The sequence below is a fragment of the Flexithrix dorotheae DSM 6795 genome (assembly GCF_000379765.1).
GTDB classification, from domain to species: Bacteria; Bacteroidota; Bacteroidia; order Cytophagales; family Flammeovirgaceae; genus Flexithrix; species Flexithrix dorotheae.
On record NZ_KB903430.1, the window covers coordinates 115,344 to 230,686 of the forward strand.

The 115,343-nt window shown below is 37.7% G+C and carries 87 protein-coding genes and 1 tRNA gene (2 of these 88 cut by a window edge); 16 read left to right on the top strand and 72 right to left on the bottom strand.

All coding sequences use genetic code 11. The features are described 5' to 3' along the window. From A3EM_RS0100475 to A3EM_RS0100540, 14 genes are all read right to left on the bottom strand, one after another. Positions 1 to 203 carry the beginning of an enolase C-terminal domain-like protein gene (locus A3EM_RS0100475; protein ID WP_020526187.1) on the bottom strand. 1,075 nt of this gene lie to the left of the window's left edge, so 203 of the gene's 1,278 nt are visible here — the first part of the coding sequence; the start codon lies at positions 201 to 203; its stop codon lies beyond the left edge, outside the window. Positions 204 to 228: 25 nt separating this feature from the next. After that, positions 229 to 858, bottom strand: coding sequence for a CatB-related O-acetyltransferase (locus A3EM_RS0100480; RefSeq protein WP_020526188.1), 630 nt, complete (start codon positions 856 to 858; stop codon positions 229 to 231). A 10-nt stretch (positions 859 to 868) separates the two neighbouring features. Then, positions 869 to 1,858 (bottom strand): leucine-rich repeat domain-containing protein, encoded by a 990-nt coding sequence (locus A3EM_RS0100485; RefSeq protein WP_020526189.1) that lies wholly within the window; start codon positions 1,856 to 1,858, stop codon positions 869 to 871. Between the two features lie 116 nt (positions 1,859 to 1,974). Next, positions 1,975 to 3,387, bottom strand: a complete 1,413-nt coding sequence (locus A3EM_RS0100490) for an ADP-ribosylglycohydrolase family protein (RefSeq protein ID WP_245576477.1) — start codon at positions 3,385 to 3,387, stop codon at positions 1,975 to 1,977. 105 nt (positions 3,388 to 3,492) lie between these two features. After that, positions 3,493 to 4,470, bottom strand: a complete 978-nt coding sequence (locus A3EM_RS0100495) for an NAD(P)-dependent alcohol dehydrogenase (RefSeq protein WP_020526191.1) — start codon at positions 4,468 to 4,470, stop codon at positions 3,493 to 3,495. A gap of 42 nt (positions 4,471 to 4,512) precedes the next feature. After that, on the bottom strand, positions 4,513 to 5,265 hold the full coding sequence (locus tag A3EM_RS0100500; protein WP_020526192.1) for an SMP-30/gluconolactonase/LRE family protein: 753 nt from the start codon (positions 5,263 to 5,265) through the stop codon (positions 4,513 to 4,515). A gap of 22 nt (positions 5,266 to 5,287) precedes the next feature. Beyond that, a complete protein-coding gene (locus tag A3EM_RS47390; protein WP_020526193.1) occupies positions 5,288 to 5,425 on the bottom strand; it encodes a hypothetical protein in 138 nt (45 codons plus the stop codon). Between the two features lie 120 nt (positions 5,426 to 5,545). Next, complete coding sequence (locus tag A3EM_RS0100510; protein ID WP_085948275.1) at positions 5,546 to 7,177, bottom strand: GH35 family beta-galactosidase; 1,632 nt, start codon at positions 7,175 to 7,177, stop codon at positions 5,546 to 5,548. Positions 7,178 to 7,362: 185 nt separating this feature from the next. Next, positions 7,363 to 8,505: an FAD-dependent monooxygenase gene (locus A3EM_RS0100515; protein WP_020526195.1), complete on the bottom strand. Its 1,143-nt coding sequence runs from the start codon at positions 8,503 to 8,505 to the stop codon at positions 7,363 to 7,365. 185 nt (positions 8,506 to 8,690) lie between these two features. After that, positions 8,691 to 9,359, bottom strand: a complete 669-nt coding sequence (locus A3EM_RS41115; protein ID WP_020526196.1) for a DinB family protein — start codon at positions 9,357 to 9,359, stop codon at positions 8,691 to 8,693. Between the two features lie 79 nt (positions 9,360 to 9,438). Beyond that, entirely contained in the window at positions 9,439 to 10,287 is an 849-nt protein-coding gene (blaOXA, locus tag A3EM_RS0100525) for a class D beta-lactamase (protein ID WP_083925168.1), read from the bottom strand. Between the two features lie 31 nt (positions 10,288 to 10,318). Then, entirely contained in the window at positions 10,319 to 10,696 is a 378-nt protein-coding gene (locus A3EM_RS0100530) for a DUF3703 domain-containing protein (RefSeq protein WP_020526198.1), read from the bottom strand. A 175-nt stretch (positions 10,697 to 10,871) separates the two neighbouring features. Beyond that, positions 10,872 to 11,402 carry an REP-associated tyrosine transposase gene (locus A3EM_RS0100535; RefSeq protein ID WP_044237145.1) on the bottom strand — a complete coding sequence of 177 codons (531 nt, stop codon included), beginning with the start codon at positions 11,400 to 11,402 and terminating at the stop codon, positions 10,872 to 10,874. 190 nt (positions 11,403 to 11,592) lie between these two features. Beyond that, the gene (locus tag A3EM_RS0100540) at positions 11,593 to 12,393 is read right to left on the bottom strand and encodes an alpha/beta hydrolase family protein (RefSeq protein ID WP_020526200.1); all 801 of its coding nucleotides are present in this window, start codon (positions 12,391 to 12,393) and stop codon (positions 11,593 to 11,595) included. A gap of 374 nt (positions 12,394 to 12,767) precedes the next feature. On the opposite strand from A3EM_RS0100540, the gene A3EM_RS0100545 reads away from it, so the two are divergent. Continuing rightward, a complete protein-coding gene (locus tag A3EM_RS0100545) occupies positions 12,768 to 13,964 on the top strand; it encodes a sialidase family protein (RefSeq protein ID WP_020526201.1) in 1,197 nt (398 codons plus the stop codon). Here A3EM_RS0100545 and A3EM_RS0100550 read toward each other — a convergent pair. Together A3EM_RS0100550 and chrA are read right to left on the bottom strand one after the other, a co-directional pair. Next, positions 13,953 to 15,920 carry a hypothetical protein gene (locus tag A3EM_RS0100550; RefSeq protein ID WP_157637690.1) on the bottom strand — a complete coding sequence of 656 codons (1,968 nt, stop codon included), beginning with the start codon at positions 15,918 to 15,920 and terminating at the stop codon, positions 13,953 to 13,955. The two genes, A3EM_RS0100545 and A3EM_RS0100550, sit on opposite strands and share 12 nt — an antisense overlap. Positions 15,921 to 15,922: 2 nt before the next feature. After that, on the bottom strand, positions 15,923 to 17,050 hold the full coding sequence (gene chrA / locus A3EM_RS0100555; protein ID WP_020526203.1) for a chromate efflux transporter: 1,128 nt from the start codon (positions 17,048 to 17,050) through the stop codon (positions 15,923 to 15,925). Between the two features lie 347 nt (positions 17,051 to 17,397). On the opposite strand from chrA, the gene A3EM_RS0100565 reads away from it, so the two are divergent. Then, the gene (locus A3EM_RS0100565; protein WP_020526205.1) at positions 17,398 to 19,236 is read left to right on the top strand and encodes an arylsulfatase; all 1,839 of its coding nucleotides are present in this window, start codon (positions 17,398 to 17,400) and stop codon (positions 19,234 to 19,236) included. Between the two features lie 159 nt (positions 19,237 to 19,395). Here A3EM_RS0100565 and A3EM_RS0100570 read toward each other — a convergent pair whose 3' ends face one another. The 8 genes from A3EM_RS0100570 to A3EM_RS0100615 all read right to left on the bottom strand — a co-directional run bounded on the left by A3EM_RS0100570 (position 19,396) and on the right by A3EM_RS0100615 (position 26,693). Continuing rightward, positions 19,396 to 19,926 (bottom strand): GNAT family N-acetyltransferase, encoded by a 531-nt coding sequence (locus A3EM_RS0100570; RefSeq protein ID WP_020526206.1) that lies wholly within the window; start codon positions 19,924 to 19,926, stop codon positions 19,396 to 19,398. Positions 19,927 to 19,949: 23 nt separating this feature from the next. Next, positions 19,950 to 21,596, bottom strand: coding sequence for a hypothetical protein (locus A3EM_RS0100575; protein ID WP_020526207.1), 1,647 nt, complete (start codon positions 21,594 to 21,596; stop codon positions 19,950 to 19,952). Positions 21,597 to 21,809: 213 nt separating this feature from the next. Then, positions 21,810 to 22,736 (bottom strand): helix-turn-helix domain-containing protein, encoded by a 927-nt coding sequence (locus tag A3EM_RS0100580; protein WP_020526208.1) that lies wholly within the window; start codon positions 22,734 to 22,736, stop codon positions 21,810 to 21,812. Positions 22,737 to 22,810: 74 nt separating this feature from the next. After that, positions 22,811 to 23,569, bottom strand: coding sequence for an SDR family NAD(P)-dependent oxidoreductase (locus A3EM_RS0100585; protein ID WP_020526209.1), 759 nt, complete (start codon positions 23,567 to 23,569; stop codon positions 22,811 to 22,813). A 188-nt stretch (positions 23,570 to 23,757) separates the two neighbouring features. Then, a complete protein-coding gene (locus A3EM_RS0100590) occupies positions 23,758 to 24,513 on the bottom strand; it encodes an MBL fold metallo-hydrolase (protein WP_063745003.1) in 756 nt (251 codons plus the stop codon). Positions 24,514 to 24,645: 132 nt separating this feature from the next. Further along, positions 24,646 to 25,512 carry a helix-turn-helix domain-containing protein gene (locus tag A3EM_RS0100600; RefSeq protein ID WP_020526212.1) on the bottom strand — a complete coding sequence of 289 codons (867 nt, stop codon included), beginning with the start codon at positions 25,510 to 25,512 and terminating at the stop codon, positions 24,646 to 24,648. Positions 25,513 to 25,726: 214 nt separating this feature from the next. Next, positions 25,727 to 26,224 (bottom strand): hypothetical protein, encoded by a 498-nt coding sequence (locus tag A3EM_RS0100610; RefSeq protein ID WP_020526214.1) that lies wholly within the window; start codon positions 26,222 to 26,224, stop codon positions 25,727 to 25,729. Between the two features lie 109 nt (positions 26,225 to 26,333). Beyond that, positions 26,334 to 26,693, bottom strand: coding sequence for a hypothetical protein (locus A3EM_RS0100615; RefSeq protein ID WP_169513317.1), 360 nt, complete (start codon positions 26,691 to 26,693; stop codon positions 26,334 to 26,336). Positions 26,694 to 27,333: 640 nt separating this feature from the next. Here A3EM_RS0100615 and A3EM_RS0100625 point away from each other — a divergent pair. From A3EM_RS0100625 to A3EM_RS0100650, 6 genes are all read left to right on the top strand, one after another. After that, on the top strand, positions 27,334 to 30,324 hold the full coding sequence (locus A3EM_RS0100625; protein WP_020526217.1) for a SusC/RagA family TonB-linked outer membrane protein: 2,991 nt from the start codon (positions 27,334 to 27,336) through the stop codon (positions 30,322 to 30,324). Positions 30,325 to 30,356: 32 nt separating this feature from the next. Then, a complete protein-coding gene (locus A3EM_RS0100630) occupies positions 30,357 to 32,198 on the top strand; it encodes a RagB/SusD family nutrient uptake outer membrane protein (RefSeq protein WP_020526218.1) in 1,842 nt (613 codons plus the stop codon). A gap of 418 nt (positions 32,199 to 32,616) precedes the next feature. Continuing rightward, positions 32,617 to 34,959 carry a GH92 family glycosyl hydrolase gene (locus A3EM_RS0100635; protein WP_245576478.1) on the top strand — a complete coding sequence of 781 codons (2,343 nt, stop codon included), beginning with the start codon at positions 32,617 to 32,619 and terminating at the stop codon, positions 34,957 to 34,959. A 230-nt stretch (positions 34,960 to 35,189) separates the two neighbouring features. Continuing rightward, positions 35,190 to 36,857, top strand: a complete 1,668-nt coding sequence (locus tag A3EM_RS0100640; protein WP_157637691.1) for a hypothetical protein — start codon at positions 35,190 to 35,192, stop codon at positions 36,855 to 36,857. Positions 36,858 to 36,936: 79 nt separating this feature from the next. Beyond that, complete coding sequence (locus tag A3EM_RS0100645; RefSeq protein WP_020526221.1) at positions 36,937 to 38,253, top strand: alpha-L-fucosidase; 1,317 nt, start codon at positions 36,937 to 36,939, stop codon at positions 38,251 to 38,253. 241 nt (positions 38,254 to 38,494) lie between these two features. After that, the gene (locus tag A3EM_RS0100650) at positions 38,495 to 42,529 is read left to right on the top strand and encodes a hybrid sensor histidine kinase/response regulator transcription factor (RefSeq protein WP_026210018.1); all 4,035 of its coding nucleotides are present in this window, start codon (positions 38,495 to 38,497) and stop codon (positions 42,527 to 42,529) included. A gap of 158 nt (positions 42,530 to 42,687) precedes the next feature. Here A3EM_RS0100650 and A3EM_RS47395 read toward each other — a convergent pair whose 3' ends face one another. The 19 genes from A3EM_RS47395 to A3EM_RS0100755 all read right to left on the bottom strand — a co-directional run bounded on the left by A3EM_RS47395 (position 42,688) and on the right by A3EM_RS0100755 (position 77,509). Next, complete coding sequence (locus A3EM_RS47395; protein ID WP_020526224.1) at positions 42,688 to 42,831, bottom strand: hypothetical protein; 144 nt, start codon at positions 42,829 to 42,831, stop codon at positions 42,688 to 42,690. A gap of 47 nt (positions 42,832 to 42,878) precedes the next feature. Next, positions 42,879 to 44,225, bottom strand: coding sequence for a sugar porter family MFS transporter (locus A3EM_RS0100665; protein WP_020526225.1), 1,347 nt, complete (start codon positions 44,223 to 44,225; stop codon positions 42,879 to 42,881). Between the two features lie 103 nt (positions 44,226 to 44,328). After that, positions 44,329 to 45,207, bottom strand: coding sequence for an alpha/beta hydrolase (locus A3EM_RS0100670; RefSeq protein WP_020526226.1), 879 nt, complete (start codon positions 45,205 to 45,207; stop codon positions 44,329 to 44,331). 11 nt (positions 45,208 to 45,218) lie between these two features. Further along, positions 45,219 to 47,042 carry an arylsulfatase gene (locus tag A3EM_RS0100675; protein WP_044237163.1) on the bottom strand — a complete coding sequence of 608 codons (1,824 nt, stop codon included), beginning with the start codon at positions 47,040 to 47,042 and terminating at the stop codon, positions 45,219 to 45,221. 124 nt (positions 47,043 to 47,166) lie between these two features. Continuing rightward, a complete protein-coding gene (locus A3EM_RS0100680; protein WP_020526228.1) occupies positions 47,167 to 48,603 on the bottom strand; it encodes a sulfatase family protein in 1,437 nt (478 codons plus the stop codon). A gap of 57 nt (positions 48,604 to 48,660) precedes the next feature. Then, on the bottom strand, positions 48,661 to 50,019 hold the full coding sequence (locus A3EM_RS0100685; protein ID WP_157637692.1) for a sulfatase: 1,359 nt from the start codon (positions 50,017 to 50,019) through the stop codon (positions 48,661 to 48,663). Between the two features lie 24 nt (positions 50,020 to 50,043). After that, positions 50,044 to 52,860 carry a heparinase II/III domain-containing protein gene (locus tag A3EM_RS0100690; protein WP_044237039.1) on the bottom strand — a complete coding sequence of 939 codons (2,817 nt, stop codon included), beginning with the start codon at positions 52,858 to 52,860 and terminating at the stop codon, positions 50,044 to 50,046. A gap of 224 nt (positions 52,861 to 53,084) precedes the next feature. Further along, positions 53,085 to 54,539 (bottom strand): sulfatase family protein, encoded by a 1,455-nt coding sequence (locus A3EM_RS0100695; RefSeq protein WP_044237040.1) that lies wholly within the window; start codon positions 54,537 to 54,539, stop codon positions 53,085 to 53,087. Positions 54,540 to 54,546: 7 nt separating this feature from the next. Beyond that, positions 54,547 to 57,288, bottom strand: a complete 2,742-nt coding sequence (locus tag A3EM_RS0100700; RefSeq protein ID WP_020526232.1) for an endo-acting ulvan lysase-like protein — start codon at positions 57,286 to 57,288, stop codon at positions 54,547 to 54,549. Continuing rightward, positions 57,285 to 58,661 (bottom strand): right-handed parallel beta-helix repeat-containing protein, encoded by a 1,377-nt coding sequence (locus A3EM_RS0100705; protein ID WP_020526233.1) that lies wholly within the window; start codon positions 58,659 to 58,661, stop codon positions 57,285 to 57,287. Before A3EM_RS0100705 ends, A3EM_RS0100700 begins: the two co-directional genes overlap by 4 nt. Before the next feature lie 16 nt (positions 58,662 to 58,677). Beyond that, positions 58,678 to 59,475, bottom strand: coding sequence for a DUF1961 family protein (locus A3EM_RS0100710; RefSeq protein WP_157637693.1), 798 nt, complete (start codon positions 59,473 to 59,475; stop codon positions 58,678 to 58,680). Positions 59,476 to 59,542: 67 nt separating this feature from the next. Beyond that, a complete protein-coding gene (locus A3EM_RS0100715; RefSeq protein ID WP_020526235.1) occupies positions 59,543 to 61,273 on the bottom strand; it encodes an alpha-L-fucosidase in 1,731 nt (576 codons plus the stop codon). A 2-nt stretch (positions 61,274 to 61,275) separates the two neighbouring features. After that, positions 61,276 to 63,648, bottom strand: coding sequence for a PDZ domain-containing protein (locus tag A3EM_RS0100720; protein ID WP_020526236.1), 2,373 nt, complete (start codon positions 63,646 to 63,648; stop codon positions 61,276 to 61,278). A 153-nt stretch (positions 63,649 to 63,801) separates the two neighbouring features. After that, positions 63,802 to 65,148 carry an alpha-L-fucosidase gene (locus A3EM_RS0100725; RefSeq protein WP_044237167.1) on the bottom strand — a complete coding sequence of 449 codons (1,347 nt, stop codon included), beginning with the start codon at positions 65,146 to 65,148 and terminating at the stop codon, positions 63,802 to 63,804. A 42-nt stretch (positions 65,149 to 65,190) separates the two neighbouring features. Next, entirely contained in the window at positions 65,191 to 66,405 is a 1,215-nt protein-coding gene (locus tag A3EM_RS0100730) for a glycoside hydrolase family 88 protein (protein ID WP_020526238.1), read from the bottom strand. 235 nt (positions 66,406 to 66,640) lie between these two features. Continuing rightward, positions 66,641 to 68,521: a RagB/SusD family nutrient uptake outer membrane protein gene (locus tag A3EM_RS0100740; protein ID WP_044237172.1), complete on the bottom strand. Its 1,881-nt coding sequence runs from the start codon at positions 68,519 to 68,521 to the stop codon at positions 66,641 to 66,643. Positions 68,522 to 68,544: 23 nt separating this feature from the next. After that, complete coding sequence (locus tag A3EM_RS0100745; protein ID WP_044237175.1) at positions 68,545 to 71,781, bottom strand: SusC/RagA family TonB-linked outer membrane protein; 3,237 nt, start codon at positions 71,779 to 71,781, stop codon at positions 68,545 to 68,547. Between the two features lie 397 nt (positions 71,782 to 72,178). Continuing rightward, positions 72,179 to 76,285, bottom strand: coding sequence for a two-component regulator propeller domain-containing protein (locus tag A3EM_RS0100750; RefSeq protein ID WP_020526242.1), 4,107 nt, complete (start codon positions 76,283 to 76,285; stop codon positions 72,179 to 72,181). 327 nt (positions 76,286 to 76,612) lie between these two features. Continuing rightward, complete coding sequence (locus A3EM_RS0100755; protein ID WP_020526243.1) at positions 76,613 to 77,509, bottom strand: LysR family transcriptional regulator; 897 nt, start codon at positions 77,507 to 77,509, stop codon at positions 76,613 to 76,615. An 81-nt stretch (positions 77,510 to 77,590) separates the two neighbouring features. On the opposite strand from A3EM_RS0100755, the gene A3EM_RS0100760 reads away from it, so the two are divergent. Further along, positions 77,591 to 78,211 (top strand): NAD(P)H-dependent oxidoreductase, encoded by a 621-nt coding sequence (locus tag A3EM_RS0100760; protein ID WP_020526244.1) that lies wholly within the window; start codon positions 77,591 to 77,593, stop codon positions 78,209 to 78,211. A 548-nt stretch (positions 78,212 to 78,759) separates the two neighbouring features. On the opposite strand, the gene A3EM_RS0100770 is transcribed toward A3EM_RS0100760, so the two are convergent. The 3 genes from A3EM_RS0100770 to A3EM_RS0100785 all read right to left on the bottom strand — a co-directional run bounded on the left by A3EM_RS0100770 (position 78,760) and on the right by A3EM_RS0100785 (position 81,162). After that, complete coding sequence (locus A3EM_RS0100770) at positions 78,760 to 79,368, bottom strand: hypothetical protein (RefSeq protein ID WP_020526246.1); 609 nt, start codon at positions 79,366 to 79,368, stop codon at positions 78,760 to 78,762. 347 nt (positions 79,369 to 79,715) lie between these two features. Further along, on the bottom strand, positions 79,716 to 80,234 hold the full coding sequence (locus tag A3EM_RS0100775; RefSeq protein ID WP_020526247.1) for a hypothetical protein: 519 nt from the start codon (positions 80,232 to 80,234) through the stop codon (positions 79,716 to 79,718). A gap of 418 nt (positions 80,235 to 80,652) precedes the next feature. Then, positions 80,653 to 81,162: a VOC family protein gene (locus A3EM_RS0100785; protein WP_020526248.1), complete on the bottom strand. Its 510-nt coding sequence runs from the start codon at positions 81,160 to 81,162 to the stop codon at positions 80,653 to 80,655. A 121-nt stretch (positions 81,163 to 81,283) separates the two neighbouring features. Between A3EM_RS0100785 and A3EM_RS0100790 the strand changes: the two genes are divergently transcribed. Further along, positions 81,284 to 81,595: a winged helix-turn-helix transcriptional regulator gene (locus A3EM_RS0100790; RefSeq protein WP_211211933.1), complete on the top strand. Its 312-nt coding sequence runs from the start codon at positions 81,284 to 81,286 to the stop codon at positions 81,593 to 81,595. A gap of 74 nt (positions 81,596 to 81,669) precedes the next feature. On the opposite strand, the gene A3EM_RS47400 is transcribed toward A3EM_RS0100790, so the two are convergent. The 5 genes from A3EM_RS47400 to A3EM_RS0100815 all read right to left on the bottom strand — a co-directional run bounded on the left by A3EM_RS47400 (position 81,670) and on the right by A3EM_RS0100815 (position 84,424). Continuing rightward, positions 81,670 to 81,807 carry a hypothetical protein gene (locus tag A3EM_RS47400; RefSeq protein WP_020526250.1) on the bottom strand — a complete coding sequence of 46 codons (138 nt, stop codon included), beginning with the start codon at positions 81,805 to 81,807 and terminating at the stop codon, positions 81,670 to 81,672. 12 nt (positions 81,808 to 81,819) lie between these two features. Further along, a complete protein-coding gene (locus tag A3EM_RS0100800; protein ID WP_026210023.1) occupies positions 81,820 to 82,857 on the bottom strand; it encodes a serine hydrolase domain-containing protein in 1,038 nt (345 codons plus the stop codon). A 96-nt stretch (positions 82,858 to 82,953) separates the two neighbouring features. After that, positions 82,954 to 83,712, bottom strand: coding sequence for a riboflavin biosynthesis intermediates N-glycosidase (locus A3EM_RS0100805; protein ID WP_020526252.1), 759 nt, complete (start codon positions 83,710 to 83,712; stop codon positions 82,954 to 82,956). A gap of 327 nt (positions 83,713 to 84,039) precedes the next feature. Then, positions 84,040 to 84,195 (bottom strand): site-specific integrase, encoded by a 156-nt coding sequence (locus A3EM_RS47405; RefSeq protein ID WP_020526253.1) that lies wholly within the window; start codon positions 84,193 to 84,195, stop codon positions 84,040 to 84,042. A gap of 156 nt (positions 84,196 to 84,351) precedes the next feature. Beyond that, a tRNA-Thr gene (locus tag A3EM_RS0100815) sits at positions 84,352 to 84,424 on the bottom strand. A 219-nt stretch (positions 84,425 to 84,643) separates the two neighbouring features. On the opposite strand from A3EM_RS0100815, the gene nth reads away from it, so the two are divergent. After that, positions 84,644 to 85,297: an endonuclease III gene (nth, locus tag A3EM_RS0100820; RefSeq protein WP_020526254.1), complete on the top strand. Its 654-nt coding sequence runs from the start codon at positions 84,644 to 84,646 to the stop codon at positions 85,295 to 85,297. A gap of 105 nt (positions 85,298 to 85,402) precedes the next feature. Continuing rightward, a complete protein-coding gene (locus tag A3EM_RS0100825; protein WP_020526255.1) occupies positions 85,403 to 86,593 on the top strand; it encodes a DUF4097 family beta strand repeat-containing protein in 1,191 nt (396 codons plus the stop codon). Between the two features lie 138 nt (positions 86,594 to 86,731). On the opposite strand, the gene A3EM_RS0100830 is transcribed toward A3EM_RS0100825, so the two are convergent. The 7 genes from A3EM_RS0100830 to A3EM_RS47410 all read right to left on the bottom strand — a co-directional run bounded on the left by A3EM_RS0100830 (position 86,732) and on the right by A3EM_RS47410 (position 97,539). Continuing rightward, positions 86,732 to 88,018 (bottom strand): NupC/NupG family nucleoside CNT transporter, encoded by a 1,287-nt coding sequence (locus A3EM_RS0100830; RefSeq protein ID WP_020526256.1) that lies wholly within the window; start codon positions 88,016 to 88,018, stop codon positions 86,732 to 86,734. Positions 88,019 to 88,123: 105 nt separating this feature from the next. Then, complete coding sequence (locus A3EM_RS0100835; protein WP_020526257.1) at positions 88,124 to 88,864, bottom strand: hypothetical protein; 741 nt, start codon at positions 88,862 to 88,864, stop codon at positions 88,124 to 88,126. 159 nt (positions 88,865 to 89,023) lie between these two features. Then, positions 89,024 to 90,478, bottom strand: coding sequence for a SusD/RagB family nutrient-binding outer membrane lipoprotein (locus A3EM_RS0100840; RefSeq protein WP_020526258.1), 1,455 nt, complete (start codon positions 90,476 to 90,478; stop codon positions 89,024 to 89,026). Between the two features lie 104 nt (positions 90,479 to 90,582). Further along, entirely contained in the window at positions 90,583 to 93,747 is a 3,165-nt protein-coding gene (locus A3EM_RS0100845) for a SusC/RagA family TonB-linked outer membrane protein (protein WP_026210025.1), read from the bottom strand. Positions 93,748 to 94,918: 1,171 nt separating this feature from the next. After that, entirely contained in the window at positions 94,919 to 96,082 is a 1,164-nt protein-coding gene (locus A3EM_RS0100865) for an AraC family transcriptional regulator (protein ID WP_020526262.1), read from the bottom strand. Between the two features lie 27 nt (positions 96,083 to 96,109). Continuing rightward, positions 96,110 to 96,970, bottom strand: coding sequence for a PIG-L deacetylase family protein (locus tag A3EM_RS0100870; RefSeq protein WP_020526263.1), 861 nt, complete (start codon positions 96,968 to 96,970; stop codon positions 96,110 to 96,112). A 431-nt stretch (positions 96,971 to 97,401) separates the two neighbouring features. After that, positions 97,402 to 97,539: a hypothetical protein gene (locus A3EM_RS47410; protein ID WP_169513318.1), complete on the bottom strand. Its 138-nt coding sequence runs from the start codon at positions 97,537 to 97,539 to the stop codon at positions 97,402 to 97,404. 380 nt (positions 97,540 to 97,919) lie between these two features. Between A3EM_RS47410 and A3EM_RS0100890 the strand changes: the two genes are divergently transcribed. Together A3EM_RS0100890 and A3EM_RS0100895 are read left to right on the top strand one after the other, a co-directional pair. Continuing rightward, on the top strand, positions 97,920 to 98,369 hold the full coding sequence (locus A3EM_RS0100890) for an SRPBCC family protein (RefSeq protein ID WP_020526267.1): 450 nt from the start codon (positions 97,920 to 97,922) through the stop codon (positions 98,367 to 98,369). Next, positions 98,359 to 99,147 carry a Rossmann-like and DUF2520 domain-containing protein gene (locus tag A3EM_RS0100895; RefSeq protein ID WP_020526268.1) on the top strand — a complete coding sequence of 263 codons (789 nt, stop codon included), beginning with the start codon at positions 98,359 to 98,361 and terminating at the stop codon, positions 99,145 to 99,147. Before A3EM_RS0100890 ends, A3EM_RS0100895 begins: the two co-directional genes overlap by 11 nt. Positions 99,148 to 99,160: 13 nt before the next feature. Here A3EM_RS0100895 and A3EM_RS0100900 read toward each other — a convergent pair whose 3' ends face one another. Both A3EM_RS0100900 and A3EM_RS0100905 read right to left on the bottom strand, forming a co-directional pair. After that, positions 99,161 to 101,848 (bottom strand): LysM peptidoglycan-binding domain-containing protein, encoded by a 2,688-nt coding sequence (locus tag A3EM_RS0100900; protein ID WP_020526269.1) that lies wholly within the window; start codon positions 101,846 to 101,848, stop codon positions 99,161 to 99,163. A gap of 200 nt (positions 101,849 to 102,048) precedes the next feature. Then, complete coding sequence (locus A3EM_RS0100905; protein WP_020526270.1) at positions 102,049 to 102,714, bottom strand: O-methyltransferase; 666 nt, start codon at positions 102,712 to 102,714, stop codon at positions 102,049 to 102,051. A 142-nt stretch (positions 102,715 to 102,856) separates the two neighbouring features. Here A3EM_RS0100905 and A3EM_RS0100910 point away from each other — a divergent pair, with 142 nt between their 5' ends. After that, entirely contained in the window at positions 102,857 to 103,282 is a 426-nt protein-coding gene (locus A3EM_RS0100910) for an STAS/SEC14 domain-containing protein (RefSeq protein ID WP_020526271.1), read from the top strand. On the opposite strand, the gene A3EM_RS0100915 is transcribed toward A3EM_RS0100910, so the two are convergent. From A3EM_RS0100915 to A3EM_RS0100940, 6 genes are all read right to left on the bottom strand, one after another. Next, complete coding sequence (locus tag A3EM_RS0100915) at positions 103,275 to 104,414, bottom strand: serine hydrolase domain-containing protein (RefSeq protein ID WP_020526272.1); 1,140 nt, start codon at positions 104,412 to 104,414, stop codon at positions 103,275 to 103,277. The two genes, A3EM_RS0100910 and A3EM_RS0100915, sit on opposite strands and share 8 nt — an antisense overlap. 3 nt (positions 104,415 to 104,417) lie before the next feature. Next, a complete protein-coding gene (locus A3EM_RS0100920; RefSeq protein WP_020526273.1) occupies positions 104,418 to 104,927 on the bottom strand; it encodes a DUF6265 family protein in 510 nt (169 codons plus the stop codon). A gap of 49 nt (positions 104,928 to 104,976) precedes the next feature. Next, a complete protein-coding gene (locus A3EM_RS0100925; protein WP_020526274.1) occupies positions 104,977 to 106,116 on the bottom strand; it encodes a DmpA family aminopeptidase in 1,140 nt (379 codons plus the stop codon). A 138-nt stretch (positions 106,117 to 106,254) separates the two neighbouring features. Further along, a complete protein-coding gene (locus A3EM_RS0100930) occupies positions 106,255 to 106,902 on the bottom strand; it encodes a hypothetical protein (protein WP_020526275.1) in 648 nt (215 codons plus the stop codon). Next, a complete protein-coding gene (locus A3EM_RS0100935) occupies positions 106,889 to 107,719 on the bottom strand; it encodes a hypothetical protein (RefSeq protein WP_020526276.1) in 831 nt (276 codons plus the stop codon). The genes A3EM_RS0100930 and A3EM_RS0100935 overlap by 14 nt, the downstream gene beginning before the upstream one ends. 144 nt (positions 107,720 to 107,863) lie before the next feature. Further along, on the bottom strand, positions 107,864 to 108,262 hold the full coding sequence (locus A3EM_RS0100940) for a hypothetical protein (RefSeq protein WP_020526277.1): 399 nt from the start codon (positions 108,260 to 108,262) through the stop codon (positions 107,864 to 107,866). Between the two features lie 353 nt (positions 108,263 to 108,615). On the opposite strand from A3EM_RS0100940, the gene A3EM_RS41130 reads away from it, so the two are divergent. After that, positions 108,616 to 110,121, top strand: coding sequence for an OmpA family protein (locus tag A3EM_RS41130; RefSeq protein WP_020526278.1), 1,506 nt, complete (start codon positions 108,616 to 108,618; stop codon positions 110,119 to 110,121). A 13-nt stretch (positions 110,122 to 110,134) separates the two neighbouring features. Here A3EM_RS41130 and A3EM_RS0100950 read toward each other — a convergent pair whose 3' ends face one another. The 6 genes from A3EM_RS0100950 to A3EM_RS45355 all read right to left on the bottom strand — a co-directional run. Next, positions 110,135 to 111,364 (bottom strand): DUF6786 family protein, encoded by a 1,230-nt coding sequence (locus A3EM_RS0100950; RefSeq protein ID WP_020526279.1) that lies wholly within the window; start codon positions 111,362 to 111,364, stop codon positions 110,135 to 110,137. Next, entirely contained in the window at positions 111,361 to 112,020 is a 660-nt protein-coding gene (locus tag A3EM_RS0100955; RefSeq protein WP_020526280.1) for a phosphatidylserine decarboxylase family protein, read from the bottom strand. The genes A3EM_RS0100950 and A3EM_RS0100955 overlap by 4 nt, the downstream gene beginning before the upstream one ends. A gap of 288 nt (positions 112,021 to 112,308) precedes the next feature. Continuing rightward, positions 112,309 to 113,583, bottom strand: a complete 1,275-nt coding sequence (locus tag A3EM_RS0100960) for a Glu/Leu/Phe/Val family dehydrogenase (protein ID WP_020526281.1) — start codon at positions 113,581 to 113,583, stop codon at positions 112,309 to 112,311. Positions 113,584 to 113,780: 197 nt separating this feature from the next. Further along, positions 113,781 to 114,236 carry a pantetheine-phosphate adenylyltransferase gene (gene coaD / locus A3EM_RS0100965; RefSeq protein ID WP_020526282.1) on the bottom strand — a complete coding sequence of 152 codons (456 nt, stop codon included), beginning with the start codon at positions 114,234 to 114,236 and terminating at the stop codon, positions 113,781 to 113,783. Between the two features lie 56 nt (positions 114,237 to 114,292). Continuing rightward, a complete protein-coding gene (locus tag A3EM_RS0100970; RefSeq protein WP_020526283.1) occupies positions 114,293 to 115,180 on the bottom strand; it encodes a DUF3822 family protein in 888 nt (295 codons plus the stop codon). 2 nt (positions 115,181 to 115,182) lie between these two features. Continuing rightward, on the bottom strand, positions 115,183 to 115,343 hold the 3' end of the coding sequence (locus tag A3EM_RS45355) for a hypothetical protein (protein WP_020526284.1). 463 nt of this gene lie beyond the right edge of the window; the window shows 161 of its 624 coding nt (coding positions 464–624); its start codon lies beyond the right edge, outside the window; the stop codon is at positions 115,183 to 115,185.

The window sequence follows — 115,343 nt, forward strand, 5'->3', positions numbered from 1 at the left end:
TCAGTATATAAGTGTAATGGTTGTGCCTGATATTGGAAATTTGAACCATTGTAGGTACCACTCAATTTTAGGATTTCTATCGCTTCGATTTGATTGCCTTCCTTGCCTGTTTGTTCATTTAAAAAATGCTGGATGGGAAAGGGAAGAAAAGCAAATACGGAAGATTTCCCCAAAAGGGATAAGAAAGAACGTCTGGATGTCATGGTAGGTGAATAGTTTATAGTTCAGTTAAATAATAGATTTCAATTTCTCAATATCATTCCCTGTCAAGGCCTGCAGGTATTTGGTAATTTTTTCTACTTCCCAATCCCACCATTTTAGTTTTAGTAATTCCTCAATCACCTCATCAGCAAACCGTTTTTTAATTTCTTTGGCCGGATTTCCACCTACTACGGTATATGGAGGAACATCTTTCACCACAGTCGCATTGGTAGCGATTATAGCGCCATCCCCAATTTTCACCCCGGCCATAATCGTGGCATTATGTCCAATCCAGACATCATTCCCAATGATAAGGTCTCCTTTATGTGGATATTCCCTTCCCTCCATGGCATTTTCCCAACCTTTCCCGAATATAGCAAAAGGGTAAGTGGAAAAAGCATCAGTCAGGTGATTAGCCCCATTCATGATGAAAGAAACTCCGGAAGCAATCATGCAGAATTTGCCAATAATCAGTTTATCTCCGGTGAAATCGAAATGGTATTTTACGTTCTTCTCAAAATTTTGAACATCCTCAAAATCATCATAATAGGTATAATCTCCTACAATGATATTAGGATTGGTGATGATATTTTTTAAAAAACAAAGACGCTCGTAGTTTGCTAATGGAAATTTCGTGTGTTTGTCTGGTCCTGTCATAGGTTAATTTTTATTCAACAGACACCAAATTAGGCAAACATTTTAATTTTTCTAATTCTCCCGAGTTAATTTTTCGTTCGCTAAAGTAGAATTTTTGGAGCTTTTCCAACTTGCAAATATCTCGGGGAAAAGTAAAGGATGAGGCACAAATTTCCCCAAGACTACCAATACACATCACATCAATATTGAGTTCTTCCAATTCCGAAAGATTGGTAACAGATTCGGGAAGGGACTTAAAATTATTTACAAACAAATTCAGTACTTTCAACTTGGTTAAATTCTCTATTTCCTCAGGAATCTCCTCCAACAATTGCCCCATGAGATGAAGTTCTTCCAATTGGTTTAGTTTACAAATAACCATTGGGAATTCTTCCAGAGTTTCCCCCACAGGCACTCCCTCCGACCAGTTATTATCAAGCCCCAAATAGCTCAGCTTTTGAAAATTCGAAAATTCTTTGGGCAGGGTTAATAGCCCGTTTCCACCAATATCCAGCACATCAAGTTGTTGAAGTGCACATATGTTTTTCACGCTTTCAGGACTTAGCTCATTGTGAAAAAGGTGCAATTCATCCAGCTGTGTAAGCTGCTTTATGGCAGAAGGAATTTCCCTGATATAATGGTACCTTAAATCCAGTATTCTCAATTTTTTCAGGTTGAATAACCCTTCTGGAAGGCTATCCATAAAGAAAATGTCTTCTTCCAGGAATTTTTCCATATAACTATCCCCTCCCCTAAAATAAAGTTCTTCCAGGCCGGCTAATTTTGTAATGACAGCTGGAAATTCATTAAAATTATTTCTGCTGATGTCCAATACTTTTAATTTGGTAAGAGTAGAAATTTCCTTAGGCAAACTGGTAAGTTTCTGGTCATAAAGGGAAAGTTTAATTACTTTTTCAGGGGATTGCAAAGCTTCTTCAATTGATGAATACACTCCATTCTCCTGTCCATAGGATGTGACTACAAAAAATAATAAAGTTAAAACAAAAGCTATAGGTTTCATGAGTCTGAGTTTTTGGCAATCAATGTTACTCAATTTAACCTTTTCTTGGGAGAATAGCTATTTTAATCCTTTCTGATTAAGCAATTAAAATTTTAATTTCAATAGAAAAATTCTATCTACAAAGGTCGAATTTCAGTACTCATTTCCGGGATGTACCAGACATTATTTTCAAGATCAACGCCCCCACCCAGATTTTCCTGCACCACCCTGTCAACAATAAAAACACCATCTTCAGCAATTTGCTCAAAGTTATCTATGCCATTACCGGGGAAATTTTGCCGGGTTCTGTGGATATTAAATTTATTGGAGAACCGGCTATTAAAAGCCTTCTCTATTCCCTCTTTCCCAATCATAAAACCAATTAATCCACCCCAGGTGGCAGTAGGATTGTCAGAATCCCAACCAGCCAAAGTTCCTATTTTTACAGTTTCCTTAAAATCTCCCTCTCCATAAAACAAACTTACCAAGCTTGCTGCATAGTTGATCCCTGCAGCAAAACAGCCATTGCAAGGCAGGTTTTGTGAAGTGATGTCATACCCATCCATTTGCTCCACCTGATACCTTACATACACTGAATCACGGGTTTGTGCCCAGGGCAAACCTTCTTCATATTTTCCTTTCACATATTCATACATTTTTGCCGCATATGAATCTTCCGGGAGCCTTTTTCGCGCTTCCTCCGCCATCCATTCCATTCTTTCCTTCATAGGCAAACCCACATCCGCTTTTGAAGCCAGGGAATACATGATCACGTAAAATTCTGCAATCCAGGCCGCTTCTCCACCAGCAGAAGTTCTGATAGGAAGGGAGGCCATTTCCAAAGCAAAATCTGGTCGGGCAGGTGCATAAAAGCCAAAAATCTCAGTAGTAAGTTGGGCATCGATCATTTCGTAATGCTCATTTTTATCCGGATCACTTGTGGCCGGAGGAATCACTCCCTCCTTCATCAGGTCCAGGACTTTTTGATTGGAAACCCATAAATAATTTTCCTCTTCCAACTTAATATGTTTCAACCAACCCTCTCTAATCTGCGCTCCAGTTAACAGGCTGGTTTGGTGGGTTTTCAGTAAATGCTGATAAATATATTCAATATCAGTATCGTCATCTGCCCCCCAGACTTCATTTTCTCCCCTTAATACAAAATCAATAGTAGGGGATAAATCACTTGGATTTTCAGACCAAATATTTGGTAAATCAGGTTTTCCCCAATCATCAGGGCCATAAAAATCTCCAGATTTTAAATCCCCAATATTCCCCACTTTATCCATTTCCGTAACCAGACCTGTCCAGTTGGCAATGCATTGTCCCAGCCAGAATCCATACAGCTGATCAAAATATTTTTCTCGGGAAATCACCATATCCGTGGCCTTTTTCTCATAAGCTTTATACTCCATCTTAGGATTGGAAATCACAGATTCTTTCGGAAGTTCATCTGTCTTTTTACTTTGGCAGGAAAAGAGAAGGGTAAAAATGAAGATGGGTGAAAGATAAAGTTTTATCATTTGCCTAAAGATTAGTAGGTAGTTCATTTTCAAGCTCATGGATTAATGTAGAAAAATAATGGTTCCATGAATGTAAGGATAGGGTTAATTTTTTCAAAGGATATTGAGGTTAATTTTAAGGAAGAAAAACCATCAAACCCTAATCACCACTTTCCCTTTAGCCAAACCATTGCCCAAATAACTAAAAGCCTCAGCTCCTTCATTTAATGGGAAAACTTTATCGATCATCGTACGGATTTTATTTTCTTCTATTAAGGAAAGAATGTGCTGAATATCTTTCTCATTTTGTTTATGAGCCAAAATGCCCAAATCCTTTTTACCAGACATTGAAATTAAAGAACCGAAAATTAAGGTCTGAAAAATCCGATTTAAAGCCCCACCTACCATCACATACCTTCCGTTTGCCTTTAAGGCTTTTTTCAGGTCAAAAATGGACCGATAGGCCACAAAATCAATGATTAAATCATACTGACCTTCAAACTGAGTAAAATCTTCCTGTTGGTAATCAATTACGTTATCTGCTCCAAGTGAACGCATAAACTCCTGTTTCCCGGCATTATCCACACCAGTAACTTCAGCTCCATAAAGTTTGGCCAATTGAATACCGAAAGTTCCGGCTCCTCCTCCCGCCCCATTGATCAGCACTTTCTCTTCTTTCTGAAGCTTTCCCTTATCTCGTATGGCCTGTAGGGCAACCACTGCAGCCTGAGGAATAGCTGCCACTTCCTCAAAAGACAGGGAAACTGGTTTTTTAAGTAATTTATCCGAAGGAACTGTCACAAACTCAGCCAGGCAACCCCACCTTTCAAAAATATCCCCGAATACCTCATCTCCCTGCTTAAATCCCACTACCTTAGCCCCTACAGCTTCTACAATTCCGGAGAAATCTGATCCCAAAATCTGATACTTTGGTTTAAACATTCCCCACATTCTGGTATACAAAGGAACTCCTCTCAAAAACTCTATATCCGATGCATTTAATGAAACTGCTTTTACCTTTACCAGGACCTCATTTTCATTTGGCAAAGGCTTATCCTTTTCTCTTAATTTTAGCTCATCAGGAGAACCATAGTTTTCGTAAACCAGTACCTTCATTCTTTTGGGTTTCATGGGATTTTTAGTACTCAATATTAATATCTCCTAAGCATAAGATTACTGTTTAAGCGCAACAGAATAAATCTGACCAGCCATCATATCTGGGAGTAATAACCTGCCTTTATCTTCCTCTAAATAAAAGTCGGCTGCAGATTTTAAACCTTCAATGAGCACTGTCGATTCTTCAGTTTTACCATCGATTTTCCAAACTTTTCCTTGTGCCCAACTACTGACATAATAATTCCCCTGGCTATCTTGTTCCACTGCATCAGCCCCTCTAAACTGACCTTTCAAAGGAGTTAATTTACCATCTCTCATGACTAAAAAATTACCAAGGAAAAATCCTCCAACCATTATGTTTCCATTATTATCTACCCCTACTCCATTTGGATTCAACATTAAGGGAAGAGTATCCTGGGAAATAGACACAGATCCATTCAAATCGATATGATAAATACGACCCAATTGAGGGACCATTCTGGCCTGCTCACTATCAAGAGGCCACAAATTATTATTTTCATCCCGCATATATTGCGTTGCCCCCATATCAGCTATATAGATTCCCTTTGATTGAGCATCTACAGCCACATCATTCAGATACAAAACCTCTTCCGGGAAGTGCTCTTTATTCACAAATTCGGTTGCCTTACCATTTTCATCTACTTTCCAGACTCGTGTTAAATCCGAAAAGTACAGATGGCCGTCTAAAAAAACAATCCCTTTAGGCTCATCAAAACCCCTGGCAAATACTTTTACCCCCTTTTCGGAAATTTCCACCACTTCACCATCGCCCTCTTCTTTTCCATTCATAATGGTGACATAATAATTACCATCAAATACTTTCTGGTTTCACTCCAACTTCTACAGGAAATTGAATTTCAGAAGAGGATGTACATCCTGTTAATTGCAACATTGACGTTATCACAATTCCCGCTAAAATTAGTTTCAAACCATAAAATGACTTTTTCATTTTTCTTTGTTTAGTTAGTGATGAAAATCTATTGGGTAATTTATCCCCTAATTTATTAATAAAGAGAAGCTATTTGTCGGACAAAACAAATTAGGAACTAATCCTAATTTGAATATTTTTCTATTCATATTCATACAATGTAAATCTTTGAATAGAAACATCATCCACAAATGACCTTATATGCCTTCCCTGATGGGTTTGATCTCCATTCAAATGTTGATAAACTATCCATTTGCCTTCTTTAAAATAACCACGGTCAGTTTTTAGAATACCTACTCTTGTATCTGTTTTTTTCAAATTTGTAAAGGTAAGTGAAACACCAAATCCGGCATAATAAAACTCCTTTTCATCAGTCTGGATAATTATTGCCCCAGATGGCTCCCATTCCTCTGCCTGAGCATTGGGTTCCCATCCTAAATTGAAAGTATGTCTGGCCTTAAATTCATAATCTCCCAAAATAAAGGTCATTTCTTTTACATCTTTATCTAATAATACCCCTTCCACTCGGTTTTGCCCTCTGTATTTATCCAAAACAGGCTTGAATTGTTGAAGCAAATCATAAACTTTTGCCAGTTTATCTTCTTTTGGGGTAAAGGGAGTTCCAGGAATTTGCTCAATAGAAAATGGGGAAAATCCCATAGCTTCATAATGTCCAATTGCAAATAAAGCTTTGGCTGCTACCGAATTGTCAAATCGGTGTTCTGGAATAAACAAAGGATTATTTTGTCTTACATATAAATCACACCAATGCTTAAAATCAGGATTATAAAAATCCGGGGCATAAAAATCAATATTTGGCGAACCAGCCTTCCAAACATCCAAAATATGAGGAAGCGGTCCTGCACTTGGATATCTCCCGGGTTCCCAACCAGTACGATTCAAAGCTGCGTTTACAAATGCGGGTAATGCATATTCTTTTTTACCAGCAGCACAAACCTGATCAGTATAACGGGCATAATAATAAGCCATGAAAATTTCATCTGTGTGTAGTCCTTTTCCAAAAACCTCTTCCCAATTCCCTTTGGTTTTAAATCCGTTTTTTTTCCAGATTTCCTTAAATTCAGGATTCAATTTTTCTTTATGCTTTTTTAAGTAATCCATCAATTCCCCGGGAATTTCTTTCTCAAATTCAGCATTGGCCAATAAACTGTGATCTCTGGCCGAAGGCAACATTCCAATTTCATTTTCAGGCTGCATTAAAATAACTGTTTGATCAGATTCATCCACTTCCCTGATATGTTTCAATAGGGATTGATAGGCATTCAAGTCAGCATTTAAATTATTTACTGAAAATGGAGTTAGAATTTCCTGGCTCTCACCAGATTCACTTTTGGCTCTTGGGAAACGTTTTTGATCCAACTTCACCCAGGCAGGCACATGGCTTGACATGCTATTTTTCCAGGCTCCAAACCATAATATTACCAATTTCAATTCGTGTTTTCTGGCTTCCTGAATTAAATTATCTACCAGATCGTAATCAAATTTTCCTTCCTCCGGCTCTAGCAACTCCCAATAAACAGGGAGCAAAACAGTATTCATATTCAGGTCCTTTAGCCTTTGCCACACAGGTTCCATTGATTCCATAGTACTGGCTGTTGAATTTCCCAATTCGCCTCCAATCATTAAAAATGGTTCTGAATTTACCACCATCTGGTATTGATCTCCTTTTTTTACCAACCGGGGAATACTGTGTTGTGCAAAGCTTGGTGTACGTATTATTAGAAATAATAGAAATATTACGCTACTCTTCATAAAAATTTGCTGCTGGATCATATTAAAACCTTTCATCAGTTATTACACTTTTACCTATTCTGCTATTGAAGCACTAAAATTTATTTATGGGGAGAACTTTTGGTAAATATTGAATTTCAGATGGAAAAAATACATTGAACATTAAAATTCAAGCTTAAAAAAAATTAAAATTCAAAACAATTTATTCAAAGGAAATCAAGCTGAAATATCCTTTCCGATTGTTTCCTATTCAGCCTTTTAGGCGTCATTTTCATCAACTGATTTCTCATAAAAATAGCCAGTGGATTTTCCCAATGTGCTATTTTTCCCAATGTCCAGCTTGTTTTTACTACCTCGTGCGCCTTGGGTTTCCTTAATTTTTGGTATTTGGCAAACGCCTCATCCCATTCATATTGCTGCATACATTCGGATAGTACATAAGCATCTTCAATAGCCTGACAAGCTCCCTGCCCCATATTTGGAGTAGTTGCATGAGCAGCATCTCCCAAAAGACAGACTTTGCCCTTGTACCAGTTTTTTATCGGAGATAAATCGGAAATTTCAGCTGCATGAATTTTATAAAAGGGGGTAGTTTCAATAATATTCCTGATTATCGGATGATAACTTTTAAAATATTCAGCCAGCCTTTCCATAGCATAATCAGATTTTTCAGTTTTCAAAGTCTTCAAAGCATACCAATAAACTTTTTGAGGGGCAATTTGAACGAAGCCAAATCGATCTCCTTTTCCCCAGGCTTCATTTAACTCATTTTGATATTGCTCAGGAAGTTCGAAATCTGTTACACCCCGCCAGCAAACCTGAAATGCATTCCGTGTTTTATTTTCCGCAAAAAGGGAATTTCTCACCACGGAATTCAACCCATCGGCACCTAATAAATAATCGCTGTAAGTACTTTCACCATTGTTAAATCTCAGCTTAAAACCCGTTGGATTTTCCTCTACACTGGAAAGTTCATACCCCGTTTTAATAATTTTCTTATCCAGATGATTCAATAAAATATCTTGCAGTTTTCCCCTGTGAATGGCGATATTCTGTACTTTGTGTTTTCTTTCAAAATACGACAAATCAATGCTTGAAATTGGTTTTAAACTGGCTCTGGTGATGTGCATAGCAGAAATGGGATTTCCACAAGATGCAATTTCTTCTCTTAACCCCAGCTTTTCAAAAACCTGCATGGCATTATTGGCCAAAATTATCCCTGCCCCAACTGTTTTGAATGCCTTGGCCTGTTCAAATATTCTGATTTGTATTTCCTTTTGGGAAAGCGCAATGGCAGTGGTTAATCCACCAATTCCTGCTCCTATGATGTCAATCGACTTAGTTTTCATTTTCAGGTTTTCAATTTTATTTCATTAAAAATAATGGCCTTATAAATTGATCAGGCTTTTCCTCCAGTGATTAATTTAATTAGACGAAACCCCTAACTCATATCCAATGTAAAATATGGTGAAAGGTGGCAATTCATGCTGAGCATTACCAGCATTAACAATGAAGACCCGTTCAGGTAATAATACTACCTTTCCCCTTTTTGCATAGAGGGAAGACGGCTTTTTATGAATTTGAATTGCCCATTATGATTAGATTCGTGTTCACAAACATGAAACCATTTGCAATAATTATTGGTAGGCCCCCAGAACCAGTCCTGGTCTACTTCCATCAACCAGTTGTCATCCCTATTGGCTAACTCTTTTAAAGTTTGCGCCCTTACATCACTCAGCTTTTGGAGATAAAAGTCTAAATCATTTCCCTTAATGCTTTTTCGGGCCTCCTCTCCAAGAGCAGACGCCATATTCCAGTCCCTGACATCCTTTTTGTCCCATTCGCCCCATTTTCTACCTTCAAAAGTATGAATTTGATAAAACCGCTCAGTAGCTGCCAAATGCCACAACATGGCTCCAATTGAATTTGCTTTTTCATCAATCAGATAATCCAAATCTTCCACACTCATACCTTTCACCGGACCCAAGATCACCATTCTCATCCAATTCAGCATGGAAACCAAAGTACCTATTTGAGGGCTGAATCCTTCCCTGGGGCCAAAAACATTGATTTCTTCCTCACTTAAAGTGGATTGAGAAATGCCAGGTTGGGGCATAGTCAACAAGCCACCTGTACCAAAGGCAAATAAGGAAGACTTTTTAATAAAGTTTCTTCGCTCATTAATAGTTTTTTGATTTTCCATGTGATTGATAATAGTTTAAAAAAAATGATACTTTTTACTCAATTGGGACATTCAGTAAAGATAGAGATTTTATTCGCATTCACTTGCCAGGTTTCATTATTCCCATTTGTTCCAAAGCCCTAAAAGTAATTTCTTTTCTAACCTTCGGAAAATCATTCATATCAAACTCTTTTCCCGGCTCCACATTGGTCGCAAAAAACCATGTATTATTTTCCAGTTCAATATAACCCACAAACCATCCATTATCCTTTCCTTCACTTATTGACCAGCCCGTTTTCCCACTGAGTTTGTATTCCTCATTTTCTTCCATTACCATCATGTCTTTCATAATTTCTTTTGTTCGTGGAGCAATTGGAAGCTCCGGTTGGTAAAATCTTTTAAGGAAGTCAATTTGTTGGAATTGGGTAATACGTGATGTTCCTTCCAGCCAGAACATATCTATATTTTCTGCATGCACTTGGATATTGCCATAGCTGAATTTATTCAAATACTCATTCATTCTTCCTGCTCCAATTTTCCTAGCTACTTCCTGGTAACAGGGGACACAGGAAAAGTGAAATGCCTCCTTAAAAATTAAATCCTGTTCCCAACTTTTTAACCATCTTTTTTCCCCATTCCATTTAAAAAGCGTGCTGTCATTTTCAACCACTCCGGTTTCCAGGGCAATAATGGAGTTGGCTATTTTAAAGGTAGAAGCTGGTAAATTCCCTTTATTTGCCCAGTCAAAATCATTGGAATAATACTGGTCATGATTAAGATCGTAAATTAAAATGGAGCCATTTACCCCAGCGGTGTCAATAATTTTCTGGAAGGATAATGCTGTGATTTCCCTTTCAAGTTTTACTTCTTCCTTGGCTTCTGAAGCACTTTGTTTCCCCTGACAGGAAAATAGAAATACCCATACAGCAATTAGGAGATATGTTTTCATGGATGATGATTGACTGATTGAAATTTGAATATTAGGAATGTGAAAGTACACCATTTTGAAAAATTCCCTGTATTTCTTTTGGGATTGGGAAGGTTTTTAGTGGAGGTACATTTGCTCCCCCAGGGTTACCTACCGGAACTTTCCCTACAAAGGATTTTACACCCCCCACCAACAATCTGGGAATTTGCCCAATAACTTCCTTCAGACGCTTAATTTTGATCCCAAAAATCAGCATTTTCCAATGTACAAAAGAATGGGCAAAAGGATATCGCTGCCCGATAATATGTGCCCGCTCCAAATGATTCCAGGCATTTTGCAAATGGCCCTGGGAAAATTCTAATCTATATTTTTCTAATTCTTTTTCAAAAAAGGGTGTCAGGCCTTTTGGCATGGAAATGTAAAATTTCATTGGCGAGTCATTTAAGTTTTTAGTTCGGTTTAAATATGGATTTCAAATCCTATGATCAAAGTTCGACATTGCAAATGTCGAACAGCTTTCTGCTGCTTTTGTAAGGTAGTAATATTTTAATTAGCTCTTCGGAATTTGCAAATCCGAAGCCTATCGCAGGATTTGTAATCCAGTCTCAATCAAAACTACTTAATTCGAGTCTTCCTTTTCGAATACCATAAAAATCTCCAGCGCTACTTAAAAGATACTCTTCCTCTTTTTCCACTATTCCCGCTCTCACTGGGTTCATATGAATATATTCTACTTTAGTTAATAAAAAGTTTTTACTGACCACTTCTTCCCCATGATAACCCTCCTGCCAAAACCATATCCTGTCCTGATATTTTAAAACCCTCACAAGCCATTTTTTCCGGCTTTCCTGGGGATTGCTTTCAATTGCCTTAAAAATTTTTTTTGAGGTGAATTTTTTAAAATCTCTGATGATATCACTTAGATTTTTATTTTTTGCTCTGACAATCAGATGACAATGATTACTCATAATAACCCATGCATAAATTTCTAGGCCTTTATCCTTTTGACAAAACCTCAAACTTTCTAAAAGCAAGGCAACATAGTCTGACCTTGTAAAAACATCTACCCACTGATGAACCGTAAAGATAACAAAATGCATTGCCCCCTGATCTCTAATCACATAAGAATGTCCCATTTCTGAAAATTTAAAAGTGGATTTCAAATCCTATGATCAAAGTTCGACATTGCAAATGTCGAACAGCTTTCTGTTGCTTTTGTAAGATAGTAATATTTTTAATTTGCTCTTCGGAATTTGCAATTCCGAAGCCCTATCGCAGGATTTGTAATCCAGTCTCACTTTGAAAAAGTAACCTTAAAAAGCCCTACTAATGCCCACCTTCACAACTTTTCAAAATAAAATCAACAATAGGTTGAGGATTTTTCAGACTGTGTGGATGGTGGCCTACTCCCTTTTTTATAATCTCCTGATACGATCCTCCGGCTTTTTCAAACTTTGCCTTAATTAGCGCAGAGTTTTCGGTATAGGGCACTACTTTATCTGCATCTCCGCAAACATGAAGCACAGGAATACCTGCTTCAATCACAGCTTCACAGGTATAAATGGGAATTCCCCTGAAATCCTTCACAGATTCCTCATCCAGGCCATAAGCTTTTAAACAAGTTGCCCAGGCCTGACTGTTTCCTTCTCCTTTAAATAATCCCCCCGGCCAGCTTTTGATATCACAAACCGGTGCATCCGCATAAATGCAAAATACTTTTTCCGTATTTTCCGCTGCCCAATTGTATACAATCAAACCTCCCCGACTCAGCCCTTCCAAAACCACTTTATTATGGAGTTTATACTTTTTTACACAAAATTTATAAAACTCATTCCATAGCTCTACAGCTTCCTGATTCCCAAACATATCGGCCACATCCACATAAACTACATGAAAACCCTGTTCCAGCAATGCCTGATCTACCTGAGGTTCATGACCCCAAAACCTTGCCCGCCAAATCCATAATCCTTCCTTATTTTTCTCTTTTGGAAAAACAATTTTAGCTTCATGCCCCTTAAAAGTGAATTCCTTTACTTTGAAATCGGGGAATATTTTATCCTGACCGAAAACAGGAATATTAATCATAAACAGGAACAAAATCAGCGTGGCTTTTAGATGAATTTTCATAAATCAGACATTTTTCCAAAATAAACCTCAAAACGCTATTCGGCTTTACTGAAGTTCAAAAAAAAATGAATATAAGTCAGGGAATTGAGTAATGCAAAAGGTTAGTAAAGCATTCTTGTTTCCCAACACCCATGGCTTTTAATATGCTACCGGAGATTTTCTCAATGTAATTAATGAAGATTGTCCCAGCAGGGTCTCTTCACGGAGAAGACCCTGCTAAGAAAAGAATTTTTAAAGAGAACATTGCGAATTGCTGATGTCTCCCTATTTTGTAAGGATAGTCTCTGCATGTCGTACCAGTTGGTTAAATCCATCTACATCATTTTTGGAATTGTGGTTTTCCAAATAGAAATTTAAAGAAAAACTAACTCCAGATGACCGCAATACCATTCAGATTTTCATTTCAAATCCTTGCCATTTTAGGAATAATTCCATTTTTTATTTCCTGCACTAAAAATGAGCAACATGCTTTAGCGGAAACTTCTTCCATAGAAAAATCAGTCCTTTGGGAGAAAGGTAAAGGCAACTATAATAACTATAGAATTCCCTCTATCATCGTCACAAAAAAAGGAACTGTATTGGCATTTTGCGAAGGAAGAGAAGCCGGAGATTCGGGAGATATTGATATTCTGATGAAAAGCTCCAAAGACAATGGAAAAACCTGGAGTGAATCAAAAGTAGTTTGGGGAGATGCACAAAATTCCTGTGGAAATCCCTGTCCTGTGGTAGATCAGGAAACTGGCAGAATCCTGCTGGTGGTAACCTGGAATAACGGTAAGGATGATGAAGGCGAGATTATAAATAAGACTTCTTCTGCTCCAAGGAAGCCCTATTTACTTTATTCGGATGATGATGGTGAAAACTGGTCTGCACCTGTGGATATTTCAGCAACTACCAGGGAGGATTCCTGGGGCTGGTATGCCACCGGACCTGGAGTGGGTATTCAGATTAAAGACGGGAAATATAAAGGTCGTTTGGTTATCCCGGCCAATCATAGTTATGATGACCCGGAAGGAAACCTTCGGGGAGGTCCTTATGCTTATGGAGCGCATGTCCTTTATTCAGATGACCATGGAAAGAATTGGACCAAAAGTGCATCAATCCAACCGGGCTGTAATGAAAGCCAGGTTACAGCGCTTTCAGATGGCACTTTGCTCATGAATATGCGATCATACAATGATCAATATTCCAGGGCCATTAGCACCAGTACAGATGGAGGTGAAACCTGGTCAGCTATCCAACACGACTACCAACTGGTAGAGTCAAAAGTTCAGGCCAGTATTTTGGAATATGGTGATTTTGAAGGTAGAAACCTGCATCTGTTTGTAAATCCGGCTGTTCCAAAAGGCAGAACTCATCTTACCTTAAAAGCAAGTTTTGATGATTGCAAGACCTGGACTAACAGTAAATTGGTGTATGCGGGTCCATCCGCCTATTCCTGCCTTACCCGCCTTCCCAACGGAAATGTGGGACTCTTCCTGGAACATGGGGAAAAAAGCCCGTATGAATACATGACTTTTATATCATTTGACCCTAAAGAAATATTTTCTACCGGAGCATTAATGGATTAAATCATTGGTATTCTCAGCAGAATATTCCCTTTTCATTTCCTCAAAATTAAGTAGCAGGGATGCTCCATTATGATGAAACTCAAGGGTTTTATCCTTTCGTTTGGCTTTAATATAAGGAGAATCATACCTAATATAGTTGGTATTCACTTTTTTACCATTAACAAAAAACTCATCTCCAAAACTCAATTTATAATTAGTATCTTCAAAAGTATATGTCAGCTGAAGGTCCTTCGATTCGAACCCGACTTCATTTTCCATCACCTTTAAACAAAATTTTTCGAATGATGTATCCTCCTCTGCTGATCCGGCTACGGTAATCCAAAAAGATTGCTGACCCTGTTGTATTAAATCATCCGTTTTACTGTCTTTAAAGTGAAGTTCATTTGCTCCAATGAATGCACAATAAGTATCTCCTTTTTTGCCCATTGCATAGTTTTTTGTAACCACCACCGAATCGAATAATTCTGTGGGGAAATAAGCATGGGTATAATGGAGTAAATCCAATTCCATTAAACTTTTCTCCTTGGGTAGATTATAAATTGCCAGACTAACCCGTTTATCCTGGGCTACATGGGGAAAATGTCCATATCCCACCCAATAGCTGGGAGATTTACTCGGATGATCCTCCTCCACTGCAGGATGTGTATGAAATATGCTAAAGGAATTCCCCACATTCATGCCGGCCACATGTTGCTGATCGGCATAGGTCCCCGGATGATGGTTTTGCACGGAATAGAGGGAATAATTTTTTGTCCTGTAGGTGTAGACATTTCCCTTCTGAATAGCCACCCCATTCGATTGTGGATTAATCAATTTTACAATAAGAGGTTCCAGTCCAAACCATCTTAAAAGGGTAAAATCCATCATGGTAAAATCTTTGAGAAAATCATTGGAAAACATCCTGTTTTCACGGATGAAATATAAAGAATTTTTCACAACCTCAGGATTGGAAAAGGCTTCCATCCCCCACTGCATCATCATACTTCGGTTGTCAGTCCCATAATATCCAGCTTCCTTCAATTCTGAGATATCCAAACCATTACATTGCCTGATTTCCACCTCATTGGTATCTCTGGCAATTTCTGCAATTACCCTGGGAAGCTGGTATTTTTTGGTAGTCATCATGCCATACATCAATTGAGGTTTTATTTCCTTACCACTTCCCCAATAATAATCGGTAATCCCTCCAAATGTGGCCTCTTTTCCTCCCTGGCGATTATGCTTATAGGCTCTTCCACTGGCAGAAATAAACATGGTGTTGGTATTTTGGGCAGCCACATCATACATCAGCAAATCCATAATGATCCTGGTTTTCTCCACAATTTCTTCATCTTGGGCAAAATCAATCAGGTTAATCATTCCCCCAATATCTTCCTTATAATAAACACTGGAATAATATTCCGTAAAACCATAATTCCAGCGCATTTCCAACCAGTCCAGAATCCTGGTACGGGCCTTTTCCTGATGTTGTTTTCCGGTAAGCCCGCTGTTTCTAAATACTGAATCCGGATACAACTGTCCGGTGAGATACTCTGCCGAAGCAAATAAAATCTGGTGATTTTCACTCCAATAACACATGGAATTTTCTCCCGGCTCATCCCACCAATACCTGAACCCAAAAAGTGTATGCTCAATTTTAACCCTGGTTTCAGAGGGAATCCTGTCTCCGAATTCATACAAAATTCTCAATAGGTTGACATATCGAAAATCTGCTGTATCATATTGTTTATCGATAAACTCCAGCGTGTTATCCAGCCGGCTCCAATCTATAGTTTTCACATTGTTAACCAGATCATAATAAATGGCATCCTGCTCAAGCTTTAGTTTTACTTCCGGTAGTCTTGGAGGAATTTTATAATTGGATATTCTTATAAAATCAATGATCAGCGTGATCACGATCAAAGAAATGGCCAAAAGAAACAACCCTTTCAAACTAAAATAATTTCTTTTATTCATTTTCATACTTCAACCAATAAAAGTAAATATCCTAATAACGCTCCGCCCAGAATAACCCAAAATGTACTGATTTTTGGAAATCGAAAGGCCAAAACGATACTAGTAACCATAAGTAAAATGGCTTGCCATTCTGTGCCAACTTCATAGCCTAATTTCAGAGTAACAGCAATCATAATTCCCACTGCACTGGCATTTACGGCATCCAGAAACTTAGATAAATAAACAGACCGCCTTAATAGGGGAATCAACTTTACTAATAAAGCTACCAAAAAGAAAGAGGGCAAAAACATGCCCAGGGAAGCCCACAAGGCACCAGAAAGACCTCCCAACTGGTAACCCACAAAAGTTGAAGTAGTCAGGACAGGACCGGGAGTAAATTGCCCCATGGCAATGGCATCTAATAATTCCTGCTTGGTGAGCCAGCCTAATTTCTCTACCAATTCCGCATCGATGTAGGCCACTAACACATAACCACTGCCAAAAAGAAGTAAAGCTATTTTTAAAAATGAAAGGAAAATGGACGTGTTGCTCACCGAGACGGCCAATGGCTTGAACAACAACAATAATGGGGCAAAAACCCCTGCCTTTTTGGGCTTACTACCTGCACTTAGCCAAAGCATCCCTAAAATACCTCCACTTATAATTAATAGGAATTCATCTAAACCATAAAGGGAAAGTGCCAAAATGAGAAACCCCAAAATGGCTAATTGCCAGTTTTTGAAAGCCTTTTTCCCCAATTTATATGTAGCATTCAATATTATTCCAATCACTGCGGGTTTAATGCCATAAAAAAATGGGGCAATGGCGGGAATTTCGCCATACTCCACATAGACTATCGCTAAAATTAAAGTGAATATAACAGCAGGAATGATAAAGGACATTCCCCCCACAATGAGCCCCAGCCATCCTGCACGCACATGACCACAGTGCATAGTCATTTGAGTAGAGTTCGGACCGGGGACTAAATTGGTAGCGCCCACCATATCCAGAAAATGCTGGTGGGTCATCCACTTTCGCTTATTCACCAATTCCTCCTCCATCATGGCAATATGTGCTGCCGGGCCTCCAAAAGCGATACAACCCAGTTTAATAAAAACAAAAAATACTTCTTTGATTTTCTTTAAATCCATTTAATCACCCAAAAGTTTTTAACTTCAATAGCATTTGCTAATTTTCAAGTCCTTAAGATAAAATTATCTGGATTATTTCCATTGTCTTATCGATTCTTTTTAAAAGAAGTGGTCTAAAGTTAAACCTTTCGGCTAGGAATGGTCGATTTTGCCCCGTGCTTTGAGTAGCGACTGCCCGGACAATTTTTCCTTCAATAATCTTCATTATTTGTTGGTGTGACCAATCCGAGTCAAAATTGTATTGCCTGAATCAAAATCTACTCATTCTCACCTGAAAATCCCTTACTTTTGACAACTTCAAAAAGAATAATTTTAACCTGGCAAGATCTAAAAAAGATGCTTTTCTAATGAATTTAAATTTTACAAACAATTTCATAATCCTGCTTTTCCTATTAATTAATGTGGGTTGTAGTCAGAATAACTCCAAAAGTTCAGCGAAAAAGCCTAACGTGATTATCATTCTTACAGACGATCAGGGCTATGGCGATCTTGCTATCAATGGTAATCCCTGGATCAAAACCCCTGCGATGGACAGGTTGCTGCAATCTGGAATTAACTTCCAAAATTTTCATGTGGACCCTACCTGCTCCCCTACCCGGGCGGCTTTAATGACGGGCCGGTATTCCGCCAGAGTTGGGGTTTGGATGACTTATATGGGCAGGCATCATCTGAATAGTGCAGAAATTACCATGGCGGATGTTTTCCGGCAAAATGGCTATAAAACAGGCATAATTGGCAAGTGGCATTTGGGTGATAATTATCCTTTTCGCCCTTCAGACAGAGGTTTTGATGAATCACTTATTCACGGTTCTGGTGTAATTGGTGAAACTCCTGATATTTGGGAAAATGATTATTATGACGATACTTATTTCAGGAATAATCAACCCGAAAAATTCAAAGGATATTGTACAGATATCTGGTTTGATGAAGCCAAAAAGTTCATTACGAAAAGCAAAGACAAACCATTCTTTCTTTACCTCCCCCTAAATTCTCCACATGGCCCATTGAATGTCCCCATTAAATATGTACGGCCCTATTTAAACAATCCCGAAATTCCTGAAGACAGGGCATGGTTTTATGGTATGATTGCCAATATTGATGAAAACCTGGAATCATTTCAAAATTTCCTAATCAACCAGGGCCTTGAAGAAAACACCATCCTCATTTTTATGACTGATAATGGTACAGCCAGCGGGTTTATCGAAAACTCAAACTCGGGCTTTAATGCAGGAATGCGAGGAAGAAAAGGTTCTCCATATGAGGGTGGACACCGGGTCCCCTTTGTAATGAAGTGGCCCAGAGGAGGTTGGAATGCATACAAAGAAATCAATAACTTAACTGCTCATATTGATATTTTGCCCACTCTAATTGATGTATTGGATCTAAATACAGAAAAAGCAATACAGTTTGATGGCAGGAGCCTGTTGCCATTAATCAAAAATCCAAAAAACCCTGATTGGCAGGATCGCTCAATTGGTGTACATAATCAAATTTCTTTTGGTGAAAAACTGGAACACGATCGACCGGTAAAATATAAAAAATATGCCGTGATGACAGAGCAATGGCGATTGGTAAATGGAAATGAACTTTATGAAATAAAAAAAGATATTGGGCAAAATCAGAATGTAATTTACCAATATCCCGAGATTGCTGCAAAAATGAATAAAAGTTATGAAGACTGGTGGGCAAGTATCTCTGAAAAATTTGATGAATACAACAGCACCATCATCGGTTCTCCCAAACAGGAAAAAGTAACCTTAAACTGTCAGTTTTGGCATGGAGATGATGTCCCTTACAACCAGGAGCATATCAGAAATGGCATGATGGCAAACGGTTTTTGGGATATTGATGTCGTAAAAGCAGGGAAATATAAATTTGTTTTGCGCAGGTGGCCCAGAGAACTGGATATACCTATGCAGGAAATAGTACCAAACATTGACCGTGATACTTCCCGAATTTATAATGGCTTTAAACTTTACAACTTAAAAAGTAACCCTTTAAAGATTACAAAAGCGGGATTAAAAGTTGGTGATTTTGAAAGATCAATAGCTATAGCTGAAGGACAAAAAGAGGTGGCATTTGAAGTCAGTCTGAAAGAAGGAAAGCAATTTGTAGAAACGCAATTCATCCTTGAAAACGGAGATTCACTGGGTGCATATTACGTGTATATTGAACCTTTGGAATAAGGCAACTACTCCAGGATTTCAAATCACAAATGAAGTATATATAACGCCTTATTGGGGTTAGTCAGTCAGCTATAGGATACAGAGGAGGTTTTTAACTTTAATAATTAATCCCTGAAGGACTTCATATAATTCTGAAGCAAAGACTTAATGCTTGTCGGACTAATCATAAAATTCCTGAGGATACTCCACAATTCCATTGACATTTCCCAAAGCATTTTCAACCAGTTCTATAGACATACAATTTGCTTTAGGGACATCAAAAGGTAAATCAATTCCAAATTCATCAGCTCTTTTATAACCAAATCGGGGATAATAGTCCTGATGTCCGAGGAGAATTACAGATTGAAAACCCAACTTTTTGGCCGCCTCATGTGCATGGGAGATTAACTTTCCTCCTATTCCCCTATTTTGGAATTCGGGTAAAACACTTACCGGAGCCAAAGCCAGAGAATCGAATTTCCCCCGGGTATTTTTAATTTTTATCTTAGTGAGCAAAATATGCCCAACGATCTGGTTATTGAAAGTGGCTACTATTGACAATTCCGGTATAAATGCCTTTGACTTCCTTAATCTTTCCACAAGATACTGCTCCTGATGATCACTAATTTTTTCATGGCTGAATGCTTTTTCTATCAACCTGAAAACAGCAGAATGATCCTCCGGGTTTTCCTGCCTTAAGAAGACTTCCATAGTATGTCAGCTTTTTTGTACGCTCATTTTTTAACCTTTACTTCCTTAAACATAAAGGAGTTATCACTGATTCTCAAGCCCTTACCACTGGCCGTTGTCACATTTTTAAGGATTACTTCTTTGGTTTTAACATAGGGATACTTCTCCTGATAAGTATCATCAGTCATTTCTGAATTGAAATCTCTAAAAATAGCAGGACCCTGATAATCCTCAGGATGGTTGGAATCCTGAATTTGCAAATTTTCAATGATGATTTTTTCCGGCATATAACAAGTATAGCCAAAATCATGTTGCCCGGAATATGATCCGCTTATCAGGGCTGCACTGGTAGAATTTCCATTTTCAGGCACGAAAATGCAATTACGAATAATAAATTCCCCCTGCCAAGTACTGCCATAATCGGAACGCAAATTGACAAGACTCCTTCCCCGGATGGTTGAATTTTCTACGATTAGGGTACCACTGCCAATGGCATTAATTCCCATGTGGCCCAGCGTAGAATTCCGGATGGTGGCATTAGCCACACCTTTATGGGCATCGAAGCGGGAAAAGCTACAATTATCATAAAGAAGATTCTTGCTATAATTAGAACCAAGGATACCCCAATAAGTCCGGTCATTGATGTCATTAGTCTGACTACAATTCACAAAAGATACATTAAGGGCACGGTTTACCGATAAATCATAAGTGCCCATGGAAACAGGCTTCCCGGCTCTGCCTATTGTACGATAAGTTTTATGACCGGTAAGGATGGTATTTTTTACCGTTACATAAGCGCAGTCACCAATATTGAGAAAACCGCTATAAGGTGCACCGGAATCTCCTTCCCCTTTTATCCTGTGCTCCAGCCCTTCCACAATCACATTTGAACGTCTGATCTGTATGTTCCGGCTATAATAATTATATTTGGATTCATCCTGATTGGCAATGGTGGTAAATCGGCCACCAGTGATGGTCAAAGTATTTTCCTCAATGGGGAGGGCAGAAATTTTCGTGATCTGGTCAAAATCCCAGATAATCGGGGAATTCATATCTACCTGGCCATTTTTATCCACCACAAAAATATCTGTTTGCATCGAACCATTGTTCTGATTAAGTCCAAACCGGATATAGTGCTTTTTATGTGCATTGGTCACTGTAATCAGGCAGGGACCTGGCAAAGAAACTTCAATTTTTTCCTGATTTTTTTTAAGTGTACTGATCAATTCAATTTTAAACGGCTCCATTCCGGAACTGACCATAAACACCGGGGCTTTATTGTTTTCCACCTGAGTATCATCAATAATGAAGGCTGCTGTTCCAAAATCGGTATCAGTCCCGATTACTGCGATTCTTTCCTTTTCCCCAATATAATAAGTTGCGCCTTTATCCGCTTTTACCTGAAGTTCGTGTTGATTGGCAAAAGCATGTGTAGCAGCAATTGCGTTTATATCATCTGTTTTGCCATCGCCTTTGGCGCCAAAATCACTATAACTAACCTTTCCAGCAGATTTAAGCTTTTTGGCTTTTTTAGGGGAAACATTTACATATAACACCCCATTTTCACCGACACTGACCTGGGTTTTATTCTTTTCGGAGGTGATCACTACATTTTCCGAAGGCTTTTTGGTTTGTCCCTGCACCATCATTGCACAGGCTAATAATAAGATTGTAAAAGGTAAAAATTTCATTGTAAGCTAATTTTAAAAATATCAATTCAATTAAGTTTATTGATGGCATGTTTACAAATCTTTTTTACCTCAAACAGGCTATTTTCAGGTTTAAACAATTAAAATTATTCAACAGGCTAGAAAGTCTTCTGGTTTGTCTGTTAAGCAGATTAAAACCATTGACTCCATAAAATCGGCCTGGCCTGCAGGGAAATCCGAATTTAAATTTATCCTTTAATTAAATGATTTTCGAAATTCCAGAGGAGACATTTCAGTTTTGTTTTTAAAAAGTTTATTAAAGGAAGTGGGATGCTCAAACCCCAAATTATAAGCAATCTCACTGATGGAAAGTTGAGTAACAGATAATTGTTCTTTGGCTTTATCAATCAATTTATGGTGAATGAGTTGCTGGGTATTCATGCCGGTTAAAGACTTTAGCATACTGCTTAAATAATTTGAAGAAAGATTTAGCTCATTTGCCACTTGCTCCACAGTTGGCAAACCGAGTCCCATCAGGTTATCCCGATTAAAATAATCTGACAATAAAACTTCCACCCGTTCCAAAAGCTGATGATTTGATTTTTTACGGGTAATGAATTGCCGTTCATAAAAGCGCTCGGCATAATTCAACAATAACTCCAGTTGGGATAATATAATTTTCTGACTGAACTTATCGATATTGCCCTGGTATTCACGCTCTATATTTTTCAGGATATCCACCATCAAAAGCTCTTCTTTTTCTGATAAAAACAAGGCTTCGTGAATGGAATAACTAAAAAATTCATAGGATTTAATGGTTTTTGCTAAGGGAGTATTCCATAAAAAATCCGGATGAATAAAAAGCAACCAACCCGTAGGCTTTAATGCGGTATCCGCACCTACGTTTGGATTGCTTCCAATACTCATCACCTGATTGGGGGAAATAAAAGTCATCAAGCCTTCATCAAAATCATAGGACTGCTGGCCATAAAAAAATTTATAGGGGACATTTCGTTTTAAACCAATGGAATAGTAATCCTGCACCAACTTCCACCCTTTTATGTCTTCCGGGTACCGCACTTTGCTGTAATCTACCAAACTAACCAAAGGATGTGCAGGTGCAGGAAGATTTGCGAAATTGTGGTAATCGCTAATTTTGGAGAAACGATTTAAATTTGCCATACGATAAAGATATGAACGGAATAATAGTTTTTCCCTTTAATTCTATTTTCAGGTTTTAAACAATCAATAATTTCCTATAAAAGCATTCCACCAGAGGCTTCAATGCGTTGTCCATTGATCCAACCAGCCTTACCAGAACACAAGAAAGCAACCACTCCTCCAATGTCTTCCGGTTCGCCCACTCTGCCCAATGCGGTAAGATTGGAAATAATTGTCCTTTTTTCTTCATTGTCCCGGTTGGTACCTCCACCAAAATCTGTGGCAATGGCTCCCGGAGCAAGTACATTAGCGGTAATTTTTCTTGCACTCAGTTCTTTTGCCAGGTAGCGGGTGAAGACTTCAATTCCTCCTTTCATCATGGCATAAGCAGATGCACCAGGAAAACTAAAACGGGTCAGCCCACTTGAAATATTAATAATTTTCCCACCATCATTCAGGTATGGTAATGCCGCCTGAGTTAAGAAATATACACTTTTTAAATGGACATTTACCATTTCATCAAAATCTGATGCTGTAGTATCTTTAAAAGGTTTATACAATCCAGTTCCAGCATTGTTAATTAAAAAATCAAAGTAGGAATTTCCATTTTTTCCTTGTAGGAAAGAGGAGATTTCTTCCATTAATGCTTTTCCTGACATTGGATTGTTGGCATCATACTGAAACGCTGTAGCTCCTGATCCCAAATTTTCAATTTCAGTAATGACCTCTTTTGCCTTAACTTCATTGCTGTGGTAGGTAAATAAAATATGTACCCCATCATTGGCAAGGTTTAAAGCCATTTCTCTTCCTAAACCTCTACTTCCTCCAGTTATAAGTGCGATCTTGTTTTTCATTATGTTTTATTGTTTTAAAATGACATTACAAATGTAGAGCATATTACATCCTGAAACTTTTCCAAATCATTGTTAAACCTGTCCTTTTCCTCTTTTTACGGGGGCGGGTAAAATAAGCTTCCCAAAAACTGTAAAATCCGGTGTGGCTGTTCACCCCACCGGATTTCAGTACTTCATAACTAGTAATTTTATAAAGTTAGTGATTCTCCATCTTTCGGAATGAATATTTCAAGGTTTTCACGGTTGAAAGCAGCTTTCAATGATTCTCTTGTAACTTTACAATGGTCCAAGGATTCTATGTGTACAGAAATAATTTGGGCATTTGGCGCTTTTTTGGCGACTTTAATGGTCTCCTTCTCATCCATTAGTATTCTGTCCTTACCCATAAATATGGCTCCTCCTGAATTGGTAATGATAATTTCAGGGTTAAACTTTTCAATATTAGCTTCTATTTCATCATCCCAAATACAATCCCCAACAATATATATGGTCGGATAGTCGGTAGCTTTCAAAACAAAGCCAGATACTTCACCTAATTGTGGTAAAATTTCGGCAGGCCCATGCTTTCCGCTTGTCCTCACGATGTTGATGTCATAAAAACTGGCTGTATCGGAAATACTTTCTACCTGGGTAAAATTTGCGTTTTTTACCAGTTCATTGTCAGCGGGTTGCGTGTAAAAAGGTAAATCTTTATCCAATACTTCCATCGCTTTTTGATCAAAATGATCCGGATGAGAGTGAGTCAGTAAAACAGCATCTATATCCTGGGTTATTTTTTCAATAGAAAAAGGCAGGTCTTTAGTAGGATTTAAATTTTGATTTGGCACCACAAAAGACATAAAGCTGTTTTTGGGAGACAGCATTGGGTCTACCAAAATAGTTTTTCCTGCATACGAAAGTTTTAAGGTTGCATTCCTGATTAATTGAATTTCTACTTGTTTCATCTTTTTTTGTTTTTTGCCCATTGCTTAATTTGGAAAAGCAATGAATGGTTATAACAAATACTTTTTTTGTGTTTTTTTGATGAAGCAAAGTTTAAATGATTGTAAGAAAAATCTGCTACCAAACTTTGGTTGTTAGTTACCATTTTGATAATCGGTTCTAAAATCATGAGGAGTTATCCCTTCCTTTTTTTTAAAAAGCCGGGTCAGGTGTTGAGGCTCTGAAAAATGAAATTCGTTGGCTATTTCAGCAATGGTATTTGTTGAATAAATGAGCTTCATTTTTATTTCAAACAAAAGGCGGGATTTAATAAAATCGGTAGCGGTTACATTAAATTGTTGTTTTACTTTTTTGTTTAAGGTAACCCGGCTTACCTCCATCAATTCTAAATACTCTTCAATGCGGTGTTTTGTGTAGATGTGCGTCTCTACCAGTTTTCTGAACTGATAGGCAATGTTGTCTAAGGAAATATTTGTCTCAATATTATTCTTTTTTGCATAATCCCGATTTAATTGAATAAGAATATAATACAGTATGGAACGGATGAGGTGGACACTATCATTTTGAGGCTTTGCAAGCTCCTGTTTAATTTCTGTCAGTTTTGCGAAATAAGCATCTATTTCCTGGTCATAAACATTAAAAGAAAGAGGCCATTCGGTCTGATAAAAATAGAGCAGACGATAGGTAAAATATTTGTCAGAGAAAAATTCATTTAAAAAATCTTCCTGGAAAACCAAAATGTGAGCTTCTATTTGGCTTTTTTCAATAAACCACTGGTGCTTTTGGTTTTGTGATATAAATATGATGGAATTGTCCCTTAGCTTTAATTTTTTGTTGTTTAACAGAAGATGTCCCTGGGCTTTTTTGAGAAAAACAATTTGAAAGAAATCTGTGGATTGCAATTGGCCTGATAAAGTATCCTCATACTTTTCATCTATTTGAATAATATTCAGGAGAAAATCTACTCCGCATATCGTTTTATTAAACTTTATATATTTCATTCAAATAATGTGTTAGTGACACACCACCGCATAGCTTGAAATACTCTGCCTACCTGTAAATTTGATATTAGCGCTATAAAAATAGTGCTTTGAACCTGAGGTTTTCAAACGTAAAAGTAGGAAAAGTGGGAAAACCTAAAAAAATTCCAGCTACCAATTATGAAATAAACAATATGAAAAAGCCCTATGGTTTTACCCACAGGGCTTATTAGAATTATTGCATTTGCTTCAGCTGATCGTTAATCAATTTCGACCATTTTTCCACCGATTGAAGCTCTCCAAAAAGTTGTGGACTCAACTCTGCATTGAAAAACTCTAACTTAACCTCTGGTTTGTCCCTGACTTTGGGAATAAAACACAATTCAAGTCTGTCGATCACTTTCTGATCTCCCTCTTTGCGCTTAATGGTTCTGTTTGTATTAATGACCTTACAACTTTGAATTTCACCAAGGTCAATGGAGTGTGCTACCTCCTGTCCCTTTATCTGTCGGTAAAAAAACACAAAGTTTTTAGGTTCATCCATTCCTATGGCAAAGTTATCTGAAATCTCGTGCCTGTTTATCTGGCAATCATTTTGGGAAGTAATTTTTAAAAGTGATTGCAAAAACTTTTTTTCCCTTTTTTTTCTACTTCTGCTCATCATTATAAACGGAAAAGCGCATATAATAATAGCGATAGCCCCAATAATGGTGCTTCCTAAATCCATATCCATTTTTAAGTCTTTTTGTTAAATTAATCAATAGTTTAATGGCTATGTGCAATACAAAGCCCTGGTTTTCAAGTCATTTCACTTGAAAATTGCATAAATGCTTAAAAATGGATTACCAAAAATAGTGGAAGGGATAAATGATGTCTGTTTTCCGATGTTGAATCAGAAAATTGATTGAAAAATTAAAGTACTGCGCTAACTCCGCTTCAAATAATTGTTCAATGGTTTTGGTTACTGACCAAAGTTTATTGAAAGGATTTTTGAAGACCGGAAGGGAAAAATGACTGGAGCTAACCCTGCTTTCTAATTGCGAAGTTGGGCAATAAAGATTGTTAGAAACAGCAGCAAGATATTGTGCATGCTTAGTGGTCAGTTGATCTCCAGCATCAGTACTTACAGGCAAATTAGTAACAGAGCTTACTGCATAGCAGTAAATTGCAGTTACAAGGGTAATACCTAAAATCCTGATCATATCTTTCATAATGCAAAGTAACATTAAAATAAGCACCAGTGCTATTATTTCTGAGAAAAAGTAATCTTTCTATCAGTCTTTTATGGCAAAATAATACACGATTAATATTGAATTACTACTTAAATTGATTAAAAAAAATTTGGATCTTAGAAAAACAAATCAAAAAGGAAATTTTGTAATGCTATTGTTTTTTCCTTGCAAATATTTGAATACTCTCATCAGTTCATTTTTTTCATCAGTAGGGAAACAATCGGCTGAACGGGAATTTATAAATAAAACATCACCATTATGCATAATTCCTGAGTGGAGCCAAACACCATTAACAACATACACCACACTACTTTTTAAAATGTTTATGCTCATTTTTTGGGCCACCAGGCCGGCTAGTTCTCGATATTCTGGGGGAGAAATTGAAGTATCATGGCCAGTAATTTCCGGGAAATGTTTAGGAAACCAACACAAAAACTCCTTTGAATTCAAGCCCAAATGGCGATTTTAAGCCTGTTTTTACATGAAAATATGGAATGTCCATGTTTTTGGATAAAAAATCCATCACTATATGAGCCGATTATTTTTATTTCGAAGGTGATAACCCGCAAATAAGGTTCGGGATAATTTTAAACTATTAATTTTTGTAAATATGAAAAGACGTAAACTCTTATTGATTGTCTTATTCTTTATAGGCTACGCAAATGCTGCCTGGTCCCAGACCAAAGTCTCCGGGGTAGTAACAGACGAAGGGCAGGAGACCTTACCCGGTGTAAACATCCTTGTTCAAGGAACCTCAATTGGTACAGTTACAGATATTGATGGAAAATTTACTCTTGAAGTACCAGATCAAAATACTGTATTAGTATTTAGTTCTATAGGTTACCTTTCTCAGGAAGTTCCAGTATCAAATAAATCCTTCTTTAATATATCACTGGCTCTTGACGTCACCTCACTAGAGGAGGTTGTTGTGATTGGTTATGGAGAGGTTGAAAAGAAGGATGCCACAGGTGCCATAGGTTCTGTTGAATCCAAGGATATTGTGCGGGCAAATCCGGTTCAGGCTGCCAAGGCGATTCAGGGTCAGGCTGCCGGTGTAATTGTAACCAAACAAAGTAGCCGTCCAGGAGCCGGATATAATATTAATATTCGGGGCCTGAGTTCAATTAATTACAGCAACGAACCATTGGTCGTAATTGATGGGGTAATGGGAGGAGATTTAAATGCACTCAACCCGTCTGATATCGAATCTATGGATATTCTGAAAGATGCTTCGTCTACCGCAATTTACGGTTCAAGAGGAGCAAATGGGGTAATTATTATCACTACCAAAAGAGGTGGTAAAGGCAAGCCGGTTGTGAGCTACGATGGTTATGTGGGGGTCAAAACACCTGCCCACCTTCCAGACATGATGAATGCGCAACAATTTTACAAAGCCAGTGTGACAGATCGTGAACTCAATGGCTATCCTCAGGGACGTACTTTCACTTCAACTGAGCTTGACATGGTTGAGTCTGGAAAGAGTACCGATTGGCTTGATGAAATTTCCGGATCAGCCTTACAAACAAACCATTCCTTATCAGTGGGTGGAGGAAGCGACAACACCAACTACCATTTTTCAGGAGGATATTTGAATGAAGGAGGTGCTTTGGATAATACAAAATTCAAGCGATACAACATCAAGGGAAGTTTGGATAGTAAGTTAACTAAGTTCCTAAATGTTGGTTTTACGGCTAATTATAGTGTTGCAAAAAAAGAATTGGGTTCCAATGAAGCATTGAGAAGTGCTTACCGTGCACGTCCGACTGGTGTCGCCATGTATGATGATGTCCTTAACCCGGATGAAAACCAGGATTTCTCCTGGAATGGCTATGCTGCCTGGATGGGCATCAATGATAAGCAGGTATTAAATCCCCTTATCGAAAAAGATGCTAATAATTTTCAGGATGAAACAAGGACTGATAATTTCTTTGGTAATGCTTATATAGAATTGGTTCCTGTACAAGGGTTGTCGATCCGATCTTCCTTTTCTACAAATATCAACAATTCCAGATGGGGTCAGTTCAGGGGAACAATGACCAAGGATCGAAAAACTACCCTATTGCCTAGGGCATTTCGCCAAACAGATGATAAATCCAATTATACACTGGATAATATAATCACCTATAAAAAGAAGAGTGGTGATCATGATTTCACCATTACGGGTGTACAAAGTTCCTTCCAGGAACGAATAGAAGAAATGGATAGCTATGTAGATGAGCTACCATATAGTTCTCTTTGGTATGCCTTTGGAACAGGAAGACCAGTTCAATTAGATACCAAGCTGGAGGAAAGATCTTTACTTTCCTATATGGGCCGTTTCATCTATGGTTTTAAAGATAAATACCTGCTGACGCTTACCGGCCGGTGGGATGGTGCTTCCCAGCTTAGTGAAGGTAATAAATGGGATTTTTTCCCTTCAGTTGCCCTTGCATGGAGGTTGGGAGACGAGGATTTTATCCAGAGTGTAGATGCTATTTCTAACATGAAACTTCGGGTGAGTTATGGTTTCGTTGGAAATAGTGCGGTAGATCCTTACAGCACCCAGGCAAGACTGCTTAAAACACCCTATGATTTTGATGGTTCACCTGCTTTTGGTTTTGCTCCGGAAAATCTGGCCGATAAATCTCTGGGCTGGGAAAAAAGTAAGGAATTGAATATCGGTATTGACATGGGATTCATCAATGACAGGATTACCACTACTTTGGAGGTTTATAATCGAAAAACAGTTGATTTGATCTATCAGGAACAAATCCCGACATCTTCAGGCTTTAGCAGTGTAACCACAAACATTGGTGAGGTAGCCAATAGAGGTATTGAGTTATCACTTAATACGGTTAATATCGCCAAAGACAGATTCACCTGGACTACAAATATCAACTTTGCCAAAAATGTTAACGAGGTACTCTCTATTGGTAGTGATGGAATACAGGCAGATATTGCCACAGGTCTTTTTGTAGGTCATCCCTTAGAAGCGCACTATGACTATGAATTTGACGGGATTTGGCAATTAGCTGAAGAATCAGAGGCTGCTGAATATGGTCAGGTACCAGGTTCGGTAAAGGTAGTCGATCAAAATGATGATGGCATTATTTCTAAAAATGATGGTATGGATGACAGGAAAATCCTTGGTTCAGAACAGCCAAATTGGACGATGGGTATGACCAATAAGTTCACTTATGGAAATTTCGACCTTTCTTTTCTGATGTATACCAGCCAGGGGACTATGTTTAAAAACAGCATGTTAAGTGGAACTATGGGTGAAATTGGCGGTGGAAGATATAATGTATTAAACCTGAATTACTGGACAGTAAACAATCCTACCAATGATTACTTCGGACCAGGCGTTCCAAACCCTCACAGGTCAGCCATCCAATATCAGGATGCAAGTTTTGTAAGAATTTCTGATATTACTTTTGGCTATACTTTGCCAAGAACCGCAATGGATAAATACGGTTTTAGCAGATTCAGGATGTACGCCCAGGTTATCAATCCATTTGTTTTCTACGATTTTGATGGGATGGATCCGGAATTTAATTCCAGTACTTACAATGATGGTATACCCACCGCAACCTATTTATTAGGCTTAAATGTATCATTCTAATCGTTTTATTTCGGACAGTAAAAGTTAAAAATATGAAATTATTGAATAAACAATATATTATAGCACTGGTCCTTATGGCTTTTTTAGGCACCGGTTGTGAGGATTTTTTGGAGGAAAACTCAGTTTCTTACCAGACTACAGATAATTATTATGTTACAGAGCAGGGATTCGAAGATCTTGTTCGCTCAAACTACACCAAGCTTAGGGAAATACACAAAGAGCGTGATCTGGTTTTGATGGGGACTGATATATTTACCAGTACTGCCTGGGACGAAGCGGCAAATGGAAACCAGGGTGGTGTATTAAACGTGTATGATATCCGCTTTACCTCTAATGTAGAAGCAACAACTAAGCTTTGGGATTTGCTATACAAGCAAATTTCCAGGACAAATACTGCAATCTCCAGACAGGAAGGAGTTCAGGGAATGGATCCGAATATTCTTGCCATCAGAGTGGCAGAAGCTAAGTTTCTCAGAGCATATGCTTATTTCTATGCAGTACAACAATGGGGTGATATTCCTATGCCTTTAGAGGAAACTACTACTGCCAGTAGGGAAGTTAACAAAGTACCTGCTGCACAGGTTTATGACCAAATTATCCAGGACCTGGAAGAGGCAGAATCGATTCTACCTGCTAAAGGAAATACCGAGTATGGCAGAGCCACAAAAGGTGCCGCACAGTTCCTGTTGGCAAGAGTTCACCTGACAAGGGGCTGGAATTTCAACAATTCCCTCGGTGGAACAGCTGAAGATTTTGACAAGGCCGTTAAATATGCCGATATGATTATAGCGGATTATCCACTAGAGTCGGAATACCGCAATTTATTCCCGCTTCATGCTGAGAACCCTCTGGAAGAAACTTTCCCAGCCCAAAATGATAAAAATGATGAAATAGTATTTGCCGTTCAGTTCAGCGATAATATATTGACAAATGGCAGTGATGATGATGAACCTAGCGAATATGCCATAGGAAATGATTACCATTCGATTTTCGGTGGTGGTGCTGAAGATATTCCAGGTTCTTTGGGAAGAACAAGTGACTATAACCGCCATGGAGGGAAAGGGAACTATATCGTAACCCCTGCTACTTACAGGTTGTTTGATCCGGATATTGATACAAGGTACCATCACAATTTTGTAGAAGCGATGTATGCATTGACAGATGTTGATGGTTTTGTTCCGGATTTTGATGACCCTTCTACCACCATCAATATTGCAAAAGGTGATACAGTACTGTATTTCCCACCATGGAATAATCCAGCCAGTGACGAAGATAAAGGCATGGATGTAGGAGGAAGTAAGCCCTACGCAGTTCTAAACCTAGATGAAATTGGTATAAATGCCATCTCACCCTATCACACCAACGATAAAACTCCACTAATGTGGAAGTTCTGGGAACCAGGCATCCCCTACGATGATGCTCAGGGAACCTTTGATCTAGCTCTATTCCGCTCTGCCGAAGCATATTTAATCGCTGCGGAAGCAATTTTGAAAGGAGCTTCAAATGGTAATTTGGGGAACGCAGAAGTTTATTATAATGCCATAGTTGACCGGGCACTTGGTGTCAATGCTGGTGCCAACCCATTGTGTGCGGAAGAACCAGCTAACCTTTCTTCCATGAGTACGGTATCTTACAGGGCAAATGGAAACCTGGATATTGATATGATATTGGATGAGCGGGCAAGGGAATTGATGGGTGAATACAGCCGTTGGTTTGATTTGAAAAGAACAGAGAAACTGATCGAACGAACTACCTTAATGAATCCATGGACAGCAGCATTGGGTCAGATGGAGGAGATGCACTATCTACGACCAATTCCCCAGAAAGAGGTTGATAGATCAATTCCTGCAATTTCTCAAAATGTTGGATATTAATAGATTAATAATGTAGGTATAACTAAATAAAAAAAGGAAGGGAATTATTCCCTTCCTTTTTATTCACCTGGAGGATGTGCGATTGTTTTTTAGTTTAATTCATCTGGTTTTTTAAATCGATACTAAAAGGTTGATTATATGATCATTAAAAATTCCAACCTGGATTATAAAAGAGGTTTCGTGAACAAAGCTTAAAGCAAAATAAACCAAAAAGTTTTCCTTATATAGCGTAGTACGTATATGGCAAAAAAGACAATAAAACAAGTAATTAGTTCGAAGAGGAATATATATTCAGCAGAAAGTATGGCATGCATTTCAGATTTTAATCCTATTTTATTAAGCACAAGTACTCTCCCACCCAACATCAAATAATTTCACGGTTAATTTTGGTTTACTACTAAAGAGAAAATACATGAAAATGAACAAATTATATACCCAAGTTTTAATATACCTTCTTTTTGGTATAATAAGTTCTTGTACACAGAAAGTAAAAACTGGAGATAATTTTACAGCGCAAAAATCATTTACAGCAATGGTTTATCCTGCTCTCGACACGGAAAATTCCAGATGGTTTTTCTTTTCATCGGCAAGCAGGCCATTTGGCATGGTAAATCTGAGCCCAGATACGGAAATTGATGGTGCATGGGGAAGCGGCTACAGATATAAAACCGATACTATAAAAGGATTCAGTCATATACATGCATGGCAAATGGCCGGAGTATCAATGATGCCAGTTACCATTTCTGAAACCAACAAAAACACGGTTTATCAGGACTTCTACTCAAAGTTTAGCCATGAAACCGAAAAAATATCACCAGGATATCATTATTTGGAACTTGAAAGATATCAGATTAAATCAGAATTAACCAGTACAACCCGAGTAGGATTCCATCAATATAGCTTTCCCAAAGACGCTCAGGCTGCTATCTTATTTAATCTCAATACTGTGTTAGGGCCTTGTGAAAACATTGATGGAAAATTAGAAAGGTCTGGTGACAATGAACTTTCGGGAAAAGTGGTGATGAAATCTACACACAGAAGGCCAAAACCATTAACCGTATTCTTTAAAGTAAAATTAAATACGAAAATCAGTGCTATTGGCGAAGATGAAAAAACGGGAAATTATCTGGTAAACCTCAATAGTCCCAAAGAAAAAGTATTGATGAAAGTTGGAATTTCCTATACCTCTATAGAGAATGCCAATCAAAACATTGTGGAGGAATTGCCAGATTGGAATTTTGATGAAATTGTATCCCAGTCCGAAAAAGAGTGGAACAATTTATTGGGCCGAATAAAAGTTGAAGGCGGAACAGAAAATGAGCAAAGGAGATTTTATACAGATTTGTGGCATGCACTACAGGGAAGAAGGATCATAAGTGATGTCAATGGTGCTTATCCGGATAATTCGGGAGAAGTATTTAGAATAGGACAATTACCCCTCGATGAAAATGGAAGTCCTAAATTTAATCACTATAATTCTGATTCATTTTGGGGCGCCCAATGGACTATCAATACCCTGTGGGGGCTTGTTTATCCTGAAATCAAAAAGGAGTTTGTCCATTCACTTTTACAATATCAGAAAGATGGTGGTTTAATTCCCAGAGGACCATCCGGAGGAAATTATACCTATGTAATGACAGGTTCATCCAGTACTCCTTTTATTGTAAGTGCCATTCAGGAAGGCTTAATTACCGAAGACCTAGAAGATATTTATAAAGCCCTGAAAAAGAACCACATGGCTGGTGGTATTATGGAAAAGGCCGGTTATGAACATCATACTAATTCAGGCGGAGGCTTTAAATATTATTTGGAAAAGGGTTTTGTTCCCTACCCTATACCAGAAGGAAATTTTGGTGGACATCAGGATGGCGCAGGCCTTACCATGGAGTATGCCTATCAGGATTGGACACTTGCCCAACTGGCTAAAAAGCTGGGGCATCAGGACGATTACAAGTATTTTAAAACACGTTCTGAAAATTTTAAAAATGTTTACGATAAATCTTCTGGATTTATGCGTCCTAAAAATGTAAATGGGGAATGGTTTGAAAATTTCGATCCTTACCAATACAAAGTAGGATTTGTAGAGGCCAACAGTGCTCAGGCTACCTGGTTTGTACCCCATAATTTAGAAGGCCTGGCGGAGCTAATGGGTGGACCTGAAGAAGCAGTAAAAAAATTAAATGAGCAATTTGAAACAGCAGGTAAATTAGGATTTACGGCCGGGACCTCTCATGACCTTGAAGAACATCCTGAATACAGGAAAATACCCATTAATTATGGAAATCAGCCATCTATACAAACAGCATTTGTTTTTCATAAAATAGGCAGACCGGATTTAACCCAATATTGGAGTCGTAATGTGGTGAACAAAACCTTTAGTGGTTTATCTCCATCCACAGGTTATAATGGAGACGAAGATCAGGGATTAATGGGAAGTTTAGCTGTTTTAATGAAAATTGGGCTATTTCAAATGAACGGTGGTGTAGATGAAAATCCAGAGTACCAGATAGGCAGTCCGGCTTTTGATAAAATTACCATTGACCTGAATCCAGACTACTATTCTAATGCCACATTTATTATAGAATCTATTCACAATAGCCAGGAAAATGTTTATGTAGAATCGGTGCAGTTAAATGATCAGGCAGTGGAAGGTTTTTTTGTTCAACATAGCCAAATTACAGCAGGTGGAAAGCTAGTACTTCAAATGACAAAAAATCCTAAAAAGGATATTAATAGGGCTGAGATCAATCATAAATTTTAAGCTATTCAGGATTTGAATTTTCATGCCCTGGCAAAGGGCATGCCTGTAATATTAAAGAAAGCATTAGTGCCCCCTAACAAAAATTGTGGAAAATAACACAAAAAATGACTTCATATTATTTGTTTATTGCCAATAGGATGAGGCTGCCTAAAGATAGAAATTTGAAAGGATGAATTTAAGCTTTCATTACATTCCATTGAATAGAAGCAGGTGGTGCAAAAAAATTGCTTATGAGGGTTAAGAATATAATAAGGTACTTTGTAATTATCCCATTTGGATTATTGATGTTATTGATCGTATTCAATAACCATCAGCTTAAATCACAGGTTTTTGGCCCGATCAATTATCGTGACGTTGAAATGAAACCAGGGAATATACCTGTACCCCACAAAAGAACATATCACTGGAATACGGAATCGACATTTGCCGACAGTATTTACCACACTATTGCGGCAATGCCTATAACAGAGGAGATGCTATTTAAAAAGGGGAATACCACCAGGATTCTTTTAGCCAGATTAATGCTAAGGAAAAATATTCCTGAAGTAAATGATATTTTACAAAAAATGACTGTTTGGGGAAATTGTGGCTCATCTTGGTTTATGAATCCCAAGGGTGATTATGATTTCCCACTTACAATATTTACTACCATACTTTGGAAATTTGGAGATAGTCCTGAAATTATTTATCCCGAAACCCAAAAACATTTATTAAATGTACTCTTGTCTGAAGATGGTGGTAAATTCAGCTACACAGTTCCCAAAACTGTTGGACTTGTTATGGAAACCGAAAATCATATGTTGATGACAGAAGGCTCGAGGTTCCTAAAGAACAGGTGGCTAAGATTGCACGGAAATTCTGAAAGCTACTATGACAATGTGCAAAATGGTATGGAGGAAAAACTTTTATATCTATTGGATGAAATGAAAACCAATGGCTTATACGAATTTAATTCCATTCCATATTTGGGATACACAATTACTGCCTTACTCAACTTAGAAGCTTTCGCTTCCCAAAAGGTGAGCCAGGCAGCCAGGGATGTGCTCGATTATATTAACTGGAGCTATGCCTTGAGCAGCCTCAATTTGAAACATTTTCCACCGATGCGTAGAAGGTATGAAAAAGCCAGTATCCGGGAACTCACCACAGATTATCACTCAGCTTTTATAAAATCCTGGCTAAGCTATTCAAACATTAAAAATTATGATAAAAATGTTGGAGTGGCCGGTATCCATGCTCTGATGGGCGCATGTATGCCTTATCGTCCGGCAGACCGATTTGTTGAGATGCTATTTGATAAGCAAGAAGGCTATTTTGTACGCCAGGGCCATGGGCCAAAAGCTTCACCGGAAATCAGCAGTGCAGGAAAGAATTTCCTGATAAGTGCCGGAGGTGTGAACAGGGGAAAAAGATCTCAGATTGTTGCCAGACCTATCTGCCTTTTTCTTAATGATAGTACCGAACATTTGTCAGAAGTAATTCACCTTTCAGGTCCGGGCAATGATTTTATGCAATGGAACAATACTGGAGTTTATCAAAATTTTGGCTGCGCAGCGGGTCCTGTTTTTGTTCCTCAGCATTTACAGGCAGTGGCCCGGGAAAGAAACTGGTCTTCATATTCTGGTGCCAACGATGTAGCCATAGTGGTATATTCCTTTGAAAACTTTGGATTAATAGCAGTATTTGAGGGTATTGATCCTTCAGTCATTTTTGCTAAAGTTTTAAAAGAGAACCCCGATCCTGAGAAACTAAATAATGAATTTAAGTTTCCTGGTGGTCCGTTGCTGAAGTACGATGTAAAAGCAGAAAAAAATCAGTGGGTAATGACAGAAGAGAATGGCCGGAAATTTAACAGAGATTTTGATTCCTTGCCATTAATTGAAGGGGAATTTAAATAAGTGCCATAAAGTATCTACACATCCATTCATTGAAATAGGTTAGCAATAAAATTTAGTTAGATATCATAAAAATAAAACCATGATCAATTGTAAAAAATACCTTCTTTCGGTTCTATTAAGTTTATTAAGTATTTCTGCCTTTAGTCAGCTAAAAAACATACCCGAATTAGAGGAGGATTTTATGGATATGGGTTTCGGAATATTTATCCATTGGAGTATGGATTCCCAGTTGGGAAGTGTAATCAGTCACTCTATGGTTGGAGCTTCAGAAGATTATGTGCAACGCTACATGAACGAGCTTCCCAAAACCTTTTACCCTGATAAGTTTGATCCGGACGAGTGGGCCAGGTTATTTAAATTAACAGGAGCAGAGTATGTAGTGTTTACAACCAAACATCACAATGGGTTTTGTATGTGGGATACCAAAACTACGGATTTTAATATTATGAATACTCCTTATGGAAAGGACATTACCGGGATGCTGGTCAATTCGTTACGGAAGTATGATTTAAAAGTAGGTTTTTACTTTTCTCCGGAAGATTTTAGTTTTATAAATCAACAGGGCCATTTGATTTCAAGAAAAGGACCGATGACTCAGGTTACCGAAAATGAAGAATTATTTGAATATTCTAAAAAACAACTTGACGAATTGTTTACCAATTATGGCAAGATAGACATCACTTTTTTTGATTCTTTTTCAAATAAAAACCTGGTCCAGTATGTCCATTCTAAATATCCGGATATTGTAGTCACCCGAGGGGAAATGGAAACACCCGAGCAAAAAATACCTGACGGACCAATGCCAGGGCCATGGGAAACCTGCATGACTATGGGCACCCAATGGGCCTACAAGCCAACCAACGAGGAATACAAAGACGGTAAGGATCTGATAAACAAACTGATAGAAATTAGAGCCAAGGGCGGTAATTTCCTGATGAACGTTGGTCCCAAACCTAACGGGGAGATTCCCATCGAGCAGGAAGAGCGTCTGCGCGAAATAGCCCTCTGGATGTTTGTGAACAATGAAGGGATCAAAAGCGTGAGAACAGTGCCTTCCAGGATAAAAGAAGGCGATTTATGGTTTACGAAAGCCAAAGAAGAAAACACAGTTTATGTTTTTATAACAAATCAGGAAAATTGGTTTAAAGGTTTCAGAAGGAATTTTTTGCTTAAAGAAATAAGGGCCACAGAAAAGACCGAAATATCTGTTTTGGGACAGAATGATCTGGTGGTGGAATATTGGCCGGAAAACACTCCAACTTCTCATTTAAAACAACATGATGCCAGCTTAGAAATTTCAATAAGTAGAGCTCAAAGGGTTTATAACAACAAAATCTGGCCAAACGCAGTGGTGGTTAAGCTAACCAATATAGAATTTGTTCAACCTCAAAACTGAAAATACTTACCTAAATAAAGAACATTGATGAAGTCAAAATTGTAATTAAAGAGCAGTGCAGTGTCATTATTTTAATGGCACTTATGGTAAATAGCGTTTCCATGCATTCATCTGTTAAAAAGTACTTTCTGAATTACGAATAAAAACTTTGAATTACTTTTTTATTACTTTCGAAGTTTGGTAGGAAATAGAAAATAATTGGTTTTAGTTGAAAAACTTTGGTGGGTAAAGCAGCATACAAATGAAACAAGTTTTAGTCCTAATCTTTTTATTTATTTTGTCAATTTTATCAGCTGAAGCCCAGCAAATAAAATTTGAACATTATAATGATAAAGATGGACTTTCTCATAATTCCATTCGGCATATTGTGCAGGATAACCAAGGTTTTATTTGGCTAGGGACATTTTATGGTTTAAACCGTTTTGATGGATTTCAATTCCAAAACTACCTGAGCTTCGATGAAGGAAACAATACATTACATAATGATGATATTACTGTTTTAAAATTAGATAGCGCAACAAATAGCTTATGGATTGGAACGAGAAAAGGGTTGTCTCATTTGCAACTTGACACCCATGTTTTCACGACCTATTTATCCGATGAAAATGACCCCAACAGCTTACCTGACGAAGAAATTCGTGCGGTATATTTAGATAAATTTAAGCGGGTTTGGGTGGGCACAAAAGATTCCGGATTATATTTATTTGAACCTAAAAAAAATACTTTTACAAAAGTTCCACTGGATGGATTTCTTTATGTGAAAGAAATTTTTGAAGACACAAAAGGTAATATTTGGGTCGGGGCTTATAATACTGCGGGGATTGCCAAAATCAGGCTTGGCAGTACAGGTATTATTTCAGATATCGAATATTTCACCTTGAAGATTCCTGGCACTACAGCGGTGAACCCCTATTTAAATTTTATATATGAGGATGAAAAGGGGGATATATTTGCAGGCACAAGGGAAGGACTTTACAAATTCGAAAAAAAGCTCAATACATTTGTCAATTTATACATTGCAGATGATGAAGTGAGGGACAAATTAGGCCCATATTTTTTATGTGTGGCTCAAGCACCGGATGGTAAATACTGGGTGGGCACACTAGGAGGTTTATTGGTTTGTGATGCCCTGGAAGACATCCATCAAGGGAATTTCCAATGGCATTTTTCGGTACTTTCAGAAGACAAATCACTGGTAGACAATCTGGTTTCTGCTTTGTATTTTGATCCTTCAGGTGTGCTGTGGATTGGCACCGAAGATGGCCTGGACAGGTATGATCCATACGAAAATCAATTTAAAATTAATAAGGATATATCGAAGTATATCAATAACCAGGCACCGAGAATCAGGGGTTTTTCAAAGACTAATTTGGAGGAAATAGTAGTGGCCACAAGGCATAATGGCCTTTTTATTTCGACCAATGAGGAATTTGTCCCTCTATTCAATGAAAAGCATGATATAGCCAGTATTTACTCTTATGATGGGATCACCTTTTTTTGTGGACTATGGAATGGGAAAATACTGGTATATGATAATATCCAAAAAAAATCTAAGATATTTGATATTGGTTTAAATTCACCCATTTTCAATTTTATAGAATACGAAGACAATTTAGTGGTGTGCTCCTTTGGTAATGGAGCCATTCTGTTGGAAAAGCAAACTCTAAACCCCTCCCTCCATATTATACCAAATTTTGAGATAAATAAAGTAGCTGTTGATTCAGAAAAAAACTTATGGTTTGCCACGGAAAGCGGGGTGGTAAAATATAATTTAGCCAGAAGGGAAACCACCGAATTTAAAGCAAATAATCAGTCAAATGAGGGCCTTCCACACGATAATGTAAGTGATTTAATTATTGATTCCCGTGGACTGATTTGGGCTGCCACCAGAAAAGGTCTGGGGGTATATGATCCGCAAATCAAGGCTTTTAAACAAAAATCAGAGCCTAAAGAATTGATGGGTAAATGGGTGACAGGTATTGTGGAAGATGCCAGTGGTTATTTGTGGCTCAACATGAATAATAATAAGATTGCCAGATATCATATTGAAAATAATCAGTCAAATATGTACAATGTCAACAGTGGCAATAAACTGGATGTATTTAGCTCCAGTGGCTTTTATAATTTCAATCAATCAAAAATTTATTTAGGAGGGAAAAATGGCGTAATCTATTTTTCTCCTTTGAACATTAAGGAAAATGAGTGGTCGCCCAAACCCATAATTACTGCTTTCAAAGTCAACAATAAATTGGTTTTGCCAGGGGAAAAATTAAATGGGCAAACACCCCTCCAACAGTCTTTAAATTATGCAGGAAAGGTTACGCTTGAATATACCAACAGGAACTTTTCTATTCAATTTTCAAATGTTTCATTTACCAATCAGCGATTAAATAAATTTGAGTATATGCTTGAAGGATTTGATCAGGACTGGATAGAAACCAGTAGTAACTCAAGGACAGTTCAGTATACGAACCTGCCTTCCGGCAACTATAAATTTAAAATTCGCTCAAGTAATAGCGATGGCAAATGGAGTGAGGTCTCCTCCTACAGCATCAAAATATTACCTCCTTTTTGGGCAAGTTACCAGGGTATAGCCATAATCCTGTTTGTATTGAGCCTCATTGCATATTTTACCCGAAAGCAAATTAAATTTCGTGTTCAACTAAAACAAGAGTTATTAACTGAAAAAGTTAAAAGGGAGCGGGATGAAAAACTCAACAATGAAAAGCTACGATTTTTTACCAATATTTCGCATGAACTAAGAACACCCTTATCCTTAATTCTGGGGCCTGTTAAACAGATTTCAGAACATGAAAACAGCAATGATTATATCAGAAGCAAAGCCAATCTTATCAGCCATAGCACTAATAGATTATTAAGGTTAGTCAATCAGATCCTTGATTTTAGAAGGGCAGAAACAGGGGAGATCAAATTGAAAGTAACAGAAGTAGATATATTACCATATACCAATGATATTTTTTATTCCTTTATAGAATTAGCACAATCAAAAAATATTAATTTTAACTTTAATGTAGAAGATAAGTCTATTATATGTTGGATAGACGTAGATAAATACAATAAAATTTTATATAATTTATTGTCTAATGCATTAAAATTCACCAACCCACACGGCCATGTTGATTTGTTTATCGGTGTAAAAGAAAGTGATTCTAAATCACTTTTAATTGAGGTGAGTGATGATGGGATTGGTATTCCTGTAGAAAGCCAGGAAAAAATATTCTCCAGGTTTTATCAGGCCACAAATAGCAAGGACAATACAACAGGCACAGGCATAGGATTATCCCTTGTAAAATCTTTGGTAGAGATTCATAAAGGCAATATATCAGTAAAAAGCTCAATTAATTCAGGAAGTATATTTACTGTAGAATTACCCGTTTCTAAAAATGCATTTGAGACCAGTGAGATATCGAGTTTTATTGCGGAAAAGCAGGAAGAAGAGTGCCTGGACCCTGCCAAACCACTTAGCCCTCCGGGTACTTTTATCGCCCCTAAAACTAATACTGATGTAAAATCATCCGTGTTAATCATAGATGACAATTTAGAACTCCGAAATTATCTAATTGAATTCCTTTCCGGACATTATAAGGTTTATGGAGCAGAAAATGGGAAAGAAGGTCTGGAGATTTGCCGTAAAATAAAACCTGTTCTTTGTGTGGTGGATGTAATGATGCCCGTAATGGATGGGTTTGAATTTGTAAAAGCCCTAAAAAATGATGAAAAAATCAGTCACACAGCCATAGTTTTACTCACGGCTTTAGGGGAGAATGAAAATAGAATTAAAGGATATAAGGTAGGAGTAGACGGGTATTTGGTAAAACCATTTGATCCTTCACTATTAAAATCAAGGATAGATAACATTATTAAAATTCGTTTTGACCTCAAACAACGGTTTTCAGAGGAGACAGAAAGTGATGTAATCAGTCTGGCTCATTCCCAAATAGACATTGACCTGATTTCAAAAATAAAGGAAATAATAGAAGAAAACCTTGAGAATTCTGAACTCACACCTGCATTTCTATGCACCAAATTAGCCCTCAGTTCATCAAAGTTATACAGGAAAATTACCGAGCTTACGGATATGTCTCCAAATGAATTTATAAGGACGATAAGGTTGAAAAAATCGGCATCTCTTTTAAAAACTAAAAACTACAATGTTTCTGAAGTTGCCAATGCAGTAGGCTTCAATGACCCCCTATATTTTAGCAGGCGATTTAAAAAACAATTTGGGTATGCCCCAAGTGAATTGATTAAATAATTTTTTTTCACCTCATTTTTCTGGTTATTCTTCCCTACTGCAGGTTGTTTTGTTTTTCGGCCTCATTAAATCTATCAATAATCGCTACAAATGGTTTAGTACTGGCTTCACCTTTTTGCCACACAATTAAGTTAGGCGGAGGTTTGTGATATAATTCTTCAGGAATAATCCCGATGGTCTTCAGTCCAATAATTTACCCCGGCAGCACCATCCGGGGTAATTACCATTCCCTTGGCATATAATTCTATGTTTATGCCATTCACATGAAAATGATTCCCAAGTGATGCATTTTTTGAGACCATTCATCAGCTTTAATTCTAAGGGATTGACTTCCTCTCAAAGCCTTATTCTAATTCGCAACCTTATTCCCCTTCAACAATTCTTTTTCCAGTTCTTCCAGAGATTTACCTTTGGTTTCCGGCATTACCTTCAGTACAAACAGGAGTTGAAAGACCATGGCAATGGCAAAAAATGTAAAGGCATAAAATCCTCCCTGCTTTAGTTCGGCTACCATGGGGAAAGTCCAGGTGAGCAGTGCTGCCCAAACCCAGTGAGTCAGACTGCCCAGTGCCTGCCCCTTTGCCCGCACAGAATTGGGGAAAATTTCTGCCAAAAACACCCAGATGACAGCCCCTTGGGAAAAGGCAAAAAAGGCAATAAACCCAACCAGGTAAATTAATACCCCATATCCGGAAAAGTTTTCCTGATAGAAAGTAACTGCAGTAAGTCCCAGACAGACAATCATACCTATAGAACCAATTTTCATCAGGGATTTTCTGCCGAATTTATCAATTACAAACATGGCGATGATGGTGAAAACCATATTGGTCAAACCAATGATGACCACCTGAAGTAAAGCCGTGTCTTTGGCCAAACCAGTCATTTCGAAAATTCTTGGGGCATAATACATAATGGCATTGATGCCCGAAAACTGNTTGAAGGTAGCCAANAGAAAAGCCAGCATAATGGGGAAGGAAAACTTCCTGACAAACAGTTTTTCCTTTTNNCCTTCTTTTTCCTGTAACAAACTGTTGGTAATGGCTCCAAAGATTTGCTCAGCCTCTGTGGCAGNGTTTAAACCGGACAAAACCTGTCTGGCTTCTTCATGTCTGTTCTTTTTGACCAGCCACCTTGGGCTCCTTGGGATTAAAAACAGAAAAAGGAAGAATAAAACCGCAGGGACAAATTCCACCGCAAGCATCCATCTCCAGGCTTCATTGGCCACCAGGCTATTGATGAGGTAATTGGAGAAAAAGGCGACCAGAATACCGAAAACGATATTAAACTGAAACATGGCCACCAGCCTTCCTCTGAGTTTGGCAGGGGCAATTTCCGAGATGTACATGGGACCTAAAACTGAGGAAGCACCTACACCCAAACCACCTAAAAAGCGATAAAACAGAAAACCAAACCAGGATTCAGCCAGTCCACTGCCCAATGCGGAGACAGCATAAAAAACAGCCAGCACAATTAAAGTATCTCTTCGGCCGAATTTATCACCCAGCATGCCGGAAAACAGGGCACCAATAATAGTTCCGATCAGGGCAATGGAGTTGGTGAAGCCATGCCAGAAACCATCCAATTCAAAAACTACTTTAATAGACTGCTCGGCTCCGGAAATCACCGCTGTATCAAAACCAAATAACAATCCTCCCAGTGAAGCCACCAGGGAGGACATCAATATTTTCCTTTTCATATTTTTAATTTAATTATTTTACTTATTCTGAAATCATTTTTGAGTCCCAGTGCCATTTTACACCCTGGTCCCGTTTTAAAAATTAATCTATTTCGAATCATGGTTACAATTGAGGTTCTCCTTTAAGGTATTTTAAGGAAATCAAAAATAAATCAGTTTCACGAACAGTCTTGTTGTAATATTCATGACTGTCCTTTTTCTGATTGAAAAATCCATGTTTTTGCCCATCATAAAGATGTAAATCACACCTGCTCCCCACTTCCTCCATTTTAGATTTATAATTTTCAGCAATTTCTACAGGAATCAGCTTATCATTTTTACCTAAAAAAACAATGGTAGGCGGTGCACCTTTTCGGATATTATGGGCAGGGGAAATTTCTTTCCACCGCTCTCCCATTCTTTCATTTTGAAAACCTTCAGGTCCATTGTCAAAAACAGGATTGAATAAAACCAGGGCATTTGGTTTTGAACTGATCTTTAAATCCTCATCAGCTTCATCCAGCCCCGGGCAGTTGCCGCATGCAGCAGCCAAATGACCACCTGCTGATCCACCTGAAGCCACAATTTTTTTTGCGTTAATATTTAATGCTTTGGCATGCTGCCGCAAAAATCTCATAGCGGATTTGGCATCATTCACCGCTTCATATGGAGTGGTTTTATGCCTTGATTTCACTCTGTAATCTGCAAGAACCGTAACCATACCTCTTGAGGCAAAATATTTTGCCTGTGGTTCAAATTGGCTGATGGTTCCCCCATTCCAACCACCACCAAAAAAGAAAATGATTGTTGGGTATTTTTTCGATTTTTTATAATCAGAAGGATACCTCAGGATCATATTAAGGGTATCCTTGCCAATTATTTTATAGGGAATTTCAATGGGCTGTTTCCGCTCAGTATCCCGCTTAATTAAAGCTAAGTCCTGAGACTTTAAATGGCCGGCCACAAATACCAATAAGGTAATCAATCCAATAATCATTTTCATAGTCTTAATATTTATAACTTTTCAATAACTGCATAATAAGCCCCGATTTCAGTATTATCATCGAGTGTGAACCAGGTTTGAAGCTTAGACTCTCCTTTCTTCAGATCTATGATAAATTCTACAAACTTTTCATCTGGATTAACTACTGAGGACAATTCCATAGCTTGAATAGCTATTCGGGCTTTATTTATAGTAAAAGCTTTCCCTTTTTTGCTTTCGTTTACGCTTGTGCCAGGAATAGCAGGGCGAGCAGGAGCCTGGGCATTTAAAGCCAAACCTGATTCCTCTGGCCATCGGTAAAGCTTAATATTATAAGTCCCACTTTCAGCCACATTAACTAACCAGTAACCATTATCTATATACCCGGCCCTGATATGTCTTTGTGACCATGGGCTGTCTTTATCAGTGTGCCAGTCGTGGCAAAATAAAGTACTCGGGTTTTCAGCCTCGTGCCCGATAATAATAAAGGGCTGGTCGCTATAACCCTGAGAAATTTCTGCCCACCATTTGTCATAAGCGGCTTTTAGTGTGGCCAGTTTTTGTGGATTTTGATCTGCCACATTGCTGCGTTGTTCCGGATCAGACACCAAATTATAAAGTTCGGTTCCGTTAATTAACCGCCAGCTTCCCTGCATTAGGGAGGTTCTTCTCCAGGGTTCGGGGACTTCAATTCTTTGGGAATTTGTTATAATTACTCTGTCCTTAAAATCCACATTGTTTCCATTGATTAATGGAATCAAACTCTTCCCATCAAATTTTATCGACTCACTTACCTTCAGTTTACATAAATCCACAAGTGTGGGAAATACATCAAAATGAGCTGTTAATTCATTGATATCCTTCCCTACTGTAATTCCACCATTTTTCCAATGGATAAAAAGTGGAACTCTGTGACCACCTTCATACATACTGGCTTTTATGCCACGCATTCCTGCATTATATCCTTTCACAACAAATCCATCCAAACGATGGCCCTCAATCTTTGCTCCCTGAGCAGTCCCGTTATCGGTAGTGAAAATAATGATGGTGTTGTCCATCAGTTCCACCGATTTTAAATAATCCACCAATTTTCCTATGTTTTCATCGATGTTGGCTATCATGCCATAAAATGGTGCATGGTTTACATTTTCATTTTCCTTATAAGGAGCTGAATACTTATCCTCCACCCAGTATGGAGAATGGGCGGCATTGGTGGCTAAATAGCAAAAAAATGGTTTGTCTTTATTTTCTCCGATAAACCTTTTGGCATTTTCAAACCATACATCTGTACAATAGCCTTCAAATTTTTGATGCACCCCATTGTGTACATAAGTGTCGTCAAAGTAGTCATTATCCCAATAGTCCATGGTTTGACCGATACCCCCACCACCGTGAATCAGTACTTCATCAAAACCTTTATCCTGTGGCCTGAATGGATAATTATCACCCAAATGCCATTTTCCAAAAATAGCAGTGTGGTAACCATTTTCTTTAAAGACCTGTGCCATAGTCGTTTCCCTTTCCAAAATAAGGGAACGCCCGCTTATGGTATGCCATACCCCCGTCCTGTTGTTGTGATGCCCTGTTAAAAGGGCTGCACGAGTTGGCGCACAGGTTGGACTTACATGATAATCTGTGAACCTTGCACTTACCGAATGAAGCTGGTCAATATTTGGTGTCTGAATATGTGGATTCCCTAATGCCCCAATATCCCCATATCCCTGATCATCTACCAGAATTAGAATTACATTTGGTTTTTTCTCATCAGTATCAGCCAATCCCTCCTCAATATTTTTACATGAAAAGCAGAAAAAAGACAATTGGAAAATGACTAAATAGTAAATAGTTTGTTTCATCAGTTTAAAATTTGTGAAGCAGGCCAATTTGTACCCAAAATGAGGCTGGCATACCAGCTTAATCATTAGATTTTGTAAGCCTCAAAAGTAAATCAGTTATAGCCTGTTGCATCTAGCCTTTTATTTAATTCCTTTTCCAAATATGGCTGTCTGCCAGAAGTTTCGCATATTCTTCCTTCAGACGTTTTTTCTCTTCCTCAAACACCTCAGGATATTTCGAAGCCACATTCTCAGTTTCACTTTTATCATTTTTCATATTAAAAAGTACAAAATCAGTAAGTTCAGCCTCTTTTACAAAAGCCTCATTTCCATCATAAAGATTATTAATTTTTGGCAGGTAAGTCGTGTCATTTTTCAACATGGCCATCATTTTCCAGTCACCATCCCGCATAGCAACCATATGATCGTTGAGGGCATTGTAAAAACTCCAGATCAAGGGTTTGCTTCGTACAAATTCTCCCTTTTTAATAAGAGGAGAAAACGATTCCCCATCAATTGTTCTTTGGGGTAATGAAGCCCCCGATAATTCGGCAAAAGTGGGTAAAAAATCCAGCCCGGAAACTACTGCATCTGAAGTCCCCTGAAAGGCTGCATTCCCCATCCAGTATACAATTCCAGGCACTCTAAACCCGGCCTCAGTAGTCCACAGTTTCATTCCCTTTAGTGCTCCCGGAGATCCATAAGACCGCTTTGCTCTTGAATATCGGTTTAAAGTTTCGGGACCATTGTCAGAGCTAAAAACTATCAGGGTATTCTCTCCATGGTTTTGTTCTAAAAATTCAACCAGCCGCCCAACAGCTTTGTCCATATTTTCCACATTGGCAAAATATTGCGCCTGATTTTCATTTTCCGAATCTGAAAGATACTTGTCTACCAAATTTTTTGGAGAAGCAATCGGTTCATGAGGTTCGTGAAAACAAACCTGGAGATAAAATGGTTTTTCACCCTTTTTAGCAGTTAACCATTGAATGGCCTCATCAACTACAATCTGGCAACTGAAACCTTCAATTTCTCCAACATCTTCTCCATTACGAACAAAGTTTTTGGGATTTTCATGGCTTGGAGCGGCATTATTATGAGTGGCAAACCAATGATCAAAACCAAAGTGGTCCGGTCTGGGCTGCGCATCACTATTAAACTTTGAATTACAATGCCATTTACCAGATAAACAGGTCGCATATCCCACTTCTTTTAACATGGCAGGAATGGTGGATTCATGTTCCTGCAAATGCACCAAATCCCTGTTATCCTCACTTTTCTTTGGTCCGGGAATAAAATCATAAACACCTGCTTTATTTGGACTTCTGCCAGTAAGCAAACCCACTCTAGAAGGTGAACATACCGGAGCAGCGGAATAATAATTAGTCAGCTTTATACCTTTGGCAGCCAATCCGTCAAGATTTGGCGTTTGAATAATGGAATGACCGTAAGAAGATAAATCTCCATAACCCAAATCATCACAAAGGATGACTACTATATTGGGCTGATCATTTTCTTGTTTACATGAAAAAAATGTAGATATAAAAACTATTGAAAGTATTGCTAAATGTAATGGCTTCATTTTTTACTATTTTCCTAATTTTAATATTTTCAAAAATATGCAGGATGTACTAATCTTCTAATTAGAAACTGTTTCTACACCCGTGCGAACTTCATTTTCCCACTGAATTAGTTTTTGCTGCATTTCCTTTACCAACTCGGGTTCTTCATCTGCCAGGTTAACTGATTCAGCAAGGTCATTTTCCAAATCATATAATTCAAGCACTTCTTTTCCATCTCTGGGAATTACTATCAACTTCCACTTCCCGCTACGCATGGCTTTTCTGTTTTTAAAACTCCAAAAGAGGTCTCTTTTGGGAAGTATGGTTTCATTCAGGAGCATGTCCTTAATACTAATACCATCAATATTTTTATGGGTAGGAGTGCCACCGGCAAAGTCTACCAAAGTCGGAAGGAAATCCATGGACATCACCTGATCATGATTTACTTGCCCTGATCTGATTTTACCCTGATAACTTATGATTGCAGGGACACGGTGACCTCCTTCATAAATCGAAGCCTTGAATGATCTAAGTCCTCCACTATCCCCCCGACCCGCTGCTGCACCATTATCTGAACAAAAAATGACAATTGTATTTTCAACAAGTCCTTCATCCGTAAGTGCTTGCATCACGTCTCCTACCCCCTCATCCATGGTTTCTATCATCTCCTTATAGATAATTTGGGTGCTGTCTTTCGGAACTTTTCTAATGTATTTCCCACTGCCTTCTTTCCTTACAGGTTTATCATTTCTACCCTGAATAGGATAATGTGGCGCTTCCTGTGAAAGGTATAGGAAGAATGGTTTACCTGTCTTGGAAGGGTTATTTTTTCTTATATAATCAATGCCGTGCTGGGTAATCAGGTCGGTAGTATAACCTTTTTCATCTTTTAACGCTTTATTGATCCACCAATCAAAATAGCCTTCCTGGTCAATATGGGAATGATAGTCCACATTTCCACTCACAAAACCGGCAAAATCTTCAAATCCCTGATAGGTAGGATTGAATTTTTCAGCATATCCCAGATGCCATTTGCCATACATCCCACAGGCATATCCCAGTTTTAATAATTCTTCGGCCAGTGTGGTTTCATTTAAACTTAAACCCACCTCCCTATGATTGGCTGCAGTAATTACCCCTTCAACTCCTGTTCGTTGTTGATACATTCCGGTCATTAAGGCAGCTCGGGTAGGACTACAAACCGGCCCATTTGAATGGAAATCGGTGAACTTCATACCACCGGCAGCCAAAGCATCAAGATTTGGGGTATTCAGTGTAGAACTCCCGTAACAGGAAAGTTCTCCATAACCAAGGTCATCAGCCATGATTAAGATGATATTTGGCCGGTTATCTTCCTTTTTAGTTTTACCGTTCTTGCTACAAGAGGATAAAATTAAAATGCCAAGAAAGTAAAGCAGGTACGTTTTTAATATCATAATTTTAAATTCCATTTTCATTTTTTACTTACCATTACTTTGCTCCGAAATAATTACTGCTTTTTGGTAAGCCTTTGTTAACCTAAATTCTATCTGATTGGAATTTGAACGGTTAATATTCCCCCTGCGCTCTATCTTCGTTCCATCCTCATTATATAAATGAATAATGGCTGGAGTAAAATCAGCTGTGATGGGGGCTTTTATGATAACAGGCACATCATTTTGCACCCAAAATCCCTCTGCCTGCTTTTCAACCGACACCGTTGCTGCAGTTCTTATTGCCAATATTTCCCATTCTTTGTACTTAAGTTGGTACATACCCGAAGCGAATAAAAAATCAATTTCACTGGCATCCTCCTTAGTTCTGGTAACGGATAGCAAACCTTTCTGGTAAAGGTCTTCTTCTGTCAATACGTCATTTGCCGAAGTGGCCGCAGCAATATGGTCGTAAGTTATGCCATCGGTATGCTGCACAGTTATTTTTTGGCCATTGGGATTTTCAGGAATGGCCCTGAAATCTACTTGTTTAATAGGATTATTTCCTTCCAGATATGGATTGAAAACCAATACATATGGCTCATTCCAAGCGGCTTCCTTTCTTCTTAAAATTAAAGTGGGCATTTCCTTATCTATAAGCGACTCAGGAGCAGTCCCTTTTTCAAGTGCATTACTTTTAGGACTTTTTACGGCAAACAGGGTTTGGTTTTCATGGCCTTTTATCCAGACTTGCATTACATTATCTGGTTGGGTATTTTCTTCAATTTTAAATACAGCTTTAGCATCCCCACTCATCGAAACAGCGTGCTTCTCAGTGAGGTAATCATATGCTTTTAATTCCCCATTTTGAGAAGTAAGCTCCTTAGTTTTCTCCAAAGAAAGTGGTTGATCATCAGCATCATACAATTCCAAAGCATGCCCTAAATTATGATAGAAATAATCGTGCTTTTGTTCTCCTTCTTGTTGCTTTTTTGACCTGAAAATATCCAAAACATAGCCCTCTCCTGAAGGTGTATTTATCATAGCTGTTAACCGTTGTTGGCTGGCATGGGTTTTAGGTTCTATAAATGAAAAATTACCATAAGCTACTTTAGTGAAAAGTGGATTTAAGACACCTGATTTTGGGAAATGATAATCCAGACTAAAAGGATTATAGCTACGCATATTCGGGTAGGTAGATTTTCCATCAACCACCACGGTATTGTGAGCTGGCATTTGGGAGTAGTATTCCTTAAAATCAGGACTCCAGTAACTTTTACCTTTGCCTTTGTCAGGAGCAAGTACATAATTATTGGCAAAGAGTTCCATCGAAATGCCATTAGCATGGGTATGATTGCCGTAAGATCCCACCATCGAAACCATCATGGCTTTATCTCCAGCCCCTAACCGCTGGATAAACATACTTACATTTGGCGCATAAAATGTGGGTGTAGTCAGTTGAGAAACACCTCCTTTTTCTGTTGAGGAGATATTTGGCAATTCGTCCACATAAAAGTTGAGTTGTAATAAGTTTTTTACATTACGCTTGTATATTCCATCTTCAATAAAAGGTTGAAGCAGTGAAGTGATGAGTTGCGCCTGCTCCTGTTTGTGGTACTTTTGATAATTGGCAATCAGCAATTCCAGGTTTTCAAAAGGGATCGTTTTATGACCACCATCTCCAAAACCTACAGTATATCCACTGGGAAACAGGTATTGAAAACAGGCTAATGCGGCTTTTTCAATAATGGGGAAATTGGCTAATTCATTGGTATTGGTCACATTATCCAACAAAGCCAGTATTTCAAGCAAAGTTGTATTCACGTGCATGGAATAGGCTGGAGACTCTGGCCAAATCCCCGTTTCCTGATCATATACCAACAAGGCCTCTTTAATAGCAATCTGGCGGGGAGTGGATTCATCGAAAGTATATTTTAAATAATACTGTTGCCCTTTGCCATTTTCATAATGATCATCATTTTCAAGTGCTAAAGCGATATAGGTTAAAAACCTAGCCTGAAATAAATTCCAATTATTATCAGGTATACCATATTTTATAATTTGATCACCCCATTTCTGAAACACGGCTGCTGTATTACTTAAATCATGCTGTTGATCCACAAAATAATTGTACAGGTAATCATAACTTATTACCAGTTGTTGCACTGCTTTTTCATGAATCACTTCAAAAGTTGCTAGGCCTGAAATAAACCTCTGATTGGATTCATCCAATACTTCAGGAGGATTTCGGTGGTGCATTCCATTGATATAAGTAAAAAATACGGGAGTGGCGAGTTGTGCATATTGCGCTTCTCCTGTCAACCAATATAAGAAGGCAGCATCTTCTACTATACCTAAAACACGTTGGTTTATGCCCTCAATAATGTGTCCTGTTTCAGATGGGTGTATCCATTCCTTTTTACCCGTATTTTTATTTTCTAAATAATACCCTCGCTCATCATCAAAATAAGGCTCTACTTCTTCCAATGCAGGCTTTTTATAGTCTGTTGCCCAATCTCTCGTACCTGAGTAACGCACTGTGGGCACAGGTGCTTCACCATCGGAATGGGAAAAATCACCGCCTTTTAGGTATACATTCGAATGTTTAGTTTTCCAATTCATTTGCAGGCGAGAAACTAACCAGGTAGAATCCTGCTCACATAATTGAATGTATTTGGCTACTTCTTGTTTTTTTCTTTCTATAAAATCCTTTTTCCAGGATACATTGGCGAAGGATGCTATTGCTGCTGACTTTGAAGCATCACTGTTATAAATTCGTGGATGTGAATTATTTGCCTTTTGTGCATTTACTAATGTAGCGTACCCTATTAATAAGACAATCAATAAGAGTTTACGTCTTTTCATATTTTTTTAGTTTTTAACTATCCCGAACTTTATTGCCGGTGATCAGTTTCGAATTAATAGTAATTCTGCCAATTCGTGATGGATATATTATTCAAAACAATGGACAGTCCCTTGTTTGAGGTATAAATTCATACTTAAACTCCAGGTAGATTGTCTGTTTTCCTGGTACAGTTCACCTATTCCAAATGGTTCATTTCCACATTTAAAATTATTGCAGATACTTCTCAGTCAGCCTGATCCCAAAGCCGATAAGGATCATCGTTGGCTTTCATTTGTTCCCATAAGACTACTTCCATCTCTTTTAGTTTATCAGCATTTTTGGGGTTGTCTGCAAGATTGGTCTGCATTTCTCCTGTTTTCCCATGCTCAGGTAAATATTCATTAGGGTTTTCCGCTAAATTAAAAAGCTGGGTTTTTCTCAGTGACCCTTCTAAAAGATCATATTTTATCAGTTTCCAATCCCCCTTTTTCACCGTGCGCATGCCAGGTTTCGAGCCACCACAATACACCCCATACTGTACCTCCCTGATGAATTCTTTTTCTCCATCCAGTACAGGTTTAAAACTTGTACCCTCCACTGTTTCAGGAATTTCAATACCTGCCAGTTCGCATACAGTCGGTAAAATATCCAATAAATAAATGTTTCCTTCCACCTGTTGGCCTGCCTTTATGCCAGGTCCTTTCACAATAAATGGCACGCGCCAGGTATGTTCATACAAATTCTGTTTTCCCATGAGTCCATGCCGGCCGATTGACATTCCATGGTCGGAAGTATAAATGATATAGGTATTATCCAACTCCCCCATTTCTTCCAGCTTTTTCAATACTTTGCCCAGCTGAATATCAATATTTTCTGAACAGGCATATTCCCTTCCCAACTCATTTCTTACAGTTTGCTCATCTCTTCTCTTCCAAACTCCGCTTACCCTTTCTTCATCCCTGAGTTCTAAATGGCCATGATGGAATGGGTGTGCTGGCAGATAATTTTCCTGCAAGGCGGGCTGCTTTGGATTAGCAGGAGGAAAACTACTGGTATCTTTGTGGTTTACCGCTCCATATTTTGCAAGAAGCTCAGGGGTGCCATTTCTTGGATCATGTGGATGCGAGAAGCCAAAATAAATAAAAAATGGATCTGATTCCTGATTCAGTTCCCTTTCTCCTAAATAATCTAAAACCTGCTTTGCATGCCATGCACTTCCACTTTCTTCCGTTCCTCCTCTCTTCGTAGCATCTTTTATCACAGCAAACTGCTTATTAGCCCCCGGGTATGAATTACCTTTTTTACAGGTTCGCATCGTTTTATATCCTGCTCTGTTAAACACCGCCCCAATGGTTTGTTCATCGATTGGATGTGGATCTGTTTGCTTTTGAAATTCTGCACTTGGGGGCAAATGCCATAAAGTCCGTCCACTCATAATCATATGCCTTGAAGGGGTACAAACTGCTCCATTCATGGAGCCCATGTGTCGGGCACTATGAAAAACCATCCCGCTTTTTGCCAAATTATCAATTGTAGGAGTCTCCAGAATGGAATTTGGATCATAAGTTTTTAAATCAAAAGGAGACTGGTCATCTACCAGGACAAATAAAAAATTAGGTTTTTTAGGTTCATTTTCACAAGCCATGATGAAAACCAACACCAATAGCCAGGCAGGAATCCACTTAAGAAACATCTTCATTTTTTTATTAATCTAATTGTACAGTTCTCAATTCACCTGTCTCAAATTTTTTCACTTTTTTCCCATCCGAAATGCTTACAGGCACTTCATTATGCAATTTCCATTGTCCCTGCTTATATTCCAAAATCGCATTTCCTTTTTGGGACGCAGAGATTTGGTAACCCCTGGCTTTCAGTTGGGTTCCATTGCCCATAAAAAGTATAAAATCCTCATTTTTTTCAGTTCCAATAAGGGCATAAGTAGCATCTGATGACATGTTTTGGTAACTGGCAATTGCTCCATTATCCGAGGAGAATACAAAATCCTCTCGTCCAGATTTATGTTTAATTTGCAAACCAGCAAAAGCCTTATGGCCATTTTCATCCTCAAAACTGTTTATGGAGGAAATGCTTTTCCCTTCCCCGGAAGTAAAGGGTTCGTACACTGAAATAAAGGGATGTTCCCAGGCTTCACCATGCTGTCGAGCTGCAAAGGTTAAATAAGGTTGTTTGTCTACCTCATAAGGAATTCCGCTATTGTGCCTGAATGACTTGCATGGGGGTGATTTTATGGTAAATACCTCCCGACCTTCGGTACCTTTCATCCAAAGGTTCATGAACACATTTTCACCACCGGGCATGGCAATTTTCCACTCTGCCTGATAGTCTTCCGATGTACATACCGATTTTTTATCCCACATATAATCCAATGCATACAGATGTCCTCCGGCAAAAGCCATCTCTTCACTGTGTTTTAGGTTCAAAGTATTGCCCTCGGCATCGGATACCTCCATACTTTGCCCCAGGTTGTGATAGAAATAATCATGGAATTTATCTCCCTTTCTTTGTTTTTTCGAGCGAAACACATCAATGTAATACCCCGTACTTTCACTTGTTTTTACAATGCTCACTGTTCTGTTTTGATCACTGCGGGTTTCGGGCTCCAGGAAATAAACATCCGAATAAGTAATGTTTGGATAGAAACCATGTTTTTGTTCCGACTTTGGGTATTCCCCCATCAAATCAAAAGCATGATAACTTAACATCTCGGTATAAGAGGATGCACCATCTACCATTACCGTATTATGGGCAGGAAACTGGGAATAATACTCCAGGTAAATGGGTTGCAGATAACCTGCTCCTTTTCCCGGATCTGCCCCCTGCACAAAACCTTTTCCGTACAACTCCATGTTTATTCCGTTGGCATGCATATGATTGCCAAGTGAACCATTTAAAGAAACCATCATTCCATCTTTTCCGGTACCCATTCGCTGTATATGCCAGCTCACATTGGGTGCATAAAATGTCTGCGTAATATAATCACTTTTGTTACCCGCTCCATATTTAGGATTTAATTCCAAAGGTTTACTTGTAAAAAAGGAGGAGATATTTGCCCCTGGTCTTCGGTCCCTCCTTTTTTGCCCATCTTTCTCCTCAAAAAGGCGGTACAAGGCAGTAAATTCTTCTTCCAGTTTTTCATCCTTATTTTTTTGAGCAATTCGAATCATATCACTCATGGCTTCTGAACTAATGGGACCGTAATAGGAATCGCCAAAAGCTACGGACTGCCCATTGGGGAACAGGTATTGAGGCAGCATTTTTACCGCTTTTCCCATCACCGGAGTGTATGGTAAAATATTATGATCGAAAGTATTATCGAAATCCCGGATAAAATTAGTCAGGTCTTTGGTTACTCCCTGGGCATATCCCGGACATTCGGCCCAAACCCCGTTATTTTCATCATAGCCATAATCCATAAATTTGCTCAAAGACCATTGCCGGGCAGAAGTCACATTCAAAATATAATCGATATAATATTCCCGGCCCTTTTTATCCTCATAATTGATATTGTCCTGTAATACCATGGCCGCCTTTAAAATTATTTTGGCCTGATGCAGATTCCAGTTATTCTGTGGTACCCCATTTTTAATAATCTGGTCTGTCCATCGCTTTATGGTTGTATCATAACCGGCAATTTTAGCTGCATGATTTGCTTCAAGGAATGGATGTAAAAAATCGTAGAGTTCGGCTATATCTTTCAAAATACCTTCATGAATCACCTGAAAGTTGGTAAACCCTACAAGTGTTTGAATATGGCCATTGAGTAAATCGATGGGTTCTTTTCTATAGTACATTCCTGCCATATAGGTATCAAACACATCGAAGGCAAATTTGGCAAATCGATCATCTCCTTCCAGCCAATAAATAAATGCAGCATCACGGGCAAGTCTCATAATTTCTTCGTTTATGGAATAGACTATCCTGCCGGTTTTTGATTGCGCTACCCATTCAAAAGGCTGTCCTTCCTTACTTCGGTTGGGTAAATACAAACCACGTTCATCGTCCATATAAGGTAAAATATCCTCCAGTTTCGGTTTTCCATAAGGTGTGGTATAATCACGGGAACCCGCAAAACGAACAGTAGGCACAGGAGCTTCTCCATCAGCATGGGAATAATTTATGCCATTAATGTAAATATTGGTGGCTTTGGTTTTCCAATGCATTTGCAGGCGGGAAACCATCCATTCCGGATCATCCACATGACGTTCCACATGTTTATCAATTCTTTTATGAATTCCTGAAAGCACTTCCTTTGCCCAATCTTCTTCCTGTATGGTTTCTTCCAGGTCCTTTTTTTCCTCCTGGGTAATATACAACCGTGGGTAACCTTGCTCCAGATTTGTAGGAAGGGGGATTTTCACTCGATCCTGGGCAATATTCCAACTGGCCAGAAAGGTTAAAAAAATTAAAACTGTAATGCTTTTTATCATTTTAAATACTCTTTTAAGACTTCTCCCTGGCTTTTTATTTCAGGATTTTCGGTACCTGGTAAAAGCAGGACCTTTGTTTCTGTTTGGTTCTCCAATCTGATATTAGTGGCATGAATTACAGCATTCTTTTTAAAATTCCCATACCCTTCTTTAGTAGAAAGTTTTATCTTCATAACTTCCGGAATAAAATCGGGATTGGAGGTGGTAATGACTACCTGATGATTTGTTCCATTTATTTTTGCCAGCATACTATTGGCCAGTCCTTCTCTACTTTCTAATATTTCCATTTCTACATAAGCATTTTTGGCATTAGTATATGGAATACAAAAGGCTTCAGCATACTTTGCATCAGAACTGCAGTTAATCAAAGTATCGGCATTGCCTACGTTGAATCCAGTTGCCACACAGTTGGTTACCCGGCAATCGATCACCTTGTCTCCTGAAGTGCTAAGCCCGGTACAAATTCCTCTGCGCATGTTAGTTACGGTGCAATTTTTTATGGTTGTATTTTTAGTAGGCTGCCCTCTCATATCAGGATACATCCGAATACCATCTTCACTCAATGAAATGACTTCACCGGGCAAAATTTTGCCATCTTCGGCTACGATTGTCCCTTCAATGTAACCTCCTTTCCCTGCATAAAAATCCTTATCATAACAATAGCCCGATGTTTCAGCCAGAATATCATCGGTGAAGCAGAGCAGGCCATCTACATGGCAATTTTCAATTAGGGTGTTTTCGGCCCCTTGTAAAAAAATGGCATGTCCCATTGCACGCATGTGGACTTGACATCCAATTAATTTCACATTTTTTGCAGGATATCCTATTCGGATTCCATTCATTTTCCGTACATCACCTCCACCTAAACCATAAAGGCTACCATAGCCCCAGGGGCTGGACCCGGCAGTTCGTACTTCCACATTTTTTAAAGTAACATCCGAACCTATAATATTAAACATTTTGTTTTTGCTCTGTCTGCCGGGTTTGCCTCCATATGTTTCTATATACAGCCCTTCCATGATCACATTGTTCCCGGAGATTTCAATTGCACAATAGAGTTTATTGTCTGTTTTGCCTGGTTTCAAATTGGTTAAACTGAATAATTTAGTGTCCACCATGATTCTTACTTCTGTCAGGTCATAGTGGGAATTATTTCCGGTAAACTCCATGAAACGAGTACTCAGGGTTTTATCAATATTGTAGGAGCCTTTTTTCAACCTGACCTTCACATTATCCTTTCCGGCAAATTCCCGCAACTCGGCAAGACTTCCAATTAAAATAAAACCATCTCCGTCTCCCACCTTTTCTGCCAGGGCCCAATTCATTCCCAAAAACAGGAGGCTAATGATGTAGCATAATAGTTTAATCTTCATTGCTAATGTCAATTAATTATCTTGTAAATACTTTAAAGTCACTGTATTGAGCGGAGCGGGTAAACATGTGGCGTAAACCAATCCGCCCTTCTTTTGGAGACTGATTCTCAGCCAGGTCCCAGGAATATAATTTCTCTTCAGCACCTTCCCCTTTTACACTAAAATGAAGTTTAGTTTCTGTTTTGATAATAGTGATTTTATAAGTTTCACCCGGCAGGAATAGTCCGGTTTTAAAAAATGCCGGCAGGATTTCGGTTTGCCCAAAATTACTTTCCTCAGCCGGGTATTTTCTCACCCTTATGTAATCATTTTCCGGATCTTCGTTCACCATAGGAAATGCTGCATAACTGATGTGCAAAGGATTCATGTTGTAATAATATTTGCTCATGGTGGGTACTTCCCGGTACTTATTCCATTTGGTGATATCCTTGCCCCTACCTGCCTTCCCAATTCCCTGAGCCTGTATGTACAAAATGTTCACATTCACTATTTGGGAATCCGTTCGGGTGTAGTTGTACTCTATTTTAATATCTCCTTTAAAGGATTTTTTTGTCCACAGAACCGTATGGTGCGCATCATTTCGGTTGACTGGACCAGCAATTAAATTCATCCCGTTTTCGTTTTGCTCCACTGTTGAAATTAATCCGTCTTTAAACCAATTTTTTTCCCAATTGCTCGTGCAATCGTCTGAAAATTTAAGTTTCCATTCTGTAGAATTATTCAGGCTGTTAAAATCCTGTTGTCCCTTTACCACATTACCTACCCATAGAAAAAGAAGTAAGACAAGGAAGGAAAACAAGGCTGGATTTTTCATATTCATAAGGATTTGACAGAAATCTTAAGGTTATAAATCATTTTTTCAGCTCCAAATTAAAGATTTCTTAATTAACCGGTGTCATCACCACCTGCTTTAAATTCACCGGATTCCAATTTCCGGCAATAGGTTTAAAGGTGATTTTATAACTTCCAGGCTCTGAAATCTCAAACGCCCCGATTTCTATAGGCTCAAATTTGTCATATCCACCAGTTGCAGGGATTTTTACTTTCTCTGTTTGTCCATCTATTTCCACTGTAAATTCAGTCTCTGCCTGCCCGGCAGTTAATGATGTGACCTGAAATTTGCCCGGTTTATCAATAGCAAAATTCCAGTAAACTACCGCAGTTTCACTGGTCCAATGGCCTATACAATCTTTAGAGCTATTGTAGCGTGCTCCTGGCCCTTGTAGATTTTGAAATTGGGCCCGTTCGGTATGGAATGCAACCACACCATCTTCATTTTGTCCAAAAGGTTTTGGGGGAATCGCATTTGGGGCATTCACAAGCTGAAGGACAACTACTGAGTTAATTGGATCGGGGGCTTTTCCCGCAAGATTTACCACAAGTCCGTCTTCCCCCGATTTGGTTTTAAATACTTTTTTACTATTTGCTAAAAGATACGCTTTTTGAGCCTTATTTTTTATGGGAACTAGCAATTTCCCATCGGTGGGCCAATCGAATATATGGAGATAAAGATTTGTTTTACCATTTACAGCTTTCATAGTAATATATCCCCAGTCGGGCTTGCCACATGGACTGGCTTCAGTTTCATAAATCGATTCACTGTTAGTATTCATCCAGGCACCCACAGCTTTCAGGTTTGCAACAGCCGTTGGGGCTAAAGTTCCTAAAGAAGTTGGACTCACATTTAATAAATAATTTCCACCCATACTGCTGGCATCCGCCAAGTTTCTAAGCAGGGTAGCTACTGGTTTAAAATTCTGGTCATCACTTCTGTATCCCCAGCTCCCGCTAATAGGCTGGCATATTTCCCAGTAATCGGCCTCAGGCTTTTGCTTGGGCAAATGCCTTTCATAGGTTTTATGGTCACCCGGATATTCATCCCCAAGCCTGTCGTTGGTAATGATTGCCGGTTGCAGATCGGTGGAAATGTGGTACAAACTGTCAATTACCTCTTTGCTCATTTTCCTTGGAGTATCCCACCAGAAGATGGCAATTGGGCCATACTCCGTTAAAAGTTGCCTTACTTCAGGAAGTGCCTTTTCCTTCACATATACATCCGTACTCACCCGCTGCATCTTTTTATCCCAGGTATTGCCCATGCCACCCGGATGACTCCAATCCTGTGCCTGTGAATAATAAAACCCGAATTTAATATCCTGTTTGGCACACTCCTCTGCAAGTTCTTTGAGTACATCACGCTTAAATGGCGTAGCATCTACTACATTAAAAGGATTACTTTTTGAATCGAACATGGAAAAACCATCGTGATGTTTGGAGGTAATTACCATATATTTCATTCCGGCTTCCTTGGCCAGCCCCACAAAAGTTTTGGCATTGAATTGAGTGGGATTAAACTGATCTGCAAACTTTTCGTAATCGTGCAAAGGAATTTTGCCTTTATTCATAATCCATTCTGCACTATTAGTTTGAGCTTCGCCCTTGTAAAATCCTGCAGGAACCGAATAAATACCCCAGTGTATAAACATGCCAAAACGAGCATCTGTCCACCACTTCATACGCTCCTTATCCGTTATTTCCTGAGCCTTTCCTGTATTTGAAAATACCACAAAACCGTAAATAAAAACTAAAACTATTATCTGTATCCTTTTCATAATTATTTCTTCACTTTAACTATAAGTTGTTCCTCCGATTGATTTCTCATCACCAGCATATTCACCGCAGGGGATTGATTGTATTTTTTAAGTGTCCAAAAAAAGTCTGTTATATTTTTTATTTTATGCCCTTCTACCTTCAGTACCACATCCCTGCTTTTTAGTCCATCCCCCTGGGCTGCATAACTTCCCTTCCACATCTTCAAAACAACAACCCCTTCCGGGGTATTCAGGCCATAGGCGGATTGCTCCTCTTTTGAATCTACACTTTTAATTTCATTGCGTAACCAGGAAACCACCGGGCTTGAATTTCCTTTTATTTCATCCATGTTTTTCAACTCAGGAATTTCCGGAGTTTTTGCCAGTTTTTTCAGCTGAGGACTCACTACCCCAAATTCATCCATAGGGAAATTTTTGAAACCCAGTGCCAATGCCGGAGAGGTTGCTTTCACACTAAAATTGAGTTGATCCGGATTTGAAAATTGTGGATCTCCAAAAGAGCTGTTCGCATCTATATTATAAATCTGGGCTTTCATCAGGGATTCCTTGTCGGGGAATAAATTGTAGTCAATTTCCTTTCCCCAGCTTAGTACATTCACATCTTTATATGAATCACGTACAATATTTCTGAGAAATACGTCCTCACAATTGGCAAACCATACATGTGGATGAAGGGTGTTGTTCACAGTAATATTATTTTCAACCACACGGTTAAATCCCTCTCTTAATTTGATCCCGCCATTCAGGCATAAGTTATTGTAAATATGGTAATTTGAGGAGCCATCATCAAGATCGATATCCCAGCCATGATCACAACGAAAGCGGTTATTCCTGATAATGGTAGTGTGAATCGCATCCCACTTGGGCATGTCAGGATTTGCCTGGGTAAGGCTATCCATTTTGTTCCGTTTCGGAAGCCAAAAACGGTCACGCCCCCAGGAATTAAAAGACCCATGATCGCCCGTTTCCAAAACGGTGTTAAAAACATCATTAAATTCCAGAATATGCCCACCCCAGGTTCCATCTCCAATATTGATTCCGGCTCTGGGGACATCATAAATGCTATTGTGGCAAACTGTGATATCCATTGCCATAGCAATTTGAACACCTGCAGTTTGTTTTTCAATCCTTCCAATTCTGTAAATCAAATTGTCTTCAGCCACACAATCCTTGGGATAAAATTCATTTTTTGGGCCTGAAACTGTATCCATCTCTTCCAGGGGAACAAATTCTCCATATTGAAAAGCAGGAGACCTCACCGCAGAGGGGTGCCCTATAAAACAGATGGCACTTGCTCCACAGTCATGAATATGATTTTCTGCGATTGTAATATTTCTATTATATCCACTGATGAAAACAGCATTTCCACCCAAATTAGTAAACTCACAGGCAGACACTGAACAATTTTCCGCATTTTCTATCAAAACTGCTCCTCCCCGGTAAATCGTCCAGTCACTTCGCAAAAGCGGCTCGTAGGATTCCAAAAAAGTTCTTTGGGAAAATTCAAACCTTATTCCTTTTATAGCAATATTTTGCACAGGCGACTTCTCTTCTCCTTTAATTTCAATCAGACTTTTTAATACCGCTCCTTCATATTTGGCAGTCAATAGGTCTATTCCATTTGCAGGCCAGTAATAAATTTTTTGAGTGGTTTTGTCTAAATACCATTCTCCCGGACTATCCAATTCTTCAAACACATTTTCCACCATCCTGTATTCCTCATGAGGTGGTGAGGGACGATTATTCTGAAAACCACCTTCCAACACCGGATTTCCCAAACTATCGATGCTGGTGATCACATAATGAAATCCTCCCCATTTCCCTCTGTGCATGGCATGGAAAATCGCCCCTGCTGGATTTGCCCAGGATTTTACTCGTTCCCGTGAAATGGCGTCTTTTGCGTGTCCCTGCCAATACCCCCCATTTTCATCATAATTGGGATAACGGGCTAAAATTTGAGGCTTATTGTTTACAATGAACTGGTCAAAATCAATATCCTTAGATAAGCTGGCCTCATATATATGTTGGTCAAACTTTTTCCAGGAAAGGCTTAAAGGAACACTTCCTTTTACAATTACCCGGGAATTTCCTGCACCCTTTATTTCCAAACCATTTAATGAAGGATCTATGCCAATTGGAGCGGATAAATGATATTCCCCAGGCAAAATATTAATAACTACTTTAGCTTTATTATTCCCCTGTTTGATTTGACGGGCTTTCAAAATGGCGTCTTCAATTTTTAGAAAAGGCGCATCCTTAGTCCCTTCCGGATCTTCTTTGCCATTTTCAGCCACAAAGATTTCAACAGCAGGCTGATTACAGCACTGCCAAATGAGCGAACCCAGGAGCAATAAAATATAAAGTCTACTTGTCATGATGCAAATTTTTGGGCAAATCTTATCTTTTTTTTGAAGGTAATGATCATAGGGTTTTACACCTAAATACCTTTTGTACAGGCTGTGCCAGGAGCACCCATACTTTGGCTAAAAAACCAGTGTACACCCTGTTATAATATTCCCCAGTGCAGTCTATTTTACATTTTCCAATAACGCTAACTTCACCACTGTAGCAATAGCATCAGGAGCTTTTTTGGGCAAATAGATGATTGTGCCTTCCTCTACTGTATCCATCTTTAATTTCTTTCCGGAACCTGATAAAAGGTTTGCCTTTTTCACTTTAATATTTCCTTCAAGTAACAGTTTTCCATCTTCCGGCCAATCAAAAATATGTGCATATAATACACCTTGTTTACTCGTAAACCTTCCCCAATCCGGCTTTTTAAATGGGCTTAAACCTGCTCCATAAATAGACTCCCCATTTACTTTCACCCAATCTCCCATTTCTTTTAATCTTTCTACACTTGGTGAAGGAATTAGGCCTTCCGCAGTTGGCCCCACATTAAGCAAAAGGTTACCTCCTTTGGAAACAATATCGATCAGATTATGAAGCAAAACTTCAGTACTCTTCCAATTATGGTCTGTAGCTTTAAAACCCCAGGTATTGTTCATGGTTAAACAGGATTCCCAATCCGTGCTCAAGCCTGTTTCCGGAACTTCTTTTTCAGGGGTTCCAAAATCACCTACATAATTTCCTTCTTTATTCATCCCTTTCATGCCATTTCTCCCCTTATCCACCCTGTTGTTGACAATAATATTGGGCTGGGTGTCCAGTATTAATTGATACATTTCCTTACCCATTTCTGTGGTATAATCCGGAATCCATTCCCCATCAAACCACATCACCCCTACTTCTCCATATTGAGTGAGCAATTCTTTCACCTGAGGTTTAAAATAGTTCTCATAATATTTGGGAAAGTTTGGATTGGACACGGATTGGTCCCTTTGCCCGGCATTGTAATTTGGGAAAAGTGGAGCCTGTGCATCGGGGTGATGCCAATCGGTAATCGAATGATAAAAGCATAATTTTATACCTTCTTTTTTACAGGCTATTGACAACTCCTTCAGAATATCCCGCTTAAAAGGTGAAGCATCCATAATATCATAATCAGTCACTTCAGAATCCCACAAACAAAAGCCATCATGGTGCTTGGAAGTGATCACCATATATTTCATCCCGGCATTTTTGGCTATGGACACCCATTCATCTGCATTGAATTTCACGGGGTTAAATTTGGCTGCAAACTGCTCATACTCCGCAATTGGAATATCCAGTTTGTCCATGATCCATTCTGCATTTCCCCTTACCGTATCTCCCTTATAAATACCGGCAGGTTCTGCATATAATCCCCAGTGGATAAACATTCCAAACCGAGCCTCTCGCCACCATTCCATCCTTTCATCATCCGAAAGATTTTGAGCAAAAGCGCAATTAATTTGGGAGAGAAGAAAAAGGCTAATTATGATCAATTTTTTCATTAAAGTCATTTTGGAAAATTTCAGTTTTTTCAATTTAATAATCTACATACCTGCTAAATTCCCGGCATCCTGCATTTTTTTAAGTCGCATTAATGCTTCCAGATAATAATAGTCTGCGTAAATAATGGATGCATCTATTTCTGTTCCATTAGGTTTGTGGCCGGTAGAATGAAGTAAAAATGCCTGATTCTTATCTCCACTCAGATACTGTGGAGTGGATAATTTTGTCATCAAATCAATGGCTGCATTTCTATATTTAGTTTTTAATTCTTTGTCTTCTACAAATTTTGAAAGTTCTAACATACCAGAGGCTGCAACTGCTGCGGCAGAGGCATCTTTCGGGGCATTAGGAATCTCCGGGTCATCAAAATCCCAATAGGGAATACCATCCGCTGGCAATCTATTGATAAAAACATCTGCCAATTGCTGAGCAGTTTGTAAAAATGTCTTGTCCTGGGTTTCTTTAAAACACATGGTATAGCCATAAATTCCCCAGGATTGTCCTCTTGCCCATTGGGAATCATTGGCATAGCCCTGATGAGTCACTCCTTTAATAAAATGACCGTCTGTTGTATCAAAAACTGCCACATGATAAGTACTGTAATCTGATCGGATTAAAGTTTCCATCGATCTTTTTGCATGGTTTACCGCAATGTTGTACAATTCTGGATCTCCTCCATTTTTTGAGGCCCAAAATAAAAGCTCCAGATTGATCATATTATCGATAATGGTATTGTGGGGCCAGTTCATTTTTTCTCGCATGGCTGGCCAGGAAAGGATGGTTCCCACTGTAGGATTATAAAGAGTGGCAAGGGAATCTGCCGCCTTTAACAATAAATCATGGTATGCCGGATCTTTTTCTAATCTATAGCCATTACCAAAACTACAGAAGAGCATAAAACCAAGGTCATGGTTATCTACCGGAACATCAAGTACACCTTTCAATGGCGCAGTATATTTTTCGGCATTTTTAAGTATAGTAGCATCTCCTGAGGCCTCATAGGCATACCACAAAAGCCCAGGCCAAAATCCACTTGTCCAATCATGAATTCCAACCTTATTCCATTTCTTTTGATCCGGATAAATATTTCTTGGAAGGTTTTCTGCATCGGGCAAATCGGCAATGCTCATTTTAACTTTTTCAACACAATAGTTCAACATACTATCGGTATCCAGTGTTGCTTCTGCTGGTTGCTTAGTAGAACAGGATTCCAGAAATACCAACAGACATATTGGAATTATATAAATTATTTTCATCACTTTTTATCTTGGATTAGACCATTGAGAAATTCTTTTTTATTACCCATACCGGCAGAGCTGAACAGTAAATCTCCAATTAAAATTAATCCGTCCTCTTTCATTGTTTATAGAATAAATATTTAAAGAAGTTGAATAAAGTAAGCCCTAATCCTATCCGCCATGAAATCCCTTACTTTAATCAACTTCAAATAGCCGGCAGGTTAACTGCCGGCTATCGATTGAAATACACCCATTACCACTCAGGGTTTTGCAATAAGTTAGGATTCAATTCTATTTCATTCAATGGAATTGGATCTATGTAATTCTTTATGGAAAAATTGCGGTTTCCTGCAGCATCAATAATCAATGCACCAGGTTTAGTAGTCGCAATTCCCGCATAGCTGGAAACACTTTGTTCAGTCTGCGTAAGCCCATAAGGCCAAACACCATCCGCATAAATTAATGTACCAGGATTTTTGGGATTTTCAGCTGTTTCGTACTCTGTTCCAGTGATATAGGTAATACATACATTTTTATTCAATTCATCAGGAGCGATATTCCATCTTTTTAAGTCATCGAATCGGAAATTTTCCCCAAATAATTCAATGGCCCGCTCTCTGCGAATTTCACCCAACATATTCAAATCACCATAAGGTCCGATTAAGGCATTGGTTAAAGGAGCTACTCCAGAACGCTCTCTGATTTGGTTGATCGAAATATCCAGATCTCCATCTGAGATTGTTCCATTGCCCAATTCCACAGTAGCTTCAGCATAAATTAACAACACTTCTGCATACCTGATAAGGGGATAATTAAATGACTCCTCTCTGGTTTCCCTTAACATATATTCTGTGGTAAACTTACGCCCCATATAACCGTTGTTCCTTGGTGAACCAGGACTTGTAAGGTTGGGAACATACCGGTAATCATATTCAATTCCACTGTCTTCAAAATCAACTCCATATTGCGCTCCTCCACCGTCTGTATTAGAGCCCCATCCCCAATATTGTTTTAAAGGTTCCCTGATCAGTTTTATCCTAAGGTCACGATTTTCAAATTCTGAAGTCATCATGTCATAGCCCTGAAATACTGATGAAAACTGCACAGGTAATCCATCAGCACACAAATACATATCCATCAACTTTCGAGAAGGTGTATGCGGTTTGGCATGCGTAATATTTTCATTAATCCGTCTTAATGTAAAATCATAAACTGTTTGAAATATATACTCCCTGTTATCTGCTTTGGTCAAACCACCTGGGTTTGAGCCCCCGTCTTCCAAATTAAACAGATAGTAAAGGTGATCATCACCAATATCATGACGGTGATCCCAAAGTTCATACGCACCACTATTCATCACATCAAGAGCAGCTTGCTTAGCACCTGCAAACATATCCGTAACACTTGGATAACCCGCTGGCTTTACCGAACCGGCACCTGTGGTAACACCGTCACCATCTGTAGCTTCTCCCACATATTTTTCCCATGTCGCTTCATAAAGCAATATCCTGGCTTTAAATGATTTAGCTGCTTCAAGGGTAAGTTTCCCCTGGCTTTCTGCACCCATTGTATTCTGAGAAGGCAATCCTTCAATAGCCATGTCCAGGTCTTTAATCATCTGGTCTACCACTTCATATCTGCTATTTCTTGCCTGGTAAACTTCATCAGAATTTACATCCAATGAATTTGTAATCACTGGCACTCCCCCAAATCGCTTAAGTAAATTGTAATGGTGCCAGGCCCTAAAAAAGTGAGCCGTAGCTACGGAAACAGCAATTTCACTTTGTTCTCCAGGATATTCTTCCGCTTTTTCTATCAACTGGTTTACCGCTCGGAGTTGAGCATAGTTATTTTTCCAAATATCATCGGTGGTAGGAATTATCGTATTTCCCCAGGCATAATTTTCATTGTCACCAATGTTGTTCGATAAATCCGTTTGCTCATCTCCATCCAAAAATGCCAACCGAGTATAAAAATAATTTGCGGCTGTTTCGAACTGATCTGGTGTTTGGAAATACACCGCTTCACTTACGGTAGATTCAGGCAACTGATCCAAATAGTCTTCACAACTACTCAACATAAATCCGAAGAGTAAAATAGTAAGACTGCATATTTTGATATATCTATTTTTCATTTTCTTCATATTAACATTTAAAATTAAAAGGTAACTTCAAGCCCGAAGATTACAGATTTGTTATAAGGCACGGTATTTCCCTGATGGGCACTTGTAGTCATCTCCGGATCCATTCCATCCTTCACATTAGAAATCACGAATAAATCATTGGCAGTAACAGAAAGCCTTACCCTATCGATTTTGGCTTTAGCAAGTAACTCCTGAGGAAGGGTATAACCCAAGGAAAGAATTTTGGCTCGCAAATAAGAGGCTTTTACGACATTAATGTCATTAGGGTGACCATAATTCCAGTTTTTTCTATGTCCGTTATAAAAAATTGCAGGCCATTCCGCTCCCTGATTACTTTCAGTCCAGGTATTGCCTAAGAAAGCACTGTTTTGATTCATCCACCATCGGCTAAATGGAAATGCCAGACCACCTGTTCTTAATACATTTTGGTTAGCCACTCCCTGGAAAAAGGCACTAAAATCAAACCCTTTCCATTGCGCTCCCAGCCTGACACCTAAACTGTAATGAGGGTTGGCATCACCAAAATAAACCAAATCATCTTCATTAATAATTCCATCACCATTTACATCCACACGCTTCACTGTTCCAGGAACCAATCGGTTAGGGCTTCTGTAAGGAGGAAGTATGGTACCTGATTTCATGTTATTTTGGTCATTTTCGCTTTCAAACCCATGAGCATTATAATAAGCCAAAACCTCCTCTTCTGTAGAAAGTATGCCATCTGTAACATAGGTATAGATGGAGTTTAGTGGTTTACCTTCTATACTTGTATTCAACCCTCTCACAATTGCGTTTGCACCTTCCATTCGGGTAACTTCACTTTTGGTATCCCATACCATTACTCCAACATTGTAAGCAACTGACCCAACTTTGTCTTTCCAATTTAAGGCAAGCTCCCAGCCTTTGGTGGTAAAATCTCCACTATTTGTTTTAGGAGCAGTTGCACCCAGTACCTGTGGATAGGTCACATTCACCAACATCCCCTTGTTTTCACGAATAAAATATTCAGCAGTACCACTTAATTTATTATTCAGGATAGCAAAATCAAGGGCAAAATTGGTGGTGGCAATACGTTCCCAGGTACGATCTGTGGTAGTCATGCCACTGATCCAGGCAGTATTGGCCAGGCTTGGAGACGCTCCAAAAATTGTGGATCCGGCTCCCATATTGGAGATATAGTCATAAGCCCCAATACCTGTTACAGAACCTGTTTCACCATAGGAAGCCCGCAGTTTTAAGTTATTAAACAAACCACCTTTCATAAAACCCATTTCAGAAATTCTCACACCCACAGAACCTCCGAAGAAGTTCTTCCATCTATAATCCGGGTGCAATTGTGATGAACCATCTCTTCTGGCTAATGCTTCAAAAAGGTAAATCCCATCGTAATCGTAATTAAATCTTCCCAGATAAGATATCAGACCAACTGTCCAGCTTCCAGTCTGGAAATCACCTTCTTTTCCCGCATTTTTTTGTGTGGTAACATCTCCTGTATTGAGGTCATCCAAATCGTCTGAAGCCATGTTCGAACGGGACATGAAGCTTCTGGTAAGGTCATCCTGCTGAGCTGTAGCGCCAAGTGTAAACCCAAGGTTGTTTTTGCCCAGGGAAAAATTGTAATTACCCTGCAAAGAATGCATCTGGGTAAAATCCTGAGTCTGATATATCTTCATGTATGAAGTCAACAATGTGGTAGGTGTATAGGAAACATTTCCATCCCAATCATACATGGTTACAGAGGTTTTCCTTTCCTTTTTTTCTGTATTACGCAAGCCTGCATTGATATCATAACTGAAGGAAAGCCCTCTTACATGTTTATCCAGATCAAGCGTGATTTTACCTCCCAGACGAAGCACTCTGTCTGATGTTTTTGTTCTTCCACCTTCGTCAAGTTTGGCTAACATGTTATTGGCACCAAAGATATCATAATACTGCCCCTGTGGATTGTATAGAGGGAAAAGATACATATCCTGAACACCTTCCCCAACACCCTGGGTTGGCCCATCAATTAACCTGTCGTCATAAGAAACATTAAACTCAGCCCTTAAAGCATCACTGATGTCATAACCCAAATTAGTTCTGAAGTTAAACCTTTTTGCTCCATCATAAACAAACTCAATTGGAGAACGCTCATCATTATAACCGAAGGAAGTCCTATAGGTCACTTTTTCATTTCCACCAGAAAGAGCAAGATTATGCCTTTGAGAAGCGGTAGTACCATAAACTGCATCATATTGATTAACATCAGCAAATCGGTGATCCTTGCCAAGCCAGAAATAAGACTCCGGAGCCATAGGCATGGTACCATCAATAATAGACACTAATTCATCTCTGGTAAAAAAACGATAATTTGAGGCTGCATCCACAAAATCACCGTTAGCATCCTGATAAGTAATTCCATCATTATCACCCGCTTCTAACCATAGTTGCGCCCACTCATTCAAATTGGCAACTGGAAAATCGTTGGCATAATTTATCTGGTATTGGCCACTGTAGTCTACTTTTACACTGCCTTGTTTCCCTTTTTTGGTGGTCACCAAAATAACACCTCCTGCAGCTCTGGTTCCATAAATCGCTGCGGCAGCATCCTTCAATACGGATATATTTTCAATATCATTAGGGTTTATGGTAGAGAGTTGCCATTCGGGAACAATTAATCCATCTAAAACAACGAGTGGAGAAACGCCATTAACCGAAATGTCCCCTCTGATTTTTATGTCTAAACCTTCTTGCCCAGGTCGGGAGGAAGTTCTGGTAACCACTAAACCAGGAACTTCTCCCTGCAAGGCCAAAGCAGCACTGGAAGTCGGTTTCGACTTGATAATATCATCCCCTTTAACCTGCACTACAGATCCTGTTAAGGTGGCTTTTTTCTGTGTACCATATCCCACTACCACCACTTCTTCCAGTTGTTCCATGTCAGTTTCCAGCGCAACATTTATTACCGACTGTGCCCCTACAAGCACTTCATGTGTCTCATATCCGATAAAACTAAACTGAAGGGTGGCTCCTTCGGGTGCTTCCATTACGAATTCCCCATCCAGATTGGTGGTGGTACCACTTGATGTCCCCTTTATTAATATACTTACACCAGGTAAAGGTTCCGCATTATCCGCAGAGGTAACTGTACCACTTATCTTCTGTTGCTTGCCATCTGGTGGAGTTTTCAATTGAGGGGGAGCTGCGTAGATTAAATGAGTTGTGACCATTGTTACGCAAAGTACCATGATCAACTTTAGAGTTGCTTTCATTTTCATGTAATTCAATGTTTAATTATTTAAAAAATCAATTATTATAAGATTGGCACCCTATAATTTTAAGGGAAGACCAAAGTCTGACCTTTTTCAACTTATTTAGTTGGTTATAAATAAGTATGCTTTAGCGTTCATTTGAAAGGGAGAGTAGAAACAGTATTTGCCTTTCATTTTGATTTGGGTAATTCTTCAATAGTAATCATTCATCATAGTCTAATTTTTTTCATTTTATATTTACTAAAAGGATAAAATCAATTGATCTAAAAATCATTGATGAACAATTATAGGGAGAGCGGCAAAATTGAGGTATAAATTATCATCCAACGATGATAAATTATGGTCCATTTTTAAAGCAAACGGCTATAGATGGCAACCAGAGGCTATTTTAGGAATATTATTTTTGGCCCTGGGAATATTCATTTGGAGTAACTCCATACATTTCCCGAAAGGTTTTGCTGAAATAAGCAGTGGAATTAAAGCCCGATTTATAAGCAATTTCCTTAATCGAAAATTGATTTTTGGTCAATAAATCGGAAGCATATTTCAATCGGATCGTACGAATAAAATGACTGGGGTTTTGACCAGTAAGTGAATTTATTTTTCTAAAAAACTGAGAGCGGCTTATGCCTATTTTTTTAAGCAATTGATCAAGGTTAAAATCAGAATCACTGATATTTTCTAAAATTATTTTTGTCGCATTATCAAGAAAAACCTCATCCAGGGTATTATTGGTAATTTCACTTGAAGGCGTAATTCCTCCCATTGAAGCAAATTTATCCCGAATCCTTTTTTTCATTTCCAGAAGGTTGTTAATCCGGGCCATCAATACATTCATATTAAATGGTTTAGGGATATATTCATCCGCACCAGTTTTATAGCCGTCAATTTTATCTTCTTCAAGACTTCTTGCGGTCAGGAGGATTACCGGGATATGGCAAATCTCTATTTCTGATTTAATCTTCTGACACATTTCAAAACCATCCATTTCCGGCATCATGACATCACTTATGATAATATCAGGATAATGCTTTCTCACCATTTTCAGTCCTTCTTTGCCATTTACAGCCTCTTTAATTTTAAACTTGTACCCCAATTCTTTTTTCAGGTGCATTCTCAATTCTCTGTTATCTTCTACCAGTAAAATTAATTGTTGCTTTTTGGAAGACTGGTCTGGCTCGGACTCAGCAGAAGGTACGGTCTGGTCTGTTATGGACATGTCATACTCCACCGATTTGAGCAGGTTTAAGTCAGGCTTGTAATTACTGATATCCAGCTTCCTGATTTTGGAAAGTGAATTTTTAGTTTTTAACTGTAGCGGCAGGTGAATAATAAAGGTACTGCCCTTCTTAAATTCACTTTCCACCATGATCTCTCCTCCGTGAAGTTCTACAAGGCTTTTGGTAAAATTCAACCCAATTCCTGTTCCGGTTTTCGTATTATCGGTATGAAAGAACCTGCTAAAAACATCCTTCAATTGTTCTTTTTTAAAACCCAATCCGGTATCACTAACCCTTATTTCAATGGCCTCATGAATTGAATTTTTCAGCATAAAACTGGATTTCTTTATTTTGGAAACCGAAATGATTACCCTGCCTCCAGGGTTGGTAAATTTAATCGCATTGGAGAGCAGGTTGGTCAGAATTTTCTCAAATTTATCGGGATCGAAAACGGTTTCCAATTCCCCTAATGAACTGACAAATTCCAAATGTATGCCTTTTGTTTTGGCCAGATCATGGAATAACAAACAGGTATCTTTTGTAAATTTTAGAATATCTGCCTTTGAAAGGTTAAGCTGTTCTTTTCCCAAATCCAGTTTTCTAAAGTCAAGTAATTGGTTTACAAGCATTAAAAGCCTTGAGGCGCTACGCTGTATGGTAAGTGCCGAATCTTTCACTTCTTCAGGATCACTAAACGAAGCGATCATTTTATTCACGGGATTAAGAATGAGCGTAAGGGGTGTCCTAAACTCATGAGAAACATTAATAAAAAACTGCAGCTTTTGCTGATCCAGTTCATGTTCTTTTTCCTCCCTCACCAACCTGGTATAGTATTTTATCCCCAACCAGAAAATTAAGGCCAACACAATCACATAAGAAACATAAGCCCACCAGGTCCTCCATGGTGGAGGTAGAATTTCAATATTGAAAGAAGCGATAGTAGCCTTATCCCAATTTGCGTCTAAAGCCGCCCTGACTTCAAAAGTATAATCACCCGGAGGAAGGTTGGAATAGTTGGCAATTCTGTTTGTTCCCGCTTCAATATAATTTTCATCCAGCCCAATCATTTTATAGGAATATCTTACCCTATTGGCATTTTGATAATGCAAAGCCACAAATTCGATTCCTATATAAGTTTCATCATAATTAAGCTGAAGGTCCTTAGTTTCGGAAATTGAATTTTGCAAAAGCACTCGCTCATTGATCTTTTCCCCAACGTTTACGACTTTATTGTTCAGTCTCAACCTGGTAATTTCCAGTAACAAATTATTTTGATCAGTTTCAATTTCTGATGGATTAAACAAATTAAATCCATTTATACCCCCGATTAGAATTCTATTATCGGAAGTCCTGCTAATAGATTTACTTTGGAATTCCATTCCCTGTAATCCATCCTGAATATTGAAATTTTTAATTTCTCCCGTTTTAGTATCCAATCGGGCAAGGCCGCTTTTAGTGGTACACCATATAAATCCATCTTTATCCTCAGTAATTCCAAGGACTAAATTTCCAGGCAACCCCTCCTTTATCGTATAGGATTGTACCAAATGTAAGTCTTGAGTCAATTGGTGCAGACCAAGATCAGAACCCACCCAAATATTTCCCGAATGATCCTCATACACATAATTAATCCGATAGCCCTGCAGGTTTTGCTCATTTATGGTTTTAAAATGAATTTTTTCCGGAATAAAAGCGTCCAGTTTGGTTAAATCAACCATGCACAAACCAAGTGCAGTACCCACAAATAATCGGTTTTTGGAATCAATAAAGTTTGAAAAAACAAAATTACTCAGGAGACTGGATGAATCTCCCGAAATGTTTTTGTAACTATAGAATTTTTCTGTCTTGGGGTCATATAAATTCAAACCTGCCGTTTGGGTGCCCAACCACAATCGTTTCAGGGAATCTTCGGCAGCACACCATACGGTATTTTGTCCGATGGTGTTTGGATTTGAGGTATCATGGAGAAATCTTTTGGAATTGCCAGTTTTGGGGTCAAAGTTATTCAATCCACCATCCCAGGTACAGACCCAAATAGTATGATCATGGCTTTCTGCTAAGAATAAAATCTTGTCTGAACTTAGTGTAAGGCCGTTATCCGGGTCTGAATAAAAATGTTTAAAATCCTTCTGTTTTTCATCAAATAAGTTTAATCCCCCACCATCAGTTCCAATCCAGATATTACCCCGGCTATCTTCCAGGACAGATTGGGCAATATAATCACTTAAACTATTTGGATTGCCAGGCTGGTGAAAATAATGTCCAAAGGAAGATTTGGATAAAGCAAGTTTACTAATTCCCTTATTATAAGTGGCAATCCAGAAAGTACCTTCTTTATCCTCCAAGATATTGGAAGCCTGATTATTTGGCAGTGAAAAAGGATCAACAGGATTATGTTCGATGTGTTGCACTAAGCCTTTTTCTTTACTAATCAGATATACTCCAAAGCCATCCGTAGCTATCCAGATCAACCCTTTTTTGTCCTGATACATATGGAAAATTGGAGTGGGTGTATCTGTATATGACACCGACTCAAACTTATCTTTTGCCCTATCCCAAAGCACGAGCTTTGATAAATCATTTCCAATCAGAAAATCTCCATCCTCATCTATGAGCACAGATTTTGGAATATGATCCAGGAAAGAAGAGGAAGGAGAATTAATTTTTATCCTTTCAAAATTATCAGTTTTATGTCGATATAAATTAAGGTATTCTCCATTAGTAATAAACCAAATATTATCATTTTCATCCGCAACAATTCCGGTAATATTGTTATTATCTATAGAATGAATATCATTTTCATTATGATGGTAATTTATGGAATTCATTGTCTGATAGGAATCCTGATCCACAACGGATAATGAGATCTTACTCAATCCATTTCTTGTAGCTATCCAAAGTCGGTTGGACTTCTCATCGAAGTGTAAATCATTGATAACGTCCCTGGTATTAATCGAATTTGGACGATTATGAAAAAGCTTAACCCGAATAAAACGCTCTTTTTGTTTCTGGAAAACATTTAAACCATTATCTGTTCCAATCCATAAATTTCCATCACTGTCTTCCTCAATGGCATTTATTCGATTATTGCTTATAGAATAAGGATCATCTAATACAGGCCTGTAAATTTCAAAAGAATACCCGTCATATCTATTTAGGCCATCTATCGTTCCGAACCACAAATAGCCCTCTCTATCCTGGTAAATTTCAACACAAGTACTGCTGGAAAGCCCTTCAAGGGTTGAATAATTCTCAAACTTCAGGTTATCAAATTGAGCAAACAAGTTAATGTTAAAGCACAATAAAATCGCAAAAAAAGTTGTAATGCTAACCTGGGGTAAATATTTCACAAAAATGGAAAGTGTTTTTTCAACTTATGATTAATTCTACAAATTTAAACATTCGGGATAATACACAAAGATTCGCTTAAAGTTTGGAAATATTGATATTGGAGGAGTTTCTTTTTACTTACTCCAACTATCACAAAACCCTGGAATACTTAACTAAAAGTAACGCCAGCTTGTAAATGAATTTAGCCTTTATTATTTTGGTAAAGTTATGGAGTGAAGCAAAAGGAAAAATTTAGTAATGTCCTCCTGCCCCACCAGAATTTAACACTCATTTGCTGAAGTAGTTTTTTTAAACTCATCCATAAACTGATTAATTTCATTCAAATTTCTGTTCTTTAACTTATAGGAATAAAACAAATTTTGCTCTATTAATTTTGTTGATATAAAGGGTAATTTGATTAGATTCTCTTTTAAATAGTCTTCGCAATATTGCTTTGGAACAATACTAAATCCTGAATTATTTTTTAAAGCCTCTACAATGTTTATATAGGATGGCAAAATATATCTTGGGATAATTTTGGCACTTTTATTAAAATTAGTTTCCCAAAATTTTTTAATATCTGCCTGATCATTATCGTATACAAACCAGGTTTGTTTTTGCAACCATGCAACAAGTTGAGTTTCTTTTTTTGTGATACCTGCGGGTAAGTTTATGGAAGGAGAACAGATTAAAACTAATTTTTCGCTTTTGATCTGTGTAAATAAATGGTCATAATTGTTATGTTTTTTAATTCCGACTACTAATTGGATTTTATCTTGTTCAAGAGCCTCAACTAGTTCTGCTTCAGTTCCAAAGAGCGTAACTATATACATATCAAAGGAATAAATTTTATTCATTAGCTCTTGATTAAAAAAATCGGATGTGCATCCAATTGAAATCGCCAAACGAGCTTTTTTTGCCCTTTGCCCTGAATAATATTCCACCTTTTTTAATTGTTCTATAGGATTACTGATTTGGGAATATAAAAATTTGCCATATTCAGTAGGTGCTAATTTTCGAGTCGTTCTTTCAAATAGTTTTTTGCCTATATGGCTTTCTAAAGCGGATAAATGTTTGCTAACTCCTGGTTGAGTCATATTTAATTTTTCAGAAGCCTCTGTTATGCTTTTACATTCATAAATAGAACTAAAAGTCCTCAACCATTCTAAGTTAATCATAACGAATGTTATTAATTTTCAAACAAAAATAATAAAAATTATCAATCTTGTGATTTTATATTTGTTGAAAAATAAAAAATTATGACACAAACATTAGTTATTAGTTATACTCCAAGAAATGGTTCTTATACAAAAGTGCTATTTGATGAGTTTGTTAAATTAGCAAAGGGAAGGACAAAAATGAAACACCTGTCTTTAGTTAAAACACCACCTGATTTACTGTTGGAAGAGAATTTGAATTTAATAATGGAATGGAACAAGGGCAAAAGAGATTTTTCAGAACAAGAACTCTCTATTTTATCCAATCATCATGATCTAATTCAAGATGTTCTTGAGGCAGACTATTTATTACTGGCTTTTCCTATTTATAACTTCACAATGCCTGCAACAGTAAAAGCCTGGGTAGATGCGATTGTAGTGAGCGATAAGACTTTTTCATTTAGCCCTGAAACCGGATTTAGCGGTCTTTGTGGTGGAAAAAAAGCGTTATCAATTATCGTGAGTGGGTTTGACTACAATAATTCAGGTAATATTAAAGAATACGCTTCCTCCACTATAAAACAAAATTTCGATTTTCTGGGAATTCATTCTGAACAGGTATCAGCATTTGGAGTTGACCAAAACAGAGACCAAATAGATACAATTTTAGAGAAAGCAAAATATGAAATAAAAACTTTTATTGATAGTTGGTTTTCCAACTAACGATATTGTCAAACGCAGTAGTTCCGAATAGGCTTATCTCGTAAGGGTTTCCGAACAAATAGTTTTGGGATGGAAAATTAAAAAAACCTTCCCCTACCCTCGGAGTGCCGAACCACTTCCAGAAGGGGAAAATGATTTACAACTTAAAATTTTAATATGTTTAATTATAAAACTCAGCTCATTTTTCAAGGTAAAAAACAGACTCAAAGTGACTTTCCCCCTTGATGAGGGGGTTAGGAGGAGGAAATTGTATTTTCTCTCTAATTACATTTTTAAAAACCCTACAAGATTAGCCGAATAGGAGCTATTGGTGTTTTAAAAAAAGGGAAAGAATTGCTAATCGATTCCTCTAAACCCGGCTTTAAAAATGAATGCTGAATTGGGAAATCACTCCGAATAAAAAAGCACTCCTACAAACAAGAAAAAATTGAAATTACACAAAGCTTATTCCGGATCTGACCCCCATTGGGTTCGTTCAACACCGGGGAAAAATACTTTAGGAACTTCGGGCCTGCATGAATTTAATTCCCTATTATTGCCAGTAGTTTTTATTCCTTGAACCGATTGCTTTTCAGTTTTTGATTAGCCTTATTTCTTATTTTTTTTGTAATTCCGTTTTCTGAAAACTGCAATATTATTTCCCGGGTTAATTGGTTATGGTCCAGGATATGATTTTGAATTTTTGCACTCCCATTTTCCATTACTTTTTTAATTAACCCTGTTGATAATCCGTTTTCTATTAATTCCAGACGATAAGATTCAGATAGTTCATCTACAATTCCTCTTTTTTTAGTTATTCTTGGATCTTCATAAATAGGTAGAACCCGCATTAATTCTTCCAGTTTTTCTACAAGTTCTAACCTTGATTTTGTAACAAAAGTTAAAAATGGATTTTCCCAATTTGGGTCACTGTAAAACTCGTAAGTTTTTGAGTTAAAATTTTCTACAAAGTTTAAAACTACTACTTGAAACTCGCCATTCAAATCTCGTTCAGGTCGCCATTCCACATCAATCAATTTTAATCTCGCATTATTTCGAAGCATCAATAAACTTGAACCTTCAAAATAGTTTTCATAACCTACTATTGGGTCAATTTCATAAAGTTGATTATAGCATACGTGCCAGCCAGCTTCTATTCTTAGTGGTTGAAGGTTCATTTATTAATTATCCTGGTTATTCAAATTTCCTCACGAATATAATAAAACTTCCCAGACTACCATTTTCCCTATTTCATAGCCGCTGAATCAAACTGGACTTGAAGTTTTGCCTTATACGGCTGGGCAACATTCCGCTTTTTGATAGAGTTTTTCATTGAGCATTCTAAAGGGGTTGCAAGGGTTTACATTTGAAGGCTACACAAACAAGAAAAAAATTGAAATTACACAGACCTTTTGCCGGAGTTAAACCCATTAGGTTGGTCCAACACAAGGAAAAATTCAGTAGAATCTCCAGACTTTCCGGAATTTGATTCCTTATAATTTAACCACCGGCTTTTATTCTTTGATTAACAATCATTTTTGTTATACAGTAAATCATCAAAAAGGATTTCGTCCAGGTTTTCAACAGAAGAATTGTCTAACTCTACTTTTTTCAATTCTATTTTAAATTGTTTTTCGGTGTTAGGACTTATCCATTTTCCATTTAAAAAATTTCCATCTTCTTCTAAAAATAAACTACCAGTAAAATTGTCCTCAATCATACAGTATTTCTTTTTTTGCTTATCTGTTGTAACATTCAGCAATATCCACTTTTCCTGATTATCATATTTATACATTGCATTTAAAATAGTCAAATTTCCTCCACAAGGATGGTCCTGCTCATTAATATACAAGCTGATATTAACGGTTTCATTTAGCGTTCCTTTGTATAAGGTAGTTCTTATAAAATCAGAATTATCACTGGTTTTTTCGAAATTAGATTTAGAATGACCTTTTTGGATACCCACTTCTGAATTTGAGATAGGAGTGTCTGTATTTTTAATGTTTAGAGATAAAATAGCAAATAGTATTAATAGGAACTTCATTTTAGTTATTTTTTGCTTGTTACTAATTTTTTGAATATGGCAATTTGCGAAATTTAGTCCGAAGGATTAAATCCGCAGGCGATTTATTATCTACTTTATTGAGCCAAATCTAAAGGTAGCAAAATTGGGTAAAAACTAAAATATTGTTGTTCTACTCCTCAGGCACTTAGGAGAAGCGAATACCCTGCGCTTAATACATTTCATATTTAATCCCAAAAGATGGAAAGGGCCAACTGCGGATTAATCAGGGAAAGGCAGGTAAAGACCGACTGGTGGTACTTTCCAAAAAGGTATTGGGGGAACTCAGTTTTTTTCCAGATCTAAACCCCATTAGGTTTGTTCAACAGGAGGAAAAATTCAGTGGGATCCCCCGACCCCACATGAATTTGATCCCTTATTATTAGCGACTGGTTTTTTATTATGAATAAGCACCAGAAGAATATGTCAATTCATAACTATGAGTATAGATTTCAAAAACAATTCCGAACGGGTCTTCCACATAGCACATTTTGAAAGGCTTTTCATTCGGATAATATTCTCTAATTGGCATTCTTTGTTTTCCACCGTAAGACAAAATTTTCTCAATCAATTCTTCAATATTTGGGTCTTGTACACAAAAATGAAATAAACCCGTATTAAAGGGGCTAAATTCGGGTGCTTCTTTAATTCCATTCGGAAAAGAAAACAGTTCAATTCCAATTCCGTCTGAAGTTGCTAAATGAGCAATTTCAAATTCAGTCCAATCGTTTCCGAAAACGTCAATGCACATTTGTCCAATAGCAGTTTCGTTTTCCTTTTTGACTTTTGAAGGCTCCATAATAATGTACCACCCCATTACTTCCGAATAGAATTTTACTGCCTCTTTTATATTAGGAACTGTTATTCCTATATGTGAAAATGATTTTGGATAATTTTTATTAGTTGTCATAAATTATATTTTAGGTTACAAAATTAAACTATATTTGCCCAACAGGCAATAACTTACCCAAAAGTGGTATAGTTACCTAAAAGAGTAAATTAATGATAATCAACAACATAACATTTAAGTTTTGAATAAAAATAATATTTGTCCATTAGATTACACAATGAATTTGATTGGAACAAAATGGAAACCTCTGGTTTTATTTCACTTATTAGAAGGCGGTTTACGTTCAGGAGTATTACAGAAGAAAATTCCTGGAATTTCAAATAAAATGTTTACCCAAACAGTAAGGGATTTGGAAAAAGATGGGCTTATTTCCAGAAAAGTTTTTCCTGTTGTTCCACCTAAAGTTGAATACTATTTAACAGATAGGGGGAAATCACTAAAGGATATTTTAAGAAGTTTGGATAAATGGGGCTATGAAGATTGTCAGAATTAATTGAATAGTCTCGATTTCAAACTTGTTGGGTAGAGTCTGGTAGCCCTTATCACTATAAAACAGCATGAATCAGCCTACATTACCCTCACCGACACAGCCGTTTGTTTTTCTTCAGGGTGAACATCAATTACCTTGGTAGGATTTACACCCAATGGAAAAGCACCACTCCATGGCGCATCAACACTTAGGAATGATGACCCATAAATCCCCATTCATGGCATTTGTTATAAGTTTTTTTGCTTTCTCAGTATTTTGACAATCCTACTATTTATGATTTCTGATAAGTTCCAATTGTACAGTTTAGGATCGGTTGTGCTGTAAAACTCAATAACAACAGCATCAAGGTCTTTGTGATATTTTGCGAAGCTTTGGTATCCTGGAACCCATCCGGCATGTTCATACTCATAAATGGAAGCATATATTTCCTGTTCCTCTGGTTCAAACAATGAACCATCGTTCAATGCCCTTAGGAAAGTACCCACGTCTTCTGCAGTCGCTAACATGCCATGTTCATCTTCCTTTAAATCATAAGGATGCCCTACATGATAACCACTCATCACATCGTCTATATTTACGTCATGAAGCGAACGGAAGGTATTGTCAAGATTTAGCGGTTTTAGAATTTCTTCCTGGATAAATTGAAAGTTTTCATAACCTAGCACATCATCCATTATCTTATTGATTAACAGATAATTCGTATTACAATATTCGTAGTCTTCCCCGGGTTCAAAGTTGGCTGGCTTGTCCAGAATCAATGCAAGACTTTCTTCATAGGACTGTGTTGGAGCTGACCAAAAATTTGGAGCGTCTGTAAAATTGGGAATACCACTTCTATGCTGTATCATCAACCTCAATGTGATTTTGTCTGAGTTTTCTATTCTTCCTACAAGATTCGGTAAATAATCGGCAATTGTCTTATCCAGAGAAAGCCGTCCGTCACTTACCAATTTTGTAACAGCCACAGCATCATACAGCTTGCTGATGCTGGCAATTTTGAAAAGCGCTTTGGGGTTGGCCGGTATCCTGGATTCTCGATTGTGCCAGCCGGAAGCCAAATACTGAGGAGGATTACCTGCTTGGTCTATACAAACAATTATTCCGTCAAATCCATGTGTAATGGCTTCATCTAATTGTTCTTGAAGCGTATCCGGAAGCGGAAGTATCCAGGCCTTAACCAAAAGCCATGGAACGAAGAACAAAGAAACAATAGTTCCAACTAGTAGTGTGATTCTGATGATTAGTGTTGTTCGTTTCTTCGTCATTTATTTCAGATTGATGGGATGTTTCTCAATATAAAAATTTAGCAGAGGCCCTGGACCCACCTGATTTTGGCCCCTTTTAATTGTAGAGCGTTTTTTTTATTCATTTTCATACCAACCTTTCCATTCTCCGTTTGCTGGGTAAGTCAATTGGTATATTTTCCTTTCAGATTCTGTTAAATTATCCAAATATTTACTCAATTCCATAATGTGAGTTTCTCCATATCCCATTCTCCAACCAATACTATATTTATCTATTTCGGGATATGCCAACCAAGGTGGTAGAATCGGATTTTCAAGAATTTTAAATTCTCCAATTTCGTTAAGAATATCTCTTGTTTCCATTAAAGCATATCCGAGTAAATTCAGTCCATTCCATAAATATGGTATTTCAGCATTTTCGTCATTTTGCGCAAGCCCAATTCCCCAAATTCTATCCACAGGACTTGCCTCAACTAAAATCCGGTCATTTGTGTTTATCAAAAATTCCGATAGCTCATGATTTTGACTAAACTTGTGGAAATTACCTCTAATTACTATTTCAAATCGATTCTCTTCCCAAATCCTTTGGTTAAAGTTTCGTACTTTTCTTCCAAGTTTTTTTACTTTTCCTGCTTTTTCTGATTCGATTATTTCCTGATAAATTTCTTTGTCGCCAAACAATAGAGCTTTTTCAGCCATCATATAGTGTTCGGCTGTCAAAAACTTAATTCCATTAACCCCGAATTCAGATTCGTACCATTGACTGAAACAAGATTTTGTAATTCGGTCAGACTTTTGGTGCCCCCAAAAAAGAAGATATTTCAGGTTTTCTCCTGCTTCAATTCGTCCAATTATTTTCTCGTTCGTGTAGTTCATTCAAATTAATGGCAACATTTCGCTATCTACTACCAATTAGAGTGGTTGATATTCGCATTATAATTATATTGGCTAATCTAATAAATTTTTAATTTTTTGATGCTTTTTATCGCTACATGGGTATAAATTTCTGTTGTTTCGCTACTATTGTGCCCTAATAGGGACTGAACATACCTTAAATCAATGTGGAACACCACCGCGGCCATATTCTAATAAGTGAGTAACAAAGCTGTGACGTAACATTTGTGGTGTCACCCTTTAGGTGATCCTTGCTTTTTTGGCTGCCCTGGCTACTATTTTCAATACACTGGTTGCTGGACATTTTACTCATACACAAAGATATTCCTTCGGTCGGTAGGCTTTGTAATATTTCCTTAAGTCTGCTAACATTTGCTCTTCCAATAGTGTAAGCTTGTCCTTATTTCCTTTGCCTCCTCTTACTTTGATCACCATACGCTCACTGTCTATGTCACTAATTTTCAAACCCTTATCAAATTTAGTAGGACAAAATGAAACACTTTTAAAAAAAACTAAAATGTGCTAGGATCAATTTTAAGGGAAGGGTGAAAATACTCCAAAAAATGTATGCAAATAAAAAAGGTAGTCACGAATAAAAATCGTAACTACCTGATTATCAAGAGCCCCCTACCGGGATCGAACCAGTGACCTACTGATTACAAGTCAGTTGCTCTACCAGCTGAGCTAAGGAGGCTTGCTACTAAAAGCGAGTGCAAATATAAGTTGAGTTTTAAATTCTTCAAATATTTTGATATTTTTTTTTAATATTTTTTATCTTTTTTTCTTGATTAAGTTTGCGCTTTATATTTAAGAACTCGAAACGTTATTTATAAGTAACTGATTTTTAAACACTTTCAATTTCAACCCTTATTTTTGAGCAAAAAAATATTCCAGAAAAATTATTTAAAAAAACATGACCAAAAAAGAAAAAGCCATTGATATTGTGAATATGCTGGAGGAAATTTACCCGGAAGTACCCATTCCTCTGGATCATACTGATGCTTATACCTTGTTGATTGCCGTATTACTTTCGGCTCAATGTACTGACGAAAGGGTTAACAAAATAACTCCGATTCTTTTTGAGAAAGCAGATAATCCTTTTGATATGGTTAAGCTGACGGTGGAGGAAATAAAAGGGATTATTCGTCCTTGTGGTTTATCCCCCATGAAGTCGAAAGCGATCTGGAATTTATCCCAAATTCTTCTTGATAAATACAATGGAGAAGTACCCGATTCCTTCGAAAAACTGGAAGAGCTACCCGGAGTGGGCCATAAAACTGCTTCAGTAGTCATGTCCCAAGCTTTTGGGGAACCTGCTTTTCCGGTAGATACCCACATCCATAGATTAATGTACCGATGGGGGCTTTCTACTGGCAAAAATGTAACCCAAACAGAAAAAGATGCCAAACGCTTATTTCCAAAGGAAAAATGGAATAAGCTTCATCTTCAAATTATTTATTACGGCAGAGAGTATTGCCCGGCCCGTGGCTTTGTTTTAGAGAAATGCCCAATAACTTTAAAACATGGCAGGAAGGCATTTGTCAATAGTCTGGTAAAAAAATCTTAAAAAAAATTCATGGTATGCATCCTTTCTATTTTTGTCATGTCTTTAGGGGAAAGTATGCATTAATTAACCTTAAAAATATTTTTCCCTGACAAAACCATTCATATCATGAAATTTATTAATTCTGTTGTTTTAGTATTTGCTTTCCTTATCTGTTCTTTAGCTCAGGCTCAGGAGGTTAAAAAAGATTTTAATGCCAACCCTGGAGGACTGTTGGATGTGAATTCTGATGCTGGTGGCTCCATAAGCATAAAGGGATGGGATAAATCTTCCATTGCGGTTGAAATTTCTCATGATTATAATGAAAACCAAATCGCATTTAACTTTAAAGAAACGGGAAATGGATTGGAAATTACAGCCAGAAATACCGGTGGCCGGAACAATAACCATGGCAATCTGAAATTTGAAATTAAAGTACCCAATAAATTCGATTTGGAGTTAAGAACCAGTGGAGGAAGCTTAAGCATTAACAATGTTAGTGGTGATATTGATGGCAAAACTTCAGGTGGAAGTATTAATTTAAATGAGATTTCTGGAGATATAAATTGTAAAACAAGTGGGGGAAATATTAGCTTAAATAGCGTAGAAGGGGAAGGTAACCTGAATACCAGCGGAGGAAATATAAATATTAATGCTTTAAAAGGTGAATTTGACTTTGCTACAAGTGGTGGGAATATCAATATTGCGGACTCAGAATTTGAGGGTGATGCAAGAACCAGTGGAGGGAATATAAAAGTAGCAGGCACAAAAGGAAAAATGGACCTGGCCACCAGCGGAGGGAATATCTCACTAAGCGATTCTGAGATTGAAGGAGATGTAAGGACAAGTGGAGGAAATATTTCCATTTCCAGTGCACCGAATGGAGGAAATTTTGTTACTTCAGGTGGTAATATCAATGTGGAAGAAGCGGGAAATTTCATAGTATTGAAAACAAGTGGTGGGAATATTTCAGTGAAGGAACTGGATGGAGGTGTGGAAGCCAAAACGAGTGGTGGCAATATTAAAGTAGCGATGACGGGTGATCCAAAAGTTGGGGACAGAAGCGCTGAATTAGCCTCTTCTGGTGGTACAATAACCTTATTAGTTCCTGAAGGATTGGATATGGATATTGAAATAGAATTGGAAATCACCAGAAATGCCAATAAGAAATATAAAATTGAAAGTGATTTCCCTATTACTCAAAATAATGCCGGAGATTCAGGGGAGCGCACAATTACTGGAGTTGGGAAAACTGGTAGCGGGAAAAATAAAATTAAATTGAAAACAGTGAACGGAGATATTTTCCTGAAAAAGGCATAAACCCCAGATCCAATCATATTGGATAGTAATAATCACCTTTTCAGTTTGTACTAACTTTTAGAAAGTATATCCGAAAAAAGAAAAAGTTTTCCCAAATCAATGATTGGGAAAACTTTTTTTATTCTCTTAATGATTAATCTAGAATAGCATTCCGGCTACGGTGGCGGTCATCATGCAAGCCACAGTAGCTCCAAATAAAGCCCGAAATCCCAATTTGGAAAGTTGTCCCTGTTGATTAGGAGCCATCCCTCCTATCCCTCCAATCTGAATGGCAATGGAACTAAAATTGGAAAACCCACATAATGCATAAGTGGAAATGAGAATAGATTTCTCCGATAAAATTCCATTGGCTTTCATATCTGCCAGACTACTGTAGGCTATAAATTCATTGATTACCGTTTTCTGTCCCAGCAAACTACCCACCTGAAGTGAATCAGACCAATTTACTCCCATCAGGAAGGCTCCAACCCGAAAAACCTGCCCTAAAATATATTCCAGGGAGAAACCGGAAAACTGATTATTTGTGGCATTTATGATCATTTCATTCAATCCGGTAACCTCTCCAATGAAACCGGTCAACAAGCCATTTATAGCATAAATAATGGCAATAAATGCCAGCAGCATTCCTCCGATATTTAAAGCCAGTTTCAATCCTTCTGAAGCACCTCTGGACAAAGCATCAACCAAATTTACACCAAGGGTTTCTGTGTTAACCTTCAGTTTTCTATCGATTTGATCCAGGTCAATTTCCGGTACTAAAACTTTTGACATTACCACCGCAGCAGGAGCATTCATTATAGAAGCGCTTAACAGGTAAGAGGCAAATTTAACCTGTTCAGCAGGATCATCTCCCCCTAAAAAAGCCACATAACCAGCCAAAACCCCACCGGCAATGGTAGCCATTCCACCAGTCATTAAAGTCATAATTTCCGACCTGGTCATGTTGGCAATAAATGGTTTCACCAGTAAAGGGGCTTCAGTCTGCCCAAGAAAAATATTTCCGGCTACAGATAAACTTTCCGAACCTGAAAGGCGCATCGTTTTGGCCATAATCCAGGCAATGGCATAAACAATCTTTTGTAAAACGCCCAAATAATACAGTCCGGCCGTTACTGTGGAAAAGAAGATAACGGTTGGGAGTACCTGAAATGCAAAAATAAATCCGAAAGATTCTACTTTAAGGAGGTCACCAAAAAGAAACTCAGCTCCATTTTTTGAATATCCCAAAAAAATCACGAATACCTCACTAATTTTAAGGAAAAATGTAGCTACAAAATCGACTTTGGTAATCAGGATTCCAAATACAACCTGAAGGATTACCCCAATGATAACCAGTCTCCAATCAATCGACTTTCGGTTTAGTGAAAAAAGCCAGGCCAACCCAATCAAAGCCGAAAGTCCTACCAATCCTCTTAATATTTCCATTTATTCTGTTAGAAAAGTTATATCAAAGTTTGTACTGGCTAAAATTAGGTAACAGGGCGGATAATGGCAACTTGTTAGGGGTTTATCCCATTTTACTTCAGGTGATTACAAGGAATCATAATACGAAATAATTTTTACCAATTGATCTTGTTTGGTTGTTCTCAATTTGTTTTTCTTCATGAAGGCGGCTACTTTTTCATCGTGCTCTCCCATTTCCTTTAAAAATTCCTTTTTCTTTAAAGACAACCGATGTAACTTTCCATCAGGTTTGTATAGGTAAAATTCTTCCTCATGGGCAATTTTGTCTCTCGGAGTTTGACCATTTGCAGCCATAGCTCTTGTCGCCCCAAAAGAAGCATCCGCAACCTTAACCTTGGCAATATAGTCTACCACAAGTTTGGATTTACCTGTATACAAAATTTCAAAATAATTTTTTTCTTCTATTGAATAGTTTGTGGACGAAAAACCATTCTGAAAAAACAACGAATATTCTCCTTGTTCATCCTTTATTTTAAACTTGTGAATTTTCGTATTATCTACAATAAAAGAATCCTGCTCATATTTTATCTCCAGAAAATCTGTCATTAAATTATATCTCAATAATACATATTCTGGGAGTTCCTCCTTTTCTCCCAAATAAATTAACCCTTCTTTCCATTCATTTGACTCAGAATAATAGGGAGAGCCGTCCAGCATATTTACTTCAGGGTCCCAAAAATCAGTGGCAGAAGTTGATTCACCAGTGGGGTTAAAGGCAAACCGATAGGCCTTGCTAACTTGTGTATAAGAAATTTGTGTACTTAATAACAAAAAAAGCAGTATAAGTTTAATTTGAACTAGTTTCATCTTTTGTGGAATTTATTTTTAGTTAGTTGTTTCTTCAGAAAATTAACTTGTATTAAAAAGTGTTTTAATCATTATCCTATTGGGAGCTAAACTACAAAAAAAGGTGCTTTGATAATTACCAAAGCACCTTTTTCTTATATTATGGTAACTAATTAATAATTAGTTGCCACCATCCCACCATACTCTTGTAGCATGCTCATCACCTCCCATTCTTGCCACAGCAGCAGCAAGGTTTTCTCCATTTAAGTCTCTTTCTACCTGAGGATATGGCATTCTTCTAGGAATTGCATCCAATACTGCTGCAGGAGCAGGCGACAATTCCGGATATCCAGTTCTTCTGAATTCAGCATAAGCCTCTAAACCAGTCAAATATAAAGCATAGTACTTTTGGTATCCTATAGACTTTAAGCCATCATAAGCAATTTCAGGCTGAGCGATGTAAGCTTCAATATCAGCAGCCTCTACACCCCATTGTTCCATAGAGGCAGTTATTGCAGCCTCGTACAATGCTTCTGGATCACCTTCAATCCAACCCCTTTGTGCAGCTTCAGCCTGAATAAACAATACTTCCGCATAAGTTAATACATAACCAGGAGAAGTAGCCTGCTTCACAGCAGCACCTGGAAATGAAATTTCAGCATTCGTAACACTTCCAGCTTCAGCATTTGTTACACCATAAGGCATACCTATATAAGGATCAGCCGGATCAGCTGGAGTTTCAGCCGGATCAGCAAAAATTGGCAACCTTGGGTCATTAATTGGCTTCATCATATCCACCAAAACATTACTGATTGCATAATCTGTTCGGCTATCGATATTAAAATGCACATACATAGGGTTTGCATTGTTAGCATCCTCTAAAAACGCATACACTGCATTATCAGCATTACTTTCAAATACCCCATTAGCCATAGCGGTGGAAATAGCATCCTGTGCTAAAGCAGGATTTACATTTGACATTCTTATTCCTACCCTTAGTAATAATGAATTGGCAAACTTTTTCCATTTGTCCATATCACCATTAAAGAAAATATCTCCCTGAATTCCTAGTCCTCCGTCAATTTGAGATGAGGCATCCTTTAAATCAGCCACTAATCCAGTGTAAATATCAGATTGAGCATCATACTTAGGTTGAAATATTTCGTTACCTTTTAAGGCCTCTGAATAGGGTACATCACCCCAGAAATCAGTGATTGTCTGGAACAACAAAGATCTCATGATTTTGGCTACGGCAATCTGATTATTATTACTTCCAGATGTAGTATGACTGGCTGCTAAATCCGGATCGGAATTCAAATTGATGATTTCTGTAAAATCTGCAAGAGGTCCTGTATACCATCCTGAAAAATTTGATTCAGGAGTTTCATATCTGGTAATATCAGCATATTGTGTCTGAGACATTTGCTGTGAATAATGTATTCCATAGTTATTCCAACCATCAGTCTGATCAAGTATATAAGTAACAGCTGAACGCTGGCCCTGAGTCATTAAATAGGAAGTAGGTACAACCGTTGGGCTATTTGGGTTGGTATTTATTTCTTCGAAATTTTCTGTACAGGCACCCAAACCAAGTAGCACAGAAATGACTAAAAATTTTAAAAATATTTTTTTCATATCAAAATGATTTTTTCTTTGAATTATTATTCTCCAAATCTTAAATGGAATTCAAACAAGTCATTTTAAAAATTGAATACATTAAAATGACTTGTAAAATTCAATTATAATCTGAAATTCAGGTTAAAGCCCATAGATCTTACACTAGGGTGCTGTCCATTTTCAAAACCTTGAACATTACCTGAACCAAGAGCCGATTCAGGATCTATATTCGGCACATTTTTATGAAGAATTGCCAGGTTTCTTCCTACAAGAGAAGCACTTATAGACTGGAATGGCGTTTTGGCCACTAATTTTCTTGGAATAGAATAAGTCAATCTCATTTCTCTTAATTTCACAAAACTGGCATCGTAAACATACTCTTCCCTATAGTTTCTTAAAGTACCCCAGTAATTAACAGATTCAATGTAAACATCATTTGGAGTACCATCTTCAAACACTCCATCAGATCTCCATCCACCACCTTCAGAAACTGGGTCCCTTTGTGGAACGCCTCTATCATTATTTCCTACAGTGTTTGACAATAATCCAGAATAAGAACCATATCGGTTGGTAACTGAATAAACACTACCACCTTTTTGGAAATCAATAAGTGCATTTAAAGAGATTCCTTTATAAGAAAAAGCATTATTAATACCACCAGTAAAGTCAGCCAAAATATTTCCAACTACCTGATTAGTTGATCTGATGAAATAGCCATCTTCATCTACAAGTCTTTGCCCCTGATCATTATATGTAAAGGCATCTGTTACAATTGCACCATAAGGTTCTCCTACTTTTGCATTTACAGAAGGACCCCAGCTATCTAATAAATAGTTGTCTAAACCTTCTGCCAGCTCTACAACCATATTGTTATTTTTTGCCCAGTTAAAATTCACATCCCATCGGAAGCTATTTGACATTTGAAGCACTGAAGCATTCAACATTATTTCCCATCCTTTGTTCGTCAATTTACCAGCGTTTACAATCGCCTCATTAAATCCACTTACACTTGGTACAGCCAATGGAAGAATTTGGTCGATAGTAGCCATGTCATAATATGTAACATCCAAACCAATCCTTCCATTAAGGAATCTCATATCAATTCCTATCTCGTAAGAAGTAGTTTGCTCTGGCCTCAGGTCACTGTTATTTAAAGTATTTGGTACTGCAAAAGCAGGTAAACTTCCATAGTTATTTTGGCTAGAGTAAATATTTTGAAGCTGATAAGGATCTGTATCATTTCCTACTTTTGCCCAACCGGCTCTAACTTTACCAAATGAAAGCACATCCTGATTTCCTAACAACTCAGAGAAAACAAAACTTGCAGTTGCGGAAGGATATAGATAGGAATTATTATCCTGAGGAAGAGTAGATGACCAGTCATTTCTTAGAGAAAGGTCTAAGTACATCATATCTTTGTAACCTAAGTTAGCACTTCCATAAAGACTGTTTACCACTTTTTCTGAATAATAATCTGTGATATCTGGTCTACCTTTAGAAGCCTCTAAAGAATAAAATCCGGGAACACTTAGTCCATCAGTAGTACTTCCGTAATTTCTATAATATTTCTCGTGTCTGCTATTTGCTCCAAGGTTTACTGCAAGAGAGAAATCCTGGGTGATATCCTTGTTGTATTGCGCAAGGAATTCAAAGTTGTTCTCACCTTGATTTCTAACATCTTCTGAATAAGAAGACTGTGGAATTGATCCTTCAGCAATTCTCATTTCTCTTCTATCAGTATAGAAGTCAGTTCTTGCCCATCCCGAAACCACTAAGTCAGGGGTAATTTGATAAGATATCGAAGCATTTCCAAAAACTCTTTCTCTGTAATCCTCAGTTGGGCTTTCATAAAGCACCCAATAAGGGTTTTCCCAATAAAGTGGTCTTAAATTGGTTGGGCTACTGATATTCCAGGTTCTGTCAATTCCATCAGCAGTTTTATAGTTCCTCAATCTATCCATATCAAGTTGTCTTTGGAACCATTCGTTAAAACTGGTTACCACATTACCCTGATCTGCACCATATCCTGTACTTGGTCTTCCGTAAGTATCAGTCCTTACATAGTTTACATTAGCACTTGCAGTAAGTTTTTTATTCAATTTATGAGAACCAGAAAAGTTAAGGGTATTTCTATCCATTTTACTGTTTGGAATATGTCCTTTTTGGTTCATATGTGTCATAGAAACACGGAATGATGTAGTTTCATTTCCACCATCAAAAGCCAGGTTGTAGTTTTGAGTCATTCCTGTTTCATAAAAATCCTTAATGTTGTCTGGATTAGCCACAAAAGGAGTCATTTTTCCATAATCAGGATCATCTGGGAACCAGCTGTACCACTGTCTTACCATCTGGCCTTCCATTCTTGGACCCCAGCTTTCATCAGCTGCATAGTTTACCACTGGTTCTCCTTCATATAAATCAAACTCCTGCTTATATCCACCACCGTATTCATTTTGGTAGTCTGGTAAAAGCAATACACTATTAGCGGTCATACCCATATTGAAGCTTACTCCAATACCTTTCTTTTTGCTACCTTTTTTGGTTGTAATTAAAATTACACCATTACCAGCTCTTGAACCGTAAAGTGCGGCTGCACTTGGACCTTTCAACACTTGCATGGATTCGATATCATCAGGGTTAATATCCTGAGCAGCATTACCAAAGTCAGTACCACCACCACCACGGTTGGTACCTGCTGTATTGTAGTTTGAATTGTCTATAGGAGTACCATCAATCACAAATAATGGGTTGTTATTACCATTAATTGAATTGATTCCTCTAATCACTACTCTTGAAGATCCACCAAAGTTACCAGCCGATCCAGTTACCTGAACACCAGCTACTTTTCCGGCAAGCGCATTTACAATGTTAGTTTCTCTAGATTGAGATAACGGTTCGGAGTCTATGCCCTGAGTAGCATATCCAAGTGACCTTTCTTCTCTTTCAATACCAAGAGCCGTTACTACAACTTCAGAAAGTTGTTTGGCATCTTCTTCTAAAGCTACACTAAAATTGGTTTGAGACCCTAACTCAACTTCCTGAGTTTTGAAACCGATATAAGTGAAAACCAAAGCAGTGGCAGATTCTGGTGCACTTAATTTAAAATTACCATCGATGTCGGTGATAGTACCCACGTTGGTACCTTTCACCACAACATTCACACCTGGTAGAGGTGAGTCATCGGCTCCGGAAGTTACTGACCCTGAGATCATTTTATCCTGAGCATAGGCATGATTCAACCCAAGGGCAAGAATCACACATACGAGTGATCGTAGAATTGTTCGCATAAATTGATTGTTGTAATTTAAATAATTGATTAAACTAAATATAGTCTTGTCAGCTCACTGAAAATTCAGTGAACGGTTTTGGTAAATTAACTCTTTAAGGTTGTGGCATTAAAAAAGTTAATAGCTAGTCGTGATGTAAGTTATCGGTAATAATCTAATGGATAGTAGACGGGCTTACAGCGTAAGCTCTGGTATTCTTTGAGTTGGTACTAAGGAATATCTTGGATAAGTATTAATATTAATTCAAATAGTACTATTGACGCCAAATATATACCAACTTATATTAATCATCAAAAAAAATTTAAGAAAACTTAACACCAAGGTTTTTTTTATTTTGAATAACTTAACCTCTGCCACCGGTGTAAGTATTTCCCTTTTCGATGACATTTTTTCTCCATTTTCCTTTAAGAAAAAGCACAGCAAAGCATGTGGCCTAAAATCAAAATAGCCATGAAAATTTGCTTTATAGCATTTTTCAGAAAGAAGGAAAAGGAGAAATCAGGAATTGCTCAGGGAGAGCACGCGATTAAATTGTGTGATTGAAATTCGTTAGAAGAATAGTCACAGTAATTTTTTTTCATAACAATACTAGGTGTTGTAGTTTTAATAATTGTTTCAGTTAATGTCTTTGTAGTTAAAGAATCTACATTAATTCAATCCTTTAATTTTAAAATTTTGCTTGTTGTAATAATTGTGACCTGAATGTAATATTCTATTCATATCTCTCCAAATAAAACCTTAATGATTTTAATCAATTTTGAAATATCCCCCAAAATGGGGTATTTGTATATACCCCATTTTGGGGGATACAAAAATAAAACCTGCTTATCTCTCTGGGAATAGCCATTTTTTCCCTGCATAGGCAATATGTCTTTTAATTTACGAAATTTATTTTTCCCGACCTAACCTGCCTTTTGAGAAAATGACCGATAAAAAACTGGCAATTCTTATCCGAAGTCAACATGATCACCTTCCTGTTTTTGGAAAAATCAATGACTGGTTACGATAAAATACTGATCTTTTTGAATCATCTACTGAGGTTTCACCAAAGCAAAAATCAAGTCCAGAGATTAAAATTGAAATCTAATCATTTTTTTACATGATTTTTCTAATCGAATTGACCTTCTTTTACCCGTTTTTACCTCCCCTTTATTTTTCTAGAAAGTTGATTTTATTTTTTGACCAGGTGTTTTTTTCTGTAGTGAACAGGTGTGCAGCCTTTTATTTCCTTAAATAACCGGGAAAGATTTTTACTGTTTTCAAATCCATTATCAATGGCGATTTCGAAAACAGTTTTATCAGTTTCAAGCAATTGCTGACAAAATTTTTCAATACGTAACCTACAGATGTATTTATATGGAGAATAACCTGTGACATTCAAAAACCGCTGTTCCATTGCTCTCCTTGAAAGGGGAACCTGTTTCAGCACATCTGATACATTTAAATTGGTCTGGATATTTTCATGTATAAATTTTAATGCCTCCCTTACCAAAACATCCTTACTGGCATAGAAGTCAGTTGACCTTCTCTCAATAATCTGCGTAGGGGAAACTATTATATTATCTTGTATCATTTCCCCATTTCTCATCATTTTATCTAATAACTCAGCAGCTTCATAGCCTCCTTTTTCAGTATCAAGGGCAATGCTCGACAAGGGAGGATCCGAAATATTACAAACCATTTCATCATTATCCACTCCCAAAACTGCCAGGTCCTCCGGGATTTTTATTCCTGTCAACTTACAAGCCTCCGTAATATGCTGTCCCTGGTTGTCGTCACAAGCCATCAGGGCTACGGGTTTGGGTAAGGACGCGATCCATTTGGATAAATAGGAAGGCTTATAATACCACAATTCCCTGGACCTTGCCTTGGAGTGCTCAAAATAATGTACATGATAACCCTGTTTTTTTAAGGTTTCCTCAAACCCTTGTGCCCTTTCCCTCGACCAGACAATGTCATTAAAACCATAAAAAGCAAAATGTTTATATCCCTTTTTAATGAAATACTCAGCCCCTATTTTTCCAGCCTCAAAATAAGCACCTGTAATGGAGGATGAACTTTTTAACCGGTTTCTAAGGTCCTGAACAACCACGGGAATTCCTTCTTCCTTAATGGCATTAACCTCCTCTTCGGTTTCCAATTGACCGATGATCCCTTCTGCCCCCCACTCTTTTGCCCAATCTATTAGCCCTTTTACCCCATAATTTTTCCTAAACTCTGCCGGCATTCGGCAACAAGCCCAAGGAGCGTTATCTTTTATATATCTGGAGATTCCTTTTAAAAGATGCTTCCCATATTCCTCTGATAGATCCAATAATAATATTACTTTGGGCATCTGTATTTTTTTAAAAAATTTTGAAAATTAATCTCTTGGGGCATGTCCCATAGTATCCGGAGCACCTTTGTGGTACCTGAACCGCTCAACTGATTTTCCATCAATCACCCTTATTCTATTCCGGATTTTTTCGTATACTTTTTCCTCTTCTCCTTCTGGATAGGCTTTTAAATCAGACCCTTTGTAATCATACCATCCCGAGCTCCACTGACTAACATATTTGGTACCAGCTTCAACTCTTAGCTCTACAAAATCACTGATATCCACAATCGTATTTTTATCGGAAATATTTCCACCATAAAATAAAAATTCAGGAACTGCATAAGCCTCCAGTTTATCCTGTATGATTTGTCCTTCATACAGCAAAGGCCATTCTGCAGCCCTTACAGCATCTGCAGCCAGATAAGCTGCTGCCCTATGGTCACTTTTTTGCCACACCTGGTAATTGTACCCGGGATCAAAAGCCAACAGCACATCTGGTTTCAATTTTCTGATATAATACACCAGTTTACCTACAACTTCTTCACGATCAGCAAATTCAAGCCGACCGTCATCATACCCCAGATTAATATAGTGTTCCTCTGAAAGCCCTATTTCTTTCATGGCATTCAGTTGCTCCTGTCTCCTAATTTTCGCCAGATCATTTCGGCTAAGCTTTGGATCTTTCGTGCCAACATTTCCGGTAGTCATGGTTAAAATGAAAACCTCATTTCCGTTTTTTTTGAGCATGGCCAATGTCCCATGAGATTGAGAATCATCATCAGGATGGGCAGCAATAAGTAATATGGTTTTGCCAGTCCAAGCCTCAACAGGCTGATCTGGCTGGGCCAAAGCAAGAGCACTCATGAACCATCCCATTAAGACATTTAAAATTATACTTTTTGTCATATCATTTTTAATTTCCTTTGAAAAATAGAGCTGTTTTTTGGTGATTAATGATGGCTGGATTTCATATTTTCCTTCAAATTTCCCTCACAACATCGTCAGGCTCCAAAAGACCTTTCTATACTTTTTCAAAGAGATTACTCAATGAATTTAGGTGTAATTAGAGGATATTCAATTCAGAAAAAACACAAAATAGCAAACTGGTCGATTTTATTATTGGAAAACCATTTTAAAAAATCCTTTCAATTTTTAGTAGTGGTATTTTCAAATATAGATTTAAAATAATTAAACAAATTCGCAAAATAAATATTTACATCCTCAATTTACGAAAATTACTTTGTATTTACCAAAAAGCCTGATCATTTCTGTTTCAAAACAAAAAAGTCCGGACAAATGCCCGGACCCCTAATCAAATTCTTAATTGGAAATCGGATTTATTCCTTAAGCTGAGGAAGCTCACTGACGATTACTTCCAGGTTTTCCAGCCTTTTTTTGAGTTGCTGGTTTTCAATTTTTAAAGTCTCCAGTTCTCTTTTATCTCCCGAGGTTAATCCACCCGATTTCATGTTCATTTTTTTCAGTGCAAGCATACTCCCGCAAATGATCGCAACAATGGGTATGCATAATGCTATTATTCCTTCCATATTTTTTTTATTAATAATTTACTTTTAAGGCTGTTTAAAATTTATTTTTTTGGTAACAAAAAGTAAGGATGGCAATTGTCATTACATCCGGGCCAAAACAAAATTTCAGCTAGCCTATGGCAATTTAACAGATGGTCAATTAAAATTCAACTATTAATATTCAAGTAGCATATCTTTTCCACCACAGGTTATTTGTTTTGATGAATTTACCATACATACTTTCAAAGTCCCCGGCTTCAGATGGTTTTATCCGAATTATTTCTTTTTGATCTCCCAAACATTTTCCTCATTTTCTGCATTATGCAATTATGGAAATAATAATAAAAACCAAAGTAGAACAATCCATCCAAAAAGTTTGGAAAGGATTTGATAAAAGGCTTTTGTTGAAATTTAGCCCTCCTTTTCCAAAAGTCAGTATCACAAGGTTTGACGGATCGCAGAAGGGAAATGAAGTTCATCTGAAACTGGATTTAATCTTTTTTAACCAGGAATGGAAAAGTTTAATTACCCAGGATTTTCAAAGTGAAGCTGAAATGTATTTCATAGATGAGGGTACTCAGCTCCCTTTCTTCCTTAAATTTTGGAAACATAAGCACCTGATGGAAAAGAAGGATGAAGGCACCTTAATCATTGATCACATTAATTTTAAAACACCCTACATTTTTACAGATTTCCTTTTTTATCCTTTGCTCTATTTTCAGTTCCTTTACAGAAAACCAATTTATAAAAAGGAATTCAAGCGTAATTATGTCAGATAAAATAAATAGAGTAGCTTTTGTGGGTGCAGGAAATGTTGCATGGCACTTATCCCAGGCCTTCCAAAAAGCTGGCTGTAAAATCACTGAAGTTTATTCCCAAAATATTGAAAATGCCAGGGCACTTTGCGAAAAGCTAAATTCCGGAACGGCCAAAAACGAATTGGATTTTTCGGAAAGTAAAGCTCAATTAATTGTTATCTCTGTAAAGGATGATGCCTTGACTGATTTGGTCAAACAATTAAAATTACCTCAAGTAACTCAGCCAATTGTAGTTCATACATCAGGCTCACAGCCACTTTCCATAATCTCAGATTCACTTCCTTCGGCAGGGGTATTTTACCCGCTTCAAACTTTCTCCAAGAGGAAGGAAATTGATTTATCCAGGTCCCCTGTATTAATAGAATCCAATAAAGTAAAGGACAAAGGACTATTACTGGAATTGGCAAAGAGAATTTCTAATTATGTAGAGGAGGTGGATTCATCTGCAAGAACATCTTTACATATTGCAGCTGTTTTTGCCTGTAACTTTTCAAATCATTTATTTGCCATTGCTAAAGAAATCCTAAATAAAAAAGGACTAAACTTTAATCTATTGGAGCCGCTTATTGAAGAAACTGTTTACAAAGCATTTTCCCATTCCCCAAAGGCTGGCCAGACTGGCCCTGCCATCCGAAAAGATGAGGAAATTATCCAAAAACATTTACTGGCCCTAAAAGAAAATGCTTCTTATCAACAACTCTACGAGTTGCTAACAAGAAGCATTCAAAGGCATGCTTAAATAAAACTGAAATTTATTTTACCCTTAATTTTTCTCCAACTGAAATTGTGTCATCCGTTTTGCTGTTAAGCCTTTTCAATTGGGAAACACTCACTTTATATTTCCTCCCAATAGAATACAAAGTTTCGCTTTTCTTCACGGTATGATAAACCTTTTTTGAAGTAGCCGGAGCAGAATAAGTAGGCTGAGTATTTGTATTTGGTGCAGGTGTATTATTTGTCAGCTGCACATTAATGGTTGAAGTACTATTTGCAGGCACAGCCTGGAAAGAAGGATTCGTATAATACTCATCACCAGATACTGCCTCATTTATTCCTTTGTAAGTTCCTAATCTGTTAGGGGGTAATGAAGTAGGCGCAGAAGTTTGAATAGGAGTAGCTACAATAACCGAATTATTATTAGGAGAAGAAGTTGGCGCAGAAACCTCAGAAGGATCTACGTAATCCACTACTAATTTTGTTCCTATTAACATCCTGTCTGCTTTTGATCCATTCAACCTTTTCAATCGATCGATATTGGTACCGTATTTCCTGGCAATGGCATATAAAGTCTCGCCACTCTGCACAGTATGATATTGTGCAACCTTATTTGATTTTGGTTGATAAGTCTTTTTAGGTTTTGTGGAAGCCATCTTCACCTGCGCCTTAGGCTGAGTATTTTGTACAGGTGGATTTGAGTTATAAGAAGGCACATTATTATTTGCTGGTTGGTTATAAGAATTGTTATAACCAGCAGGTTGGTTATATTGGGGTTGTTGTACAGGCACATTAGCCACATTATTGGCAGGTGCTGATCCTGGTTTTACCACCAATTGTTGTCCGGTATAAATATCTGTACCAAAGGGAATATTATTCCATTTTCTCAATTCATCCACAGTGACATTATATTGAGCAGCAAGCGCAAAAATATTATCAGTATTTTTCACCACATGATATTGAGGCTGAGTGGCTACCTGATTTTGATTTGGCTGTGTACCGGCTGGTGTATTGTAATACGATGTCCCCGGATTTGCAGTAGCCACCTGCGGATTGCTATTTGGATTACTTCCGGCAGGAAGTAAGAAAGTTGCCCCCTCATTATAATTAGCTGCAGCAGGCTGGAAAGCATTACCTGAATTATTATAATTTGAGGTAGGAACTGAAGTAGAATAAGCAGGATTTCCGTAAGCATTATTATTACTGTTATTTGCATAAGCCTGATTTACACCTGCAGGGCTTCCCTGCCCAACAACCAGTACCTGGCCTACACTAATTTCATCACCAACCAGGTTATTCCAATCCCTGATATCATTTACCTTAATGTTGTAATCTCTCGAAATTTTATATAAGGTTTCTCCTTTAGCAACTGTATGAGTTTTTGAAGAAGAAGTTACAGCCTGTCCATATCCTGCAGGCTGAGCATATTGATTATCATTTGAAGCAATAATACCACTTGGGTTACTTACATAAATTTGCTGGCCAACCTCCAGGTAAGTACTATTACTTAGTCTGTTCCAGGCAATTAGATCCCTTGCCGAAACACCATAGTTTCTGGCAATGGCATAAATTGATTCACCTCTTTGAACCACATGTGTTTGAGCATTTTGCTGAGCAGTAGCATTGCCGGCAGCCGCATAATTTGGGTTGTTTCCTGAGAAAAGATTCTGATACTGAGGATTGGTAGTTCCCTGACTTCCAGCTGGCACTCCATAATTTGGATTATTTCCCGCGACATTGCTCGAAGGCAAAATTATTCCTGATTCCGGATCCGTAGGTAAATTAGTATTTTGGTTTGAGGGCTGATTTACAGGAATTACTTCCCCATTTGGTCCAATTCTATAGGCAGGTTGGTTTCCATTAGGTCCTGCCTGATTTGAAGCCACATCTACAGGTTGTACCCGCAAAACATCATCCTTTTTCAAAGTAATACTTTGCAGTTTGTTCCAATTTTTAAGATCCAATGCTGATACATTATACATTTTGGCGATAGAGAAAATGGTCTCACCTTCCTGCACCGTATGATATTTTGCATTTGGATTAATATTTCCATCCTTGGTTTTGGCTAGCTCTTCCGATTTCTTGGCATTATCCTTCACAGGAGGTTTCCCTTCAATAAATCTATCCCAGGGACCTTCCTCAGATTTCATATCCTTTTCGGTAAGGGCAACTTTTTCAACCGGGGCACTTTTACTTCTTTTGGATTTCAGGTACATTTTTCTGCCAACCACCACATTTTCAGTGGGAGTCATCCTATTTTTGCTCAAAAGAGATTTCTTTTTCACTCCATAGATTTGGGCAATATCCCAAAGCGTTTCTTTTGGCTTTACAATATGGTAATCCACCTGAGCACTTCCTTTTTTAGATTTTAAATAATACACTGCACCTTCTACCAGATCATCTAATAGCACTGGAGAAGTATCATTGTATTTGGCGAATTTATCTTTACTTAAATCCACGAAAGCCAGTAAATTATTTACATCCTGATTTGGCCTTGCTATAATGGCAGGAAGTCCATTCGCAGTTACCTGAATGATGGTATCACCATTGTAAACCTTATAGGTTTTATTGGATATTTTCGGATACAAATCCTGATTAGGATTCATTTGAATTTTTGCGTTTTCCCATTTTGACAGGTTGTCATTAGAAATGGAAATAGCCTGACTAAGGTTAAAAACAAAAGTCAAGCTGAATGCAAGAAGAAAAGCATGCCTTAAATTCTTCATGTGCTTAAATATTTATCAGAAAAATTGTTTTATACAAATATAACAAAAATAATATCTTTAACTTTTTAGCAAGTCTTCATATTATTACATTTTATACGGCTAAAATCATAAAAAATTGATTTTGTGCTAATTAAATTTACGAATAATTGTACAATATAGAGGTAATGAAATTCCAAAAAAATTATTAAAATGGCAATATTTTAAGATTTTAGTTTTTGAGCCACTAAAATTCCATCTCTTACCGGAAGAATTGTAGTTGAAAATCGTTCATCCTCCAACACCTGATTATTGAAAACCCTGATGGCTTCTGTGTCTTTATCATTGTAACCCTCCTTATAAGCCACCTTTCCACTCCAAAGCACATTATCTGCCAGAATCACTCCTCCAACTCTTACTTTTTCAGCCACCAGATCAAAATAATTGGAATAATTTCTTTTCTCAGCATCTATAAAAACCAAATCAAATTGTTCTTTTATATCCGGAATTATTTCCAGTGCATTACCAATAATTTGCTTCACCCTATCCCCTAATCCTGCCTTTTTTATATAACGCTTTGCCATCTCTTCTAATTCCTCATTCACTTCAATAGTATATAGCATTCCTCCTTTTTTTAACCCCCTGGCCAGGCAAATAGCAGAATAACCTGTAAAAGTTCCAATTTCCAGGACTTTTTCAGCCTGCATCATTTGAACAAACATGGTGAGCAAAACCCCTTGGGTATTTCCGGAGGCCATTTGAGGAGCAAGGGTATTTAAATGTGTTTCTCTGATTAACCCTGAGAGCAATTCCGCTTCTTTAGTAGTGTGTTGGTCAATATATTGACTTACACCGGCATCGGTAATTTCTATATTTTTTTTCTTTTTCATAAATAGATTAGTAACTGGTAATTTATATCATTTGTGATTTAATATTAACACAAACTTACATCGGATAAAAAAATAATTTGATTATGCAGAAATAATATATATTTTATTTTGCATGAATAAAAATAAATCCTTATTTTAAAGTATGAATGAATCCATTACTACTAAAATTTTTGTGAACAATGAAGCAGCGATAATATTTGAAATTGCTGCAAAAAACATTGTATTTGTTATGGTAAAAGGAGACCTTTCCGGCTCCTCTTTCCGCCAAGCTGGTGCTAGCCTCATTGAAGTGTTTGAAAAGAATAATACTTCAAAATTATTGCTAAATCTTAGAAACATGCAATTTATGTCAAAAGAAGATCAGGCCTGGGCATCAGAAACCTTCCCTCAGAAGCTCTTTCAATTGGGATTAAGGCATGTGGCTACAGTCAGACCACTTAATATTTTTTCAGAGATCACCCTCAATAAAATCAGAGACGAAATCAATAACAAATTTGACAGTAATTTTAAAATGGAATCCTTTCATAATGAAGAACAAGCTTTAGAGTGGCTCTCAGCGTTTAATTGACAGGGTTTCCTTCATAAATTTTTCTCAGACCATCCACTAATGGTTGATAATTTTTGCTTGCATTATTACACAACACCACAATCGTTTTATTTAAATCCAGGTATCTGAAAAAATGAGTTTTATAGCCTGGATTATCTCCCGAATGCCAAACCATTTTCCCAAAACTTTCTCCTTCCTCAATCTGCCAACCAAACCCGTAATGACTTAAATATCCATTATTTAAGGTCATCGATGAATAAGATTCATCTAAAGTTGACCCCTGAATAAAAGCACTGTCCCTTAATATCATATCCCAATTTAGCAGGTCAGGAGCATTGGAGCTTACTCTGCCTGGCCCCTTCCTTTCACCTAAAAAAGTATTATAATCAGCCCAGGGAAAACTTTCTGCTGGTAAATACCTGCTACTGTCTTCTGAAAAAACAAATCCTTTGGCAAAATTATCCATTTGCTGTTTTGTGACTGTGGGGCGGATAGCAGTATTTGTTAAATTAGCTTTATCGAATATTCGTTTTTGGGAAAATGCCACAAAATCCTCCCCTGTAACCTTTTCTACTATACTTGCCAACAATACATAACCCGTATTACTATATTGATACTTTTCACCTGGCTCAAATAACATTGGGGGATGGTATTTTACCAGATATTCCAAAATTTCCTTATTTCCTGCCACTTTGGATTTATCCCAATGCTCATAAAATAAAGCCATATAATCTGGCAGTCCTGAAGTATGCGTTAAAAGATTTCTGACTGTAATATTTTGATAAGGTAATTCTGGTAGAAATTTCCTAAGGGAATCATCAAAACTCAATTTATCCTCTGCGGCAAGTAACATAATGGCCATTGCAGTAAATTGCTTGGAAACAGATGCCAGTTCAAAAATATCATTTTTACCAAGCGGAACCTTAGTTCCAAAATCTTTATATCCTTTAGATTTATGAAAAATAATTTCTCCATGATCGGCTATTAAAACTACTCCGCTAAAATCTTCTACAGATTGAAAAAGAGAATCTGCAATTGCCAATACATCAACAGGCACACCCTTTAAATTCTGTTGATTATCAGTATTTTGTGCACAATTAGAAAATAATATTACAATTAAGGAAAGTCTTATACCCTGAATTAATTTTAGCATAGGTTAATTAGATTTTTTATAGGCAAATTTCACTTCTTCCGCAGTGCCATCTTTATGCCCTATCACTACATAAATATTCATTTCATTTTCACTTATCCTCTCAAAGGTAAAGTCATCAAAATAAACTTTACCCGAAGTCATTTTTACCAGAGGGAAGTCCACTGTTTCATCCTTTTCTTCCCAGCCCTTCAGATCTCCATGAAAATGTTTTAACCTGAGTATCAAAGAATTACCTTCTTCAGCGATGGTTAAAATTTCATAAAAATTCACCTCATTATTCACCACCAGTTTGAAAGACCCCATCATGGACCCACCCAGGGGTGAGGTCCAGACTTCCTCAGTTATTCCACCAAAAGCTTCTCCTTTCCAATGCCCTGCTATCCATGCGATATCCTTCAAATTTCCTTCAGGAGCCACACCGGTACTATCATAAGACAAGGTATTTTGGGCAAAACAGGGAATAAACCCCTGAATAATAAAGAAGATTAAAATTTGAATAATTAGTTTTTTCATATTAAATACAGCTCAATGAGATTGCCAATAAATAAAGTAAAATTAAGCATTAATCAATTCTATTATACTTTTTCATTATTTCTATTACCTCATCTACGGGAAGCCCCTCAACTTTATGGTTGTTTTTGCCAGTCATGGTTTTCCCGGCAAAAAGGGAATTGATTATAGCTTCCTCTGTGGCCTCAATAGTAGCCAGAAAAAGTGGAGTCATTTCATCATTTCGCAACACCTCCATTTTATTCGTCCGCGAATCTGAAGCATAGGGAATCCTCAGATTTTCTGCGGTTGAAACAGCGATTACATAATCTCCACTACCATTTGAGGCAACACCTCCCGTTTTTGCAAGTCCCAGCATCGCCCTTTTCGCAATTCTTTTTAAATTTCTTGAGCTTAAGGGAGCATCAGTCATCACCACTATCATGCAGGAACCATCTGCTGAATTCTCTATTTTATCTTTAAATGGATAATTCTCTAATTCAACCGCTATGGGCACTCCATTAATTTCTAAAACTCCACCAAAATTGGTTTGAACAATTACCCCAACTGTATACCCTCCAAAGTCTTTGGGAATAATCCGTGAGGCAGTTCCAATTCCCCCCTTATAACCAAAACAAACAGTTCCTGTTCCGGCCCCTACAGCACCTTCCTCCACTGGCCCACCTTTGGCATTATTGATGGCCTCCAACACATCAGATTCTTTTACATGCCGGCCTCTGATGTCATTCAAACCTCCATCATTAGTTTCTCCAACTATAGAATTGACTGAACTTACCCGTTCATTATCCTCTAGTGAAAGGGTATAAGAAATTAAGGCATTTGAAGCTGCAGGCACACTCAGGGTGTTGGTGAGCACAATGGGCGTTTCAATATTTCCCAATTCTTCCACCTGGGAATAACCAGCCAACTTTCCAAAACCGTTTCCAATATAAATAGCCGCAGGAAGTTTCTCCTGAAATATATTTCCTGAATGGGGGATTATGGCAGTTACTCCGGTTCTTATACTATCCCCGGCAATAAGTGTTTTATGTCCTACTTTCACCCCGGGCACATCTGTAATGGCATTTGCCTTTCCTGTATTCAATACACCTATTTTTATCCCGAAATCCCGGCATCTCCTGGATTGAGCAGTTCCCTGATCACAAAAAAATGCAACCATTAAACAGGTAAGAAAGTAATGAAGGATTTTCATTTCAATAAAATTAGAAGAACAAAAAAAGTGATTAAGAGAGTGGTTTTGGAATAGGTGATGTGAAAGACCTAAAACTAAGTCTGGTTTTCCAGTTAACCAAAGATTTAGAAAAAAACTGATGGTTATTTGCTTCTAAAATCAGGCAGCCATCGCCTTTTCTATGTTTTTCTTCCTTCTGTTAATTCTCATGGTCATATACCATCTTACGAGTCTAAAAACTCCCTGAATAGAAATTCCAATCACCTTTTCCTTAAGAAACTTTCTAAATAAAAGGGAGGCACTTAACACTGCTCCTGAAATAATGGCATTTACCTCATCTGGATTAAGAGACAGTTCAAACAATGGTTTAAAGTTCAACAAAATCAGGAAAATATCGATAAACCTGCTTAAAAATAAGGCCCCACCATTAATTTCGATAAGACGGTCATGAATGTTATTCTGATGTGTTTGAAATTTTTCCCCAACCAGTTTCCGCCAGGCTTTATCATTGGGAAACACCCCGACATTAGGGATATAGTTTACAATGTCACCGTCAAGTTGGATATTGGTACGGAAAGCAAAATCTGTTTCATTATAGGAAAAAGGGGTTCTTATTTCAAAACTTCCATATTTAAAAATCTCTTTGAATAACTGATACATTTTTATGGGAATCACCAGAATGTTGATGATCCTTCTGGGCTCATTCATTAACTCCACGGCCAGCATTTTTAGCCACTGTATGGTAGTTAAATCTTTACCAGTAAGGTCCTGAGAGGATTTGTATGGACGATTTTCAACCTTTGTCATCTTTGTCAAAAATCTTATTGAATGCCCTGCCCGCTAGTTTGGAGATGGTTTCAAAAAGTCTCGACCAGATTCTGGTACCTGATTCTGTGGAATCGTGATGTAAATTAAGCACCACCGCTCTCAAGGCAGGCTCCAAATCAATGAATTGTTTCGACAGGTAATTAGTAATGTCTCCATCAATCTGTACAATGGTCTGCAACAGGATTTTTTGTGTACCAATTTCCCATGCCTTCCTTAAAATAGTGACCTGGTCAGGAGCAAGCTGCATATCGGGAATTTTATTGATCTCATTCAGGTCAATATCGTTATTCCATTTCTCACTTTCTTTATGACTTGGGTGAAAACCAGTTACAGCATCAAGGTCATCAGGCGCTACTTTTTGTTCGTGGGGCCCCACCCCAAATTCTTTTCTTCTTACTTTAAAAATCCCAATTATGGCACTACTATGCCTTATAATTCTGGTAAGAATTTTAATTCTTTCTTTGAGTTTCTCTTTTAATTCCTCGTTATCAGCAGCTTCTAATCGCTTGTTATAATATTCAACCCCATTTCTGGCAAAGTCCAAAATTTCTGCAAATGAATATTCCCCTCCATAGCACCAGGTGAACACTCCAAAGTTTTTTCCCTTGGGAGGAGCTATTCCCGGATTATGCCCCAGGCCATATTCAATCATTTTGTCCCGGTAAGTAGAAGCTACATTGAGAAAGGCAATCCTGAGGGTATTAGGCATTTTACTACCGGTCATGTCTTCAGTCACGATAGTATTTACCTCCAGGTTCAGTAAGTTTGTCGCTAGATTTCTTAGATAACCTTGCATTTCAAGATTTGGTAATAATTAGAAAGCTCAAAAAATTGCCCGATCAAAAGTTGGCAAAAAATGTATTCAGATGCTTGAAAGGACCGACAAAGGCAGGTTTAACGCAAACCTGAAAAAATCCAAAGCGGTTCCGGACAATTTACATTAAATGTGAGCATCCTCTTCTTCATCAATATTTTCCTCATTCAGGTTCACCCCTTTACTTTTCTTATACAAATCGAAAATAGACATTATCGTCTGAATATTATTATTGATGATTTCATGTCCTCTTTCCTCCTTTCTTGCATGGAAATCTCTTAACCAGGCATATCGGTCAGTTACCAGATCATTACTGATGTTTGTAATCATATCCCCCTGCATGAGGTTAATTCTTGTTTGTAATATTTGAAACTCTCCTTCTTTTTTTACAGATATATTTTCTTCTTCATCTACCTTATAATCTCCAACAATGGTTTTAATTTCAAGGGTAACGAGGTTATTAATTGCTGTTTCAACATTTCTTACAAAGTTGTAAAATACACTGGTATCTTCTTTTTCTGCCATTTTTTTGTTTTGTTTATCGTAGAATATTCCTTCAATTTTAAGGATTGTTTAGAGAAATACAATATTAAAAAGGAAAATAATTTAGGTTGAATAGGTTTTGAGCCCAAAATTTTCACTTTTCCAATATAAACTTAACATTTTTATAGTAAAATGTTGCACTTTCCAATGAATTCTTTTCACAAGAAATCAATTTGTGTGATATCCCGGGAAATACAAACAACTTCAGGCATCCCCTAATTAAGTTGGTCCATACCGTTATAAAACCTGACATATTCTTACACCTGCCTTTTCCTCTGCAAATAATATAAAAGCTTACCTGCGTTGACAGAATGTTTTTTTACTAAAATTTCTATATGAGAGGATTTTTACCATTCCTTTTTTTTATACTATTTTCTCCGTTTTTTTCCCTTGCTCAGGGTGAAGCCAACACCTGGTTTTTTGGAAAAAATGCCGGAATTTCATTTGGTGCAAATGGACCAGAAGCCGTCACTTATGCTGCATTGAATACAGAAGAAGGCTGTGCTACTATAAGTGATAAAGATGGCAATTTGCTTTTCTACACGGATGGAGTTTCAGTCTGGAACCACCATCACGAAATTTTAAAAAACGGGGAAGGTTTAATGGGGAACCCCTCCTCTACACAATCCGGTGTAATTCTGGCCCATCCAGGAAAAAAATCACATTATTTTATTTTCACCATTGCAGAACATGGCCATGAAAATGGCTTTCGGTATTCTATTGCCGATATGTCCGCAAATGCCAGGAAAGGTGAAATCACCGAAAAAAATATTCCTTTAGTTACCCCTGTTACAGAGAAAATTACCATAGTAAAACACAGAAATAATAAAGATTTTTGGGTGATTACCCACGGTTGGAAAAACGATTATTTCCATGCATTTTTAATCAATGAAAACGGAATTGACCCTAATCCGGTTAATAGTAAAACCGGCAGTATTCATAAGGGAGACCCTAATAATACTCAGGGTTATCTCAAATCTTCACCGGATGGTACCAATCTGGCATTGGCCCTTGAAACCGATCATATAGTAGAAGTTTTTGATTTTGATAATGAATCCGGAAAGGTTAATAACCCCATTCAGTTGCCATTTGAAAATGGAGCGTATCCTTATGGGATTGAGTTTGCCCCAAATGGATCATTGCTTTATGTTTCAGCTGCAGGCTACGGGAAAGTCTATCAATATGATTTGCAGGCTGGCTCTAGGGAAAAAATTGTAGAATCCGGCATTTTGGTAGGAGGAACTGAAAACGAAAAGTGGATTGGTGCACTTCAGCTTGGTGTGGATGGAAAAATCTATTTCCCTATATACAATACCCCCTATCTCGGTTCAATTAACCAACCCAATCAACAGGGAGGAACCTGTCAATATCAAAACAACAGCATTTTTCTGGAATCGGGAATTAGCCAGTTGGGGTTACCAACTTTTAACCAAAGTCTTTTTAATGATCGGATAACAAACACTGAAATAAATTACTTTGAAGAAGATGAAATCAAAGTTGGAAAAACTTTAATTTTTAAACATCTATTGTTCGAAACTGCTCAGTCTCTCATTCAGGAATCGTCTTATCCGGAACTCAATCAGTTGCTGCATTATCTGGAGGCAAACCCTGAGATAAAAATTCAGATTTCCGGACATACCGATAATATTGGAAATAAGTCCTTTAATCAGGAACTATCGAAAAACAGAGCAGAGGCAGTTGCCGGTTATTTAACAGACAGAGGAATTCAAACCCACAGAATAATCACCCGAGGGAAAGGAAGTGCTGTACCCATTAGAGATAATAACACTGAAGAGGGCCGGAAAATGAACAGACGAGTGGAAGTAATTTTCACCAATTAATTTCGGCAAAAAATTAATTTCCTGAAAAAACGCCTTGAATTTCCTGAATTCCCACGCCTAAGGTTGCATTGGCTATTCTGTCCAATTCTTTTTCCTCACCTACAAAATGGAATGTCTGATGAACGTGTTTTACAGATTCATTCTTTTTCAATTCCAAAGCCGGAGAAGAACTTTCCAACTCATAAAATGGACCCATTTGATTTCCAGAGGCATCCAGCGGTCCATCATTGTAGGAATTTACAACATCCCCAGCATAAGGTTCATCCTGAATTTCCCACATAGAATTGACATAATCATTGGCATTGGGATCGAAGGAGTAACTAATGATGGTCAACAAATTATTGGCAGCATCATAACTCCCTGCAAATGAGGTAGCTCTTAATGGTGAAACTCCTATTTTTCCCCGGGATTTCCCATCGCCTTTGAAGAAAATATGAGATTCATTGGTGGCAATACGATCATCTGGAATTTTACCAAAGTAGGTATCATTCACTATTTCCCCCAAATTTGCCACTTCCCCTGAGTTTACGGGAATTACAATTGTATTTTCAGGAGAAGGCTGCAGCATACCCAAAATCCAGATGGAAAGCAAACCATTTTCTTTTTTCCAGTCCTGATCTCCAGTATTGGTAATGGAATTCAGAGAAGCAAAACCTACTGCATTTATCGATTCTGGAATAGAAAACCCCAGCTCCTCTGTCAATTGTTGGGGAGAATAAAGTATAATTTTTCGGTCAACCTTTATTTTAAAAGGAAACCCACTGTAATTCATCAATTCAATCTCCTTTTCAAATGCAGCTTCAGTAGGAGTTTTACTTATCAACTTGAAAGGTTCGCTGTCAATTGCAGTAGGAGTCTGCCAGTGGTCCAGGTCAAAAGGATCATCCTTTTTGAAAAAAATGGAATATTGTCCCCCTTCAGGTCCCATCCAAAATCGGTCTTCCCCACCAAAGGCATTGATATGTTTTTCTATTTTACCAGAAGAGATTAATTCATAATTCATCCAGCCAAAACTCATTCCCTCCATACCCTTTGCGGTAGAAGTCATAATTCTTCCCTGGTAGGCAGGACTAATTAATACTTTTGCATTTTCGTTTTCCAGTAAAACTATTTCCTGAAATTCACTCAAGAAATCCACATCATGACCAAAAGTTCCTTTAGCAAAATTGTGGTCTTTTTGCTGAACATCAGCACAGGCTACACTCATAATTACAGTAAAAAATAAAATTATCCTGGAAATCATGGCAATTCGGCAATCACAGTTTTGCCGCCTTTCGTTTTTTGATTGATTTCCACATTCACTTTTGCATCCACCGGCAAAAAGACATCCACTCGGGAGCCAAACTTGATAAAACCAAATTCATTTCCCTGCACCACATTCTGGCCTTCTTCTACATACCATTTTATTCTTTTCGCAAGTGCACCGGCAATTTGTCTCATCAGAACTTCTATCCCATTTTCATTTTTAATGACGATAGTGGTTCTCTCATTTTCTGTACTGGATTTCGGATGCCAGGCTACCAGATATTTGCCTGCATGATATTTAAAATATTTCACTACTCCCGACACAGGGTTCCGGTTTATGTGCACGTTTATTGGAGACATAAAAATGGAAATTTGTTTCCTTGTCTCGTTGAAATATTCTGTTTCTAATACATCTTCAATCACAACTACCTTCCCATCGGCCGGGGCAAGTACCAACTTCGGGTTGATCTCGGAAAAAACTTTCGGGTTTCTGAAAAACTGAAGGATCAGCAGAAAAAAAACAAAGCTTGCCCCCCAGAAAATATAATGCACGATGAGGTTCTCCGGAAAGAAATACAGAATTGCCCCATTAAGGGTAAATAAAAAAACCAGGGTAATAATTAAAGATGAAAATCCCTCTTTATGTATTGTCATAAAATTAAAAAGATGGTAATCAATATGTTTTAGAACTTTATAAGGTTTAAAAAAATACCTTACGGAAGTTGTTTAAAGTAAAGCTTTTTGGATTTGAAGGGTAGGTTTTGCTATTTGCTACCACAATTTAATCCTTCTCACCATAATATCCCTTTCTTCAAACAACTTCATAATAAAAAATCTCTTGGCAAATTTAACGATTAAAAAAATTAAATTTTCACATTCTTTATAGGGAATAAAAAAAGCGAGTCTTTTTACAAACTCGCTTTTTTTATCCTTATTACAATTTTAATATCCTCCTCTGAGTTTATAGGTGTCTGCCACTTTGGATATAGCGACCATATAAGCCGCAATTCTCATGGATACGTTATACTTTTCGGAAATTTTAAAAACTTTTTCAAAAGCATCTTTCATGATCCGGTCGCATCTTCGGTTTACTCTTTCCTGAGTCCATTTATAGCCTAGTCTGTTTTGGACCCACTCGAAATAAGAGACTGTTACTCCACCAGCATTAGCCAGAATATCGGGAACTACTGTAATCCCTTTATCAAAAATTACCGGGTCTGCTTTCGCCCCTGTCGGCCCGTTTGCTCCTTCTACTATTAGTTTTGCTTTAATATTTTGAGCATTTTTCAGGGTAATTACATCTTCTTTTGCTGCTGGTACTAATAAATCCACATCGAGCTCAATCAATTCTTCATTTGATATTTTATCTCCCAGCTCAAATCCTTCTAATGTGCCATTGTTTTTGTTTTTAAATTCAATAGCTGCTTTTATATCAATTCCTTTCTCGGAAATATAAGCTCCGGTATGATCGCTTATGGCAATTATTTTCACTCCTCTGTCTTCCAAAAGACTTGCGGCATTACTTCCTACATTGCCAAAGCCCTGTACCGCACATTTTGCATGAGCGGGATTAATCTTTAGTTTTTCCATGGCTACAAGGGAAGAAACCATCACTCCCCTTCCTGTGGCCTCCACACGTCCTAAAGAACCTCCCAAAACCAATGGTTTTCCAGTGACCACCGCACTCACCGTTTTTCCATTTGCTTTGGAATATTCGTCCATTAACCAGGCCATTTCCCTCGGTCCGGTTCCCATATCAGGAGCCGGAATATCCAAATCAGGCCCAAATATTTCATACATGGAAACTGTATAGGCTCTTGTTAATCTTTCCAATTCGCCAGCAGACATGGTCCAGGGCTTACACCTGATCCCCCCTTTCGCACCACCATAAGGTATGTCTACCACTGCACATTTCCAGGTCATCCAGGCCGCAAGTGCCTTTACTTCATCAAGACTTACATCGGGATCGTAGCGTATCCCACCTTTGGAAGGTCCCAAAGTGTTGGAATGAATGACACGGTAACCTTCAAATACCTTCTTGCTCCCATCATCCATAGTGATGGGAAGGGTAACAATTACCTGCTTAGTTGGGGATTTTAAAATTTCGTAGGTTTCATCATCCAGCCCAAGTTTATGAGCAGCAGTATGAAACCTTGACATCATCGATTCAAATGGATTCTCCTTGTCTTTTATAGGAGCGGGTTCTAAATATGCCATTATAATGTATGTTTGTTGGATAAGGTTTTCAAATTAACATTAATTTCGAGTAAACTAATGTAATTTTTACTAATTTATTTAAAACATTATAATAGCATGAAAAAAAAGCGATTTTTTATATAAAATAAGGCTTTTTCAACTACTTGTTTGGAAAACCAACGGATAGAATGTTGTAGAGAAGGATTTAAAACTTCAAATTACAGTTTATAGGGAATAAAATCTTCAATATTTTGCCCATATTTATAAATTTCCCTTACAATAGAGGAACTGATATAGGCATATTCGGGAGAAGTAATCAAAAACACTGTCTCAAGATTTTCAAAAATATGGGAGTTAATCTGTGCAATACTGTTCTCATACTCAAAATCGGTAGTATTCCTCAAGCCTCTCAACAAAAAATTAGCATTGTACTTCTGCGCCAAGTGAGCGGTTAATTCATTATAGGTAATCACTTTAATCCCCGAATCATCGGCAAAAGCCTCCTCAATTTTCCGGATCATAAAATCAACTTCAAATTCCCGCCTTGTTTTTTTCTGGTTATACCCAATAGAAATAATTATTTCATCGAAAATCTTTCTTCCCCTTCTTACCACATCAGCATGGCCTTTGGTAAACGGGTCAAAAGATCCGGGAAATAAAGCTGTTTTTTTCATGGAATTATGATTTTCCCAGAAAGGAATTTGAGATACAATTATGTAAACCCTGAGGTTTAAATATTTATATCGTATGCACTTAAAACATCAAAGTTATGAAATTCTGAAATTTCATCGAACTGATAATTGAATTTCAATCCGGTAGGCCTTTTTCCTAACTGTACGTGCTTAATGTATTTTTTTAGTTCGGGAATATAATCTGATTCTTCATCAAAACTTCCCCAAATCTTCAGTTCAACCTCTTTGGCAGGAATATTAAGTTCCTGAACCACAAGCATAATGTAATAGACAAAATCGCTTTCAGAATGAAACTCGAAGGAATTAATGTATTTTAAATTTTTCCCATCAATGGAAACAATCGTCACAATATCTCCCTCTACATTTACAAAAAGCTTTTTCTGTTTGCCCTGATTTAGCTTATACAATCCCCACAAAAAGCAAGTGTTATTATGGATAACTTTTGTACTGATAGTAGGGTAATAGCTATTCACCCATTCATAAAGAGATTTCCCTATTGAAAAACAACAAGTGGTTTTATAGTCTGGGGAATCGGCCTGCTTTACTAAAGTATTGGCAAGATTTACAGGTGCATTCAGCCGTAGATAGTCAACAGCTTTTATTTCAGTGCTTAGCAACTCGGAAGGAACAAAAGCAAACTTTAAATCAGATGGAATAACAACTACTTCTTTCCAGAATCCAGCATTTAGAAAATTATGATTACTCCAGACATTTTGTAAACTCACAATAAGGGCATTGTCAGTTAAAGCAAGTTCATATTGGTATTTCTCAAGAGCCAGACACCTGCTATTGGAGGAATCAACAACAAAAACTGTTACCCCAGTTTTATGAAGCTTAATAAAAAGCTTATACTGAGATAACAGATTAATGTCAAAATTTTGATCTACAAGGTTGTATTTCGTTGAATTATGGATTATATCTTCCAATATTATTCCCAGTTACCAGAAGTAGTAACTTCTGTTCTTGAACCAAATCTAATAAATCTTCTTTTAGGTATTTCGCTATCTTCTTTCCTAGTGATATCCAATGGGTATTTGTCAACTACCTCAATCACATCAATCATCACCCCGCTTTTCTCCACTTTTCCAG

Coding starts and splice junctions, on each gene's coding strand:
- A3EM_RS0100545 (WP_020526201.1), top strand. CDS start 12,768: ATGACCGCAATACCATTCAGATTTTCATTTCAAATCCTTGCCATTTTA.
- A3EM_RS0100495 (WP_020526191.1), bottom strand. CDS start 4,470: ATGAAACCCAAAAGAATGAAGGTACTGGTTTACGAAAACTATGGTTCT.
- A3EM_RS0100830 (WP_020526256.1), bottom strand. CDS start 88,018: ATGGAAATATTAAGAGGATTGGTAGGACTTTCGGCTTTGATTGGGTTG.
- blaOXA (WP_083925168.1), bottom strand. CDS start 10,287: ATGAAAACATATCTCCTAATTGCTGTATGGGTATTTCTATTTTCCTGT.
- A3EM_RS0100615 (WP_169513317.1), bottom strand. CDS start 26,693: ATGATCAGGATTTTAGGTATTACCCTTGTAACTGCAATTTACTGCTAT.
- A3EM_RS0100675 (WP_044237163.1), bottom strand. CDS start 47,042: ATGAAACAAACTATTTACTATTTAGTCATTTTCCAATTGTCTTTTTTC.
- A3EM_RS0100905 (WP_020526270.1), bottom strand. CDS start 102,714: ATGAAAAAGAAAAAAAATATAGAAATTACCGATGCCGGTGTAAGTCAA.
- A3EM_RS0100580 (WP_020526208.1), bottom strand. CDS start 22,736: ATGGCAAATTTAAATCGTTTCTCCAAAATTAGCGATTACCACAATTTC.
- A3EM_RS0100730 (WP_020526238.1), bottom strand. CDS start 66,405: ATGAAAATAATTTATATAATTCCAATATGTCTGTTGGTATTTCTGGAA.
- A3EM_RS0100480 (WP_020526188.1), bottom strand. CDS start 858: ATGACAGGACCAGACAAACACACGAAATTTCCATTAGCAAACTACGAG.
- A3EM_RS0100925 (WP_020526274.1), bottom strand. CDS start 106,116: ATGAAAATCCTTCATTACTTTCTTACCTGTTTAATGGTTGCATTTTTT.
- A3EM_RS0100865 (WP_020526262.1), bottom strand. CDS start 96,082: ATGCCCAAAGTAATATTATTATTGGATCTATCAGAGGAATATGGGAAG.
- A3EM_RS0100870 (WP_020526263.1), bottom strand. CDS start 96,970: ATGACAAAAAGTATAATTTTAAATGTCTTAATGGGATGGTTCATGAGT.
- A3EM_RS0100515 (WP_020526195.1), bottom strand. CDS start 8,505: ATGAAAACTAAGTCGATTGACATCATAGGAGCAGGAATTGGTGGATTA.
- A3EM_RS0100625 (WP_020526217.1), top strand. CDS start 27,334: ATGAAAAGACGTAAACTCTTATTGATTGTCTTATTCTTTATAGGCTAC.
- A3EM_RS47400 (WP_020526250.1), bottom strand. CDS start 81,807: ATGGGGATTTATGGGTCATCATTCCTAAGTGTTGATGCGCCATGGAGT.
- A3EM_RS0100755 (WP_020526243.1), bottom strand. CDS start 77,509: ATGATTAACTTAGAATGGTTGAGGACTTTTAGTTCTATTTATGAATGT.
- A3EM_RS0100575 (WP_020526207.1), bottom strand. CDS start 21,596: ATGAAATTTTTACCTTTTACAATCTTATTATTAGCCTGTGCAATGATG.
- A3EM_RS0100785 (WP_020526248.1), bottom strand. CDS start 81,162: ATGACAACTAATAAAAATTATCCAAAATCATTTTCACATATAGGAATA.
- A3EM_RS0100540 (WP_020526200.1), bottom strand. CDS start 12,393: ATGAAAATTCATCTAAAAGCCACGCTGATTTTGTTCCTGTTTATGATT.
- A3EM_RS0100650 (WP_026210018.1), top strand. CDS start 38,495: ATGAAACAAGTTTTAGTCCTAATCTTTTTATTTATTTTGTCAATTTTA.
- A3EM_RS0100770 (WP_020526246.1), bottom strand. CDS start 79,368: ATGAACCTTCAACCACTAAGAATAGAAGCTGGCTGGCACGTATGCTAT.
- A3EM_RS0100760 (WP_020526244.1), top strand. CDS start 77,591: ATGACACAAACATTAGTTATTAGTTATACTCCAAGAAATGGTTCTTAT.
- A3EM_RS0100930 (WP_020526275.1), bottom strand. CDS start 106,902: ATGACAAAGGTTGAAAATCGTCCATACAAATCCTCTCAGGACCTTACT.
- A3EM_RS41130 (WP_020526278.1), top strand. CDS start 108,616: ATGAGAGGATTTTTACCATTCCTTTTTTTTATACTATTTTCTCCGTTT.
- A3EM_RS0100570 (WP_020526206.1), bottom strand. CDS start 19,926: ATGGAAGTCTTCTTAAGGCAGGAAAACCCGGAGGATCATTCTGCTGTT.
- A3EM_RS0100840 (WP_020526258.1), bottom strand. CDS start 90,478: ATGAAAAAAATATTTTTAAAATTTTTAGTCATTTCTGTGCTACTTGGT.
- A3EM_RS0100715 (WP_020526235.1), bottom strand. CDS start 61,273: ATGAAAAGGATACAGATAATAGTTTTAGTTTTTATTTACGGTTTTGTG.
- A3EM_RS0100950 (WP_020526279.1), bottom strand. CDS start 111,364: ATGATTTCCAGGATAATTTTATTTTTTACTGTAATTATGAGTGTAGCC.
- A3EM_RS0100745 (WP_044237175.1), bottom strand. CDS start 71,781: ATGAAAGCAACTCTAAAGTTGATCATGGTACTTTGCGTAACAATGGTC.
- A3EM_RS0100530 (WP_020526198.1), bottom strand. CDS start 10,696: ATGAAATTTTACATTTCCATGCCAAAAGGCCTGACACCCTTTTTTGAA.
- A3EM_RS0100630 (WP_020526218.1), top strand. CDS start 30,357: ATGAAATTATTGAATAAACAATATATTATAGCACTGGTCCTTATGGCT.
- chrA (WP_020526203.1), bottom strand. CDS start 17,050: ATGGATTTAAAGAAAATCAAAGAAGTATTTTTTGTTTTTATTAAACTG.
- A3EM_RS0100825 (WP_020526255.1), top strand. CDS start 85,403: ATGAAATTTATTAATTCTGTTGTTTTAGTATTTGCTTTCCTTATCTGT.
- A3EM_RS0100700 (WP_020526232.1), bottom strand. CDS start 57,288: ATGATAAAAAGCATTACAGTTTTAATTTTTTTAACCTTTCTGGCCAGT.
- A3EM_RS0100490 (WP_245576477.1), bottom strand. CDS start 3,387: ATGAACTACCTACTAATCTTTAGGCAAATGATAAAACTTTATCTTTCA.
- A3EM_RS0100600 (WP_020526212.1), bottom strand. CDS start 25,512: ATGAAATATATAAAGTTTAATAAAACGATATGCGGAGTAGATTTTCTC.
- A3EM_RS0100565 (WP_020526205.1), top strand. CDS start 17,398: ATGAATTTAAATTTTACAAACAATTTCATAATCCTGCTTTTCCTATTA.
- A3EM_RS0100695 (WP_044237040.1), bottom strand. CDS start 54,539: ATGAAGATGTTTCTTAAGTGGATTCCTGCCTGGCTATTGGTGTTGGTT.
- A3EM_RS0100690 (WP_044237039.1), bottom strand. CDS start 52,860: ATGAAAAGACGTAAACTCTTATTGATTGTCTTATTAATAGGGTACGCT.
- A3EM_RS0100705 (WP_020526233.1), bottom strand. CDS start 58,661: ATGAAGATTAAACTATTATGCTACATCATTAGCCTCCTGTTTTTGGGA.
- coaD (WP_020526282.1), bottom strand. CDS start 114,236: ATGAAAAAAACAGCTTTATTTCCCGGATCTTTTGACCCGTTTACCAAA.
- A3EM_RS0100610 (WP_020526214.1), bottom strand. CDS start 26,224: ATGGATATGGATTTAGGAAGCACCATTATTGGGGCTATCGCTATTATT.
- A3EM_RS0100775 (WP_020526247.1), bottom strand. CDS start 80,234: ATGAAGTTCCTATTAATACTATTTGCTATTTTATCTCTAAACATTAAA.
- A3EM_RS0100805 (WP_020526252.1), bottom strand. CDS start 83,712: ATGAACTACACGAACGAGAAAATAATTGGACGAATTGAAGCAGGAGAA.
- A3EM_RS0100940 (WP_020526277.1), bottom strand. CDS start 108,262: ATGGCAGAAAAAGAAGATACCAGTGTATTTTACAACTTTGTAAGAAAT.
- A3EM_RS0100915 (WP_020526272.1), bottom strand. CDS start 104,414: ATGCTAAAATTAATTCAGGGTATAAGACTTTCCTTAATTGTAATATTA.
- A3EM_RS0100960 (WP_020526281.1), bottom strand. CDS start 113,583: ATGGCATATTTAGAACCCGCTCCTATAAAAGACAAGGAGAATCCATTT.
- A3EM_RS47390 (WP_020526193.1), bottom strand. CDS start 5,425: ATGAAAAAGTCATTTTATGGTTTGAAACTAATTTTAGCGGGAATTGTG.
- nth (WP_020526254.1), top strand. CDS start 84,644: ATGACCAAAAAAGAAAAAGCCATTGATATTGTGAATATGCTGGAGGAA.
- A3EM_RS0100900 (WP_020526269.1), bottom strand. CDS start 101,848: ATGAAGAATTTAAGGCATGCTTTTCTTCTTGCATTCAGCTTGACTTTT.
- A3EM_RS0100645 (WP_020526221.1), top strand. CDS start 36,937: ATGATCAATTGTAAAAAATACCTTCTTTCGGTTCTATTAAGTTTATTA.
- A3EM_RS0100670 (WP_020526226.1), bottom strand. CDS start 45,207: ATGAAAATGATTATTGGATTGATTACCTTATTGGTATTTGTGGCCGGC.
- A3EM_RS0100835 (WP_020526257.1), bottom strand. CDS start 88,864: ATGAAACTAGTTCAAATTAAACTTATACTGCTTTTTTTGTTATTAAGT.
- A3EM_RS0100590 (WP_063745003.1), bottom strand. CDS start 24,513: ATGAAACAAGTAGAAATTCAATTAATCAGGAATGCAACCTTAAAACTT.
- A3EM_RS0100585 (WP_020526209.1), bottom strand. CDS start 23,569: ATGAAAAACAAGATCGCACTTATAACTGGAGGAAGTAGAGGTTTAGGA.
- A3EM_RS0100935 (WP_020526276.1), bottom strand. CDS start 107,719: ATGCAAGGTTATCTAAGAAATCTAGCGACAAACTTACTGAACCTGGAG.
- A3EM_RS0100720 (WP_020526236.1), bottom strand. CDS start 63,648: ATGACAAGTAGACTTTATATTTTATTGCTCCTGGGTTCGCTCATTTGG.
- A3EM_RS0100635 (WP_245576478.1), top strand. CDS start 32,617: ATGAACAAATTATATACCCAAGTTTTAATATACCTTCTTTTTGGTATA.
- A3EM_RS0100485 (WP_020526189.1), bottom strand. CDS start 1,858: ATGAAACCTATAGCTTTTGTTTTAACTTTATTATTTTTTGTAGTCACA.
- A3EM_RS0100535 (WP_044237145.1), bottom strand. CDS start 11,402: ATGGGACATTCTTATGTGATTAGAGATCAGGGGGCAATGCATTTTGTT.
- A3EM_RS0100890 (WP_020526267.1), top strand. CDS start 97,920: ATGGAAATAATAATAAAAACCAAAGTAGAACAATCCATCCAAAAAGTT.
- A3EM_RS0100740 (WP_044237172.1), bottom strand. CDS start 68,521: ATGAAAAATAGATATATCAAAATATGCAGTCTTACTATTTTACTCTTC.
- A3EM_RS0100710 (WP_157637693.1), bottom strand. CDS start 59,475: ATGAAAAATCCAGCCTTGTTTTCCTTCCTTGTCTTACTTCTTTTTCTA.
- A3EM_RS0100955 (WP_020526280.1), bottom strand. CDS start 112,020: ATGACAATACATAAAGAGGGATTTTCATCTTTAATTATTACCCTGGTT.
- A3EM_RS0100550 (WP_157637690.1), bottom strand. CDS start 15,920: ATGAATAAAAGAAATTATTTTAGTTTGAAAGGGTTGTTTCTTTTGGCC.
- A3EM_RS0100500 (WP_020526192.1), bottom strand. CDS start 5,265: ATGAATGGAAAAGAAGAGGGCGATGGTGAAGTGGTGGAAATTTCCGAA.
- A3EM_RS47410 (WP_169513318.1), bottom strand. CDS start 97,539: ATGAACATGAAATCGGGTGGATTAACCTCGGGAGATAAAAGAGAACTG.
- A3EM_RS0100800 (WP_026210023.1), bottom strand. CDS start 82,857: ATGACGAAGAAACGAACAACACTAATCATCAGAATCACACTACTAGTT.
- A3EM_RS0100680 (WP_020526228.1), bottom strand. CDS start 48,603: ATGAAGCCATTACATTTAGCAATACTTTCAATAGTTTTTATATCTACA.
- A3EM_RS0100920 (WP_020526273.1), bottom strand. CDS start 104,927: ATGAAAAAACTAATTATTCAAATTTTAATCTTCTTTATTATTCAGGGG.
- A3EM_RS0100895 (WP_020526268.1), top strand. CDS start 98,359: ATGTCAGATAAAATAAATAGAGTAGCTTTTGTGGGTGCAGGAAATGTT.
- A3EM_RS0100845 (WP_026210025.1), bottom strand. CDS start 93,747: ATGCGAACAATTCTACGATCACTCGTATGTGTGATTCTTGCCCTTGGG.
- A3EM_RS0100640 (WP_157637691.1), top strand. CDS start 35,190: ATGAGGGTTAAGAATATAATAAGGTACTTTGTAATTATCCCATTTGGA.
- A3EM_RS0100685 (WP_157637692.1), bottom strand. CDS start 50,019: ATGATATTAAAAACGTACCTGCTTTACTTTCTTGGCATTTTAATTTTA.
- A3EM_RS0100510 (WP_085948275.1), bottom strand. CDS start 7,177: ATGAAGAGTAGCGTAATATTTCTATTATTTCTAATAATACGTACACCA.
- A3EM_RS41115 (WP_020526196.1), bottom strand. CDS start 9,359: ATGGAAAATCAAAAAACTATTAATGAGCGAAGAAACTTTATTAAAAAG.
- A3EM_RS0100725 (WP_044237167.1), bottom strand. CDS start 65,148: ATGAAAAAATTGATCATAATTAGCCTTTTTCTTCTCTCCCAAATTAAT.
- A3EM_RS0100910 (WP_020526271.1), top strand. CDS start 102,857: ATGAATGAATCCATTACTACTAAAATTTTTGTGAACAATGAAGCAGCG.
- A3EM_RS47395 (WP_020526224.1), bottom strand. CDS start 42,831: ATGGTCTCAAAAAATGCATCACTTGGGAATCATTTTCATGTGAATGGC.